Origin of the sequence: Marinomonas rhizomae, from assembly GCF_003315485.1 — a bacterium.
Taxonomy (GTDB): domain Bacteria; phylum Pseudomonadota; class Gammaproteobacteria; order Pseudomonadales; family Marinomonadaceae; genus Marinomonas; species Marinomonas rhizomae.
Window position 1 is genome coordinate 1 of the sequence record NZ_QNSE01000002.1, and the last position, 115,343, is coordinate 115,343.

Sequence of the window (115,343 nt, forward strand, 5' to 3'; positions counted from 1 at the left end):
TCTCCCCTACAGCATCAAAGTGCTTGGGCTAGGAACATACTTACCAGACTAGAGTGAATTACTAGCTAAGCAATTCACTTAGAAAGATACAAGGGCTAGGGTGGGGTCAAATGTAAAAAAGGGAAGCAAGTATGTCTTCTGTCTTAATAAAAAATGAATCTCGATTGGGGCTAAAACTGGTCGCACCCGCCGTCGGCATCATCGGCTTACTGGTGATTTACCCCATTTTGTTCAACCTTTATTTGAGCTTTTTTGATGTTCAGCTCAATGGCAGTAAAACCTTTGTCGGGCTGGATAACTACACGGATTTACTGGGTAATCCACGCTATTACCATTCAGTGGGAGTGTCTGTTATTTACCTAATCGGCACTGTCATCGGCACCACGGTATTGGGCTTGGCCGCCGCGATTCTAATGAATCAAGAATTTCGCTTTCGAAATATTGCTCGTGGTTTGATTCTCTTGCCCTATTTCGCCCCTGTGATCAGTGTGGTGTTTGGCTGGCAGTTTATTTTTGATCCGGTAAACGGCATCTATAACCATGTGGTGGTGGATGTGTTACACCTTACGAATGAACGAGAAAACCTCATAGGCAACCCTGATTCAGCTTTGTTCGTGGTGATTTTATTCGATATCTGGAAGCACTTTCCGATTGCCTATTTATTGTTCCTCGCGAAGTTACAAAGCGTACCAAAAGATCTCTACGAAGCGGCCGCAATAGACGGACAAAACGCTTGGGGGCGTTTCTGGCATGTAACCTTGCCAGAGCTACGATTCGTCATCGCAACCGTGGTGTTACTGCGCATTATCTGGAACTTGAACCGATTTGAAGACGTGTACTTGCTTGCCCCCAATGTCGAGACCTTGCCGATTTTCACCTATTACCAAGCCTTCGCAGGCATCGTTGATCAGGGCGGAGCCGCGGCCATTTCAGTAATTCAATTGCTGGTCTTGGTCGGGTTAATTTGGCTGTACGTTCGCAAAGTACTCAAGTGGTAGGAGATGACTCATGATGAATAAACGCACGCCCCTTCAATCCGTGATCTTGTATGCGTTAGTGCTCGCATTAGTGATTTTTTGCGTCTTTCCCTTTTTGCAGATTCTGTCAACGTCCCTGAAACACCCGATTGATTGGGGGAATCCCTCACTCATTCCACGGATATTGCACTTGGACGCTTATAAAGAATTGCTTGGTTTAATGCCGCCAAAAGAAGTGGATGTGCCCGCCAGCATCCAACGTTTGCTCGACAACCCAGCCTTATCCGCTGAAAAGAAACAAATGCTACTGGCGAAATTCAGTTCAGGCGGTGACGTCTTCCCGTTCGGACGTTACATGCTGAATACCTTTGTGATTTCGTTTATCACGGGGATTTGTTCGACCTTCTTGGCGTCACTCGCGGCGTATGCCATTGCTCGTTTACGCTTTCCCGCGCAATCTCTGATGGCCAACGGCGTGTTGTTTGTCTACATGGTAGGTGGTGTGTTGCTGATGGTGCCGCTCTATCAAATGAGCGTCAACGTGGGTTTAGCCTCCAGCGCAGGGGGCACGATTTTTAGTTTGTTCTTGATCTACCTGATCCAGACCTTGCCCGTCGCCATGTACATGCTGGGCAATTACTTCCGCACCATTCCCTTCTCCTTAGAAGAAGCGGCAATGATGGACGGTTGCTCAAGAGTAGAAGCCTTCTGGCGCATCATTATGCCCTTGTCGAAGCCCATGCTGTTTACCGTGTTTATCTATTGTTTTGTCATCGCTTGGAACGAGTATTTGTTTGCGTCTGTGTTCCTCAAACAATACCAAGATTTCCAAACCTTGCCGTTGGCATTACAAACTTTGTTTACCTCGAAAAACGCCATTTGGGATCGCATCATGGCCGCTTCCATGCTGACCCTGTTGCCCGTCATTATTTGCTTCATGTTAGCGAATAAACATTTGTCGGGCGGGCTTACCGACGGCGGCGTGAAAGGATAAATATGATTATTGTGTTTCATGGATATTTTTTGAAAGGTTAACAACTAACAAAACGTCACGAGCGAAGATCAGACAAGGAAAAAGTGAGCGAAAAAGCGGAGTTTATAGTTATAAATGAGCATTTTGAGCGATCTTTTGACGCAGTATCATCGAGCGCAGTAGTTTTGTAGGAGTAGAATATGAGTTCAGTGATCTTACGAAATGTTAATAAATCCTATGGCAACTTGCCAATAGTGAAGAACCTAAATTTAGAAGTAAAAGACGGGGAGTTTGTCGTGCTGGTTGGCCCAAGTGGCTGCGGGAAAAGCACCACACTTCGCATGGTGGCAGGCTTGGAAGACATCACCCAAGGGGAAATCCAAATAGGCAACCGTGCCATTAACGATTTGCCACCACACAAACGCAACATCGCCATGGTGTTCCAAAACTACGCCTTGTATCCGCATATGTCAGTGCGAGAAAACATCGTCTTTGGTTTGAAAAAGTCGGGGGCGGACGCGGAAACCATCAAGACAAAACTGGCTGACGTGTCAGAAATGCTCAAGCTCGACGATTATTTGGATCGCAAACCCGCAGATTTATCTGGCGGTCAACGTCAACGTGTCGCCATGGGACGGGCCTTGGCTCGTGATGCGGATGTGTATTTGTTTGATGAACCTTTATCAAACCTAGACGCCAAGCTTCGTCATCACATGCGTACTGAAATCGCTCGCATTCAGCACCAATACAACATGACGGCGATCTACGTTACCCACGATCAGATCGAAGCCATGACCTTAGGCGACCGCGTTGTCGTCATGCGCGATGGCATTGTTGAACAAGTCGGCACGCCAATGGAGATTTACCTACAGCCGACCAACACCTTTGTCGCGACCTTTATTGGCTCTCCCGCGATGAACTTGATCGAAGCCAAAATAGAAGGCGAAGATCTGGTATTCGACAAATACCGATTACCTGCAGAAAAAATCGCCAATGTGGACTTACACGACCTGAAATCCCATGACACAGTGTTAGTAGGTATTCGCCCAGACTTTTTTGAAGACAGCGCCTTATCATCACCAAGCGATAACCTATTTGAATTCAACGACATACAAGTAGAACTGGTGGAAAATCTCGGTTTCGATAAAGAAATTATGTTCAAACTCGGCGGCGAAGATGCGAAAGCCAGACTCGACCTACGCTCCCACGTCAAACGCCAACAACACATCTCGTTATCGGTTGATTTGAATCGTGTCTTATTATTCGACACCAGTACGCAAGGCATGTTGCTGAATGCGGGAGAGGTTTGAGATCAAGAATCGAAGCTTTAAGTGACCAAGGTTTTAAAAAAACAATCATCGAATAGTGAACCAGTTATTGATGCTTCTTTACTGGCGTAAGCCTAATTTATGACGACAGTTTCTCTACCAGATAATCAATAAAGACACGCACACGCTCCGGCATATGCTGCCCTCCAATGAAGACCGCATGAATGACCTCTTTATCTTGTGGGTTATAGTCTTCTAATAAGGGCACTAACTCCCCTGATTTGAGTGCATTTTCTATGTGAAAATTTCCAACTCGGGTAATGCCGATGTCTTGCATGGCAAGCTCCACCAAGGTTTCACCATTGTTCGCGATCATGTTGCCCGAAATGGGCAATATATAATGTCGATCCTCGTCGCAAAATGGCCAACCTGGCTCTAGACGATTAAAGCTGAAATCCAAACAATTATGTTGCTCAAGATCGGCTGGGGTTTTCGGTACGCCCGCCTTTGCTAAATAGTTCGGTGTCGCCACAATGGTCCGCCCCGTCTCTCCTAAGCGGCGCGCACTTAGATTACTGTCGGGCAAGTTGCCAAACCGTATCGCAACGTCGATGTGACCGCCCTCGACATCACTGACTAAATCACTGACTTCGATCTCCATTTTGATGTCTGGATAACGCTCTAAAAATTCCTTATAGATAGGCACCATGGTCAGACGACTGTGGGCCACAGCAGTGCTCACTTTTAACAAACCACTGGGGCGGGCTCGATCAGCCAAAGAAGCTTCCGTTTCCTCAACGTCTTTTAAGATACGTCGGGCGGCTAATGCGTAGGCCTCTCCTTCGCTGGTCAGATGAAGATGTCGCGTTGTCCTAACAATCAGCCGCACACCCAATCGAGTTTCCAGCCGTGTCATCATTCGACTGACCGCGGATGGGGTTAAGCCAAGTTGTTTGGCGGCGGCACTTAAACTCCCCGTCATGACCACTTCTAAAAAAGTTTCCATTTCGGTGGTTTTATCTACTTTTAACGGCTTCATTTGTGAATCCAATGCAAAAGAGATTGACTCAATCCCTATCTATTCAAAGAAGTTGTCTCTCGTTATATTCCTCACAATCATAAATCAACAGGAACTAAGATGAAAATTAACTTACCTCTATTGGCCTTAGCCATTGGTGCATTTGGCATAGGTGTGACGGAATTCTCACCCATGGGCATGCTGCCCACCATTGCAGATGACTTAGGCGTGTCCATTCCAACCGCCGGTATTTTGATCAGTGCCTACGCGTTTGGTGTTTTAGTGGGTGCGCCTATCATGACGTTGGCTTTTGCCAACATGCCTCGTAGACGCTTGCTGCTGTTGTCCATGGCAATTTTTACCCTAGGTAACTTAATCAGCGCTCTTGCTGACAGTTATACGACCTTATTAATTGGGCGCATTATTACCTCGTTTAATCACGGTGCCTTCTTCGGTGTTGGTGCAGTTGTGGCCACCAGCATAGTGCCTCCCAACAAACGCGCAGGGGCTGTGGCCGCGATGTTTTCAGGCCTAACCCTTGCCACCATTGGCGGTGTGCCGTTAGCCAGTTACATTGGCAGTACCATAGGCTGGCGTGTGGCCTTCTTTGGCATCGCCATTATCGGTGTGATCACTATGTTGGCGCTCAGGTTTAGCCTACCGCCATTGGCCAACACAGAAAAAGCGAATATCCGTCATGAACTGAGTGTATTAACCCGCGGCCCCGTGTTAGCGGCATTATTGCTCACTGTCGTTGGTGCCAGTTCGATGTTTACCGTGTTCACTTACATCGTACCGATTTTGCAGCAAGAAACATTAGCATCAACCACCTTTGTTACCGCGATGTTAGTGCTCTACGGTGTAGGGTTAGCAGTAGGGAATGTATTAGGTGGGCGCTTTGCGGATCAGTCTCTTTACGGTACGTTAATCGTCTCTCTGGTCAGCGTCACCGTATTGCTGCTGCTTTTTTCCGTCACCATGACCTCGGCTTGGATAACCGCACCTTTGATCTTTTTCTGGGGCGTCGGCAGCTTTGCAGTGGTGCCGCCATTACAATCCCTTGTCGTACAGGAAGCGAGCGAGGCGCCTAACTTAGCCTCGGCGATGAACATTGGCGCATTCAATCTCGGCAACGCTGTTGGTGCAGCACTTGGTGGTGCGGTGATCAGTGCTGGGCTTGGTCTACCTGCGGTTTCCATTGCTGGTGCCGCTACTGCTATTCTGGGATTAATGATGACCGTCTTCTTAAACCGACGACGTCAGGCAACTCAAGCTTTAGCATAAAAATCCATAGCGCTTTGCTTCAACTTAAATAAAAAAGGGAAAAACGTCGATCGCATTACATCGATGATTTTCCCTTTGCTGTATTAAAACTCATCTTGTCCTACTCGCCGGCCTAAGTGCTTGTTAAATCATCCACACCCAACATGGCAATATAGCAACGTAGCGTGCTTCAGAGGTAGCTTCAAATGCTTTTTTTCTGGTTCCATTTGCTAGGCAGTACTAGGTAGCGCTGCTTAAAGCGTTTTGAAAAATGACTAGGGTGCGAGTAACCTGTTGCCAAGCAAACATCTAGAACCTTATGCCCCTGTTCTAGTAAGTGTTTAGCATTAGTCAGTCTTATCTCTTCTAAATAACGATGTACGGTAGATTGTACCGCCAGATGGAATCCTTGTTTTAATTTGCTTTGATTAATACCCACTGTCGATGCTAGTGATGCGATTGTCCAAGGTTGATCAAATTGATGTTCAATCAATGAAATAGCACTTTGGATTTTTGTGTGATCGGATTTACTTAACTGCAATGGGACTTTAGTATCGTCAAAAATGGTTAGAACGTGTGAGAGGGCTTCGAGTGCCTTGCTTTGAAGAAATAGGGATCTAGGAATACCTTCTAACTCACAGTAAAAAACCTGTTGGGAGATTTCTTTGAGTTTAAAAGGAGTCTTCTTGGTCAACATAGTGGCTTTTGCGACACTGTGATTTTGTTCGAACATAGGGATTAATCGGTCAAGGTTCACAATGCCAAAACTTGATATATATTCTAGGCTGAAGCGGATATCTACACAGTGAATGTGACTATCCTTTTTGAACAATGTTCTTCCTGCGACTGGATAAGCAGAATGAAAGACCACCGTCATATCTGGCTGTATTGTTAATACTTCCCCTGCATCAATTGAAAATTCTCCTTTACCGTCCAGAAATATCGCAATGCAAAATGTCGGAGGCCCTTCCTCGCGGATGTCTTTGGAAGATTCTAAATGCAGGTCTAGCGTCGATATTTGTAAGTAATTGCCAATCTGCTCTGTGACGATCCCTGGTGATGTAAGTAAGGTTGCTATGGATGTGTTGGGAGCGTTTTCCGTATAAATTGTTTCCATAAAAAGCACCAGAGTTTTGATGTAATAATTATATATAAATAAGAATCGTTTTCAATAAAGTTCGGAAAACGATGTTTTTTAACCAAAAGTGTTAGTTTTCATTTTCTTCACTTCGCATAATCCTCAACCATATTAACTGTGGCGATTATTATGCAAAAACCTCATTCCATTAACTTATCTTTCTTAGCATTTATTGGTGTTTTGTATAGTTTTCAAAGTATTTTAGGGGCGATAACTTTTCAAGGAATGCCTGCTGTATTCAGGCAGTCAGGAATACCACCAATACAAATAGGCTTTATTTATTTACTCATGCTGCCTTGGATTTTTAAGTTTATTTGGGCCGCACCACTGGAAACATGGAGACAAAAGAAAGGCAGAAGAACGAACTGGCTCTTTCTAGTGGTTAACAGTGTGGCCATTGTGATGTTGTTACTCCTGACCCTTACAACTCCCGATGTTGGCTTATATTTTATTTTTATCCTCCTTGCAATTATTGCGATACTTTCCGCCACCGTTGATACCGCTTTGGATGGTTTTGCTATTAAAGAAAGCAATGCTTTAGATAAGAATTGGGTCAATGTAATGCAGATTGGAGGAGGGTATTTAGGATCGATTGTCGGTGGTAGCCTATTTTTGTTGTTAGTGGGCCGATACAACTGGAAATTTGCTGTTTATGCCATGGTTGTTCTGTTGTTGATGATGCTTTGTTATGTGTTATTTCAACAACAATCGGTTAAAGAACTAGGGCAGAAGTCAGCGAAACAGAGTCTACAAAAAACCTTTGCTTCCAAGCAGGTTCAGTATGGAATCTTCATTGTTGTTATTGCTCAATTAGGTTTGAGATTAGCACAAGGGATGACGATGCCATTTTTTATTGATTATGGCATTACATTAACTCAATTGGGGGTTATTGGTAGTATTGGAGGAGCCACTGCCAGTTTGATCGCCGTATTTCTGACAGGGTTATGGGTAACCAAAAAAGGCCCTGGGTTTGTCTTGATATCTTTATTGGCAGTTCAAATTTCTATGTATTTTGCCTTTTACTATTTCAGTGAGAAAGCCGAACTCACGTTATTACAAGCGTCCTTTTTATTGTTGTCAAATAGCGCTTGTGTCGCAGCCAGCTTTGTTGCTCTTTATAACCTATTAATGAGATTAACATCACCTGAACAGGCTGGTGTCGATTTCAGTTTGTTGCAAGGTGTTGATACTGCGATTGCTTTAATAGCAGGCGTTATCAGCGGCGCTTTAGTTCAATATTTAGGGTATCAAAGTTACTTCTTGCTTTGTGCACTTGCTAGCTTTAGCGCTTTAGTCGCACTTCCATTACTCAACAAATCCTCCTCCCCTCTTAAGGTAGTTATTTAAATGAACAATCAAACAGTTGTAATTATTGGCGCTGGTGTTGCTGGGCTGAGTAGCGCGTGGTGGTTAAGCGAATTAGGGTGGAATGTGATCGTTATTGAAAAAAACACTGATTTAAGAGCAAGCGGCTATATGTTGGGCTTGTCTGGACCGGGTTACAGTGCAATTGAAAAAATGGGCATGTTAGAGGCTTTGCAGAAGCACCAATATCGTTATCAAGTTGATAAAAATGAGTATTTCAATACTAAAGGCAGGAAAATATTCTCACTGAATATTGAGAAAATTTGGGGGAGCATAAAAATATTGATGCTGTCTAGAACAGATTTAGTGAATGAGCTATACATCAAAGCGAGCGAAAAGAAAAATATAGACATTAAATTTAGCTGTTTGGTAACGAGTTTTGAGAATAATGCAGACAATGCAAAAGTATATCTTTCTGATGGCTCGGCCATAACCGCCGATTTGGTTATTGGTGCGGATGGTGTTAACTCTCAGGTTCGAAAAGCGCTATTTCCAACACAAGATAGTAAAAGCCGTGAGTATTTGGGCTATAAGGTAGCCGCTTTTGCGACAGACGAAGTTGCAGAACAGGTTAAAAATTTTAAATCCTTTTCAGAACCGGGACGAATTGTTGAGCTTTATCCAGTTGGCAAAGATAAATCTGCTGGGCTGTACCTTTGGAAAAGCAGTAGCAATGCAGTTATAACTTCTCCATCGATAAAAAGGGCCGAACTCACGGCTCAGTTTTCTAATTCACACCCCTTAATTAAGAGAAAAATATCCTCACTTGATGACGCTTCTCCGTTATTTTTTGACAACTTAGTAATGATTGATTTGCCGAAATGGTCACAAGGTCGTGTCGTTCTGATTGGGGATTCTGCGCACTGTTTGACATTGTTGTCAGGTCAAGGTGCAGGCATCGCAATGATCTCATCTTATTTACTTGCAAAATCCTTACAACGTTACGGCATAAATCAAGGCCTAGAAGATCATGAAAAGAGGCTCCGACCTGTAATAGTGAGGCTACAAGAAAGAAGTCGAAAATTAGCAACTTGGTTTATTCCGGCTTCTAAATTGAGTTTTAACCTTAGAAATTTGGTTGTGAGGCTTATGCCAAATGCGTTGATTGGTTGGTTTTTCTTACGAGCAATTCGATCGGACATCATTGCGGCGTCCTTAGATGAAGCTAGTTAGAAACTACATTTATTAAATAAGAAGAAGGTGTTGTGTCGATGTTTCGTTACGTAAAAGTAAATACGTTGGTAAAAAGCATGGGGCTTGTATTGGTTTTGTATGGTCAACAGTCATTTGCTGCAAGTGTACAGTTAGATAGCATCATAGTGAATGCTACAAAACAAGACACACCAGCATCAAAAGTCGATGCCGCAATATTGGTAAAGACTGCTGAAGAGCTAGCTTTAGCCGGTGTTACGGAAGTAGCTGATTTAGAAAAAGTGTTTCCAGGTTTACTTATTCAGACAAGAGGGAACCGAACTTATGCCAGCGCTTCTGTTCGAGGGATAAATTCTCCAAACTTTTACTCGCCAGCGATTAATGTATTGGTAGATGGCGTCAAGCAAGACAATGCTTTTATTACTCAAAAATTAATTAATGTGGAAAGAGTCGAATTTTTAAAAGGTTCTCAAGGCAGTTTATACGGGACTAACGCTCAGGCTGGTGTGATTAATATTATTACAAAAAAAGGGGCATCTCATTCAAATATAGAACTGGGTTATTCCAATCAGAAGCAGTATTTGCAAGGAGCATTATCCGTTGATTTAAGTGATGAGTTCTACGCTGATCTAATGCTTTACTCGGAAGACGAAAATGGTTTTGTAGATCATCAAACCAGTGGTACAGAAGATGCGAATAGCAGTCGATCTGTCAATGCAGGCTTGAAACTAAACTATGTGCAGGAAGATGGTCCTTGGGATGCCGTTTTATCACTTTCTAATGACGAACTCGATTCTCATGAAGAGTGGTACCTTAGCGCTGATGAATACAATAATAAGACGACAACTCAAGATATACCTGATCTAGAACGTAAAGTAGAAAGTTATGGACTCACGGTAAACTATGAAAAAGAAAAAGTTAAACTAACCAGCATAAGCCACCTACAAAATAGGCGTGTAGATCGTCTGTATGTTGGCGGTTTATGGAATGAAGATCAGACTGTCACCTCGCAAGAAATAAAGTTAGCAACAAAGCATAGTAACAGCCTTAGTTCTTTTCTTGGTATTTACTTAGAAAGTCTAGAGTTTCAGGGGTTAGCCTATAGCGCCACGAATGAAATAGACACAGAAACAGTCGCTGCATTTGGTCAGTTAAGTTATGCAATTAACAGTGAAGTGGATATCACCGCAGGCGGTCGACTAGAACAAGTAACCACGACATCAGATTATTCTGGTAATTCCTCTTTTGGTATCGCTGCGTACGATGAGGAATTAACAGACAGCCAATTCTTACCTAAAGTATCATTGGGTTGGCAAATGAGCGATCTCACTCGGGTGTATGTCTCTTTATCAGAAGGTTATCGTCCTAAAGGGTTTAATCGAGTACCATTTGGAGACAATAGCGCGGGTTATGACAAAGAAACCTCTTGGAGTGGTGAGTTAGGATGGCGTACTAAACTACTGAATAATCGAGTAAATGTCAGTGGCGCATTGTATCAAATTAAATTAAGCGATGTGCAGCTTTATAGTGGCAGTATACCCAACCAGGTATTAACCAATTTTGGTGAGGCTACCAGTAGAGGCTTAGAAATTGAGCTTAATTGGTTGGTTGGAAATGGAGTCGGTATCAACCTTGGTGGTTCCTTTGGCAAGTCTGAATTTGGCCCTGGCAATGGAAGTTATGAGGGGAATAGCCTAACGTATACGCCTGATACAACGGTACTTTTAGGTGTGGACTACAAACATGAAGAAAGTGGTTTACAGTTAATGGCAAACACTCGCTACATGTCCAAAGTGTACTATAATGAGGCGAACACAGTCTCTCAATCTGCGATAACTCTGTTGGATCTCGCGGCGGAATACACGTATAAAAATGTCAGTTACCGTGTCTTTGTAAACAATGCGACAGATAAGGAATATGTTAGTTATTCATACCAAGGTTCTAGTGCCATTCAATCCAACTATGAGCAAGGTAGAGAAGTTGGCGTAAGCGCAAATTATCAATGGTAAATTAGGGTAAGTGAGCATAAAAGCCTGATAAAATATGCGGATTTACTGTGTGCTTTATCAGGTTAAGGAAAATGCGATTAAGCCCCCAACATCAGAGAATGTAGGTTACTTAAGAAACAATATACATTACCTTCACTACTACCAAAGCTAATATTCGGTGAAGAGGCAATTCGTCTGTATTAACTCAAGCTATCGGAGCTTAAAAGCGCAAAGAAAACAAACACTAGAATAAATTGGTAACTAAAATACCCAGCAAGCTACAAGCTTGAAAAGGTCGCCCTTGTACAAATATGAAGGGAGCACCTGAGCAAATGCTGAGCCCATTTAGAATACCAGTTTCATCCCAAAGCAACAGGCGGCAAACTCTGTCCAAGCCACAAAACTGAGACACTACTTACGCTCGTAAACCAGCCACAAGTTGGTCAAGTAAAGCTATCTACACAACATTAGTTTACTTGACAAAAACTAGGATTCTAACGATCCAAAAGGACGCTAGACTTACCTAAATCCCATAAATTAACCTAGGTTAATTACTCCTTTTCTTCGCTTCGATAAAGTCCCGTTATCACTCAAACAACGGAGCACAATCTATGAGCATCATCGAAGCATTAAAATGGCGTCATTCTCTGAAACATTTTTCACCGAAAAAAGTCGACTCTTCCATAATCCATAACCTCATTGAAGCCACCCGACTTTCCGCATCATCCTACGGCCTTCAACCATACAAACTATTAATTGTGGATGACCCTACATTACTAAATCAATTATCAGAGCAAGCGTTTGGACAGGCACAAGTAAAAGAATGTTCTCACCTCTTAATTCTTGCCAACAAAACTCATATAACCAATGATCTTGTGGACGACTATTTCGAACACCATCATCAGCAGACCCAAACAACCGAGGGCAGTTTGGCTGGCTACGCTGAGCACATAAAAACCGCCATTGGTTCAAAAACAGAAGAAGAGAAGCAAACCTGGGCAGAACAACAAGCCTACATCGCACTCGGCTCCTTATTGGCCGAAGCCGCCATGTTATCAGTAGACACTTGCCCAATGACAGGCTTTGACACAGCGGCCTTCAACCACACTTTAGGTCTCACTGACAAAGACTTAAATGCTTGTGTCATTTGCGCGGTTGGCTATCGTGAAGAAAACATGGCGGCACAAAACAAAGTCAGATTACCAGTGAATGAATTTGCGACTTTTCTTTAAGAAAAGACGGTAAATAGGCACAGTTAAATCTACCTCATGCCCTTTGCTTATATTTTAATAAATAGCTTTTTATAAAGGCTATTATGAAGAGACAACAGGTTTGATGGTTCAAGTCACAAATTTTGCTGCGTCCTATTGAAAGGGCGCTTTATTCGATTGTTTTTTCAATGTAGGACGCATTGGTGAGGCTTTTCAAGAATGTCATTAAATGAAGCGCTTTGGCTTGAGGTAGCTAAAAGTCTTTAATTTTTGAGTCACACAGTGGTGAATATATTAAAAATGCTCATTAAACAGTCAATTAAAGCGGATTCTTGATTCTATATTTACCTTAAATTGGGTATATTCTTCTTAAACCCCTTGATATAGAGAGTAGGTATGACGTTAAAACAAGCATCGAATTCAACCTCTCTCTGTGCTCCGCTATTGCAAGAACCTCAACTCATTCAGTCCCTTTATGGCGCTTTGATCGAAAAAGAAGGTTTCCATCTTTTTCTTGAGCTAGTCGTCAGCAGTGTTAATGCCTGTGCCGCCGAGTTAGCGGTTATTAAAAAGCAGCCTCTCCAACTCGATCATATTTGGTATGCCGGACTCTCCCAAGAGTTCATTGATTGGTATATGAGTAACAATATGATCGCAAGTGATCTTGTTTCAAACCACGCGGTATCATGTCGACCCGGTTTATTTCAAACAGCGCTATCCCTAATAGAAAAAGTTAAAGATCTACCGGATTATGGCCGTTGGCAGCAAGATCAAAACATGATTGATAGCGCTTGGTTGGTGGTGGATAGCACGAGTTCTCATACCACACTTCTAGCCATTCAACGAACGGTTGAGCAAGGAGCATATCTACAGACAGAGTTAGATCAGCTGGATCGATTAGTACCTTATATCAGACAAGCTGTGCTGCTATATCAGCAATTAGATAAAACCATCACGCCATCTGAAACGATTTCTGGATTAATCAATGCATTGCCTTACCCCAGCTTTGTTCTCAATGAGAGAGCTGAGTTATTATACTCTAATGACAAGGCCAAACATTTTCTTAAAAAACAAGAACAAGTGAGCATCAGCAATAAACGTTTTCAGTTTCAGGACAGCGAACATCAAGCCGCCTTTTTAAGCTCATCCACACAGATTCTTCGTGCAAGCATGGGGCAAGACGTATTCGACAACGATGTCATCATTTTTAAGCATAAAAACTCAAGAGCTTTTATGATGACACTCGCTCCCATCGAAGGAAGCGGCATATTAGTGACAATCTACGACAGCAGCCAACGCTCATTTCCAAATGCCGAGCTGATTGCAGCGTATTTCGGTCTATCACACGCCGAATCAAAACTGTGTGCGGATTTGGTACTAGGAATGAGTCTAAAAGAAATAGCGGATAAACGCGCCAAAAGTGAAGCGACGATTCGCTCTCAACTCAAGCAAATCTTCACCAAAATAGGCGTTAACCGCCAAGGCCAGCTGATTTGTACTGTCTTAATGGCACTCATGCGCTAGAAGCCCTAGTCACTCAAAAGCGCGGCCGCACTGCCACAAACTGTCATCACAAAAAGAAACCACTTGAGATGTTTCGGGTTGGCTTTGATCGCCATTTTTACGGCAAGAAATGAACCCAGCATCGTACCTGAAGCAAGGATTAATCCGGGAATCCATAGAATTTGATCATTCCAAATAAACACACCTAACGCTAAGGCCGTAAAGCCTAACGTACAGACCATTTTTAGCGCGTTTGTTTTAACCAAATCGTAGCGTAAAGTACCAGCCAAAGCGGCAATAAGAATAAAGCCAACGCCCGCCTGAACAAAGCCACCGTAAACGCCCGCGATAAACAAAGCGATCCATGCGCTAGGTTTTTCCGATACTTTAAAGGGCACAGTACCTTCCGGCGGTGCAATCATCGCAGGACGAACAATCATAATCAGCGTCATACCAATCATGGCACTCAACAATAAGGGTTTGAGCCAGGTTTCTGGAGCATAACTGGCAGCAAACGCACCAACCACACCGCCAAGTAAAGACGGAATCATCACTGGCAAGATATCAGCATTATCCAATTTTTTGGCTTTACGAAAGCCAAAAGTTGCCGCCACATTCTGTAAGAACACGCCGACTCGGTTTGTTGCATTGGCGATATCCGCAGGCATGCCCATAACCATCAAAGCAGGCAAAGTCAGGTTGGAGCCACCACCAGCCAAAGTATTAATAATGCCAGCAAGAAATCCTGTACCGATCAAAAGCGACACAGTAAACAAACTGTAATCCATAACATCGTCCTTACATGACTCTTGAGTGAGCCGAGAGAATCAAAAGAAGGAACGAATAATAAGGAGAATTTAATAGCCTGACAAAAGGTAATCTTATAAAAATAAAATTTTTTCGCGGCTGAGTTTTACCTCCCCGCAACAAATACCCACAGCTTGGTTCATGCTATGCGTGGGATGCTGAACACAATCACCGTCGCCACAATAAAAAATGCTCGTCCATTTTTCGGTTGTTGCTTCCTTAAGTATCAAGCTAAGCTAGTTTACTAATGGCAATATTTATAAACACGAACCATTATTCAAACAACGGACAAACGCATGTTAATTACAGACAAAAAACAAGCCGATGGTTATTATCAAGCGTTACTCAACCGAGAACCAAGCTATGTGGGCGTGTTTTTTGTTGGCGTCAAAACCACCTCTATTTTTTGCATTGCGACGTGCCGAGCACGCAAGCCAAAGCGCGAGAACGTTGAATTTTATACGCATTTCAAAGACGCCATGGACGCAGGTTTTCGCCCTTGTAAAGTCTGTCGACCTACCGAAAATGCCCATGAAGCGCCTCATGAAGTGCAAGCGGCAATGAATCTTGTACGAGATTGCACTAAGGCGAAAATCACCGACCAAGCATTAAGAGAATCTGGAATACGGCCCATCTTTGTGCGCCGTTGGTTTAATCAACATTACGGTATGACCTTTCAAACCTTTCAACGTATGTATCGAATTAATTATGCCTTTCAGGAATTAAAAACCGGCAAAAGCGCCACCAATACTGCGCTAGATTCAGGCTACGACTCTTTAAGCGGTTTCGGTTACACTTTTAAAAAGTTACTCGGTCATGCACCGACCCTACATTTGGAGAATGCTGTGATTTTAATCGATAGGCTAACAACGCCCATTGGCCCTATGTTTGTCTGTGCTACTGACAACGGAATTTGTTTATTGGAATTCGTTGATCGACGCATGTTAGAAACCGAATTTGAAGACTTACAACGTCGTTTAAAAGCGCCTATCGTTGCAGGTGAAAATGCGCATATTAAGCAAGTAAAACAAGAGCTAGAAGAGTATTTCTCAGGCAAACGAAGCGAATTTAATGTGCCCCTTCATACTCCAGGAACCGACTTTCAAAATGCCGTTTGGCAGATGCTTGGCACCATTCCTTATGGTGAAACCGCCAGCTACCAAGAACAAGCCACTCGATTGAATAACCCCAAAGCCGTTCGGGCTGTCGCTCGCGCTAACGGCATGAATCGCATTGCCATTGTGATTCCTTGTCATCGGGTAATTGGCAAAGACGGCAGCTTAACTGGCTATGCGGGAGGCTTAGAGCGAAAACGCTGGCTGCTTGACCATGAAAAAACGCATAGTCAAACTCTTGGGAAAAACCAAGCTTAAGCACTTAAAAGACCTTTAGTTTCATGAATACATCAAGGTTGTGTCATGGCAATGTAATTTCCCTCTCCAAGACTTGAAATGACCGTTAAGCCAGTTCATCTTCTACACTTTGATTGTAATTAGATGGAATTCAACATGCCTACAAACATTGTTGCTGTATATGGAACACTTCGTGAAGGGCTAAATAATCACGAACTTCTTGTCGAATGTAAACGCATCGGACTGGGTTGGTTGACTGGGTTTCGCATGCACAATTTAGGAGACTTTCCAGCCATTACCTCGACTCATGACGAGAGTGGCCGCATTCGAGTCGAATGGTATGACGTATCAGACGAAACACTCGCGTCTTTGGATCAACTTGAAGGTTATGACCCAAAGTCGCCAGAAAGCTCTCTGTATATTAGAAAGCGTGTTTTTTCACCTTATGGTCGAGGCTGGATTTACGTCTACAACAAGTCTCTAGACCACGCGCCATACATGGAAGCAGGCGACTGGGAACGATACTCACGAACGGCTATGCCTCACCAAGGCGCACAATCGGCGTAGACAACACTTTAGCCGTCTGCGTACTTTGTAATTGAGCGATATTCGTCACACTGTTTTTGATTTGATCTTCATCCGTTAACAAACCAAAACGCACCACAAAGTGTTTCGACTCGCCCGCTTCTATCGTCGGTACTAAACCTAAGTTTCGCTGATAAGAACGGTTATAAGCGAAGCTGGTGCCCGGCTCAATTCCCACCACATAACCTTGCTCCAGTGTGTCCGTATTTTTCCACACGGTAAGCACTGGCAAGGTATCTGTTTGATAACTCACTTCTATACCATAACTTGCGTTGGCATTGTGCAACAAGGCATGAGAAAAACCCTTCTCGTCACTCAGCGGACGAATGTTAAACACCATTTCGTCAAAGTCTTTAGTCGGTGCAGGCATCTGATTCCAATCACCCAAACCACCTGCAGCATAGTCATTAAATGGTGATAATTCGGCTATTGGTACGTGCAGTTGCGCTCCCTTTTCAAGAATCGGCTGAGCAAAGTTATTATGATAGATCGCTTGGTATTCACGTGGATAACTGCCTTTGTTGGTCAAGGTATCTTCAACCAATAAATAAGGCTCGTCCGGTGTCAGCGACAAAACGGTTTGCAACTCAAAATTGGTGAACTTGAAACGCTTTTCATCGACTCGACCACGCAAGGTCACACGATAAGGTGGTACTTGCTCAACGTCTAAAATCACCTCATCTGCGGGCGTATTTTGAATGCGACCATGTAAGGTCAAAAACTCATCGCCGTCTTGACCTGGGTGGCCCGCCCACTGATAACCACAACGCACAACCATCTCATTAAAACCATCCAACCAACCAATGCCGCCAGAGGCTTCCTGATTAATAAAGCTTGGATGAACCACATCTTTAACAGGAGAGTCCCAACCAAATCGTACGTCTTTCCCTGTCTTGTCCCTCCTCACTACATCAAGCACCGCCATGCCACGAGTCGGCACAACGCGAACGATAGAATCCCCCACCGTTAAGGTGATCAAGCGTGAGCCAGTTTGCTTGCCGCCAATTAAACACGTCTGTTGCACGCTAATCGGAATGTCTTTCGGCAAGCCCATTAATTCAGCAGACAGCAACAAATTACCTACATCGATATGTTGTTGATTACTAAGAAGGACAAGTTGAAACATGAGTAAGGCTCCAGAAAAATTTCCTCATGCTAGCGCGAGCTAGATAACAAGGCTAGCCATGAAGATAAAATCGACGGTTTATTCAATGTACGGCTTGGCGCTTTGCCGTGTAGTCTTCGAAAGAATCACGATACTGGCTCATACAATCCTCATATTGATTCGATTTTAATCTCTCACAAAAAGAAGTATGGCTATATTGCAGATTGCTATATAACGCTTTTTGACTGCAACCTAGTATTGAAAAAAGAGTGAAAACCAAAAGGACAAATTTCATTTTAAAACGCTAACCTCTTCAGTTTAAAGTCTCAACGATAAGGTTAGCATTTCACGATGATCATACAAGAAAATTAAAAATCCCCCGGCGCACACTGTAAACACGTCAGCCCCAAATTACGCCAACCCTGCACCACAGCGTCACGGTCATCCAAAACCAACCAAGGCGTAAAACCATCCGCATGAATCTTCTCTAACAAAGCTTTTTTAACATCCTCGTCTGGCACGGCATCGGCATTGTCCGGACGAAGATAAATACCATCACAAGGAATATTATGCTTTTGAATCCATTCAACCGAGTGCTGTTTATGGGACTCAGGACGACCACTGCAAATTAAAATATGTTGGCCCTGTTGCTTAAGAATATTCACCAAACGCAGCACATTTTCGATCACTGGTGCATATTTCATGTGTTCAAAAAAAGGGTCCCAATGCTTTTCAGCGCCCAATACCCAATGAGCTACTTGGGTGTGATCAAATTCGGCCAGTGTGCCATCTAAATCAACAATAACGGCGTTTGGAGTCATAAAAATTTTCCTTTAAATGGGGCAATATTCCAGCTATTTTCGTCTTGGCTGGGAATGAAAGAAATCGGCGTCACATTGCCAATCCTGGGGCAATAGGGTGTGCCGTTGATAACATTATTGAGTACTCGGTACACGCCAGAATGAGCGATGATTAAAGGCCATGAATGCTCGCTGAGGATCTCATTCAATGCGCTCAGCACACGAGTCTCAAAGTCTTGCCAAGATTCACCATTAGGCGGCGTAATTTCATAGGCTAATTGCTGCTCAATCGGACAGCCTTCAAGGTCACCCCAGTTGCGCTCTTTAAGCTGTTCGTAAGGGTGGATGACTTGATTGGGTACCGCGTAAGATGCCGTTTGTTGAGTACGCTGTAGCGTGCTGGTAATCACTGCGCTCCACTCAATAGCATTCAGAATCGGTGCTGCTTGTTGGGCTTGTTGAATACCTGCTTCACTCAGTGGGCTATCGGTAAAACCACCAATACGCAACGCGGCATTGAACGCGCTTTGCGCATGACGAGCAAAGACAAAAGGTTTAGGAATTAAGGTCATAATCTAACTCTATACAATCTAACTCAATATAAGAATCTGCAGTAACGCTTGGGCCAAGAGCCTGTCGCCACTCGTTTAGGTCTTTCATAGTATGGAAAAGTGGGGCACAAATACGGCAGTTAAGATGGTCCACCAGCTGCTGGAGATCCTGTTTGCGCGGATGCACATTCCAACGTTCAAAGTGTGCCCTATCTTCACTAACCGCTTGGCGAGCGTGTTCAGGAAGGTGTCCGGTATAAACCGGCAAATAACGCTCAGGCTGATGTAGTAATACCGCCGCCTCCCCGCTCATGCCGTCAGGATCACCGCATAGAACGACTTTAGCGTTTGGGTTAAACGCCTGACTCTTAATTCGTTCTAAGATTGGTCGAGCCTCGGTGCAAATACCTTCTATGGGCGCCGCCAAAGCCGACTCTGGCGACAAACAATCTTCGCCTAATGTCCAATCATCAAAACCAAATGACGTTAGCCAACAAGCAATTTCTAAAGCGCGGCCACTTTGCGGCACCGGCATCAGCAGTGCGCGCTCGTCATTAAGGTAATGTACCAAGGCACTTTTGCATTGCTCTAATGAATTGTCGTACAAACCATAGCTAGCATCGAGCAAGGCGATGCTAGCTTTCGGCGGCATAGTGAAAGGATACAAAGTAGATTCCAGACTGAAATCGCCGCTATAAAACACCCCTTCTCCAACATTGAGATGCAGCCAAACGCCGCCAAACGAATGCCCAGCTGAGCCAGTGTTGACTTCAATGCCTTCAACCAACGTCATGCCGCAAACTGGCAAAGTCTGTAAATTTAGATGACTCGGTAACTGTTGTTGCACTAACAAGGTCGCATAAACTGGGACCTTACTGTCTATGTCGTCTAAACCGCCCATGTGGTCTTGATGGTCGTGAGAAATGAAAATGGCATCCAAATCATTGGGTTGCGTCCAGCCTTTGTCTTCGCCCACTTCTAATGCACCTCCCGCGTCAAGCAAAAAACGTAATGTTCGAGCATGAGGTGACGCTTGATAAGTGACCAAAATCGCAGCGGCCGTTTTTCGACCGGCCCCACTGAGAATATCAACACAAACTTTCATGATTCACTCTCAAGGGACCAAGCTTGTCCAAGGCGAACAAAATGCTGGTTTTCTAGCGTCATAGGTATGTCGCTGTACGCGAGTAAGCGCTGACCATCGTTTAGTGTCAACTCAATGTCATAACGTTCACCTCGAAAAATACAACTGTAAACACGAACCTCAAGTGCCGCATCGTGCGAACTAACAAATTCAATATCTTGAGGTCGAACCAGCACAGAACTGGCTGTTTTCTCGGGTGAATACTGACAAATTAACTCGTACAACTTTGCTCCATTCACGTATTCCTGAGGAGCCACAGCGGCAACCGACAAGACAGAACCTCGGCCAATGAAATTCGCTAGCCAAGTGTTCTTCGGGGTGGCGTACAATTCCTGTGGGGTTCCCCATTGCACCAACTGCCCTTTCTTCAAAACAGCAATTTTATCGGCTAATGACATAGCTTCAGATTGGTCGTGAGTGACGTACACCATGGTCGCGCCAGTGCGTTTATGAAAGGCTCGGAAGGTTTCCTCCATTGTTGCACGTAAGTGCCTATCTAAGTTGGCGAGTGGTTCGTCAAACAACACCACATCGGGCTCGGTAACCAAACTGCGCGCCAACGCCACACGCTGACGCTGACCGCCACTTAATTGCGCTGGCAAACGATCGGCGTACTCTTCTAACTGAACAATTTCTAGTGCCTCTTTCACACGCTTGCGGCGTTCTGCCATCGGCGTTTTCTGTACTTTAAGAGGATAAGCGACGTTTTCTTTTACCGTCATGTGCGGCCAAAGTGCATAGGATTGAAACACCATACCGAAGTTTCTTTCCTCTGTTGGGACATGGCACGTCATACTAGAAAGACATTCGTCCCCATGAATAATTTGCCCTTCTGATACGCTCTCAAACCCAGCCAACATTCTTAAAATAGTCGATTTACCACAACCGCTAGGCCCCAATAAGGCAACAAACTCGCCCGGCTCAATGGTTAAATTCAAGTCTTTAACAACAGGCGCACCATGAAAAGATTTTTCAACACCATCCAATATTAACCGTGCCATGGAATCACTCCTTTGGGCAGACGAGGGGCAAACAGACTCAACAAACTCATTAGCCCTGCAACCAGTAAGACCACTAGTACGGCGATAGCTGAGGCCAATACACTGTCACCACTTTCATCGAGATTAAAAATCAATACGCCGAGGGTTTCATTGCCTGCGCCCCACAGCAAAGCAGACACCGTCAGTTCATTAATCGAGATCAAAAACACCAATAATCCACCCGCAAAAAAAGCGGGAGCGGTGAGCGGCAAAATGATGTCAATCAAACGCTGTATCGGCCGTGCTCCTGCTAGCTGAGCGGCTTCTTCTAATGCTGGATCGAGCTGCGACATGGCGCTTAGTACTGGCTTCAAGCAAACACTCAAAAAACAAGAAAGATACGCCAAGAAAATAATGCCTAACGTGCCATACAAGCTGACCTCTATAAAAGGCAACGGCTTGGCAAACAACAAAATAAAGGCAATTGCTAAAACAATACCTGGAATGGCATAAGGTACTTCGATCAAGCTGGCGATCACAGCTCTGGTGCGCATCGGCAAACGCATCAATAAATAGCCCAGAGGCAAAGACACCAACATCAATACTAAGGCACTAAAGAAAGCCAAAAATGCACTATTTTCGAAAGCTCTGGAAGTAACGCCTTGCCGCCCGAGCATTTCATAAAATGCGCCAAAGGTAATGGTCTCCGCGTTTAATGGCATGCCAAGAGCAGGCACCAATGAGCTCACAATTAAAGCAAATAGCGGTGCGACCAAGATAAAAAGTAAAATCAAGGCGAGTAGCATTTCGAGAGGTAAACGCCATTGTTTAAGACGAAAAGACAATGACTGCGCAGTATGACCTAATAAGGCATAACGACTGCGTTGCTGTAGCCATTGTTGTAACAACATGCCTGCCAGTACCAACAAGGCAATAATCATCGATAAGCCTGCTACTTGGCTCAGCATATCGTTACCGAATCCCGCCATTTGCTGATAAATCAAGGTGGGCAAAACAATGTAACCAGCGGGAATACCCAACATCGCAGGAATACCGAAATTACCCAGCGACGAAACAAACGCCAATGCGGCACCGGCGATTATCGCACTGCGACACAAAGGCAAAATGATATCGACCCAAATGCGAAACTGAGAAGCACGAGACAGTTGAGCTGCTTCTAATAGGTCCTGCGGTAAGGAAATAAGTTGCGTTCGAAGCGCGAGATACACCAAGGGTGCACTTTGAATGCCTAATAACAAGGCAATGCCTTCCGCTGAATACATAGGCTGTGGACTACCCAACGCTGGCTCGATTCCTAAAGTATTTAAAATTGGGCTTGCAGGGCCAAATAACTGCAACCAACTTAATGCCGTCACTTGTGGCGGAATCATCATTGGTAACATAAAACAAAATACCCAAATGCTACGACCACGAATGTTCGTTAACGTCACCACAAAACCAAAGCCGCAACCTAAAATCACCGCAATGAGCGTCCCCAAACCTGAGGTGTAAAAACTATTGCGCAAAGCAGTCCAAGTACGCTCACTTTTAAGTACATCGGCCATGGGTGATGACGTAGAAAAGGTCGTGTGACTTACAGCTTCCACCAACAACCGTAAGCTAGGTAATAGACTTAACATCGCAATCAGAACAAAAAGCCCAATAGACAGCCAGCGTAGCTGGCTATCCATGGACATTCCATCTAGAGCAAAGCGTCTTTTAATCAAAAAAGGGGTCATCTTGATTAACCTTCAAAGATCTTGCTAAAACGCTCTTTATTCGCTTCATTGTCGCGCAATGTTTTTGCAGCATCGAACGGCATCAAACGAATGTCTGCACGCTTAGGAAAACCCGCTGGGACGCCGATATCACCACGAGCAGGCAAATACCCTTGCTCCAATACCAGCTGCTGACCGTCTTTTGACAGGAGGAAATCCACAAAACGCTTCGCGGACGCTTTGTTTTTCGCGCCTTTCATAATCGCAACCGGTTCCGTCACCATGCTTACGCCCGTTTTAGGGAAGATAAATTCAATCGGTGAGCCTTTCGCCGCTTCACGAATGGCTAAAAAATCCACAATCACGCCATACGGTTTTGCACCTGACGCAACGGCTTTCAATACACCACCATTGCCGCCCTGGGCTTTCACTTGGTTCGCGTGCAATTGCTCGTAGTAATTCCAGCCTAGCATTTTGTCATCCGTCAAGGTCGCAAGGTGAATCAGGGCTGCGCCAGAATACAAAGGGCTAGGCATGGCTACTTGGTTGCTATATTCAGGCTTCGCCAGATCCGACCAATCTGTCGGGTGTTGTGGTGCTTTTTGATGACGAACAATGCCTGTCGTGATTAATTTCGTACCGTAGTAATAGCCATCTTTACTGTACAAGGTATCGTCATATTGTGTGCGGTTAGGACTTAGGTAGGATTCTAAATAACCGTCCAACACCATGGATTCCATGGTCACGCTGTCGGCGATTAACAGCACATCAGGTTTCACCACACCAGAAGACAATTCAGCGCGCAACTTAGTCATCAACTTCGTGGTACCGTCACGAACCCATTCTACTTTGATATCTGGATTGGCTGCTTCAAATGCATCCACTGTCATTTGCGCATCTTTATTTGGCTGACTGGTATACAGAGTCAGCGTCTCTTGAGCTTGCGCAGAAAGAGGAAAAGCAAGTGCCGCTGCGCATATCAATAAAGTCTTCTTAACGGTCATTGGGAAACTCTCTTTTTGATAAGTGAGTTGCAACAATACCGACACAATTTGACACTATAGTGACAAATAATTTTCGTTTAATGGCGACCTTCTTTCGTTTCGAAAAAGCACGTAAAAAATACACTAAAAAGGACTCAACCCTATGAATAAGCGACATCATGAAATTGTCCAATGGGTGAATTCGCAAGGAAGACAGACGCTACAAGCCGTCGCTGACCAATTTTCGGTTTCGGTTCAAACTATTCGCTCAGACATTCGATTGTTGGCAGAAAAAGGACTCATACTGCGCAGTCACGGCGAAGTAATTCCATTTCCTCATCGTGAAAACATCAGTTTTGACCAACGGCGGATTCGACATGCTGCTGGCAAAAAACGCATTGCCGACCTTTGTGTCAGCAAGATTGCAGATTATCAATCGATCTTTCTAGGCAGTGGGTCAAGTGTCGCGGAAGTAGCGAGTCAGCTTACGTCGTTTCAAGGTCTACAAGTAATGACGACCAACTTGCATGCCGCGCGCAATTTATGTGAACACCCGGATTGCGAATTGACAATTTCGGGCGGCCGAGTACGGATGCGTGACCAAGATGTAATTGGCGGTGATGCCATGCGCTTTTTCCAACGCTATCGCGCCGATATTGGTATTTTTTCCGTCGCGGCGACCAATAAACAAGGGTATTTATTTGATTTCACCGACGAAGAAGTTATGGCCAGAGAAGCATTGGTAGAACATTGTCATTATCGTATTTTGGTGATTGACAGCACAAAATTTGATACTGAGTCTCGTTGTTTATGGGGGAAAATGAGCGACTATGACTGTGTCATTACAGATCAAAAGCCGTCTTCTTCTTTGCTCAGCATGCTAAATTATCAGGGTGTAGAAATATTGTACTAATAATAAAAGAGCGAGAATAAAAAACCTGTGTGTAAGTTTTATGAATAAACACGCTTGATCTCAGTCTGTATATAAGACTATTGTTTTAGATACCCACCCACATCCACATTGCAAAAATTGAGGTTGTTATGAAGTCCCCTATTAGAATTCGGCAACAAATTAACATTGGTTTAGTGGTCATTCTTTTACTCGCTCTCGCCAGTATTTATCTTGTTATAGAAACGAAAGTAAAACCTGACCTAACGGCAGAACGCCAACAACAAATTTCCGTAAATCAACAGGGCCTCAGTGAATTACTTAGCGCCAAACTCGAAAAAATCCAATTACTAACCAGTACTCTTGCATTAGCGGGCTCTCAGCTTCCTAAGGAGGAAGCACTCTTCAAGAAACTATTCCCTAGTATTATTAATAACCATGATGATAAAAGCATTGCGGGTGGCGGTATTTGGCCAGAGCCTTCTGCTTTTCAGCAGGGCACCGAGCGCCGTAGTTTTTTTTGGGGGCGCGATGGATCTAAGATGAGTTACCTTGATGACTACAATGATCCTGCTGGGTCAGGTTATCACAACGAGCCTTGGTACACAGTCGGCAAAACATCATCGACCAAACTATGTGCTTGGTCGGAAGCTTATATTGATCCAGTTACCAAAATCCCAATGGTGACTTGCACCATTCCGATGAAAGAAAATAATAAATTTACCGGTGTCACCACGGTTGACATGATGCTCGATGGGGTTACCAAATCTCTTGAGCAATATGGTACTGAAAACCAAGGTTATGTGTTCGCCATAGATCAAACAGGCCAAGTATTAAGCTTCCCAAAAGGGAAAGCTAATTTGGTAAAAAGCGATGGCAGCATGCTAACGGCGACAGAACTTGGCAATCAGCTTCCATGGTTAAAACCTGCATTGAAACAAGTAGAGGGAGCAGAGCAAGTTATCTCACTTGATCACGATGCGATTTTAGATGGTGCGGCGTATGTGGATTTAATCAAACATCCGCAAACAGGCTGGACCATTGGTTTAGTCGTACCAAAAGAAAGAATGACGGAAATCGCTCAAAGCATGGGTTTATTCTTGATGATTGTCATTGGGGCTTTGCTCATCATCGTCAGTATAATTGCTGCTTCTTTCTTCCGTAGCTTGCTTAACCAGATCACTCAAACCACGCAACAAATTCAAGAGTTAGCCGATGGTGGCAGCACTCAGGAACTTGAAGTAGGAAAATTGAATGAACTGGGGGATTTGCGTCAGGCGGTGAATACATATGGCGACAAACTGAAAAATCTACTCGAACAGATTCATATTGAATCTGCCAATCTTGTGAAAGATGCTGGCAGTTTGAGCGCATTCAGTAATGATTTCTTAAATAAGGCGAACAGTCTAAGTGATGAAAACACCACCTTAGCAGCGGCAACAGAAGAGCTGGGGGCAACTTCACACGACGTGGCCATGTACGCCAACGAAACCAGAGAAACCGTAGAACGCATTCACCAAGACGTACGCAGTAGCGGTAATGAAATGAATACTGTGATCGAAACAATGCGCTCTCTAACCAATGCAATGACGCAAGCACAAACGAACATTCTGAAGCTAGATGAAGACAGTCGTCGTGCGAATGGGATGTTAGGTGTCATTCGTGACATTGCAGAACAAACTAACTTGTTGGCACTAAACGCGGCGATTGAAGCAGCCAGAGCCGGAGAAACAGGCCGCGGTTTTGCTGTGGTTGCAGATGAAGTACGTAACCTGGCCGCGAAGAGTGAAAGCTCTGCGGTAGAAATAGAGCAAGTTCTAGGCCGTTTACAAGTCGCGTCGAAGGAATCTGTCAGCTCTATGGAACTGGGTCACAGCGAAACAGAACGCGCCGTCGCAACCGCGGAATCAACGGCTAGCCACTTGCAGCAAGTCGTCAGTGCTTTTTCTCAAATCACCGATCAAGCAACACAAATATCCGTAGCCGCTAGCGAGCAACAAAAAGTATCGCAGGATTTGAGCCAATTTGTCTCTCGATTACAAGAACTCACCGGCAGTAACGCCAGTGATTCGAGTCGTCTTAGCCGTATGAGCCAAGAAATTGACGCTATCGCAAATCGACTCAATGCCTTGAAGTAGAGCAATAAAAGTACTCTAAAATATCATTGATCGAAAAATCCCACGCTGAGGAATTAGCGTGGGATTTTTATTTTCAGATAGTTAATTATCAGGCCTTCTATTGTCAGAGGAAGTGCCAAAATTTTGCGACTAACCGATGAATACGACGCTGGTACGGTGGACGCAATAAGGCAAGCACACTCGGTCCATGCTTACGCAATATCGATTTGCTATGCGAAAAAGTGTGAAAACCTTCCTCGGCATGATAAGCCCCCATTCCTGACGCGCCAATACCACCGAACGGCAAATCAGCCTGTGCGACTTGAATCAAAGAGTGGTTGATCACTAAGCTGCCACTGGCGATCGCTTCCTCACAGCGCTTTTGGTCTTCATTCTGTTTCGTAAACAAGTACATTGATAAAGGTCGAGGACGCTGCTGGATATAAGCTAAAGCTTCGGACAGATCCGTATAGGTTAAAACAGGTAACAAAGGCCCAAATATCTCGTCTTGCATCACACTCAAGGTTTCGTCTGGTTGATGCAGTACATGCAATGCTAGCTTGCTATCACTTTCCTCTGGGCCTTGCGCCATAAGATTGTCACATACCACTCCAGCCGCCCGTGCTTGTTCTAAATAGCCTTTGAGGCGGTTTAATTGCCGAGCGTTAATCAGACTTGTGTAATCAGGGCTAAGCACACCATTTGGGTAATAAGCAGCGAGCTCCTGTCTCATATAGTCAATTAAGGTCTGTTTTTGGTCGGAATGACACAGGACGTAATCGGGAGCAACACAGGTTTGCCCAGCGTTAAGCATTTTACCAAACACTAGTTTTTTGGCCGTATCGCGCAAATCTGCTGACGGAGCGACCAACAAAGGAGATTTACCACCCAACTCCAAGGTAATAGGCGTTAAGTGTTCAGCGGCATTGCGCATAATAATATAACCCACGGATGTTGAGCCAGTAAACAGAAGATGGTCAAATGGCAAACGACTGAATTCATTGCCTATTTCAGTCTCACCTTCAACCACTTCTACCCAATCGCTTCCTAACGCATGAGTCACTATATCGCGTAACACTCGATTGGTATCGGGACAGAATTCCGACAACTTCATCATCACCCGATTACCGGCAGCTAACGCGCCAACCAAAGGCCCTATGGACAGTAACACAGGATAATTCCATGGAGACATGACACCGACAACACCTTTTGGCTGATAGTACACCTGAGCGCTTGCAGGCAAGGTGCTGATATGAACCTTGCGTCTTGATGGTTTCATCCATTTCGCAAGGTGACGTTTCGCGTGCTTTATTTCACCAAGTAAAGGAACCAGCTCAATCAAGCGTGACTCTTCGTGGGCACGCTGCCCAAAATCTTTCTGCAAAGCATCTAATAAATTGAGCTCATGATCCATTAACGCGGCTTGTAAACGAGTAAGGCATTGTCGGCGTTCTTCCTCAGCAGGAAAGGGGTTTTGCTGGGCCACATTTCTCAGCCGGGATAATGCCGAATAAATCTCATCTTTTGAAGAAAAAGCAACCGATGTGATGTTCATTATGACCTCTTAACGTCTCGTTATTATTTTATGATCAAACGCCACTTATTAACTACACTATCTAATGATTCATCACGAATGCAAGGAGCAAATCATGGCAACTATTTTATGTTATGGGGATTCACTTACTTGGGGACGAGTACCTAACGGTGGGCGTTACCCGAAACATTTACGCTGGCCAACCATACTCAATGACTTATTGGGCCAACAGCATCAGGTTATTAACTTCGGATTGCCGGGTAGAACGACGATCTGGAATGATCCATTTTTAGAAGGGCGAAATGGCCTCGAATACCTTCAAGCGGCATTAGAAACGTTCGGCCCTGTCGATATTTTAATATTGATGTTGGGGACCAATGATTTGAAGAGACATTTCCATATTGGTGCCTACGAAGCGGCAAAAGGAGTAGAAAAACTGATCGAAAAGTCAAGAATGCCCAATGACAACGATTTTCCAGCACCCACTCTTGTAGTGATCGCTCCACCAAATATTTTATCCCCAATCGGCTCTATGGCCGAAAGTTTTGACGGCGCCATTGAAAAATCACAACATTTTCACCAATACTACCAAGAGGTAGCCATGCGCAACCAATGCATTTTTCTCAATGCTGCTGGGGTATTACAACCAAGTGACATGGATGGCGTTCACTTAGACACGCAAGATAATGAGCAATTAGCGCACTCTATATATTCTTTGATAAAAACTGAAATATGAAATTAAAATTCTGTTTTATAAGGTTTTTTTAATTTTTAATGGTGACTTTAGCTGTTTCGACAGTAACAGCTTACCCTCTACAAGAGAGCACTATTAATATAACCAAAATAGATTTTGTTGCTTATGGCTATTGACATAGAAGAGAAGATCTAGCAGTACAAAAGGAATGATTGAAAATCGTATAAAATATGCACGATTATTTGCTGATACGGCCTTTTTAACGAAATAATCGCTCACCTGAATTTTCTTGCACAAAGTTATCCACAGGACTATTGGGTGAGCATCTTCTATTAAAACATTTTCTTGAATACCACTAAAACACGAAAAATCTGCTTCTGTATGCTCAATTTCCTTGTTTTTTGTACCTCGTAATTATGATGCAAATCCGTATGATTTATTTATTCAATTTGTTTCTAATCCGCCTCTCGAACAAACGCAGTAAGGAGAAAAGCAATGAAAGTAAGTTTCATCGGACTAGGTACTATGGGTTACCCAATGGCAGGCCATGTGAGTAAAGCAGGCCATCAAGTAGTCGTCTTCAATCGATCGACTCAAAAAGCCCAAAACTGGTGTGAAGAATACGCGGGGACATTTGCTACAACTCCAGCCCTTGCAGCGCAAGATGCCGACATTGTACTGACTTGCGTTGGCAACGACGACGATTTACGCGCCGTGTATTTAGGAACAGACGGCGCATTTCAACAAGCAAAAGCAGGCACACTATTTATTGATCACACGACAGCATCAGCAGAGGTGGCAAAAGAGCTTCATCAGGCAGCTCAAGAGCGCGGCTTTTACTTCATGGATGCGCCCGTTTCTGGCGGCCAAGCTGGAGCAGTAAATGGTGTATTAACCGTCATGATAGGTGGTTCGAAAAGCGATTTGGATCAAGCTCAACCAATATTAGACTGCTACGCAAAAGCCACCAGTTTAATGGGTCCGGTAGGAAATGGTCAGATCGCAAAAATGGTTAACCAGATTCTTATTGGTGGTGTGTTGTCCGGTTTATCAGAAGGTATGCGTTTTGCCCAGACTGCAGGTTTAGATATTGCTTCATTGATTGATACCCTCAAACACGGCGCAGCGGGATCTTGGCAATTAGAAAACCGCGGTGAAACCATGACAAAAGACGAATTTGACTTTGGTTTCGCGATCGAATGGATGCATAAGGACTTGGGACTATGTTTGGCACAAGCCGAAAAGATGGGCCTAAATCTACCGCTCACACAATCGGTTGACCAAGACTATCAAGCTCTGATGGCTGAAGGTCGAGGTCGCCAAGACACATCTGTATTGATAAAAGCGTTCGATAAGAAAGCTTAATGTAACATCAATCAATCGTTTAATGTTTCTATGAGGAAGCATTAAACGAGCTTCCAAAGGTAAAAAAACACAACGTTCGGCCTCATTTCATCCCTGCCTTTTGCAGCTTTTTAATAAAAAACGTCTCTTTTTTTTCATATTCCTTACTTAGGCTTTTTCAGCCAAAACCTTTGCTATCAAGGCTTCACCTTGCTTAGAAAGATTCTGTATTCAATACACGTATAGGGCATATCATTATTTCGATTGGTTATTTAAATAGCCTTGAGTACTCTTCAGAGACGCTGTTTTTGATGCTTCTGTTTATTCAGGCTCATCATTTATAGCTAAAGGGGGCTCAGGGATGAGGCAGAACAACCCCATTCGGACTAGGAGTTTGGATGGGGTTTGTTTCTCATACTGATTAAAGATGGCTCTTTTCCTACCCAGAAAATCACAAAAGTAACAAATACCTTAATTCGACTTCCCACGTGTTTAACACGAAATATAATTACGTTAATGGAGAGTTACAATGAAAAAAGGGCTAGCAAAACTAACGCTTGCACTCATGGCTGCTGGAGCAATCGGCACATCTGCTCACGCTGCATCCACATTGGTTTATTGTTCAGAAGGCAGCCCAGAGGGCTTTAACCCAGCATTTTATACCGCTGGTACTACTTTTGATGCGACATCTAAAAACATGTTCAACCGTTTAGTTGAATTCAAATTGGGTACAACAGAAACGGAGCCGGGCTTAGCAACAAGCTATGACGTTTCTAGCGATGGTCTTGAATACACTTTCCATTTGCGTAAAGGCGTGAAATTCCATGCTGCAAAAGACTTTAAACCAACACGTGACTTTAACGCTGACGATGTGATCTTCACTTTCGATCGTCAAGGCAACAAAGAAAACCCTTACCACACAGTATCAGGTGGCTCTTACGAGTACTTTACTGGCATGGGTATGGACACGCTAATCAAGAAAATCGAAAAGATTGACGACTATACAGTGAAGTTCGTTTTAACTAAGCCTGAAGCGCCTTTCGTTGCTAACCTTGCCATGGACTTTGCGTCTATCTTTTCTAAAGAACAAGCCGACGCTTATATGAAAGCAGGCACACCTGAAAAATTGGATATTGATCCAGTTGGCACGGGCCCTTTCCAAAAAGTTCAGTACCAAAAAGACTCTTTGATTCGCTACACAGCGTTTAAAGATTATTGGAAAGGCAAAGCAAAAATTGATCGTCTTGTCTTCTCTATCACGCCAGACGCCTCTGTTCGTTACGCGAAACTAAAAGCGGGCGAGTGTGATGTGATGCCGTATCCAAACCCTGCAGATTTGAAGCAAATGGAAGCGGATCCAAACATCAACCTAATGAGCCAAGAAGGCTTGAACGTTGGTTACTTGGCGTTTAATACGCAGAAGAAACCATTCAACGATATTCGTGTTCGCCAAGCATTAAGCTTAGCAACCGATAAGAGCGCCATCATTGATGCGGTGTTCCAAGGCGCGGGGAAAGCGGCTAAAAACCCAATTCCACCGACTATGTGGTCTTACAACAAAAACGTTGTGGATTACCCATACGACCCAGTAAAAGCGAAAAAACTGCTTGCTGAAGCGGGTTATCCAGATGGCTTCTCTACCAACATCTGGGCAATGCCAGTACAACGTCCATACAACCCAAATGCGCGTCGTATGGCTGAAATCATGCAAGAGGATTGGTCTAAAGTCGGTGTGAAAGCAGAAATCGTTTCTTACGAATGGGGTGAGTACCTAAACCGTTCTAAGAAAGGTGAGCACGATACCGTATTACTAGGTTGGACCGGCGATAATGGTGACCCAGATAACTTCCTATATGTATTGCTAGGCTGTGATGCCGTTGGAGGCTCTAACCGTGCGCAATGGTGTAACGAAGAATTCAACAACTTGCTTCTACAAGCAAAACAAACCTCTGATAAAGCGGAACGTACAAAAGACTACGAAGAAGCTCAGGTTGTTTTCAAACGTGAAGCACCATGGATCACTATCGCTCATTCCGTGGTTTACGAGCCAATTCGTAAAGAAGTGAAAGGCTACAAAATTGACCCACTTGGCGGTCACTACTTCTACAACGTCAGCAAATAATAGACGTTTAGAAATACGTCCTTTGGACAACAAAGCACTTGCTCGCTGGGACGCGAGCAAGTGCTTTGCTGACCGAGCGATTTGCTCGATCACATAATATCTCAAGAGAGCCTGTCCTTTATGTTCCAATTTATTTTCCGTCGCTTAAGCTTAGTTATTCCGACCTTCCTCGGGATCACCTTGCTGACCTTTACCCTTATTCGCTTAATCCCCGGTGATCCCATTGAAGTTATGGCCGGTGAACGTGGTGTCAGCGCAGAACGCCACGCCGAGCTAAGTGCTCAACTAGGCTTTGATCAGCCCTTGTATGTTCAGTATTACCACTATGTTACTGGCGTTTTACAAGGCGATTTAGGCAACTCTCTCATTACCCGAGAACCGGTGATGAAAGAATTCCTCACGCTTTTTCCAGCTACCATTGAATTGGCGGTTTGTGCCGCTATTTTTGCAATTCTGATCGGTTTGCCAGCAGGTATTTTTGCCGCGGTAAAACGCGGTACCGTAATCGATCATTCGGTGATGACGTTTTCTCTCACCGGTTATTCCATGCCCATATTCTGGTGGGCGTTATTATTGATGTTGGTGTTTTCCGTAAATCTCGGTTGGACGCCAGTATCTGGACGAATAGACGTGGTGTATTGGATCGACGACGTGACAGGCTTCATGCTGATCGACTCTTTATTGTCTGATGAAGCAGGCGCATTCACATCGGCCGTATCACATCTTATTTTACCAAGTATCGTTCTCGGCACTATTCCCATGGCGGTTATCGCCCGCATGACCCGCTCTTCTATGTTGGAAGTATTAAGCGAAGACTACATTCGTACCGCTCGCGCGAAAGGCATTGCGCCTTGGCGAGTCATAGTGATTCACGCGCTCCGTAACGCTTTGATTCCGGTTATTACCGTTATCGGTTTGCAGGTGGGTATTTTGTTATCTGGTGCGATTCTGACCGAAACGGTTTTTGCTTGGCCTGGTATCGGTAAATGGCTGATCGAGTCTATCGGACGCCGTGATTACCCCGTTGTACAAGGCGGTATTTTGATTGTCGCTTGTATCATCATTGTCGTAAATCTCTTGGTAGATATTACATACGGCATTGTTAACCCACGTATTCGACACAGCCGATAAGGAGGCGTTTATGACAACATCTACAGAAACGTCCACGACAGACATTCCATTGACAGCTCCAACGCCAATGACGCCACTGCAAGAGTTTTGGCATTATTTCAGCAGCAACAAAGGCGCTGTAGCCGGTTTAGTCGTTATTGCGATCATTTGCTTCATGGCCGTCTTTGCCAATTTTGTTGCCCCGCACTCACCTTCTGACCAATACCGCGATGCGCTGCTATTGCCGCCAGCGTGGTTAGACGGCGGTAACTGGTCTTTTGTTTTAGGTACAGACGATGTAGGCCGAGATATCTTGTCTCGCTTAATTTACGGCTCACGCCTTTCTATTGCAGTGGGTATTGTGGCCGTTACTGCTTCCTTGGTGATGGGTATTCTGCTAGGCCTGATTGCTGGCTACTTTAAAGGCATGATAGACACCGCCATCATGCGTATTGTCGATATCATGTTGGCGATGCCAAGCTTGTTGTTGGCGATTGCGATCGTCGCCATCTTAGGACCAAGCATCGTGAATGCGGCCTTGGCGATTTCCATTGTCTCACTACCGCATTATGTGCGTTTGACCCGCGCGGCGACCATGGCTGAAATGTCCCGAGATTATGTGACGTCTTCTCGCGTAATCGGTGCTAGTCCACTGCGTTTGATGTTTATCTGTATCTTGCCAAACTGCTTAGCGCCATTGATCGTGCAAGCAACGTTAGGCTTTTCCAGCGCCATCCTAGATATGGCGGCCCTAGGCTTTCTTGGCCTTGGCGCTCAACCACCAACCCCAGAATGGGGTTCTATGTTAGCCGATGCATTGCAGTTTGTTCAGCGTGCTTGGTGGGTGGTTACTTTCCCCGGTTTGATGATTTTGATCACAGTACTGGCGTTTAACCTCATGGGTGATGGCTTGCGTGATGCCCTTGATCCCAAGTTGAAACAGTAAGAGAGGTTGTTATGTCACTGTTACAGTTGGAAAATTTAAGCGTTACCTTCGGCAATTTTCGCGCCGTGGATAACATCAGTTACAAGGTCGAAGAAGGGGAAGTTCTCGGCATCGTTGGGGAATCTGGCTCAGGTAAGAGTGTGAGTTCATTGTCCATCATGGGCTTGATCGATTTCCCAGGTAAAGTGAGCGCAGACCAATTAACCTTTGATGGTCAAGATCTGCAAGCCATGCCAGAAAAGCAACGTCGCAAGCTTACTGGCTCCGACATTGCTATGATCTTCCAAGATCCAATGACCAGCCTTAACCCATGTTTCACCGTGGGTTATCAGATAATGGAAGCGCTGAAAACACACCAAGGCGGCAGCAAGAAAGAGCTGAGAACCCGTGCGATTGAGTTATTAACACAAGTAGGTATTCCAGCACCGGAATCGCGTTTGGACAATTATCCTCATCAGCTTTCAGGCGGAATGAGCCAGCGTGTCATGATCGCCATGTCGATTGCCTGTGATCCGCGTTTATTGATCGCAGACGAGCCGACAACCGCGCTAGACGTGACGATACAAGCGCAGATCATTGATCTATTGATTGAGTTGCAACGCAAGAAGCAAATGGGCTTGGTGCTGATCACTCACGATTTGGCTCTCGTGGCCGAAGTGGCTCATCGCGTTATCGTCATGTACGCGGGTCAAATTGTCGAATCTGGCCCAGCGTCGGAAGTCTTTAGCACCCCAAGGCATCCCTACACTCAAGCCTTGCTGGCTTCTTTACCTGAATCGGCTGCCGGTAAAGCGCGTCTTGAAGCCTTGCCCGGCGTGGTCCCAGGTCAATATGATCGCCCGTTGGGTTGTTTACTAAGCCCGCGTTGTCCTTATGCGACCGATCATTGCCGTAAGGTTGAACCTGCGAACCAAGGCGATCTTGATCGCCAAGTGAAATGCCACACGCCATTGGACAGTGAAGGGAGACCAGCCGCATGAATCAGTCTGACAATTCATCCGATAGCACGTTAATTTTAAAAGCCGAAGATTTAAAGCAGCATTACCATGTGAAACAAGGTCTGTTTAAACCGGATGCCGTGGTAAAAGCCGTCGATGGCATTAGCTTCAATCTTGAAAAAGGCAAAACCCTTGCGGTTGTGGGCGAATCAGGCTGTGGTAAATCCACTCTTGGTCGCATGCTGACCATGATTGAAACACCCACGAGTGGTAAGTTAGCGCACCTTGGTGAAGACTTACTAACCTTGAGTGCAGACGCTCAAGCGAAACTGCGCCAGAAGATCCAGATCATCTTCCAGAACCCATATGGTTCATTAAACCCGCGTAAGAAAATCGGCGCTATTTTAGAAGAACCTTTGGTAATTAATACCAAGCTTTCCAAGGCCGAGCGCAAAGAAAAAGCCCTTACAATCATGGCAAAAGTGGGCTTGAAAACCGAACATTACGATCGTTATCCACACATGTTTTCCGGTGGACAACGTCAGCGTATTGCTATTGCTCGTGGCTTGATGCTTGATCCGAACGTTATCGTCGCTGACGAACCTGTGTCCGCACTGGATGTATCGGTTCAAGCGCAAGTATTGAACTTGATGATGGATTTGCAGGAAGAGTTTGGATTGAGCTATGTGTTCATTTCTCACGATTTGTCTGTGGTAGAACACATCGCTGACGACGTGATGGTGATGTACTTAGGCAAAGTGGTAGAACAAGGCTCTCGTGAACAGTTGTTCGAGAACCCAAAACACCCTTATACCTTGGCGCTATTATCCAGTACCCCACAACTTTCACCCGATAAACGTCGTGTGCGTATTAAGCTACAAGGCGAACTGCCTTCGCCGCTCAATCCGCCATCTGGCTGTGCTTTTCACGGACGTTGCAGCTACGCCAACGACCGCTGTAAAAGCGAAACGCCACGACTAAGATTGGACAGTGAAGAAAGCCAAGAGCAAGGCCACATGATTGCTTGTCATGCTGTGGAAGAAAACCGCATTGAAGCCATTGCTGCCGGTGCCGCGTAATACGTCGATAAACCGTCTGCACTTTAAAGTCTGTTTATTAAGCGCCCGTAAGGGCGTTTTTTTAATAGGCAGCAAGGGCTATAACCGCCATCTATTGACCTTGTAACCCACTGTATGAGCTTATAGAATCCACTACCCACAAACGCGAAAGGAATGCTTGTCATGCGGTCAGTTTTATCCGGTCTCCACCTCATTTGGATGAGTTTGTTGCTACTTTCCAGCACACTCCACGCGGCGGATTTTTATATTTCTGATGTCAGCGAAACCACTCAAGATAATGCTCCCGCCTTGGTGATTCGTTTTACCGAAGCCATTGACCCTCAAAGTGATCTAAGCAAATCCATTTCTGTGACACCCCATCCCACTACTGGCAATATATGGATACCGCAAAATAATGGCCGACAGTGGGTTCTACCGTTTGTTGAGCCTAGCACCGAATACACCGTCAAAGTACAAAACAAACCCAAATCAGTGATTGGCAACACTCTCTTAGAAAAAGACAGCGAAGGCAATATTCACCACTTTGAACGCACGGTAAAAACTCGTGAAATTGTTCCCGGTGCCAACTTCTCAGGCAACGGAAGTTTCTTGGTCGGTAATATTCAAAACGGCATTCCTGTTACCGTCATCAACCAAAAATCGGTGGATTTAGATGTTTTTCGGGTTCGTGATGACGCTTTAGACCGCTTCCTTGATGAAACTTCCTTTCAAGGCATGAATGATTACTATAGCCTCAAGCGCTTAAAGCAATACGCAGACTTAGTGCATTCTGCACGCTATGAAAATGACGCTAAAGCCAATCAACGTAAAACCTACAATTTAAATTTAGATCCCGTCTTAGAAAAGAATGCTCCGGGCATTTATGTCGCCATTATTCGCAAGCCGGGAGATTATGATTACGCCTACGACACGGCGGTTTTCACCATCACAGACATAGGGTTACACGCCCGAAAATACAAAGATTCGTTGGTGGTTTACAGTCATTCCATTGCTACAGCAAAACCAATGGCCAACGTAAATTTACGTTTCTTGTGGCCAAAAACAGACAAGCAAGCGGCCCACGAACAAGCGGCAACCAGTGGACAAGACGGTAGCTATCAATTATCGACCAATGACCTGCCACAAGCCGTTATAGCTCGACATGGCGACAGCATTACCTTCTTAAAATTAGACAGAGACGAATTAGACTTATCTGCTTACCCAAATGTGCCAAGCTTACATCGACCTTATCAGATGTTTATGTACGGTCCACGCGATCTTTATCGTCCCGGTGAAGAGGTGTCGATTAATTTATTGCTACGCGATTTTGACGGCCAAAAAGTCGCACCTTTGCCCCTAGAAGCCAGACTTTATGACGCTCGTGGCGAACGTAAAAAGCAATTCACTTGGCAGCCAGATAGCACCAATCTTTATCAAACAGGCTTTCAATTAGGCGACAACGCACCCACTGGAAAATGGCGCCTTGAAGTCAGCATCAACGGCGACTATGTAGATACTTACTGGTTTCAGGTCGAAGACTTTTTACCGGAAACCCTAACGCTTTCGTTTTACGATGATGCTCCTAATCAAACTCACTATGCGCCTAAAGGCAGTTTTGATGTTCCCATTCAAGGCGATTATCTCTATGGCGCGCCTGCCGCAGGCAATGATGCCGATGCGGTTATCACAGTCACACCTTCTACCACTCCGTTTCCGTCGCTAAAAGAGTATTACTTCGGCAATGCCAACGAAAAAATCAATGGACGAACTGTAAAAGCCGACGTAATCAAACTGGATAAAGATGGCAAAGGAATAATTTCCATCCCTGATAACTGGGCCAATATGCCAGTGCCATTACGCTACAATGTCAGTGCCAGCGTTTACGAAAGTGGTGGCCGCCCAGTGACCCGCAATCAGAACATCATACAGTTACCAGACTACGAAAAATTAGTTGGTATCCAGCCCTTATTTAAAGGTCGTCCTGCGTCCAATGAAACACTGCAATTTCAACTGCTCAGTGTCGATCAAGAAGGGGAACCCGTTGCTGACAAGCTGAGTGTTCGCCTGTCTCGAAATTATCGCGAATACTTCTGGGAATACAACGAATCCCGAGGCTGGTACTGGAATTATCAGAGCCATATTTACACGGTTGGTAATGAAAATATTGACGTGAAAGGCGACCCTGTTACCGTCGATTTCCCTGTGCAATGGGGCACGTATATTTTAGAAGTCACCTCTGAAACCGGCGCAAAAAGCACCTTCGAGTTTGACACAGAATGGAGTTGGGATAATCAAAGCAGTAGCAATCTAAAGCCTGACATGCTGCAAATGTCGTTGGATAAAGACCATTACGAGCCAGGTGATAAAGCAAGATTGCGCTTAACCAGCCCAGTGGCTGGCGATGGCATTATCAATGTGGAATCCACTAATGGAGTCCAATACAGCCTGCATAAAAGCATCAAAAAAGGCAGTAACGAAATCAGCATCGATGTCCAAAAAAACTGGAATCGGCACGACCTATACGTCACAGCAATGGTGTTAACGCCAGCGGACCAAGTCACAGAAGTGGCGCCTAAGCGCGCATTAGGAATTACCCATTTATCTATTATTCGCCCAGATGCAATCGCAGATGTAGAGCTGACCACAGACGAAAAAGTCCAGCCAAACAAGGTGGTTAGCGCGCATATTAAGGTGGCGAATGTATCGCAACTTGGTGATCAGCCACTTTATGCAACTGTCGCTCTTGTTGATAAGGGCGTGTTGAATATTACGCGCTATAAAGCACCTCAACCTGAGCAGTATTTTTATGCGCCGCGCCGCTTTGAGTCTGCGTATTTCGATATCTATGGCAAGATTATTAATAACTTAGGTTATGACATGATACGTCAGAAATTTGGTGGCGATGCGTTTAATGAATCCGATGCCGAGCTCAGCCGAGGCGGTCAGAAACCCAAATCCGATGTGCAAATTGTTTCCTTCTTGAGCAAACCTGTTTCCCTCGTCAATGGCGAAGCCGACGTCAGCTTTGAATTGCCGAATTTCAATGGCAAATTGGAATGGATGGTCGTGGTCTATGGCGACCACAGTTACGGCAGCGCCCACAATGAAATGATTGTCGCGGACAAACTTGTGTCACAAATTGCCATGCCGCGCTTCCTTGCCATGGGCGACAAGAGCCAAATCAGCATTGATCTGCACAACCTTTCCGATGCCAAGCAAACGCTTGATGTCAGCGTGAAAGTGGATGGCGCTGTTATTAGCGAAGGTTTGCAACAGAACCTAGCGCTTGCCGATAAAGAAAAAACCGTACTTTCCATCCCAATAACGGGCGCAGACATGGAAGGCCAAGGCGTCATCACGCTTAATGCCACCAATGGTGACGACATCAATATCACGCGAACGTGGCGACTTGGCGTACGCAGTCCTTATCCATGGGCGACCAATCAATTGTGGGCAACGCTTGAGCCAGGCGAACAGTGGAAGCCTCATTTTGATCTAAGCACATTACGAGACAGTAGCATTCAAGCCATGCTGACCATTTCTAATCGTCCTGCGATCAACTTTAGAAGCCAATTCGAGAACCTATTACACTATCCCTATGGTTGCTTAGAGCAAACCACCAGCTCGACTTACCCTTGGCTGTTGTTAAACGAAGACATGGTCAATCAGCTCGACTTGAATGACAGTATTGAACAAGAATTCAAACAACCGTTTAGCGAAGCCTTCCGCCTAACACAAATCCAAGACGGAATTGAAAAGCTTAAAGCCAAGCAATTGAGCAACGGTGGCTTTGGTTACTGGGATTCGAGCAGTTGGGAATCTCGCTGGGGCACAGTGTATGCGACAGAGTTTTTAGTCGATGCGCGTAAACAAGGCGTTGTCATTGATGATGATATGCTAAAACGCGCCATCGAAAGATTAACCTTCTTTGTCAACAATAACCCTGAAAGCGATATGTGGAGCGACAGCGCTGATTATTATGCGTTCTCTTATCGCGCTTACGCCGCGTTTGTCTTAGCCAAAGCGGATGCCATTAGTTTGAGTTTCGTTCGTCGTCTTTATGATCAGGCGATGACCAATAATGACGACACGGTTGCTTCCAGCCATGCCAAATCAACACCATCCTTCGATGAGTCAGGTCTTGCTTGGATGCACTTAGCAGGTGCATTACAGCAATTAAATGACACCTCAAGAGCCCAAACAGCACTTGAACTCGCCCTAAAGATTGACCGCAAACAATATGCTTATTATCGAGATTACGGCTCTATTGTGCGCGATCAAGCCCTTAGCCTTGCGGTGGCCTTAGAGCTTGGACTGGATGACGGCGATTTGGCTGATAAGATGATTGATAGCCTACAAAACAAGCGTTGGTTCAGCACACAAGAGCGCATCGCCCTATTAAAAGTTGCTCGCCAATACGCGAACAAAGACAGTGAATGGCGTGCCAGTATCCAATTGCCGTCTGGGGATCAATCGCTCGTTCAAACACAGGCATTCAATTCTGTGTTCGATGCCGACCAGTTGCGCAAGCTCAAAGGCATTACCGCAGACGACCAAAAATTGTATGTCAGTCTGCAATACCAAGGCGCACCGAAAGTCACGCCAAAGCCCTACAGCGAAGGGCTGCGCATTAGCCGTCAGTATTACGACCTTACAGGCAAGCCGACAACACCGGCGCAGTTAACCAGTGGGGATTTGCTCATTGTGGAATTAAATGTTTCTACTGATGATGACTTACGCATCCCAGACGCCTTAGTGGTTGACCTTTTGCCAGCAGGCTTGGAATTAGAGAACCAAAACCTCAGCAATGCCAGCGTCGACCTGGACAGCATTATGATTGACGAAAAGCCACTTGGTCGTTACTTCCGTGAAAACAACATACTCTATCAAGAGTATCGGGATGATCGCTTTGTGGCTTCCGTGAGCCTTTCCGATAAATCTGTGAAGAAGCTCTATTATCTAGTTCGTGCTGTCACGCCGGGGACTTATCAGGTCGCACCGCCCTTTGTAGAGGACATGTATCGTCCTAATTACCGTGCCATTGGTACGTCGATTACGACCTTGGAAATACAGCCTCGTTAATGGCGCTGTTGAATAGTCGATTCCGGTTATGGGTTTGTTTGCCTATCGCCGGAATACTGTTGTTTTTGTCTTTCTTGTTATTCGACAAGCTTGTGCCAGTCGACTTGGAATCCCGTTCGTTAAGCCAAACCGTTCTTGCTGAGGATGGTTCGATTTTGCGAAATTTTGCCGATGACAACGGCGTATGGCGCTTTCCGGTAACATTAGACGAGGTTTCCCCAAACTACCTAGAAGCGCTCATTACTTACGAAGATCAATATTTTTACTATCACCCCGGCGTCAATGTGTTTGCGCTCACTCGCGCTACTTGGCAATGGATAAGCACAGGCGACATCGTCTCTGGCGGCTCAACCTTGACCATGCAAGTGGCTCGCATACGTTACCCAGAATCCAGAACAGTATGGGGGAAACTCAAAGAAATCGTCCGTGCTTTACAGTTAGAATGGCGCTTTAGCAAAGCAGATATCCTCACCTATTATCTCAACCATGCGCCCTTTGGTGGCACCTACGAAGGTATTCAAGCCGCTTCCTTGGGTTACTTTGGCCATAAGGTAAAACAACTGACAGACGCCCAAGCGGCTCTTTTGGCGGTTTTGCCACAAGCACCCAGCTATTATCGACCAGATCGACATAACGAACGCGCCCAGCAAGCTAGGAACAAGTTGATGCGCCGTTTAGTAACACTGGAAGAGTGGTCAACAGAGCGCTTAAACGACGCATTAATCGAAGACATTCCCACCATAACCAAACAAGATTACCAATCGGCGCCATTGCTCGCTCGCCGATTGGTAACACAAAGCACTACTCCTCAGATCAAAACCTTTATCCACTCTCAATGGCAAGGCCAGATCAATCACCTGCTGAGAAATTATGTCCATGGTATTGGGCAAAAAGTCTCGGCTGCAGCCTTGGTTGTTGAAAATGACACAGGCAAGGTAAAAGTCTACGCAGGATCGGCGGATTTCAATGACAGTAGCCGTTTCGCTTACGTGGATATGGTTCAGGCAACCCGATCACCAGGCTCAACACTAAAGCCCTTTATTTATGGTATGGCATTGGATGAAGGCTTAATTCATAGCGAAAGCTTATTAATGGATGTGCCGCTTAAGTTTGGAGACTATCAACCCGACAACTTTAACGGTGGCGTCAGTGGGCCAGTTTCCGTCACCCATGCCTTGCAAAAAAGCTTAAATATTCCTGCCGTGCAAGTTTTGGAGCAGCTCAAGCCGATTTACTTTTTCTTAAAAATGAAAAAAGCAGGCATCGAGCTGAAGCTCCCGATCGGGGCAAAACCTAATCTGGCGGTGGCTCTCGGTGGTGTTGGCTCTGATTTAGAAGATCTTGTCTATGCTTACACCAGTCTTGGAAACAAAGGCCAAGCACGACAACTGCGTTTTAGTCCTACCGACCCACAATCACAACAACCACTTTTAAGCGAGGGCGCGGCTTGGGTTGTGCGAAAGATATTATTAGATAATCCAGATTCTGTTTCTGGCTTAGCGGTTAAAACCGGCACAAGCTATGGATTCCGTGATGCTTGGGCAATTGGAGTGAGTCAACACTACACCTTAGGCATTTGGGTTGGCAGACCCGATGGTGTTCCCATGCCTGGCCATTACGGCCAAGTCACCGCTGTGCCGTTATTAAACAATATTTATCAACGGCTCAATGATCAACGCCCAGCCCCACAAATGCCCGACAGCGTCTCTAAAATGGACATATGCTGGCCACAAGGTGACATGGTTAAAACGGATTGTGAGGAAAGCCACAGCGCTTATATCGTCGATGGCACCATTCCTAAAACTTGGTACAACACAGCAGCGTTAGAGCAGCCATTCAACCAAGCAGAATTTCAATTCTGGCAAGCGAATGATTCCAAGTTACGGGTCAATATCAGCTGTCAGGTCGAAGCCAAACGCCAAAAGGTAACCGTTTGGCCTGCACCGCTAGATAACTGGCTAACACCAGAACAACGCCGATCTTCTCGGATACCGAGCTGGGACCCTAGATGTGAAACAACAGGCAATATCATTCGCCAATCAGCAGTCCGTATCCATGGACTCACTGATAAAGATGCGTTTCAGCTACCTAAGCAACAAAATCGCAATATCCGCATTTCAGCCGAAGGAGGCGAAGCGCCTTTCTACTGGTTTTTAAACGGTGTTTTATTACCAGATCAGCAAAGAAAAACCACCTTAAAAAACCTAACGTCCGGTAACTATCAACTCACGTTATTAGACCAAGCAGGCTCAAGAGACCAAATCGAATTCTCGGTTCTTCTCTATTAACGAGCATTTCCTTAACTATAAAAGTTCATTTTTTAATCAGATTACTATATAGTCGTACGGAATTACCGTACTTAATGGTGGAAGCATGGATACAATTAGCGTTAACAAATTCAGAGACAACTTAAAGAGCGTTGTCGAAAACGTTATCAACCAACATGAGCCTGTGAAAATTACTCGTCGCTCAGGTGAGGATTTTGTAGTGATTAGCGCAGATGACTGGGAACGTGAACAAGAGAGCTTATATGTGCTGCAAAACAAAAATTTGATGCAACAGATAAGTGAATCAATCACAACTCACCCCTCAGATAATGCCCAAGGAAGAGGCTATCAACCAACGAATGGAGAGCTAAATGAGATCCTTGATCTTTGAAGGCTACACATGGGAAGCCTATGAAAAAATGCGTGAACAAGATAAAAAGCTTCACAAATCACTGTGTAAACTCTTAAAAGAAATGCTCAGATCCGATGATCCAGGCTCTGGGCTCGGCAAACCAGAAGCGCTGAAGCATAACCTATCTGGATTATGGTCAAAGCGTATCTCTCAGAAAGACCGACTCATCTATCGCTTCGATGATAAATCGATCTATATCTTCGCCATTGGCGGGCATTATGATCAGGGTTAAACCCAATGATTCTCGATCACTTCGTAATGACGAACAAAGGTATCTGGATCTAGTTCATACTTATCATCTTCTGGATAAAGTTTAGCAATCTCAATATCTTGACCTGCGAACGCCACAATTGACTCACGAGTCGGCCAATAAGTAATCAAGGTCACCTCGAACGTTAACTCGTCCACTTCTCGAGTAAAAATTTGCGCGCCTTTAAAGCCTTCAGTAGCGGACGTATCTTTAATGCCTGTTTCATATAAGTAGGCAATGAAACCGTCTTTTTTCGCCACTGGGCAACGGGCCTTCCATTCTCTTGCTATCACGTTAGTAACTCCCCTTTCTATGAACTGTGTGTTTCATGACTCATCAGAATATACGGTATTTCTCAAAAATGGTGAAAGAGAATCGAACATTGAAAAACTTTATTGCTTTATTGCTTTATTTTTATATTGTTTACTATATAAATAATTTATATGTAAACCTAAAAAATGGATGACTAAACGAGAGCAGCAAGCATTACACTAAAGTGAGGTAGCTCAAACACAGTGATGTAAGTAAAAGGATTTACATCTAAGAAAGAGTCAATTCCTTCTTTGACCAACAAGAAATTTGTTTGCGCTTCCTCTAAATCGCTGGCCTATAAAAATAATTAATGCATTGGTGTGTCGTTATGAAATTTAATTTTTCTACCTACGACCTTCAGGTTGTAGACGCTTCAACACAAACTCTTACTGGTATCCTATTGGACAAGGGTTTTGGAGTGCGTCACTTTATTCCAAGAACCTCTCAAGAGAAGCTTGTCTCTTTGAAGTTTAAAGAATTTGGACCGCTTGCTATTTTAGAATATGCCGTGGGCGTTCCCGTACAGATAAATGCCTCCCATGCTGCTAACGCATATTTCCTAAACGTTATTTTGGCCGGTCACAGTATCGAGCAATCTCAATATGGAAAGCGCGTACTCAAGGCAGGAGATTCCACTTTTGTTATGCCTAAAACCCATTTTACATCTAATGATTCAGCGGGCTGTAAAAAGTTAATCGTAAGGGTTTCTGCAGACTTTCTACATCAAACAGTACGAGAGTTTGGTTATTTATCTTCCATCAATCCCGTTCAGTTTGCTTCTGAGGTAAGCAAGTTCCCTATTGCTGGCCCCTTATTCAATTTGCTAAATGACATTCTGCAGCAAGACAAAAGGGAACTAAATGAACGCGCACGGTTTTATTATTGTCGATTATTAAACAGCGCTATCTTTACTATGTTTGATATCACTATTAGCCAAGGCTCTCTTTCCAATAACTCATTGCATCGCCATGTAGAACGCGTGCGTAATTATGTGCTGGACAATATTACAGCAGACATAAAAATCGATGAATTGGCCAAGGTATGCCACATTAGCCGAAAATCCTTGTATAACATCTTTGAAAGAGAAACAGGACTAACGCCTTCCGCTTACATACGCCGCCTAAAATTAGAAAGTATTCATTCCGAATTAAAGAACAATGAACACGTTAGAAATGTGACACAAGTCGCGTTGGAGTATGGTTTTACGAATTTGGGAAGGTTCTCAGCTCAATACCGAGAACAAATTGGGGAATTGCCTTCTCAAACGCTAAGGCATTTTACTCATTAACCTAAGACTAAAAAAAACAGACTAGGCAAAAGGGTAAGGCCCAGTCTGTTCTTGCTAGTGCTCTTTACTAGAACTTATACATCGCCATGACTTCAACTTGCTGTCCAGCAGGACGCGTTACAATGCTACCGCTCGCGGCACCATTAGTCGCGGCACTTTGATCTCGTAGCTCGACACCAATATCAAGCCCTGGAAGGTAAGTGTAAATCATGTTCGCTGTGGTAATGGTCAGCGTATCATCCGCCAAACTTGAAGCATCTGTCGACACTTGGCCATAGCGTAAATTCGCTCGTAACTTATCATTCAATTTATGACCAATACCCGCTGAAAAGCCAGTAACCGTCAATAGGTCTCCATTACCATCTAATTCGGCTGAGGCCGCTGTTCCAGCAGCTCCGTTGTACCCCCAACCAGCATATATTGCAGCACCCGTACCAGAAAAACCGCTTACAGATACACTAGTGTCACCAAATTTAAGCTTTGCTGCCAAAGACAATGCGGCACCAAATTTCGACTCGCTATCGTTTGTATCAGAGGGCGTTGTATCGACGTCTCTACCTGTAACCGACACGTTATAGGCATGGCCTTCGGCGGTTCTATGTGTGTATCCGACAACCAAATCAGGAAGGCTTGCATGACTATAAAGAGGATCCTGTGCAGTTAAGCGTAAACCCCCCTTTGCATAATGCGCAACAAGGTCAGGTCGGACTACTGCTCCGTTCCCTGAAACCGTACCAATACCCGTTCCATAGAAGTTAATCATTTCAGTATCAAAAGGCGCATTAGCGAAAAACTGCCCAGTCCAAGTCTGACCCACCGTTAAATTATCAACCGTCAATGTTGCATGGCGTAGACGAAATACTGAAGAAGCGCCTCGGAAATCGCCTTCAATAAAGCCTTTCAGTTTATGATCGCCTTCTTGGCGGCTAGTCGTCACGTTTAAACGTGACTGGCTAGCACTACTTTCAAACGTACTACGACTCTCATCAGGATTGTTAAAAACACCCTCAGCTTTAATATAACCACCCACACTAAATTGAGTACCGTTAAAATCCCCCAATTCAAGCGCAAAACCTTGAGAAGATAAGCCTGCAATAATGACCGCTTGTGCGATTTTATTTTTCATCAACATATGGATACCATCCTGTTCATTCACAGTTATATTTATAATTAGAGGGTCAATATCGCAAAGCAATGCGTATCCAGATATCCATATAGTGCAATCTTTGTACACTAGGTGAAAAGACAATAAAAAAGCCGCGGCCTAGTCGGCAGCGGCTTTTTTATTGAAAGCACGAAGTTCTAAAAGATTAGAAATTACACGCGAAACTGCTTCTGCAATCCCATCAGGAAGTTACGCAAGATTTGGTCTTTGCATTCACAATAGTGGCGGTTGCCTGGTTTGCGAAAGAAAGAGCTTAGCTCATGCTTGCTTAGGTTGAATTCCGCAAGTGACATGATGTCGAGGATTTCTTCAGCTTGTAGGTTCAAGGCTATGCGTAATTTCATAAATACAGCGTTGTTGGTCAGGCGCTTTTCCGGCACAGGCTGTGGGCCTTCACGCTTGCCGCGTTTAGTGTTAATCAATCCATTGAGGAATGTCGCCATTTCCACGTCAATCATTTCAACATAGCCTGCATCATCTTCTTTTTTTAGCCAGCTGGTGACTTGCTCTTGTGAAGCGATACCATCGGCAGAGGCAAAAATGTCCACTATATCCAGTTCTTTCAAATCAAAGGTATAGCGAAGGCGGCGTAAAATATCGTTGTTGTTCAAAATGATTTCCTAGTGTTAGGGGGCATAAATAATAGTAGGATGCGACTCTAGCAGATTGGCAAAATTTTACCTACATCTGTCGCTAAATTCGTAAGAATATCGTCGAAAATGCATGATTAACGTAAAATTTTAGATTCTGTCTGCAAGCTATATTGATTAGCAACAGAACTGGCGACTTAATAGCTTATATTTCTCACTTTCATGGATGTAAGCCAGTGAACATTACGCAAAAACCCACTCTGATAGACATCAAGACGCCCCAACAACCGTCTGTTGTCGAATCCAACCAGTCGAAAGCCAAGAAATCCTCTCGAGTTATTGAATTTGATTACCTACGTGGGTTGGCCATTGTACTAATTGTATTAGGGCATTCCATTACCAACACCAATGACGGCTTCCCTGTTTGGCTAGAGAATATTATTCGCGGTGGCACTGGCGTTTTTGTGTTTATTTCGGGCTTTTTCTTTCATCACATTTTCGCTCAACGCTTTGATTATCAAAACTTTATGTCAAAGAAGGTGCAGAACGTATTGGTGCCATTCTTGTCGGTGTCAGCGTTTGCCATTGTAGCCAATTTCTTCGTTTTTCTGTTCGTTGATCGCGTTACTCTAATGAAAGCTTTATCAATGTGCTGGGCACTCATACAGCAAGGTTTTGTGTTGTTTCCCCATTGGTATATTCCTTTTATTATGGCGACTTTTCTTTGCTCTGGACTGCATTTTCGTTATTTAAAACTGCCATTATTGACTCAGTTAACCATCTTGGCATTATTTTCAATCACCGCCGTCGTGATTCACCGTCCAGATGGCAATATCAATGTGCTGCAATCTGTTGTGTATTTTACCCCTTTCTATTTAGTGGGCATGCTGTACTCACAGTATTTAGATTGGATGAAGCAACACTACCGTTACTTTTTGACCGCTGCGATTATCGCAGTAATCACAACAGTCTGGTTGCAATCTAGTGTGCTATTCCATGCAGGTGGCTATCATAAAGCGGCATTTGAATGGGCGGGTATTGATTTACAGTTCATTCAAAAAATGGGCCTGTGCGTTTTATTTGTCGGGGTTTGCTATCATCTCGTTTGGCCTGCACTTGGCAAACACTTGATAATGCTAGCCTCTATTAGCTTCGCGATTTTCTTTTTGCATCCCTTACTCAGCATGATTTGGGGCAATACCAAATACTTATTGCTCAATGCTGGCTATATCGAACCCAATACCACCATGGCTTATAGCCTTATCTCATCGGTATGTTTGTTTATTTTTCAGTTCTATGGATCGGTGTGGTTGATAGGAAAGCTAAAACGTTTATTGAAATCAAAAAGCCGACTGTTGATTGGCGCTTGATAGCACAAGAGACTAAGTGAAAATATCTTTTGGTTTATTTTTGTTCAGTTTATTGTCATCTTTAAAACTCTAAAAAAAATTGAAAGGTATGAATAATGATTAGTATAGAATTTTTAATCACTTCATTAATTCTGGTGCTTATTCCGGGAACGGGTGTCATCTACACGATTTCAACAGGGCTTTTTCAAGGGACTCGTGCTTCATTTTCTGCGGCATTAGGCTGCACTTTGGGCATAGTCCCTTCGATGCTAGCCAGTATTTTTGGCTTAGCCGTTATTCTGAATACCAGCGCATTGGCATTTCAAGTGGTGAAATTCATCGGTGTGGCTTATTTACTTTATTTAGCTTGGGGAATGTGGCGTGAATCTGATGGGTTCGCATTAGAAAAGACTGAAGATAAGCAGATTAATTTATTCCAAGTCGCTCTAAAAGGTTGTCTTATCAATGTGTTAAATCCAAAACTGACTATCTTCTTCTTGGCGTTTTTACCGCAATTTATTCATTCAAATATCAGTTCGACGACCAGCCAAATGCTATTGCTTGGCGGTACTTTTATGGCAATGACACTCATTGTTTTCATTCTATATGGAGCTCTCGCCAGTAGAGCGCGTAAATACTTGATAGGCTCCTCTAACATAGCAAAGTACTTGCAAAAAACCTTTGCGGCTAGCTTCGCTTTATTGGGTGTAAAGCTTGCACTTACTGATCGCTGATATACCTTAGAGTGAAGAGATAACAAAAAAATCTCGTTGTGGCTCCGCATCAATTGTATTAAAAGCCCATACTATAAAAATTATAAAAACGCCCATTTTTTCAAATGGGCGTTTTCGTTTCGCAAAAGCTGGGGCGTTATTTTTTCTTCGGTTGGCGACCGTGATAGATGGCGAAGCCTTTGTCTCGATACAGTCGAGTATGCGAGCCCAGCGCCGCATCTAAGATTGGCGGATAACGTAAGAAGTCGTTGGCAACCACAAACAACTCTCCGTTTAAGGTAAGGTGTTGCTTCACCGCCATAAAGAAGCTTTCTGCAATGCTGTAGTCGGTATTCACGCCACTGTGGAATGGTGGATTAGTGACAACATAATTAAAGCGGCCTTTCACTTCACCTAAACCATTGGAAGCAATAACAGTAACCGCGTCGCTGACTTGGTTCGCAGCGAAGGTCAGTTCCGTCGCTTTCAACGCTAACACGCTGTCGTCCAACGCGGTGATGCGCGCTCCCGTTTTGTTGTGTAGCCAAAGGGCGATAATACCGTCACCACAACCGAAATCGAGTATTCGTGCACTGGCAACATCGCTCATAAAGCGGTGCTGGCTTAGCTGGTTCAATAAAATGTCGGTGCCTTTGTCTAATTTGCCATGACCAAAAACGCCCGGCAAGCTGCACAGAGTTAATGTTTGTCCTGCGACGTCTTGTTGCCAAGTCACAATCCAATCTTCGAATACAAATGGTTTCGCTGGACGGCGCTTGTAGCCGGTATAAAGCAAACAGTGTTTGGCGCCATCTCGTTTACCAACTTCGTCTAATCCATCTTCTAGACGCTTCATAGAGGATTTAACACCGCTTTTATTATCACCCACCAGCCAGATTTGACCGCCATCTTTTAGCAGAGGCAAAACCGCCGCAAGCAGATAGTCTAATAACTCTTTCGCTTTAGGCTGATAGATCACAATATGATCAAAATCACTACCATTCTCTGCCGTCCATTGCTCGGACAAAAACAGCTTTTCGTCCGCAAAGCCAACTCGCAACAAAGCATCATAAAAGGTTTTAGACTGGCACCAAGCAGACACATCCGCGTTTTTGCTTAGATCAAGTGGATAGGTGTCTTCAGGGTTAGCAAATAACACTTTGCCGACCAAGTCTTCTTCGTTGCGCACCAATAATTGGCTCGTCGAGTTAAGATTCATAAGTTACAGATAGCTCTTTAATAGATAAGGTGGTTACCGGCGCTAATAAAATATTCAAACGCTCAGTAGGAATTTCTGGTTGCACTCGCGGATAACGCGGTGCCTTTCGATCATTCAATAAAGGCGATGCCCAGCCTTTAGTCAATGTTAGAAAGTCTTGGGCAAAATCATCTCCATGCTCTAAGCAACCCGACAAAATCACATCTAGATAGCTTAATGCAATAGGACACTCATGGTGAGGATCAACCACATCATCCGTGTGATAAACCCAATAAGTGCCTTCCGGCAAAGGGTGATCTTGATAGGTTGTTAATTGCTTGGCATCGATTACGGCTCTTTGATAGCCTTGCTCTCGCTCGTCGAATAAGGGAAATTGATCGTAAGGCACTTCAACCAATACGCCATTGCAGGCTTTTTCTGCTGCGTGAATAACCGCCACAGAGCTCATGCCGTATTCAACCGACATGACTGACCAATGACGCTCAAATCCATGTAATTTAACGGGCCAAACCTTGCCAGTTTCACCTGTTTTAGCACGGCTTTCACCATTAATTAAGCTGCCATAACCCAAGATGAAGTGTCGATCTAATGCACTCATAGCCGCCCCCAAGCAAAACTAAGTAAATCAAATTCCAGATAACTAGCATGATAACGTGTGGCTTTAAACAGTACTAGCTTATGTCTTCATTGATCGAAAGAAGGAAGGAAGATAAAGACGCTAAAATGCTCTGAAAAATCAGAGCATTTTTAGTGTTTAACTGAATATTCGTAAATTTTGTCGCTTTTTCTACGCTGGGACGTGTTTCGATTTCCCCTTCAGTAAAAGCACCAAGGGTAAAGCCGCAACGGTAATCCACATCATCAAACGAAAGTCTTGTAAATACGCCAAAGTAGCCGCTTGGCCTGTGACAACCTGGTTTAGTGCAGCAAGTCCAGCGGCGGTTGTCGTGTTATAAGCTCCCTGTTCTTGAGAAATCTGCAAAGCAAGATTAAATGGATTGATATAGTCTGCAAACGCGGCATGATTTATCTGCGTTCGCTGCGCTAAATAGGTTGTCACCACCGAAATGCCGATACTACTGCCGATGTTTCTCAGCAAACTAAACATAGACGTGCCTTCGTTACGGTATTTAGGGTCTAAGGTCGCAAAACTGATAGTGGATAAAGGAACAAAGATAAACCCTAGCCCAGTACCCTGGACCATTCCTGTTCGAATAATGTCCCACGCCGTCACTTCAGTCGTAAACAAAGTCATTTCCCACATTGAGTAAGTGATCAGCACCAAGCCCAATGTAATAAATAAGCGAGCATCAATTTTGTTCGCAAAGCGTCCAACAATGATCATTGCCGCCATGGTACCAAAGCCCCTAGGAGCTAATATCGCGCCAATATCCACAACAGGGTAGCCCATTAACGAATTCATGAAAGGCGGTAGTAGTGCCATTGATGACAACAAAATAATGCCGACAATGAAAATAAACACCATGCCGATACTAAAGTTCCTATCGCGAAACATTTTCGGATCGATAAACGGATGGCTGTGGGTAAAAATATGCACTAAAAACATAGCGCCACAAACCACGGTTAGCAAACCTTCTATTGTCACTTCTAAACTGGAAAACCAGTTTTGCGACTCGCCTCGGTCGAGCATCATTTGTAAGCTACCAATGGCAACTCCGAGCAGTACAAAACCATACATATCAAAACTACGCTTCTTATCGAGTTTTGATTCTTCTAGGAAGCCTGCAAGACCGAGCCAAGCAATGATGCCAAATGGTACATTGATATAAAACACCCAGCGCCAGCTATAATACTCCGTCAACAAGCCCCCTAGATAAGGCCCTAAGATTGGCCCAACCATGACACCAACACCCCACATGGCCATCGCTGAACCATGCTTCTCTTTAGGGTAAGTATCGAGCAATACAGACTGAGACAAGGGCACCAAGCTCGCGCCAAACACACCTTGCAGCAAACGGAATAACACAATCTGGTCTAAAGACTGTGCGGCACCACATAAAATAGACGATACGGTGAAGCCTACAATTGACCACATAAACAGACGTTTACGGCCAATTCTTGCGGACAAAATCCCCGTCAATGGCATACAAATCGCAGCAGCCACTATGTAAGATGTCAGCACCCAAGATATCTGATCTTGAGTGGTGCCCATGGCACCCTTCATATGTGGCAAGGCCACATTAGCAATGGTGGTATCTAACGCCTGCATGATGGTCGCTAACATCACAGATATCGTGATCATTACGCGATTCGTGCTTGCGCCCTCCGTTTTTAGGCTCTGCGTAAGCGCCATATCTATTGCCTCACAAAGCTAGACCGAATAAACGGCGCTGGTGTTCTGTATCTATCGTGACATTTGAACTAAAACCGGTACGTAATACTGGCGTATCTTGATCAGCATCAACAAGAACCCTTACGGAAAGGCGCTGAGCGATTTTCACCCAATTGCCTGTCGCATTTTCAGCTGGAATCACAGAGAATTCAGATCCCGTCGCAGGACTAATACTCTCAACTTTGCCATGCAATGACACACCAGGATAAGCATCAACCTCGATTTCAACATCTTGTCCTGGCTTCACATAAGTCAGGTCCTTTTCAGTGAAATTGGCTGCAATCCATTGTTGTTCATCGGACACCAACACCATAGCAGTAGAGCCCGCGGTTACATATTCACCGTTATTCGGCACCTTGGCGACCACGCCTGATGCTGGCGCTCTCACGTCAACATGTCCGAGGTTAATTCTTGCTTGATCTAGCGCGGCTTGAGCAGTTTGATAACTTGGATGATCTTCCAGTGGCGCACTAGGGTCTCCGCCTAGAGTCTCTTTTAAACGGAATAAATCTTTCTTCAATGTTGCGACCTTCAGCTCACTAACTTCGGCCGCCTGTTTGGCTTGGTCGAACTGAGTGTCAGAAATAAACTTTTGTTTTAACAGATTCGCCTGACGTTTCTCTTCTCGTTGGTTAAAAGCAAATTGATTCTCAGCCTGTTTTATTTCAGCTTTCTTCTCTTCATAAGCGGCTTTTTGTTCCAGTATGTTTAATCTAGCTTGCTGCAACTGTGCTTGTGCTTTGGCCTCGGCTACTTTAAATGGCGTGGCATCAATACCAAACAATAACTGACCTTTTAAAACTTTTTCGTTTTCTTTGACGGCTATGGTTTGAATCGCACCAGACACTTCCGTATTAATCGCCGTGATGTCCGATTGGACATAAGCATTGTCCGTTTCAACATAGCGACCACCCTTCATATAAACAAACACAGAAGCTAAAACGACCACTAAAGGTAATGCCACTAATAACATACGACGAGTCGTGCGCTTTTCAATTTGCTTTGGCACCGATGGATTATTTTCTTGTTCACTCATTTCCAGTATTTCCCCAAGTAAATTCTATAATGACAGGTCCGTTGATAAATTTTTATGCATAACAGAAAGTGCGCCCTGAAGAGCATTTGCCTGCTCCTCCGTTAATCCCTGCAAAGCTTTCTCACGAACTCGCTTAACTTCGATATCAATTTTTTCTAACAAGGGCGCCGATTTATCCATTAAATACAATCCGTAAGCACGACGATCTTTTGGATCAGGGCGACGCTCAACTAGCTCATCTTCCGCTAATTGATCAATTAGACGAGCAAGCGTGATGGGTTGAATATCCAGCATTTCAGCTAATTGCACCTGTCTAATACCTTCACAATGAGAAACATAAACCAGTGCCCGCGCTTGCATGGGGGTCATGCATAAGTCGCTTTTGGAATACTCCCTACGCATGAGGCGAATGATGTCAGTTAGAAGAAAACCAATGTTGTTTGTTTGCATTCAAATCACCATATTTAATATCCTACGATTATTATATACATTACTTACTATATTCAATGCGAGCTTATAAACATGCCTAATACTTCCTTAATCTACGAAAAGGAGAGAATCAGAATCCCTCTATCTCATAGAACTTGAGAATTGGTTTTACTTAAATGGGTACGTTATTGTTAGGATAAATAAAATAGCAAGGAGCATGATGTGACATCGTCAATACTATTAATTACTGGTGGTGGAAGAGGCATTGGGGCAGCAACGGCGAAACTCGCCGCCCAACAAGGCTATAAAGTTATTATCAACTACCGAAAAGATGTAACTTCCGCTGAAAATGTTGTCGCTGACATCATCGCATCTGGCGGACTAGCACATTGCGTACAAGCGGACATAAGCGACACAGAACAAGTCAGTAAGATGTTTGCCACGATTCGACGTAACTGGGGGCCTATTAAGGCGTTGGTCAATAGCGCTGGAGTATTAGATCAACAAGCTAGGTTTGTCGATACCAAACCAGAACGTTGGCAACGCATCTTTCAAACCAATGTTTTTGGCACCATGCAATGCTGCCAAGAAGCCTTCCAAGATATGGCTAAGAGCAAAGGAGGCGAAGGCGGAGCAATCGTCAACGTCTCTTCTTTGGCCTCTGTTTATGGCTCACCAAATGAATATGTGGATTATGCTGCCAGCAAAGGCGCCGTCGACTCTTTCTCCAAAGGCTTTGCCTTGGAAGTAGCTAGCGATGGCATTCGAGTTAACGTAGTCAGACCTGGATTGATATATACCGACATGCACGCCGATGGCGGAGAAGCGGGCAGAGTAGATCGCGTAGGCCCTAATTTACCGCTGCAGCGCGGAGGACAACCCGAAGAGGTCGCCGAAGCGATTCTCTGGTTGCTCAGCGACAAATCCAGTTATTCCACTGGTGGCTTTATTGATGTTGGCGGTGGGCGATAACCTGACGCAGGTTATTTGGCGACCACACATTGAAAAGACGTCGCCTGAAGAAAGTCGCCCTTATTGTATCTAGCGTAAGATGGATAAGGGCACAAAGGGCGCTTTATCCCAGTCATACGCGCGGTGATTTCTGGATTTTCCGCGCGCGTGGCTGCAACAATATGTTGAGGTGGCTGCTTCTTTTCAACCCATGAAACCAAGGGTTGAAGCATATCAAATTGATCCGCTGATGGGCCGCCTTGCCCATGAGGCATACCGGGAACACGATACAAGCGAACAAACTCTGAGGCTCGTCCTTCTAAGGTAAAATTCAAAAAATCATACCAACGCATGGTGTCTTTCACAGAGAAGACTGGGTCACTGTTACCATGGAAGATAACCATTTTTCCGCCATGCTGTTTAAACTCTGTCAGCTTGGGTTTAGCCGCATCAGGTGGTGTCATGATAGCCATTGCTGATTCTTTGAATTGGTTATTCGTCGCATAAATTTTCGGCGCATCTTTATCAAAATCAAACTGAAGCAAGTAGTTTTCTAATGAATAAATATCACCCGCAACATTCGTATAAGGTGTTGTAAAAATATGTGCCAATGAGGCTGCCCCCATCACTATATTAATTGGTTTATTACTCCAGCCTGACATCGTGCTTTCTACTTTCCACATGCGCCAGTTATCAGAACGAATACCTGTGTCATATACCCAATCAGTGTACAACGCCTGATTTTTTGAGTTATGTGGTCCCATATGCATGCGCATTAAGGCTCCTATCTTATTTAACGACAAACAGTCTCGATCAAAATTACTTTTACATACCAAGGCTTTTGGTTCGAATACTTTTTGACAAGCATCCGCTGCAAACACCATATCATCGCTAATTCCATCTAAGGTGTCGCATTGATCAATAATGCGTTTTGCAAACACATCTAAATCGCGTTTCGTTAATGATTGACTGATATCGTCGCTCACTCTATGTAATGCCTGAATATCCCAAGCATGCTGCAATGCAGCCCTTGGCAAATTAAAGCCAGGATAGCCGACCAATAAACCATCAAACATATTTGGGAAACGCGTTGCAGCGACCATTGCCATACGCCCACCATTCGATTGACCAAGGCCATATGAATATTTAATAGGAGACTCGTAATAGCTTTCAATTAAAGAACGGACAACTGGGTTTAACTTTTGGACTGCGCTATAACCATAATCGCGACGCGCTTCTGGGTCATGACCAAATACCGCAGGACCCGCTAAACCATCTTCTGGATTAGCTTGGGCATCATGACCTCCGTTGCTGGAAACAACAGCGAAACCTTGGTTGATGGCATATTGATAACCAATAAGCCCAGTCATAGCACCTAATGCAGGCTTCACTTGACCATCGTTTCCACCATTAAACTGATAAGCAAAACGGCCTTGCCAAAAGTTAGGTAGGCGTAGCTCAAATTTTATCGAATAGAATTGACTATCGACTCCCATACGCTGGGACATAACGCCCGATACTAAACAATATGGGCTTCTAACCTCATTGTCTCTACCCATCATTGTAGTTTTAATTTCTACGTTTTGAGGCGTTTTTGAGATTAACGTTTGGCAATTAACAGCATAAACAGAGTTACTGCCTAATAAAAAAAGTGTCAAAGCGGGTGCTAAGTAGCTGAGAAGCGCTTTCATTCACATCGTCCTTTTTGATTTTTAGAATTAGACCAAAAAATTTATTCCTCAAGCTCTCGAAAGTACTTTTTAAATACGAGACTTAATGGGCAAGCTTCAAAGTAACCAATAATGAGACAAATAGAAAGTTATCAAGATAAACACAGGAGGGAAATAAAAAACGGGCTAAAAAGCCCGTTTTGATAAGCATGGATTAATGGGCAGCAAACACCAATAAGTTAGGAGAAACTTCATTAAAATCCAATGCCATGGTCACACTAAGAGCCGTTACCGTAATGATGGAAAAGAAGAACACTTGTCGTGCCCATCCATTTACATCAATACCCGGACGGTAGCCTCGTAACGCCATAGCTAACCACCAAAGACTGGTAGCCAGAGCAACAACCATAAAGCCAATTCCAACATAGCCAGTCAGCGGTAAAAGTGCTGCGACGACTGCAAAAGCAGCAATATGTAGAATTATATGGCGTTTTGCTTTTGCGATACCTTGTGACACAGGCAAGACAGGAATCCCTGCCGCTTCGTAATCTTTATAGCGAAAAATAGCGATTGCATAGGAATGCGGCATTTGCCAGATACAAAACATTGTAAGCAAAATAGCGGCACCAGCATCAAACTGACCCGCTGCGGCACAGTAGCCCACAACCGGTGGAACCGCACCAGATAAGCTGCCAACAAAAGTCCCGTAGACAGACTTGCGCTTGAAATACAATGTGTATAAACCGACGTAGACCACATAACCGAACACGGCAAAAGCAACCGCAACCCAATTCGTGAAAAACGCCAACAAAGCAAAACCAATGACACCTAATACAATACCGTGGAAAAATGCTGCTTTACCAGACATCTCACCATTCACCGTCACGCGGTTACGCGTACGCTGCATTTTTGCATCAATATCTCTATCAACATAGTTGTTAATGGCACAGCCAGAAGCAACCACCAACGACAAACCAACGACTGTCGCTAGCATAAGAATCCAATCAATCTCGCCACGAGAGGCCAAAAAGAAGCCCCCCGCAACAGAGATTAGGTTGCCCATAATGATGCCAGGCTTTGTTACCTGAAGATAACGCTTAAACATCTTTATAGGCTCCCATCGGACACACATTACTTATAATAGAAAAACTTGTAATGAAAGAAGTCCGCATAATCATCAAATGACTCTGCTTACATCATCATTGCGTTGGAAGCGAAGATAATCCATACGGATAACGCGACAACCATCACAATAATCATCAAAGCAAACAAGAAAGAATAAGCGTCTAACTTGCCTTGATCAGTAGAGAAGTTCAAATGAAGGAAATACTTCAAATGAACAAAAATCTGAACAATCGCTAACAAGATGATTGTTATATAAGTTGGACCCTTATCAAACGCCTCTGTCATTACCATCCAAAATGGAATACCCGTCAAAATTACGGACCAGATAAACCCTGTTAGGTATGACTTCACGCTACCGTGTGAATGCGCTTCAGAAGAATGATCGCTCATTAGATCGCCCCCATCAGATAAACAACGGTGAAAACACAAATCCAGATAACATCCAAGAAATGCCAGAACAAGCTTAAGCAGCTTAAGCGAGTGACAGTTCGGCTACCAAAACCAGATACAATCAATTCAATCATAAGGATCGCCATCCAGATCAAACCAGCGGTTACGTGTAAGCCGTGAGTACCCACAAGGGTAAAGAAGGCAGACAAGAACGCACTTGCTTGAGGACCGTTTCCATGAACAATCAAATGATGGAATTCGTAGATTTCCATTGCGATAAAGCCAGCACCCAAAAGAAACGTAACAGACAACCAAGATAGGGTGCCTTTTTTGTCTTTTTTGTGCGCACAGATCATCGAGAAACCGTACGTAATACTTGAAATAAGTAGTAGTGCGGTTTCAACTAGAACGAAATCCAACTCGAAAATATCTTTACCAGAAACACCACCTGCTGTGTTCATAAAGAGCACAGCGTAAGTAGCAAAAATGGTGGCGAACAACAAACAGTCCGTCATTAGATATAGCCAGAACCCAAACACATTATGTGGTGCTGGATCGTGGTCGTGATGCTCGTCGTGAGCGTCGTGTGTATTCATATGTGTCGTGCTCATGATTACCCCTTAGCCACGCTATCTAGATACGCATTTTCGGTACGAGCAACTTCATCTGGTTGAACGTAGTAATCAACATCTTTGGTGTAAGCTCGGATAACAAGGAATACAAAGCTACCGAACAAACCAAGCGCCGCTAACCACCAAATGTGCCAGATCAATGCAAAGCCCATTACCGTTACGCAACCAGAAACCAACATACCTGAAGCTGTGTTTTTAGGCATGTGAATAGGTGCATAGCTGTCCTTACGAACATAGGCTTCACCCTTCTCTTTCATATCGGTAAACGCATCGATATCAGAAACCGTTGGAATAACCGCAAAGTTATAAGATTGTGGTGGAGAAGACGTCGCCCACTCAAGCGTGTGCGCATTCCATGGATCACCAGTCGTATCCATATTATCCTTACGATCACGGAAGCTGACGTACAATTGTAGCAACTGGCTGATAATACCGGCCATGATGACAAATGCACCAACCAAAGCGATGTACAACCAAATGTTCCAATCAGGATTGTCTGTATGGTTTAGACGGCGCGTCATACCCAAGAAGCCTAGAACATACAAAGGCATAAAGGCTAAGAAGAAACCAATCAACCAACACCAGAAAGCAGTCTTACCTAATTTTTCATTAAGTGTGAAGCCCATTACTTTCGGGAACCAGAAAACAAAACCAGCTAGATAACCAAATACCGCACCACCAATAATGGTGTTATGGAAATGGGCAATCAGGAACAAACTGTTATGCAATACATAGTCAGCACCTGGTACAGCAAGTAGGACACCAGTCATACCACCGATAGTGAAAGTCACCATGAAACCAAGAGTCCATAGAACCGGCACAGTCACACGAAGACGACCGCGGTACATAGTGAACAACCAGTTAAATAGTTTCACACCCGTCGGAACCGCAATAACCATAGTAGCCATACCGAAGAAGGCGTTTACGTTAGCGCTGGAACCCATGGTAAAGAAATGGTGAAGCCATACGATGAAACCAAGAATGGAAATCGCACCACTTGCCCAGATCATAGATTTATGACCAAACAAGCGCTTACCAGTGAAGGTAGATACAACTTCAGAGAAGATACCAAATGCTGGAAGTACAAGAATGTACACTTCAGGGTGACCCCATGCCCAGAACAAGTTGATATACATCATTGAGTTACCACCGCCATCATTCGTAAAGAAGTGGAAGTCTAGGTAACGGTCAAGAGTTAGTAGAGCAAGTGTAACAGTCAAAATTGGGAATGATGCAGCGATCAAAATATTGGCCCAAGTACAGGTCCAAGTAAAGATCGGCATATCCATCAATTTCATGCCAGGAGCACGCATTTTAAACACTGTTGCCAAGAAGTTAACAGCAGTTAAGGTCGTACCTATCCCTGATATCTGCAGCGCCCATATGTAGTAATCAACCCCCACATCCGGACTGAATTGCAAGCCAGCTAATGGCGGATAAGCCACCCAACCAGTCTTAGCAAATTCACCTACGAATAGGGAAATGTTAACTAGAATCGCACCACCAGCCGTTAGCCAGAAGCTAAGGTTGTTTAGGAAAGGGAACGCAACGTCACGAGCACCAATCTGCAAAGGCAACACAATGTTCATCAGACCGATCATGAATGGCATCGCCATAAAGATGATCATGATAACACCGTGAGCCGTAAAGACTTGGTCATAGTGATGAGGAGGTAAGTAACCTTCTCCACCATTCGTAGACAAAGCTAACTGCAAACGCATCATGACAGCATCCGCGAAACCACGGAGTAGCATGATAAGTGCAAGTACTATGTACATAACGCCAAGGCGCTTATGGTCAACTGACGTTAGCCAGTTGTTCCACAAAGTACCAAGCAAATTGTACTTAATCAGTAAGAATGCAAGTACCAATCCACCAAGAGCAACGGCACTAAATGTCGCAATCAAGATTGGCTCATGGAATGGAATCGCATCTAAAGATAATTTACCTAGAATAGACATTATTTATCTGCCTCCATGTGCATCTCGTGAGATGAGTGTTCAGATGCTTCGTGGTTCATTTCACCATGATTCATCTCACCATGATTCATCTCACCATGATCAGAACCGTCGTGAATCATTTTAGGTTCAAATGAAGTTCCTTTCAGCAATTCAACTTGACCATGGTCCTTCATGAACTTCATAACGTTGTCCGTGAAAATACCTGGTTCAATTGAGTTGTAATACTGAACTGGAGTTGCTTCATGCTTGTGATGAGGATCGGCATCATATTCAGCAAGCTTGTCATAGGAGACTTGATTCAATACGCCATTATTAATAACGTCATGAGAACCGGCTTTAACACCTTCTACCCAAGCATCAAAATCAGCTTCTGTTGGCGTAGCGATCGCATTGAACTTCATGTTGCTAAAACCAGGTCCACTGTAGTTCGAAGAGATACCTTTAAAAGTACCAGGCTCATTTGCGATTAAGTGAAGCTTAGTCACCATGCCTGCCATTGAGTATATTTGGCTACCCAATTGAGGGATGAAGAATGAGTTCATTGTGCCTTCAGAAGAAATCTGGAAAGCAACAGGAACGTTTGCTGGGAATCTCAGCTCGTTCACAGAAGCAATACCAAGATCCGGATAGATAAATAACCACTTCCAGTTCATCGAAACGACCTGAACGTTGATATGATCTTTATCCGATTTCAACGGCTTATAAGGATCTAGTGCATGAGTCGATTTCCATGTAATCACACCAAGAATGATGACGATGACAATTGGAATAACCCAAACAATGGTTTCAATTTTTGTGGAGTGCGACCATTTTGGTTCATAGATTTCGTCACGACCTTCACGATATTTCCAAGCGAAATACAGTGTCATGAAGATGACAGGAATCACAACAAGTAGCATCAACAGAGTGGCAACAATAATTAGTTGCTTCTCTTCAATACCGACCTGCCCTTTAGGATCGAGCACACCACCCTGACAACCGGCGAGCAAGCCCACCATTAGCGCCAAAGCGACTTTACTTAGGATACGAGTTAACAAGAGAATCATCCTCTAACCCTTATGTTCACAAAACTGCTACCTGACAATCAGGTAACAGAACGAAAATCCGGCAAATACCGGGTATTTCAGTAAAGATCACCACACTGAAAACAGCACAAAGACCATTACCTAGTTAATATAATTAACGTAGCAATGGCTTTTTTGGATCACCTAAATCTGAAAAGGGGAGCTCCACATCTCATCATGCACCGTGCCTCAGCACGACTAGGTTGCTCATTCGGAGCAAACACATGGAATAAAGAGAAGGCCAATTTCTGGCGAGCGGGGTTGATATTGGTCATAACGGACCAATAACTAACCAATAATAGAGTTATAAATACGATGCTAGTAACTAGCCCCGCATTAGGAATAAGGTCGATATTAATAACATTTGGGTTATTAACAGAGAAAGGAGCGCTAATCAGGACAAAAAAACTTAAAAACAAGCAAGACACGGCGACAGCAGGGCGTAAAGAATCCGCCAAGACGCTGGATACCGAATGCACATAATGCTGCAGAATGTCTTGAAATTTGTTCAATTTACCCATCCGATTCATAAAAACAAAAGTGTAAAAGCCGCTTTTACTCGCTTCATACGAATTTAAGTGTGCGAAATATAGCAAAATTTATACAGCCACACAAAGTCTAGTTTAGCCTTTGTTCCTGTTTGCTTCACGGTCTTTTTAGAAAAATTAACATTCTCGTCTTGAGAAAATTCTACTGGTATCGCCCGCAAGCGCTAAGATTAACACTGTTCTAAGACATTTTCCTTACAATTGGTAAGGCTTCTTTTCTACCAAATTCTCGCTCAACCATTTCTGAAGAATGTTCACTATATACGTCATTTCTTCCTCTTTTGGACCACTAAACCCCAACAAAAAACCAAACCGACTATTATTAGGCTCTTTTCGGCCGTATACATAATGACCAGACAAAGGGAACAGCCGCACGCCTTCAAGGTTAACTTCTTGAGTTATCAACTGATCCAAAGCCATTTCTGTTTGCTTTTTAGGAACAAAATTAGGCTTGAGCTCAATCAACACATGCATGCCACCATGAGGCTTTTTCCATTCAAACCAAGTCGTTAAATGACGCTCTAATAGCACTAATAGAACATCTCGTTTAAGTCGATAATGGCGACGCATGCGATTTACATGGCGATCAAAATGACCTTGCAGCATAAAATCCGCAACAGCAGGCTGTATTGGTAAAGAAGCAGACGTCCCCAACACTCGCTGACTTTTATGCAATGTTTCGATATGTTTCGTCGGTGCAACAATAAAGCCAAGCCGCAAACCACGAAACAGCACTTTAGAAAAACTCCCAACAAAGAACACTCGATCTCGGGTTTGGCTATGCACACTCGCGGTTTGCATAAAAGGCACGCTGCTTCTTCCCTGATAGACAAACTCATTGTCGTAATCATCTTCTATCAGCCACCAGCTTGGGGAACCATTCTGTAAAGCTTGCAACCATTGTTGTCGTCGAGCCGCACTGATGCTCATACCTAGAGGATATTGTCTATTTGGCGTAACAACCGCCACATTCGAAGCATGCTCAGTATCAGGCAAACATGGCCCACTTTCATCAATTAACAGAAGACCCGCTTCGGCTGATGAAGGTATAACCTGACGAATTGGCGGATAAGTCGGTTCTTCTAACCACCACTTCATTGGCAAGCTATCAACATCACCCAGCAACGCAATAGCATGTTGCAATAAAAGTAGCGAATCTCGACTGCCTGCCGTGACAATAATTTGCTCTGTCGAGCACTCAAGACCGCGAACACGATATAAATAGTCCACTATCGCGGCTTTTAAATCTGGATAACCCGCAGTATATCCGCCTTCTAAAACAGCCAAATCTGGATTGAGCCAGCTACGTCGCATACTTGCCGCCCATTCTTTGTTAGGAAACACCGACACATCTGCACCCGCATCAAATGCTCGCTTAGACGGCGCTTTATTAACAGAAAATGGTGCAGAACTAGATAGTGTTGTCGAGCGATGACTCACCATAGGTAAAGCGGCTACAAACACACCCCGCTTTGCTTCGCTGGTTAAAATACCTTCCGCGATCAACTGATCATAAGCCCGTGACGTAGTACTACGAGAAACCCCCAACGAGCTAGCCAAAAAACGCGAAGAAGGTAATTTGTCACCAACCGATAGCTCACCAGACACAATACCTTGTTGGAGTTGCGCCATCAGTTGTTGATAGTAAGGAGCGCCAGTGTCATCAAGCGAAAGGCGTAAACTGGCAATAGCGTGCTTCATATCTGGCCTGCTTTTTTATATTGATTCTGGCTATTTTTATAAAAGCCAGTTTTTTCTAAAGTCTTGTTATAGCCAAACACACTTTAAGACACAAGGAGAGAATTAATGAGTCAGTCATTAGAAGAAACATCATTAAGTAAAGTAAAAAGAGGGCCAAACCGCGCTTCTTATGACAAAGATTTAGCATTCAGCATTATCGATGCTGCTCTAATGTGTCACGTCGGACAAACGAAACAGGGTCAAGTCTTTGTTACGCCCACCAGCCATTGGCGCGAAGGCGACTATTTCTACTGGCACGCACATTCTAAAGCGCGCAATGTGAAAGGCCCAATTGATGAACCAGAAAAGGTCTGCATTAACGTAAGTTTATTAGATGGTTTAGTGTTAGCACGTTCCGCCATGCACCATTCGGTGAATTATCGCTCTGTGACCTTATTTGGTGTGCCGGAATTGATCGACGATAAAGATGAAAAAGTACGCCAATTCAAACTTTTCCTCGATAAAGTCAGTCCAGGCCGCTGGGACACACTACGTCCAGTCAACGATCAAGAGATCAAAGCGACTGGGGTCGTGCGCATCAAGATCGACGAAGCCTCGGTCAAATTCCGAGCAGAACCACCAATCGATGATCCAGCCGATAACAACTGGCCTGTTTGGGCAGGCGTTGTGCCCTTAAAAAGAGAGTGGGGCACGATTGAGCAAGACCCAATTCAAACGGCGCACTATTCAGAGCCCAAGGCTCCCGATGCTTTTTAGCCTCAGGGACAATATCTGCATCAAAGGATCTTGTCCCTCTTAATCGAGCCTGCTAGTATCAAAAGCATGACGTATCTTATTGCACGATCACATCGATTTATCAGCCTCCGAGTCCCTAAACTGGACGCGGCGGCTTTGCTCTTTCTGAAATAACCTTTCAAAGACAAGCTCTCTCCGAGTCCTGACTCGGAGGAATCCAAAAGCATTGCACTAATTTTTATCTTGGATTTATGGAGCTTTACTATGTCTACGCACAACTATCTAACCCACGAACAATTACTTCACGCACTGTCTCTTCGCGACCTGAGCAACCCTTACCATGGCATACACGCCATGCAGCAACTCATTAGCGAAGCTGAAACCGCAGTTTCATCACTTTGGCCTTGTTACTTACAACGTGTAAATGCTAACCCTATCGTGCCAGTCTACGAAAACTACGACGCCCTCGGTTATCCGTCCGATGGTGCATCAAGAGACGCTCGCTACAGTCGCTATATTTCAAATAGCTTAATGCTACGCACGCAAACATCCAGTACTGTGCCAACCTGGTTAAAGAGTTGGCAAAGTCTACGACCAGAGTCTGTAGGGATAATCAGTCACGGATTGGTTTATCGTCGCGACTGCATTGATCGCTGGCATTGCGCAGAACCTCATCAATTGGACATCTGGATTGTATTGCCAAAACATCAAGCAGAAGACAATCAGATACTGAAAGAATCCATTTCAGCGCTGATGAAAACCTTGTTACCGAATCATGTGGTGCAGCAATCCAAATCACCGCACCCCTATACCATAAATGGCATTCAGCTAGACGCTGTAGACGATCAAAGTCTTATTGAAGTAGGCGAGTGTGGCAATATAGACCCAGACTTATTAACCAGAAATGGTTGGCCAAGCAATAACTATACAGGCGTCGCCATTGGGTTAGGATTGGATAGAATACTGATGCTGCGCAAAGGCATTCCCGACATTCGATTGCTTCGAGATCCAGATCCACGGATTGAGCAACAAATGCTCGATTTATCCCCTTGGCGGCCCGTCTCGCGACAACCTAAAGCCGAGCGAGATATTTCGATTGTGGTGGAGCAAAATTGCGATATGGACATTATCGGCGATCAAGTTCGTATCGCCTTAGGAGAACAAGCCCATTGGCTAGAAGAGCTTAAACTTTTATCTCGAACGAATTATCAACAACTACCTAGGTCCGCCGTGGAAAGACTAGGAATGTCCTCAGATCAGGTAAATCTACTGTTACGAATAAGTTTACGTCATCCAACCAAGAGCGTACCAACAAGCCTAGCCAATGAGTTGAGAAACAAGATTTATTTATCGCTGAATCAAGGACATAACTACTTAGCAAGTTAGACTGATCAACAAAACACTCTTAAAGCCAAACCACATTCATGCACTTTTTATGTGCATAAATGTGGTTTTTCCTTGCGGTTTTCCATAAAATCGCTACCCTTGCACACTTTTCGAGCTTCTGCGCGTTTCTTAGAGTGCTTTTTTTACCTGAAAAAGTGCTTCTAATATTCAACCCACGAACAATAAAGCGATAATCCTATCGAATAAAGGGAGTGCCCTACATGGCAGCCATCATAGACTTTTTAAATACTATTTTCTGGGGGTATATCCTCATCTATGGACTACTAGCTGTAGGCGTATATTTTACTTTACGCCTAGGTTTTATTCAGGTCCGTCGTTTCCCAGAGTTCATCCGTACTGTTCTTAAAGCCCCGCAATCCGATCGTGGTGGCATATCACCTTTCCAAGCACTTTGTACTAGTCTCGCTTCTCGTGTCGGCACTGGTAACATGACAGGTGTTGCTGTCGCATTATATCTAGGTGGTCCAGGGGCCATTTTTTGGATGTGGGTTGTTGCTCTTATTGGTATGGCAACCGCTTATGCAGAAAGCACCTTGGCTCAGCTCTACAAAATGCGCGACCAAAATGGTCAACTACGTGGTGGACCAGCGTTCTATATCAGTAAAGGCTTAAAAGCCCCTTGGGCTGGCGCGGTATTTTCACTTGCGCTTATCTTGGCCTTTGGTTTGGTATTCAATGCGGTTCAAGCCAACTCGATTGCTGGCGCAATGGAAGGCGCATTTGGTATCGACACCAGTGTGACTGGCATCGTTATCATGTTGCTAGCAGCGATTGTTATCTTCGGTGGCATCAAGAAAATCGCTCGCTTTGCTGAAATAATCGTACCATTTATGGCCGTTCTTTATCTTCTGGTCGCTTTGTACGTGATTGTTATGAATATCGACGAAGTACCAGCCGCTTTTGCATTAATTTTCAAAAGTGCATTTGGTATCGAACAAGCCGCTGGCGGTGTATTAGGCGCGATGCTGAATGGTATTAAACGTGGTTTGTTCTCGAACGAAGCCGGTATGGGCTCAGCACCAAACATCGCAGCCGTAGCAACACCGAACCCTCACCATCCGGCATCTCAGGGCATGGTACAGTCACTTGGTGTATTCATCGATACGCTACTAATTTGTACAGCAACCGCCTTGATGATTCTTCTATCTGGCGCTTTGGGTAATGGTCAAACCGGCATTGCCTTAACACAAACGGCGTTGACAACTCACATCGGCAGCGCAGGGCAATACTTCGTTGCTATTGCGATATTTTTCTTCGCGTTTACCTCCATTATTGGTAACTACAGCTATGCAGAAAATGCGCTAACTTACCTAAAATGGGCAAACAAACCAGGAATTTTTATTCTTCGTATCTTAGCTCTTGGTATGATCCCGTGGGGCGCTTATGAAAGTGTCGCGATGGTCTTCAATGCAGCCGATGCAGCAATGGGGCTAATGGCAACCATTAACCTGATTGCCATTATGATGTTATCTGGCCTGGTAGTGAAATTAACCAAAGACTACTTCAATCAGTTGAAAACACATACGCCAGTCTTCAACTCAGAAGACTACCCAGAAATTCGTGATGATATCGACCTAACCGTTTGGGATGAAAAGCCAAGCAAATAAGTTCTACTGATGTAGAACAGGCTTAGCCTTGTTTCAAACACAAAAAACCCGCTGCCAAGCGGGTTTTTTGTTTGCGGCCTCATACGCATACGCTGCGCAGTATTATTTCAAACGTTATACTTTCGCAGCGAGTTTATGAGCGAAGGCGTGCAAAAATGGTCCTGCGATAAAAGAAATAACCCCAGCTACAGGCCATGCCAATACCCAAGCATGCATCCAGAAAGAAGCAAAATCTGGATGTACACCAATATTCACAAAGGTGATCCATGCAGACATAAACAGTGACAAAGTGAACGACATTAAAAGTGCAAAAATAACTCTGTGTTTCATATTTCTCTCCTCATTGACTCATCGTCATCTCTAAAAAAGAGTGCCCCAGACGAAAAGTAGATAAACGACTCAATTTATTTATAGTCATACTAGCAAACAAAAATATTTGTAAATATACTGAATTTTTAAAAACAAATTTACGATATTGTAAAATGCTTGATGATCTAAAGATTTTTATAACCGCCGCCAACAAACATAGTCTGACAGCGGCCGCACAACATCTTGAAATGACCATCGCCACAGTATCTCGTCGTATCAGCGCCCTTGAGCAAAGGCTAGGTTGCGAGTTATTACATCGTTCAACCAAAGGCCTCACACTCACCACCATGGGCGAAAGCTATTACCAAGAATGCGCGGAATTTATCGATGCCTTAGACCAACGTATTTCTAACCTAGATCACACTCTAAACAGTCTAAAAGGTGATTTAAAAGTACTCGCGCCAGTAAACTTGGGCAGTGGATCCTTAAACGTCTTTTGGCAGGAATTTGTTCAGCGGTACCCAGATATCGCATTAAATATCGAGCTTAGCAACTCCCTTCAAGATATCAGAGACACCCGCGCAGACATCGCCTTGCGCTCGGGGAATCAACCAAGCTCTTCATTAATTCAAAAGAAACTAGGGCATATTGAACCTATCTTAGTTGCCTCACCAAAGGCCACCTTCCTGTTACCTAAAACAATAGAAGACTTACAAACAGCGCCGAGCATTGCATCGCATATTTTTTCTGACTGGTTGCTAATAAATAAACAAGGTGACCTTCATCCACTCAACAAAGAGCACCGACATATTAGTAACGATATGACCATCACGCTCAATCTAGCAAAAGCCGGCGCTGGAATTGCGTTAATGCCTATGAGTATGGTGATAAGTGCCCTTGAAACGGGCGAACTGGTTCGGATATTGCCTGAATGGCGCGGTCAAAATAGAGAAATTTTCTTAGTCTGGCCATATCGACGTAGCTTGTCTGCCAGAGCCAAACTATTGAAAGATGAATTAACCAAATTTCTTCACCAACAAACCTGGTTTCACCCAAGCCCTTAGCCTAAAAAGAAAACTTTGGTTACACTAACGCGCAACAATTTTTCTCGAATAGTTCAATCTCATTTCTAAGCACTAAGGACGATCATGGAAAACTTATTTTGGTGGCAATACGCCTTAATTGGCGCCATTTTTATATGGAGCGGCTTTGTTCGTAGTGGCTTAGGGTTTGGCGGTGCCGTGCTCGCTTTGCCTTTCCTATTATTGGTAAAAAACGACCCTCTGTTATTTTTGCCGATTATTTCCATTCACCTTTTAGTCTTTTCCAGCTGGATTGCTTGGCAAGGGTCGAGAACCACGAAGCAACAAGCCAAACTCGCAGCAGAGCGGGGCGAAACGTCACAAGAAGCACAAGGCAACATCGCTTGGGGTTATTTAAAAAAAGCTCTCAGTATCATGATTATTCCCAAACTGATTGGCGTATTTGGCTTATTAACCTTACCTGGCAACATAGTCACAGGTGTGATTTTTGTCATCGTCGCCGTCTTCGCTGTATCTTACATATTGAATAAACCCTTTTATACCAATAACAAATTCCTCGACACCATCTTCCTCATGCTTGGTGGTTACGTCAGCGGCACCTCTTTAATCGGCGCGCCACTCATCGTCTCCGTCTTCGCCACCAAAGTACCGCGCCACCAACTACGCGATACCTTATTCGTACTTTGGTTTATCCTCGTGATGATCAAAATGGTGTCATTCCTCATCGCAGACATCGACCTACAACTCATCCACCAACTTTGGTTACTGCCTTGCGCCTTACTCGGTCACGTCTTCGGACAAAAACTCCACAACCGCATTCAAAAAGCCGAAACACCCGTCTTCTTCCAATTCGTTGGCTGGGCGCTGCTCATCGTCTGCGGATTTGGCTTGTACTCGACGTTTATGCTTTAAGGTTTTCACTCACCTTTAATGGAGCCACTCATAGTTAGCTCAGTCACCAGATCAACTCTCGCTCCGGCGCTAAAGCGCAAACATCCGCGAGATGTTGATCTTGTAACCGCTATATCAGAGTCAATTGCTCAAAAACATTTATGTGCAAATATCCGTGAGATATTGATCTGGTAGCATTTGCTAAATGAACAATAGTGTCGACATGACATGTTCAAGCGATTAGGAAGCTGAGGATTGAGCCAATCTCGCAGGTGCGGCTGTTTGAATAAACCGCTTCGCAGCCTTCTACGGCTTTGGCTAGGGTTTTCAAGGCGCTGGCGTTGAGCTCTGGAGTCGAGAAGCCTTTGTCGCCAGCAAAGCCACAGCAGGTAATGTCTGGCGGAATCACCACTTCGTCAGCCAGTTGATGAGCAAGCTGCACGAAGCTGTCAGCCAGTCCCATGCGGGTACTTCAGTTCAGCCATACTAAATTTCTACAAAGAACCAATAAAAAAATTGGAAGTAGACAAACTAATTGGTTAGCTTGTCTAGTTATAAAGTTATTCTGCTGCAAGTGTAGTTTGCTGCTGAACGCCTAATCCCTCAATACCCAGCTTCATGGTTTGACCAGGTTTGAGGAATACTGGAGCTGGCTTAATGCCCATACCTACACCAGGAGGTGTGCCTGTCGAAATGATATCGCCAGCTTGTAAGCTCATACATTTACTCAAGTAGGAAATAATCTGAGGAATATTGAAAATAAGGGTATTAGTGTTACCGTCCTGGTATTTCGTACCATCCACTTCAAGCCATAAATTTAAGTTGTGCGGATCTGTAATTTCATCACGAGTTACTAGCCAAGGGCCAATCGGTCCAAAGGTATCAAAGCCTTTGCCTTTATCCCAGCTGCCCCCACGCTCAAGTTGCCATTCACGCTCAGAAACATCATTGATTATACAGTAACCAGCAACGTGGTTCATGGCATCTTCTTCTGATATATAGCGGCCACTTTTACCGATGACAACGCCTAACTCAACTTCCCAGTCAGTTTTTGTTGAGCCTTTAGGAATCTCAACATTATCGTTTGGACCTACAATAGCGCTAGTCCATTTGTTAAATACGACTGGCTCTGAAGGAACGGGCATTCCTGCTTCAGCTGCGTGATCTGCGTAGTTAAGGCCAATACAAATAAATTTACCGACTTTGCCAACACATGGACCAATACGTTCACTTGCGTTTACAAGAGGCAATGAGGCTAATTCCACTTCTTTAATTTTTTGAATAGATTCGTCTGAAATATTGGCTCCATCAACATCGGTAATGATTGAAGAAAGATCGCGAATATTTCCTTCATTATCTAGGACGCCTGGTTTTTCAAAACCAGATTTACCATAACGTAGTAGTTTCAAAATGTACTCCTAATAATCTTGGAAGGAATGAGCGTTAAACGCTCATTCCTCCATCAATGATTTGAACCGTGCCTGTAGTGTAAGATGAATCATCAGAGCCAAGGTAAACAGCTAATTTTGCTATCTCTTCAGCTGTACCTATACGTCCCATAGGTTGACGGTCAATAAATTGTTGGAAAACGATGTCCTCAGAAGCGTTTTGCTGAATCGCTTGATCAGCTATTCGGTCACGTAATGAGGGTGAGTCAACTGTTCCAGGACAGATTGCATTACAGCGAATGCCATTTTTTATGTAGTCCGCTGCAACAGCTTTGGTAAGACCGATGACAGCAGCTTTACTGGCAGTGTATGCAAGGCGGTTGGGAACTCCTTTAATACTTGAAGCCACCGAAGCCATATTGATAATTGAACCTTGACCACGCTCCAGCATCCCAGGGATAAATGCTTTTATGACTTGATACATAGATGTTACATTTAAATCAAAGGACTTGTTCCATGCGTCTAAATCACACTCCATAATGTTGCCTGCATGCACGTACCCAGCACAGTTGAAAATAACATCCACATTGCCAACATTTTTTTTCAAAGACTCTATATCTGATTCGGATGTGACATCTAAATAGTAAGCACGTACTCCTGGGAGGTCTTCTAATTGTTGAGTATTTATATCTGTTGCAATAACTTCAGCTCCGGCTTCCAAAAATGCTTTAACACTTGCTAAGCCTATGCCTTGGCCTGCCCCAGTAATTAAGACCTTTTTTCCATTCATTATTATTTTCCTATGGTTAAAGATTTATTGAGTCTTTGGTGAAAGATCCATTAATCAATCGATTGATTCTTAGTGGATTAGAATTTTTTATAGCATCTGGCAATAAGTGGTCAGGATAGTTTTGGAAGCAAACAGGGCGGAGGAAACGTTCTATGGCCAACGTTCCTACAGAGGTTCCGCGAGAATCTGATGTAGCTGGGTAGGGGCCGCCGTGAACCATCGAGTCACATACCTCTACTCCTGTTGGGTAGCCATTGATTAGAACTCGGCCGGCCTTATGTTGAAGAAGTGATAAAATATCACTAGATGCTGCCATTTCGTCTTCTTCGCTGATTAGAGTTGCGGTCAGTTGACCTCTCATAGCTGATAAACACTTAATCAATTCATTGCGATCTTGAGCTTCAATTAAAACCGTAGCTGGTCCAAACACCTCTTCTTGTAAAAGCTCGTCACTATCGAGTAGAAGCTTTGAAGAGGCTTTAAAAAGGTAGGGAGTTGCTTGACCTTCATGACTTTGGCCTCGTGAAAGTACCTCTATGCCATGATATTTTTCTAAGGTTTCAATTCCACTTACATAACTTGAAAGTGTGCCTTTATTAAGCATTACTGAGCTTGCTTTGTTAGAAATCTCAGTCGATAAATCATCAATAAAACTTGAAAAACTTTCTGATTTGATAGCAATCACTAAGCCTGGATTAGTACAAAACTGTCCTGTACCAAGTACAACAGAGTCCGCTAATTCCTTGGCAATGAGCTTACCTCTATTTTTAATGGCACCTTCATTAAGAATGACAGGGTTGATGCTACTCATTTCAGCAAAAACAGGGATTGGTTCTGCACGCTCTGAGGCCATTTTACAAATTGCGTTACCGCCTGAAAGGGACCCTGTAAAGCCGACAGCTTTTATGTGAGGGTTTTGAACCAAGGCTTTGCCAACCCCTGAGCCAAAAATCATATTAAATACACCTGATGGCATATCCGTTTTTTGTGCGGCATTAATGATCGCTTCCGCAACTATTTCAGCAGTCTTCATATGTCCACTATGCGCTTTGAATACCACTGGGCATCCAGCCGCTAGGGCTGCTGCTGTATCGCCACCAGCGGTGGAAAATGCAAGTGGGAAGTTGCTTGCACCAAACACCGCTACTGGACCAATACCAATTTGATATTGTCTGATATCAACTTTTGGGGCAGGCTGTCGTGACGGATCACCGGTATCTATTCTTGCGCCATAGAAATCACCACGTGAAAGTAGTTCAGCAAAAAGTCTTAATTGATTCGAAGTACGGGATTTCTCACCGTTAATTCGAGGATATGGGAGGGCAGTTTCTTGATGCACTATTTCAACAAAATCGTCACCCAGTGCATCAAGTTCATCAGCAATACAATTTAAAAATTTTGCTCTTTTAGAAGAACTGAAGTTACAAAATTCAAAAAAGGCTTCATTTGCGGAGGCACAGGCAGCCTCAACCTCAGCCTGAGTTGCTTGAAAAAATGTTGTGTTTAGCGGCTCGCCACTAAACGCGCTATAGCTATTAATAACCGTATTCCCATCGGAGCTACGGCTACCATTGATAAAGTTTTTTCCATGTTCTTTAGACATAAATTTCCCGTACTATTTTATTGTTTTGGGTAATTTATGTTGCCTTTTGATTACTTACCAATGGTTAAATTTGATTGACTGATAACCACTGGTTATTGAATAAGGTCTTTTGTGTCAGAAGCATTTCGTTGCAGAATGTCCATGAACTCCCGTGTTGCTCCGACTAAGTCTTCTCCTTTCCTTGTTAAAATACCGTAGTATTGCGGGATTAGTTCAAGCGGCGTTTGTAAAACACTCAAAGCCCCACTTTTCAAATGAGAGTCAACCATTACAGTAGGCAGCATGCCAATCATGGGGCCACGCTGAAGTAACTCTAAGAAAGTCTGTACCGAAATAGTTACAACAGTGTTTTTTGGCAAAGACACGCCAGCGTTATGAAAGGATTCTTCCATCCTAGTCCTAATGGGCGTCCCCTCTGGATATAACAACCAAGGCCAATCAAATAAATCCTCTAAAGATATCGACGCCTTTTTGCTAAGAGGATGAGTTGAATTCACAACAAGGCAAAAATTTTCGGGGGCTAAAGGAGTGTAATCAAAGTTAGGTTGTTGGTTTTGTTCAGAGAATCGACCTATTGCCAAATCAAGCGTCCTATCCTCCAACATCTTTATAAGGTTACCGCTTGTCTGTTCGACTACCTCTACATTTAAAAGAGGGTATCGCTGCTTAATCTCTAGAATTGCCTCAGGTAATGCTGCAGATGTGGCGGCAAAAATCCCTCCTACTTTTAAGTAGCCATATCCTCCATCTCGTAAACTAATTATCTGATCAACAAAACCTTCAGAATCGTTAAGCATTTTGTTTGCAAAGTGTATTAGATGTTTACCAAGGTCTGTTGGCGGCATACTACGAGCATGTCTTTCAAAGATTTCAAACCCAACCAACGCCTCAATTTCTTTAAGCATTTTACTGACAGCAGGTTGACTGAGGTTCATCTGCTGAGCTGTTAAGTGCATATTTTTGGTGTTTCCTAATGAGCTCAAAAGTACTAAGTGCTTAAATTTTACCCAGTTGCAAAAGCTGGCGAATGAGAATACAGACATGATTACTCCTTGATGCGATAACCATTAGTTATCACATATCTACTATTTGTCATTGGATTTTATCACTAAGTCGCTCTAATTTAATTCCAAAATAATAAAGGAAGTAAATGAAATGTCTTTGATTCTAACGATTGAAAATACAATGCCTGCTGATTACGAACAGGCCTGCTTAGTTGGGCGTGCGTGGGTTCCTGGTAACCCATCTGGTCCATCCCCAATCGCAGTAGTAGACAATGAAATATTCGACATTTCAGAGAGCTACCCCACATTAAGTGAGCTCCTTGAGTTAGATAGTCCTGCACAAGCTGTGAAGGGTATACAAGGAAAGTACCTCTGTAGCCTATCTCAGCTGTTGGAAAATACAGATGTATCACCAAACACGTCATCTCCACACCTTTTAGCGCCTCTAGATTTGCAGGTGATCAAAGCTGCAGGCGTTACATTTGCTTCAAGTATGATTGAGCGAGTTATTGAAGAGCAGGCTGGGGGTGACCCAGCTAGAGCAGAAGCTATTAGAAAACAAGTGGTTGAGGTGGTTGGAAACAATCTTAAATCGATCGAGCCAGGTTCATCGAAAGCGAGTGATCTTAAAAAATTATTGATTGAAAAAGGAATGTGGTCGCAATACCTAGAGGTTGGTATCGGTCCTGATGCTGAGATTTTCACTAAAGCCCCTGTGCTTTCTGCGGTGGGAAGTGGTAGTTTTATCGGCGTCCATCCTCAGTCCGAATGGAACAACCCAGAACCTGAGGTGGTTCTAGCTGTTAACAGCAAAGGACAGATACAGGGGGCAACACTAGGGAATGATGTCAACTTGAGAGACTTTGAGGGAAGAAGTGCACTGCTTCTTAGTAAAGCAAAGGACAATAATGCATCTTGTGCGATTGGTCCTTTCCTTAGATTGTTTGATGAAAGCTTTTCCTTAACTGATGTCGCTGATGCCGAAATCGCACTAGAGGTAAAGGGTGCAGATGGTTTCCTGATGTCTGGTTTATCATCAATGAATCAAATTAGTCGTACACCTCAAGATCTAGCTAGTCAGACTCTAAATAAAAACCATCAATATCCAGACGGCTTTTATTTGTTTCTGGGGACGCTTTTCTCTCCTACACAGGACCGACACGAACCCGGTAGCGGTTTTACCCATCAATTAAATGATCTTGTTTCAATCCGTAATCCTAAATTAGGAGCTTTAAACAATATTACTTCTCACAGCAACAATGTTCAGCCATGGACATTTGGTATCAACGCTCTGCTTACTAATCTGTCAGATAGAGGTTTGTTAAAGAAATAGTATCTAAAGCATTTAATTTATAAGAATAACAGGAAGTAAAAAATGCAGAATAATAAAAACCTCAAACTAAGAAGTCAGCAATGGTTTGATGATCCAGAACACGCAGATATGACTGCTTTGTATGTTGAGCGCTACATGAATCAAGGCTTGACTAGAGAGGAGCTACAATCAGGCAAGCCAATCATAGGCATCGCCCAAACCGGAAGCGACTTGACGCCATGTAATCGACATCACATTCAACTCGCTCAGAGGATTAAAGACGGCATTAGGGATGCTGGTGGGATTCCCATGGAATTTCCGGTACACCCAATTGCAGAGCAAAGTCGTAGGCCTACTGCCGCACTTGACCGAAACCTAGCGTACCTTGGGTTGGTAGAGGTGTTGCACGGTTATCCTTTAGATGGAGTTGTCTTGACTACTGGCTGTGACAAGACAACGCCAGCCTGCCTGATGGCTGCAGCAACAACTGATTTGCCATCAATTGTGCTATCAGGTGGCCCAATGCTAGACGGTTATCATGATGGTGAGCTGATTGGTTCCGGCACGGTCATTTGGAGCTCTCGTAAGCTACTTGCCAAAGGTAAGATAGATTATGAAGGCTTCATGGAATTGACAACTGCGGCGTCACCTTCTGTGGGTCACTGTAATACGATGGGAACTGCCCTCTCGATGAACGCCATTGCAGAAGCTTTAGGTATGTCGTTACCGGGCTGTGCAAGTATCCCTGCACCTTATCGAGAACGTGGTCAAATGGCATACGCTACAGGTCGTCGTATCTGCGAGATGGTTTTGCAAGATATAAAACCTTCTAGCATCATGACAAAAGAATCATTTCATAATGCTATTGCTGTTGCATCAGCCCTCGGCGCTTCGTCAAATTGTCCACCACATTTAATCGCTATTGCCCGACATATGGGTATCGATTTATCTCTAGATGACTGGCAAGAATTTGGTGAGCATATACCTCTTATTGTTAACTGTATGCCGGCTGGTAAACATCTCGGAGAAGGATTCCATAGGGCAGGTGGCGTCCCGTCTGTTTTGCATGAGCTTCAAAAAGCAAACTATCTAAATAATGATTGCTTAACAGTAAGTGGTAAGACTCTTGGAGAAATAGCTACCACAAGTGAAACGAATAATCGTGATGTAATTTATAGTTATGAAAAGCCATTAAAGCATAAATCTGGCTTCATTGTTTTGAGTGGTAACTTCTTCGAAAGTGCGATTATAAAAATGTCAGTTGTTGGTGATGCTTTTAAGAAAACTTACCTTTCTGATCCTGGGTCTGAAAATAGTTTTGAAGCGCGTGCAATCGTGTTTGAAGGACCAGAAGACTATCATGCTCGAATTAATGATCCTTCTTTAGATATAGATGAGCGTTGTATTCTTGTTGTTCGAGGTGCGGGTACTGTTGGTTATCCAGGAAGTGCTGAAGTTGTAAACATGGACCCACCTACAGAGCTGATGAAGAAAGGTGTTTCTTCATTGCCTTGTCTTGGTGATGGTCGTCAAAGTGGTACATCTGCAAGCCCTTCAATTCTCAATATGTCGCCTGAAGCTGCTGTTGGGGGAGGTATCGCTTTATTGAAAACGAATGACATACTGAAAGTTAATCTTAATGATCGGTCAATTGATCTTTTAATTTCCGATGAAGAAATGCAAACGCGCAGAGAAGAGTGGAAGCCTTCCATTCCAGCCTCTCAAACTCCTTGGCAGGAGATATACAGAAGCCTTGTTGGACAACTTTCGACTGGTGGTTGCCTTGAGCCCGCCACATTACACCTAAAAGTTATCTCTAAAGACAAACCTCCTCGTCACTCGCATTAGCGAATGGCTAGTCTCAGCCGATAAAAATTAAAATGGTGGACGGAATGGAAAAAATAACAAAGATATTTGAAAAAACTATTGAATATCTAATGGCATTATCCCTAGCTGTAATGTTTTTAGCAGTATTTGTTAATGTTCTCCTAAGGTATCTTTTTAGCTCTGGTTTTGCTGAATCAGAAGAGTTATCAAGACTTTTGTTTGTCTGGCTTATTTTTCTTGGGGCTACTTTAGCTGTAGGAAAAAATGCACACATAGGGTTTGATTTAGTTCAATCTAAGCTACCTGAAACCTTAAGAAGTATATGTTTTTTCTTTTCAAGAATGCTAATGCTATATGGCCTGTATCTTTTTCTTTTAGGTAGCTGGAGTCAGTACCAAATAGGCTGGAATATTACATCCACAGTTATTAAATATCCTTTAGCGTATATGTATGCGACGGGGTTGTTTGCCTCTGTAGGTATGGGCTTTTATTTGTTAAGAGATCTGGTGCAAGAGCTAAATGCTATTCGAACCAGGTTAGCGCCGAATAAATATAATCAAGCATCAAAAGAATGTAAGGGGAGCAATCTATGACTCTTGGTTTATTTTTAGTTAGTCTTTCTGGTTTGATGGTTTTAGGTCTTCCTATTGCATTCGCATTGATACTAACAGGTGTGATTTTAATGTGGCATCTTGACTTTTTCGATGCTCAATTAATAGCCCAAAATTTAATCAATGGTGCGGATAGCTTTCCTTTAATGGCGGTACCATTCTTCATTTTAGCTGGCGAAGTAATGAATGCTGGAGGCATTTCAAAACGCATTATCAATTTGGCGATAAGCTGTGTTGGGCACAGACGAGGGGGATTAGGGTATGTTGCAATTATAGCTGCCGTTATCCTAGCGAGCTTATCAGGGTCTGCAATTGCAGATACCGCAGCACTAGCAACTTTGCTACTGCCAATGATGCGAAATAACGGATATCCAGTTGGTCGATCTGCGGGACTAATTGCAGCAGGTGGCATCATTGCTCCCATCATACCGCCAAGTATGCCTTTTATTATCTTTGGTGTTACAGCCAACCAATCAATTAGCAAGTTATTTATGGCTGGCGTTGTTCCTGGAATTATTATGGGGCTAGGGTTGGTTCTTGCTTGGAAATGGAGCATGCGTACTGTAGATGTTGAGCCGCAACCAAGACAAGATATGAAGACAAGGTTGAAAGTAGCTAAGGACGGTTTCTACGCGCTTTTGATGCCTGTGATTATCATCGGTGGTCTTCGAGGTGGCATGTTTACACCGACTGAAGCGGCAGTAGTCGCTGCAGGTTACGCAATGTTTGTAAGCCTTGTTGTCTACAGAGAAATTAAAATTAAGGATTTAGTCCCTCTATTTGTTCAGGCAGCGTATACAACTAGCATTGTTATGTTCCTTTGTGCAGCGGCTATTGTTTCTTCTTATATGGTTACGCTAGCTGATTTGCCCTCAGAACTTATTAAATTCTTAGCTCCAATTATGGATGAACCGAAACTTTTGATGGCGACTATTGTTGTCGTGATGTTAATGATCGGAATGGTAATGGATTTAACACCAACCATTTTAATATTAGCGCCTGTTACGATGCCTTTAGTTGTTCAAGCTGGAATTGATCCAATTTACTTTGGTGTAATGTTTATTATGGTTGGCTGTGTTGGTCTGATAACACCTCCTGTCGGCACTGTATTAAGCGTTGTGTCTAGTGTTGCAAGTGAACCACTTGAAAAAATCACAAAAGGGATACTTCCATTTTTGTTTGTTTACATGCTGGTGATTGTTCTATTTGTTTTGTTCCCCGAGATAATTACTGTTCCTGCTAATTTTCTCTATTAATAAACTGAAGAAAGGAAACTTAAGATGTATAAGAATAAAAACGTCAAATCAGTTCTATCTAAATCAAAAATTGCAAAGTCTTTAATCGCATTGTCGGTTGGTGGAGCATTAACCGTATGCTCGGTTGCTGCCAGTGCACAAGATGTAAGCAATCGCTTTATTCGATTTGGCTATGGTTTAAACCAAGACAGTAAGCAAGGTCGTGCTGTTGAGGTTTTCAAGGAAGAAGTTAGTAGGCTTTCTGAGGGTAAGCTTAAAGTTAAACCTTTCGCAAATGCCTTACTGGGTAATGAAAACCAAATGCAAAATGCCTTAATAGGTGGAGCCCAAGAGATGATGATGACTGCTAGTTCTTCATTAATTGGTATTGATAAGAAGTTTGCTGTTTGGGATCTACCTTTTATGTTTGATGACGGACCTCATGCAGACAGAGTATTAGATGGGGAGTTTGGGCAAGGACTGCTGGATGGATTAGAGCCACATGGTTTAGTGGGCCTAGTGTATTGGGAAAATGGTTTTCGAGATCTAACAAACTCAAAACGTCCGGTTCATAAAATGGAAGATCTGGACGGTGTTAAGCTTCGTGTAATGCAAAACCCAATGTTCCTAGATCTATTTAATGACATGGGAGCAAATGCAGTTCCAATGGCCTTCTCAGAATTGTTTACTGCTCTTGAAACTGGCGCGGTAGACGGTCAGGAGAACCCTTACAGTACGATTCAGTCCAGTAAGTTTTATGAAGTTCAAAGCTATTTGAGTCAGACGCATCACGTTTATAGCCCATGGGTAATGCTGGTTAGCAAACGTTTCTGGGATAAATTGAGTGATGATGAAAAGGAAATTATCACGAAAGCAGCTATCAAGTCTCGTGACTTTGAACGTCAAGATAGTCGTGCACAGGCTCAAAAATCACTTGAATTCCTCAAAACTAAAATGGCTGTGAACAGTATCGCTCCTGAAGAAATGGAGCGAATGAAAGAGGCTGCTAAGAAGGTGATAGACGCTCAAGCCGATGAAATTGGTGAAGATGTACTAAACAACTTCCTTCAGGCTGTAAAAAACGCTAAGAGTAATTAAAGTTAAGCCGGCAAGGCGCGTGTCTTGCCGGCTTTCTTATATTAAAAGTAGGTCTAGTAATGAAAGTCAGCCCTTCAAATCCAGAGCAGTTTCTGAAAGAAATAGGCTCGATAGTCAGTAAACAAAACTTCATAACAGATAAAGCTAAAACAGCCAGTTACTTCAAAGGTTTTCGATTTGGTGGCGGAGATGCTAAAGCTGTTGTTATACCAAAAACTCTCCTAGAACTGTGGCGCGTAGTTCAAGTATGTGTTGATCATGATGTGATCATGGTTATGCAAGCGGCCAACACCGGATTAACAGGCGGATCAACGCCTTATGGTCAGTATGATCGTGATGTTGTTCTTATTAGTACAGTCAAGCTAAAAGGCATCCAACTACTAGACGAAGGTAAGCAAGTTTTGGCTTTTCCTGGTAGCTGCCTTTTTGAATTAGAAGAAGAATTAAAGCCATATAACAGAGAACCTCATTCAGTAATTGGCTCTTCATGCATTGGTGCTTCTATTATTGGTGGGGTATGTAATAACTCTGGTGGTGCTTTAGTACAGCGGGGTCCAGCCTATACGGAAATGGCCTTGTATGCTCGTGTCGATGAAAATCAAAAATTAACCTTGGTAAACCACCTAGGTATTAACTTAGGCTCTGAGCCAGAAAGGGTTCTATCGGCATTAGAGAACAAAGAGTACACAAAAGCAGATATTAAATATCCAGATCGATCTGCCAGCGACAATGGTTATCAGCAGAAAGTAAGAGAGATTGATGCTGACACTCCGTCGCGCTTTAACAATGATGGGCGTCTTTTATACGAAGCGTCAGGTTGTGCGGGAAAACTGATTGTTTTCGCCGTTAGACTAGACACTTTCCCAAAGTCAAAGAAAGATAAGGTGTTCTATATCGGTACAAATGATACGGAAACGCTTACTGGGATTCGTAGAGAGGTTCTTGGCAATTTTGAGCATCTACCGATATCAGGCGAATACATACACAGAGATTATTTTGATGTGTCCGATAAGTACGGAAAAGACTCATTCTTAGTAATCGAAAAGCTAGGTAGTGAAATGATGCCTAAGCTCTTTAAACTAAAGAACACAATTGACTCTTTCTTATCGAAGTTCTCTTTCTTACCGAAAAACATACCTGATAAGTTATTGCAGCAATCCGGGAAACTCTTTCCAGATCATCTGCCCAAGAAAATGAGGGAGTTTCGTGATAAATACGAACATCATCTAATGTTGCACATGTCGGACGATGGCGTTGACGAAGCGCACAAGTTTCTTGAACGTTTTTTTGAAGGTTCGGAGGGTGGCTACTTTATTTGTTCAGAAAGTGAGGGCAAAAAAGCATTCTTGAATCGATTCGTAGCAGGAGGGGCTGCTAAAAGGTTCCACACCTTACACCCTGATTGTGGTGCAATTATGGCTCTAGACATCGCTCTGAAGAGAAATGAAACTGACTGGTTTGAAAAGCTGCCTCCAGAATTGGATGAACTCGTTGAAGCTAAGCTATACAACGGACATTTTATGTGTCATGTAATGCATCAAGACTATATCCTCAAGACCGGAGTTGATGAAAACGAGTTCAAAAATAAAATCCTATCATTTTTTGATGCCAAAGGCGCTGAGTACCCTGCCGAACATAACGTTGGTCAGCTGTACACAGCGAAATCGGAATTAAGAGAGTTTTACAGACAAAATGACCCGACCAATAGCCTTAACCCTGGCATCGGAAAAACGTCAAAGAATAAGCATTGGTGCCATTAAAGTCTTGGAAGCTTCAGAACGTACAATTGAAATTAAGCACAACACATTATTTGTAGACACCCAACAAAACTTATCACTTGAGCCCTTTTTACTAAAAATAATTTTTTACAGCACAGTTATAAAATAATATGGCGATTAAATGACTAGGACTCAGACAATTGATCCACCAAATAGACAATGGATTGATACTCGATGCCGCTGTGTTCCGATAAGCCAATCTCACAGGTGCGGCTGTTGGAGTAACCCACTTCGCAGCCTTCTACGGCTTTGGCTAAGGTTTTCAAGGCGCTGGCGTTGAGCTCTGGAGTCGAAAAGCCTTTGTCGCCAGCAAAGCCACAGCAGGTAATGTCTGGCGGAATCACCACTTCATCAGCCAGTTGATGAGCAAGCTGCACGAAGCCGTCAGCCAGCCCCATTCGCGTGGTGCTGCAAGTCACATGCAGGGCGATTTTGCTGATTTTTTCCTTAACCGTGAGATTTTGCATGACATGGGTCGATACAAAGCCAACTTGCTCGTGCAGTTCTAAACAAGGATCAAGGCTTTCTTGCATTCGTAGCAAGCAAGGGCTCACATCGCAGACGATAGGGATTCGGCCATTATCGCTAGCAGCTAACAGTAAACTATTGAGATCGCTGGATTTTTGGTTCGCCGCATCAAATTGCCCCTTGGATTGAAACGCCATACCACAGCATTGGCTGTCGACATTATCAGGTACAGTGACTTTATAGCCTGCTTTTTGCAATACAGAGAACATCACAGCCATCACCGAACGTTTATCCTCTGCATTCGGCCCTGCGCCCATGACGCGAGTCGCGCAGCTAGGGAAGTAAATGACTTCTTTCTGCCTGTCATCCGCTTGCATCCCATTACTTTGAATATCATTACATTGAATAACAGGAATAGACTTCAAAGACGCGGCGGAGCTGGGCATTTGTTTATGCCATTTAGGTACAGCTCCTTGGGAAACTTTGTTCATTACCGAGGTGACAGCGGTCATGCCTGAATCACCAACAATACGACGAGCACCGCTGGCAAGGCTAAGTCCCACTTTTGCCGTTTTGGTCACGCCTTCAAAATGATCTGCAATCCAATAACCAACTTTACTGTCAGTGTGGCGATCGTGGCGTAATTCGCGAGTTAAATCGCCCGTATTAATGCCAACGGGACATTGCATCGAACACAAACCACAGCCAGCGCAGGTATCAACACCTTGATAATTATAGTCTTTTTTCAGTTCTGCAAGACGTTCAGGCTCCTCGCCTGAGGCAAGCAGTCGTTGTATCTCTCGCCAAATCACAATACGTTGGCGAGGTGTTAAAGTAATGGATTTTGACGGACAAGACGATTCACAAAAACCACATTCGATACAGGTGTCGACTTTGTCATTGGCTTTGGGTAAAGGTTTGAGGTTCTGTACATGCAAATTGGCGTTGTGAGATAAAATCACATCTGGATTCAGCAAGCCTTGCGGGTCAAAGGCGCGCTTAATTTCCCACATGATGTTATAGGCTTCTTTACCCCATTCTAATTCCACATACGGTGCCATATTACGGCCTGTACCATGTTCCGCTTTTAACGAACCTTGGTATTTCACCGCGACTAATTGCGCGACTTCGTCCATCAATTGCTCGTATCGTTTCACTTCGTACGGGTCATCAAAACCTTGGGTAAAGACAAAGTGCAAATTGCCTTCTAAGGCATGACCAAACAAAATCGCTTCGCGATATCCATGCTTTTGAAACACACCTTGTAGCTCCAAAACACCTTCGGCAAGCTGTTCGACAGGGAAAGCCACGTCTTCAATGATTACCGTGGTGCCAACTGGGCGTACCGCACCAACGGCAGGAAACAAGCCTTTGCGAATCTTCCAATAGGAGTCGTAAATAACTTTGTTTTGTGTAAATTCGATTGGATTGAGTGTTGCTTGACCGCTTAACGCTTGCTGCACCAAGTCCAAATTCACAGCTAACTCTTCAGCATCGGCAGCGCGTACGTCAACTAATAAACCCGCAGCTTGCGGGCCAAGAGACGACAAGATTTCTGGCATGCCCGGTTTGCCTTCCACTGCTCGTAGGCCCGCGCGATCAATCAATTCGACAGCAGACACAGGTGAGCTTTTTAGCGCGGTTACCGCTCGACAAGTGACCTCCATATCGTCAAAGAAGATCATCGCTGCCGCTTTTATTGGATGATCAATCACGGTGTCGTAAGTTACTTCGCTGATAAAGCCCAAAGTGCCTTCTGAGCCAATCATCAAATGTAGCAAAATATCAAACGGATCTTGGTAATCAGTTAAGCTGTTTAAACTGTATCCTGTGGTGTTTTTTAAACGATATTTGTGTCTGATTCTTTCGGCTAACTCGCTATTGCCTTGCACGCTTTTAGATAATCGAACAAGCGTATCAAGCAAGTCAGCATGACGCTTGCCAAAGGCGAGTCGGCTGGCTTCGTCTGCGGTATCTAACAAAGAGCCATCGGCAAAAATCAGACGCGCACTTTGAATCGTGTGGTAACTGTTTTGCGCTGTACCACAACACATGCCGCTGGCGTTATTGGCCGCAATACCGCCAATCATACAGGCATTAATAGACGCAGGATCTGGACCGATTTTACGTTGAAACGGCGCCAGTAGTTGATTCGCTCGCGCTCCGATAATACCTGGTTGCAATGAGATACTATGACCATGGTCATGCATTCGGTGGCCTTTCCAGTTATCGGACAATTGTATCAGGATTGAATCGGTTACCGCTTGCCCAGATAAACTCGTACCCGCCGCACGAAATGTCACTGGCAAGTTGCGTTTTCGGGCTTCCTCCAACACCAACTGCACTTCCTCTTCACTATCAACTCTCACGACTAGTTGCGGAACCAGCCGATAAAAGCTTGCATCTGTACCGTACGCCAAGGTACGAAGAGGGTCTCGGATCAACCGACTCTCATCAATCGCACTATTCTTTGCATCTTTCAAGGCAAAGTATAAATCGCGGTATTGAGCCATTTTATAAGCAAGTGAGTCGGTAGCAGTTGAGGCAGTATTCATCAGAAGTCCCACGGCGAGTCGCCTGTTTTTTTATTATTCATATTAAAAATTAACGCTAGACAAATTGGTAAGACCAATTTACCTTTTAAACATAAGGCACATTAAGAAGACTGGGAGACTTTGTCAACTGATAGTTTAGCCAATATTTCTTGAATTTTAGCGACAAGATTAATTGGTTTTACCACTTTTAGACTTATGCACAGAAGACAAGAAAACCTCTTTTAAGAATACATTTTTAGGAAAATTCATGGATTCCAATCAGTTTGGTCGCATTAAACAACCAAAAATATCCGACATCATCATGAAAGAGCTCGAAAGCATGATTTTAGAAGGCAGTTTCTCTGCAGGGCAAAAATTGCCGCCAGAAAGAGAATTAGCGGCGCGTTTTGAGGTATCTCGACCTTCCTTGCGGGAAGCTATTCAAAAGCTGATCGCGCGCGGTGTGTTATTCAGCCGTCATGGCGGCGGCACGTATGTGTCGGAGCAACTCGGTACCTCGTTTACTGATCCGCTGCAGGATTTACTCTGTTCTCATGATGAATTTTTATATGATCAGCTAGAGTTTCGCGATGCATTAGAAGGCCTTGCGGCTTATTACGCGGCATTACGCAGCACAGACGCAGACAAAACCAAACTCACGCACTGTTTTAATCAGCTAATAGAAGCCAATCAAAACAAAGCCTTCACCTTAGAAACCAAGTTAGATGTGGAGTTTCACATGATAATCGCTGAAGCGGCACACAACGTCGTGTTGTTGCACACACTTCGAAGCTTGCACGCTATGTTAGCAAAAAGCATTTCAAGTAACTTGAGAAACCTGTTTGAAAAACAGGCTGCTCGTCAGCGTGTGATGGAACAACACACCAATCTTTATCAAGCTATCATGGCTGGCCATGCAGAAGATGCACGAACCGCAGCACACACGCACTTGGTATTTGTAGAAGATAACTTATTGAAAATGCGTCAAGAGGAAACACGAATACAACGCTCGCTACGCAGAAGCGAGCACCAGAATCCGTCTTGAAATCTTAAGTACTTTTAAACCAAATGTTTTTCTTCATATTCTGTAAATAGCACCAATACAGTGTGACAGCGCGCGCGATAAATAGGGCAGCTTGACTTAGCCAAAGGCCATGGTTCCCCATGCCTTGGCTGAGAAACCAAACCGGAAAAAAGACCCCAATGACACAGATAATCATGGTGTTTTGCATTTGCTTTACACTGGTAGTACCAATAAAAATACCGTCCAGCATAAAGGACCAAATACCCAACAGAGGAAAGAAAATGAGCCACGGTAGGTACAGATTGGCATCGTCACGAACGCTTTGTACATTCGTCAATAACGATATGATTTGATTACCAAAAAGCCAAAATATCAGCATCAAAATAACTGCAGCAAAAAGCGCCCAATAGGTAGAAAGCTTAATCACCTTTTTAAAATTCGTTTTGTCTTTACGGCCATAATATTCGCCACACAAGGCTTCGACTGAAAAGGCAAAACCATCCAAGGCGTTCGAAATAATCATCAAGAAAGTCAGCAGAACGGCATTCGCAGCAAGAATCGAATCCCCTTGGCGCGCGCCTTGAGCCGTGAAAAACAACATGACCAACAGCAAAAGAATGGTTCGCACAAATAAGTAACGGTTCACTTTCACTAACGCCATGTATTCACGCCATTTTGCTAAAACGCTTAACGGCACATGACCGGAAAAGCCTTTTAACTTATGCCAAGCCAATACGCCGGCGACCGTTACGCCAATATAATGCGCAAACACAGTCGCCCACGCCACACCATCACTCGCCATGCCTAAACCATAAACGGCCACATAATCGAGAATCATATTGGCGATGTTAATCACCAGTAACATCCACAATGGCCCTTTGGAATATTGCACGCCAAAGAACCAACCCATTAAGGCATAACCCGCTAATACAGCTGGCGCACTGAAAATTCGCGCTTCACAATATAAACGTGCCCACGGCTCCACTTCAGCACTTGGCTCCATCAAGGTAATTGCCAAATCAATCAGTGGCCCTCGAAACAGAATCAGCATGAGCCCGATAAAAACGCCCATCAAAATCGATTGCAAAAGCAATTCACGAACGCGTCGTTCGTCACCTTGCCCAAGCGCTTGTGCAGTCAATCCGGTTGAGCCCATACGCAAGAAGCCAAATGCCCAAAATAGAAAGCTAAAAATGCTCGCACCAATCGCCACTGCAGCAAGGTGTGTTGCCGTTCCTAAATGCCCAACCACCGCCGTATCAACCAAGCCAAGTAATGGAGTGGTGATGTTCGACACCATAGGTGGCCATGCCATGCGCCAAATTTTTTGATTCAATACAGCATTTGCACGATACGAGCAAAAAATAGAACTGGGGGATAACTTTGACACAGAGAGCTCACTTGTGGATAAAAATCAATCAAAATAGGAAAACAGCAACGCGCCGATCTGTGGAAAATAATAGCAGTTATTAACAATTCGGGGCAGTTCTTAATGGTTTTGTGCAATAATTGGTCAAAAAGGAGCCGTTATCAGGTATGGTTCTCGTTTATGTCTTACTTACCCACAAAAAGCGGCTCCATAGATTCGACAAAATTCAATATTTCTAATATTGGATAAGTGATGCTTTTTTCCACAATCATGCTCACATCGTCGCGGAAATTTGCTAGAATCGCGTTTATTTTTTATCGTTCGGAGAACTTTTATGCCCAAGAAACTCAAGCCCTTTATCGAAGGTTTAGCTGTCGGGTGCGTATTCATCAGTATCACTATGCTGTTTCAAATTCCGCTTTACATGAGTTTCATCATAGGTGCATTGGCAGCATTAGGCGGATATCGTAATTCGATCAAAATGGACAAAGAAAAAACCGCCAAAAAAGAACAAAACCAGCCAAGCGATAATAAGAAAGACACCGAATAGATGGCAAACTCTATCCCTCCGATCTATGGTGAAGGCGACGCTACATTACAAGCCGTAGGCGGGCTAACTGGCTTACAAAGCTTGGTCGAAACCTTCTATCGCATTATGGAAAACACACCAGAGTTTCGGCCGCTTTTTGATATGCATCCTAGCAATATTGAGCTAACCATCGATAAATTGGTGTCTTTTTTATCCGGTTGGATGGGCGGCGAGAAGTTATTCTCGAAAAAATATGGCCCAATCAGCTTACCTCAAGCCCATGCACACTTAATCGTCACCGAAAAAGAAAAAGCCATGTGGCTAAACTGCATGGCGGCTGCTCTCGATGAATTGAGTTATTCAGAAGATTTAAAAGCGTATTTACTACCTAAACTCGAGTTTCCCGCGGAACGCATTCGTCAGGTGAGTGCGGCTAGGCACAGCGAATCAGTTTAAACGAAACACAATGACATTCCTCTTCGAAACTGTCGCCTCCCTCAGTGGAATGTCATTGCGCTTCTGAAACGCTTTACGATTAAGAGCGAATTTCTTTGGCGACAAAAATGCCTAAGCGTTTCGCTAAGCGCGCTAGGTTGGCGCGGTCCATAGATAGCTGCTGAGCAGCTTTAGTCCAATTCCCTTGATTCTTTTCTAATGCTTTTCGGATTAAATTTCGTTGGTAAGCCTCTGTTTCTAAACGCAAATCGATTGAGTTGTGTTTTTCTAAGCACGGTAGCTCCAGTTCGTTTTTCTGTATCTTTTCTTTAGCACTATTATCGATTTGTAACCCTGTTAAATGAGCAGAAGTGATAACGGTAATACCCGTTGGCTTATCTGCTTTAGAACTCTCTGCCTTTGAGAAAAGCGCAGCACGAGAAATAACATGCTCTAGCTCGCGCACATTTCCTGGCCAGTGATAAGCATCTAATAAATCAATTGCCGACGCAGACAAGGTAAGTTGTTGCAGACCCAATTTACGGCGGAATCGCTCGGCAAAAAAGCCGGCCAATAAAGCAATGTCGCCTTGTCTGTCACGCAAGGCAGGAACTTGGATAGGAAACACACTAAGGCGATGAAATAAATCGGCTCGAAAACGATGCTCAGCGACTTCGGTTTCTAAATGTCGGTTGGTCGCAGCAATGATGCGTACGTTTACTTTGCGAATTTGATCTTTGCCAACCGCTTGGATTTCTTGGTTTTGAATAGCACGAAGTAAAGTACCTTGTACTTCTAGCGGCAGTTCACCAATTTCATCAAGCAACAAGGTACCACCGTCGGCCAATAAAAACTTACCATCGCGATCTCGATCCGCGCCAGTAAAGGCGCCTTTCACATGCCCAAACAACTCACTTTCGATGAGGTGATGCGGAATCGCGGCGCAATTCACATACACCATAGGTGCGTCAGAACGGGAAGAATGCTCATGCAGGGCTCGTGCAACAAGCTCTTTGCCTACGCCAGTTTCGCCTTCGATCAAGATGGAAAAGTCCGATGATGCAACCAAATTAATAGACTGTTTGAGATCTTGCATGACCTTACTTTGTCCAATCATTTCATGGTTTTGTTCGCCCATTACTTTTAATACGTTCTGAGCATGTTGCGATTGGTTTTCTAATTGCTCCATCAAGATGGCGGTATTTAGCGTCATCGCCGCCATAGTCCCGATGATTTCTAGCGCACGCGCATCAATATCATCAAAAACACCTGGCATGATGCTATCTAACGTCACAACTCCGATTAATTTTCCCTCCAAATGTAGCGGAACGCCCATGCAAGAATGCACAGGTAAATTCTCATCATGACCTAACACCATACCATCGTAAGGATCGGGGAGAGGCGAGTCAGCAGGAAAACGAACTGGATAATGACCGCTACTAATGGTCTTCAAACGTGGATGTTCATCAATAATAAATCGACGCCCCATAAGGTCATCTGATAAACCGCGCTGAGCCAGCGGCGTCAACACCCCATGGCTATGAGACAACAAAACAACGGCATCGCAGTTGATCGTGGCCCGTACCGCGTAAACCAATTGTTCAAAACGATTGGGCTGCGTCACTGCGCTAGCAAGGTCGAGGGCAAAGCTTAGTAAAGCGTTATTAGAAACCTGATTCATGGTCATCCATTCATAGAGGGCATTACAGTTAGTGTCAATTTGACTCAAAGATATCATATGGACTTTTTATTTTGCGAGTCTTATTGACTCTTCTATCAATATAAAATATCTAACATACTGATTTAAATATCTATTTTTTTGTTGGCACGCGCTTCGCTATAGAAGAGATAGAAAGACTTTAATCATCCAATCAAAAGGATACAAAAATGCTATCTCAACAACACATAGATACAGTAAAAGCCACTATCCCACTTCTTGCTTCTGCAGGTACAGCGATTACAGAGCATTTTTATCAACGCATGTTTTCTCATAACCCAGAACTAAAAGATGTGTTCAACATGACGCATCAAAGAACGGGAGGCCAACCTGCGGCTTTGTTTAATGCTATCGCAGCCTACGCAACACACATAGATAACCTAGAGGTACTAACCAGCGCTGTGATGCGTATCGCTCATAAGCACACCAGCTTTAATATTCAGCCAAACCAATACGACATCGTTGGCCATCACCTGCTTGAAACTTTACGCGAACTTGCGCCAGATGCTTTTACTAAAGACGTTGAAGAAGCCTGGGCTGCGGCTTACGCCCAATTAGCAGAAATTTTCATCAAAGTAGAAGGCGACCTTTATGCAGAACGCGCCGCCCAACAAGGCGGCTGGAAAGATTTCCGCCGTTTCCGAGTGGCTTCTAAAACACCAGAATCTGAGCTGGTTACCAGCTTTGTGTTTGAACCTGTCGATGGCGGTGCGGTAATTGATTATCAACCGGGGCAATACCTTGGCATCAAATTACACCCAGAAGGCAACGAGTTCGACGAAATTCGTCAGTATTCACTGTCTACTGCGCCAAACGGCAACAGCTACCGCATCAGTGTGAAACGCGAAGGCACAGGTGATATCAAGGGCGTGATGTCGAATTACCTACACGATCACATCAGCGTAGGCGATGAAATTGAAGCCATGCCTCCCGCTGGTGATTTTGTTTTCCAAGATAAGCAAACACCTGTGGTATTGATTTCTGGTGGTGTCGGCTTAACACCAATGCAAGCCATGCTAAATACGCTCGCTAAGCAGCAATACAGCTACCCAGTAAGCTATTTGCACGCTTGTGCTCATCAAGGTCAGCATTCCTTCAAAGAACACGTAAACAGCCTGAAAGACCAACTAAACTTGTCTGTTCACACTTGGTACGAGCAAACCGACAGCGAAGCCGAAGGTGTGTTAAACGGCATGATGCAACTCGATGCCATCAAAGACAGCTTACCGCTGACAAATGGCGAGTTTTACTTGTGCGGGCCAGTGGGCTTCATGATGTTCGTCAAGCAGCAATTATTAACCCTTGGGGTAGAAGCAGACCGCATTCATTACGAATTGTTCGGCCCGCATCAAGAGGTGTAACCTTTAACTCCTCCCTAACCCTCCCTTTCAAAAACAAAAAGGGAGGGAGTTAATACAGCAAGACTAGCTCCTCCCCCTGCTAAGGGGGAGGTTGGGAGGGGGTTACTCACTTTCCTGGGCAAGCAGCAGCGCTTGGTCTTGTTGCTCAGCTTTAATAAACGCTGGACGTGAAATGACGCGATCAATATAAGCATCCACCACAGGGTTCGTCGTAATGAGTCCAAACATACGACACCATTTCAAGCTGATACCCCACAGAATATCAACAGCATAAAGTTGTTCTCCTAATAAATAAGGGCCTTTGGCGATTTGATCGAATAAGGTTTTAAGCATTTTATCAAAACTACCATAGGATAATTGAGTAGCTTCAACAGGAGAGCGATTAAAGGCTTTGTCGATCAAAGCAGGTTCAAAGCTGCTGCCTTGGTAGGCCATCCAGCGCAAATAAGCTCCACGTTTTGGGTCATTTAAAGCTGGGGCCAAGCCTTTTTCAGGGAAAAGATCAGCCAAATATAGATAACAAGCGACTTGTTCAGTGACTACCGTGCCGTTATGTACAAGGGTTGGAAATTTACCCAAGGGATTGATAGCCAGAAATTCCGGCTGCTGGTTTTCTCCTGCTTTAAAATTCAGCACTTTCATCTCATAGGGTACACCCAATTCTTCTAGCAAAACCAACACGCCAGTGCCTCGAGTTTGTGGGGCGTGATATAGCGTGATGGTGCCATTGTTTCGAGCTATGTTGTCGTGGATATTACTCATGTCAGTTGCCTCAAAAGGATGTTGGGGAAATAATGCTTACTACATGAACAATACTAGCGATGAAACCTGCCATCTGATGTCAGGTATTTCTTTTATACTGGAAAAATACAATTCACTTATCGCTACTACTGATGACACAGCTTAAGGGAAATCTCATGCGGGCCAGTCGAATACTGAAACTTCTGATGATGTTACAGACCCATGAAAGGGTGACTGCTCGCACATTGGCTGGCGCCTGTGAAACGTCGATCCGCACGGTTTATCGAGACATTGATGCGCTTAGCGCTATTGGCGTGCCCGTTTATAGCGAGCAAGGCGTACAAGGCGGCTATCGGCTATTGCGAGGCTACGACACCAGACTGAATGGGCTTTCTGCTAAGGAAGCTGAAACACTGTTTCTGACGGGTTTGACCGGTCCAGCTCAAAAAATGGGGCTGCAAGCGACTCTTGCTGACGCGCAATTGAAATTAAAAGCCGCTTTGCCAGAAAACATGAGACTCGAGACGGATCGCTTACAGAGCCGATTCTTGCTGGATGCGCCAAATTGGTTTTTCGACGATGAACAAGTCACTTACTTACCAGACTTAATGACAGCAGTATTAGAACAGCAATGTATTGTCATGCAATATCAAAGCTGGAAAGCCGAAGTAAATCGTCAGACCCAACCCCTAGGCATCGTTTTAAAAGGTGGGCAATGGTATTTGCTAGCAAAAGTCGATACAGACGTTCGAACGTATCGCGTATCTCGTATTGAATCACTGACCTTACTGGATGAGACATTCGAGCGGCCTAAAGACTTCAATTTAGCCGCGTTTTGGCAAGATAGTTTACGACGCATGGAAGCGATTCAATTTCCAATTATTGCCGATGTACGCTTAACCGCGTTGGGCGTTAAGATCATGCAACATGTGTGTTCTTCTTATGTGGTGAAACAAGCGACGATTGAACCAATGGATGATTCAGGCTGGCACCGAGCTAAATTGCCAGTAGGTGAATCAGTACACGGCTGTGCTGAACTCTTGCGTTTCGGTGCTGAATTGGAAGTCATTGGCCCACCAGAACTGCGTAAGGAAATGGAGGAATTGGTATCGTCCTTGGCAGTGCTGTATCAGAGAAATGCCTCCCAAGATTAAGCAAATCTCCTTCCATGAAAATATCCTTGATCACCCGCCGACTACAAATAGTCAAGCTACTGCTTCCACACTCAAAAATCACTAATTTACTCAAGTTCACCAACTACAATATGTGCAAACTAGCCCGCGACTGCTGGCAAGACATTAGTCTCGATTGATGCTTTCCTGTATTGAAAAGTAGGGGGGATGTAGGATGATGATTGTTAATTAGTCTAAATTGTCACTCTTGTCTCGATTAGGTTTAGCTACTGGGGTTTTTACGCCATTCTGGTCTCTAACATAGTACTCACCATAGTTGCCTTTGTTTATTTCTTTAACAAATTCAGCACGTGTCATTTTCTCATTCGTTTTGGTGTTCTTAAACTTAGTATTTCTACCTGTTTTGCTTTCTTCAGTGACGATGACTTGTGGTTTCTTGGCCATTAGAAGCCCCTGTTTGATGATGTGTAGGCTTTTAAGGGTAGTTGATAAATTAAAAAATTAGGGGGGGGGAAAAAAGCGAGTGGGCTAACTAGAAGATGCAAATTAACTAAAGGGTTAGCAGTTTTATTTTGCAATAAAAAATTTCTATCGCAATTCCATGTTGCAATAGTTATAATCAATTGGCACAATACACATAAATAACAATACCACATTCCTGTCTTATTATGGAGATTAAGTTAAAGAGCCAAGAAAATGCAGCGGGATTTAGTTGTATTACTGACGCGCCAGTCAACATTTTAGTTGTTACAATGCATGAAAAAGGAGGAGAGCTATATGAAAAAGACATAAAAATGCCGCTTACTTAGCGGAACTAAAAAAGCGGCTTCGATGTGCAATCTTGCTCGCCAAAGCAATCAGCACTTGCTGAGATAGACTCAACGAATTACAAATCAGATCCTAGCGCACATAGGTTAGGATCTCAAGAGTCTATTAATGCCATCGGAGCTTTTTCATTAATCTGTACTTAATAGAGGAAAATCTATGAGTAAGTTACAGCTTGTTATTGAAAAGGCAGTTGAGGTGCTAGTGCTTCTCAATGAGCTAATAGACAGCTTAACCGTCTTGATCCATTCGCTGGCTTAGGTGGTTTCTGTTTTGATATTAGAAGCCACACTTGAATGGCTCTTCTATCGTTGGTTAATCAACGTTAGGGACACGGTGTGGCTTTTAGCTATCAAGATTGGCTAAATATACTTTCAGTTATATATTGACTAGTAGATTGATTATTAAGGAAAGACTTGAAGTCATCAGTTAACTTCATTGCGTCCCCTCCAATATATTCATCTATCACCTCCTAAACGGCGACAAAGCTTGGGTGTCATGAGGACACTCACGCTAGGCCCGCCTAGCAATAATCATCCAGTAAATAGTATTGGTTTGTTAGGGTTTCACTTGCAAAAGCGCCTGCACTTGATAATACGGGGTTGCCCAGTCTGATGTGTTTGAGCATCGAAAATAAATCAAACTCTCAATTTTATTCATGATCAAATTCAGGTCTTGTTTGAAGATAGGTTCATGGTGAGCGATACGGTTACGTAGTTTTCGGATTTTATCTAAGTCGTTGAATATACTGGCTCGTAATTGGTCAACGGGCATATTGGCGGGGGCATTTGGTAGTAGAGTATGTAGGTATGGTTGCCAAAATTGTTGATCGTATTTGGTTACAAACATTTGCTGCCAAAAATTGAAGGTCAGTTCTGGTATAACCTTGCTGGCTCTATTTCTTACATCTTGCTGATTACGTGCTTTAGTTAGCTCTGCTCTAAAGTACTTAGGTAGTGTGAGTTCTAGGCTCCGAGCCCATGGCCATTGAGCATTAAATTGTGTTTCAAGTACCTGTGCGACAGTATTTCTTATGGTGATCTCACATAGATGCATTGGTACTAGTAAAGCGGCGGATATTTGACTGTTCCAAATGTACAGCTCTAAGGCTTTGGCTTGGTCTTGGTTCGTTGCATTTAGGTAAGTGCTCATACGGGAGGGGGAAAGTGTGTTAATAATGGGGGTGTGTGGCACTTTTTGTCCTTACTAAATGCTTGTATTCGCTTACTTTAACCGTATACATACTAAAAATACACAATTCCCATGGTTCACATAGTGGACGAATTGATGTTAATACTATTATACTAAGGATGTGAGCTATGGGGATCGTGGGTGAGAGCCTCCCTCGTAGACAAATGAAAAGAAGCCCGTGTCCTTGGATACGGGCTTTTTTTATGCTTGATAGATTCCAGAGTCGTCGACTAACATTTGGCTAAGGTAAAAGCCAGCCAACTTGATCAAGAAAGGTCTCACGCAGTCGTCGTAGATAAGGGCTTGTACGGCAAAGGATCATGCCATTTGCTTGTGCGTTTTGTACACCTCTTCAATTTTTCGTGCTTCGTTAGTTATTAACCCCATTACGATCAAATAAAAATAATCCTTAATCCTTGTATCTCCCCTTACAGCACAAAAGAGGCGGTTACTAAGTTTCCCGCTTAAACGGCAACAGCGTATGGGTATCTTGATGGTACTCACGCACGGCTTGGGCTTCTTCTTCGCAGAAGTTGCCAATGGCATCGCGGAAACCTTCGTGGGCGATGTAGTGAATACTGTGACTGAATACAGGTTCGAATCCACGGGCGATTTTGTGTTCCCCTTGAGTGCCTGGATCAAAGTGCTGTAACCCTTTTTCGAGACAGAACTCGATGCCTTGGTAGTAGCAAGCTTCAAAATGTAGGCAATCCACTTCCTCCATACAACCCCAATAACGACCATATAAAGAATGATCGTCGAAGAAACACCAAGACGCAGCAACAGGCTCTTCGTCTCGAAAGGCTTGTACCAGGAGGATTTTATCGCCCATATTCTTAGCTAATTGACCGAAAAACTCTCGGGTTAAATAGCCTTGTTGCCCACGCTTTCCGTAAGTGGATTGGTAACACAGATAAAAGAAATCGATGTCCGCAGTGGTTAAATCTTTGCCAATGGTGCGAGTCAGTGTAATGCCTTCTTTAGCGACTTTTTCTCGTTCCTTACGGACGGTTTTGCGTTTGCGGCTGGAGAAGTGCGACAGGTAGTCTTCCATATTTTTATAGCCACGATTAAACCAATGAAACTGACAGGAAATACGGTGCAGCAGGTCTTTGTTTGGTGCGAATAAGGCCGCGTGTTCGGGTTTGGCAAATAATAGGTGCCAACTTGAAAACTCTCGCTCTTGGTTGGCTTGAGTCATTAACTCAGCCAGCGCAGGGTACAGATGAGCAAACTGCACATCATCACCTTTCGGATCAAGATGAGAGAAAATTCGTAAGCCTGTCACCGGCGAAAAAGGAATCGCCCAAATACGCTTAGGAAAGTAACGCATGCCGTAACGTTGGTAGGCATCGGCCCAAGACCAATCGAAGACAAATTCACCTTGCGAGTGAGTTTTCAAATAGGTTGGTGCGATAGCAAGAGGGTGGTCGTCATCGTCCATCACTAACAAATATTCTGGGTACCAGCCCGTTCCATCGCCGATGCTTTTGCTTTGTTCTAACGCTTGATGAAAAGCAAATTGCGCAAAGGGATAACGTGTCGTTCCAATAGCCTCTTGCCATGTGGCTTCGCCTATTTGATCAACCGCATTGAACCATTGCGCTTTCATATTGCTTTCCTTTCTCTCGCTGATTGCAAAGATCGTTGGCTTACATCTGTTCGCGCATTGTCTCAACTAGACTAGCAGTTTCAGGTCGGACCTGTCGCCACAGATAAAAAGCTTCTGCGGCTTGACCTACCAACATACCAAGACCATCCGCACCACGGGCTCCATGCTCATGAGCCCACTGTAAAAACACGGTGCGCTCTTTGCCGTACATCATGTCGTAACACCATGTTTCAGCGTTTACCAGCTCCTCTTTTAATGGCGGTAAACTGCCAGACAAGCTGGCCGAAGTGCCATTAATGATAATGTCGAAAGGACCTTCTAATGCTTCGAAAGAGGACGCTAGACAATCAAAATGATCCGCCAAAGATTGCGCTTTTTCAAGGGTACGATTAGCGATGGTAACCGATTCAGGAGCGGCATTTAAAACAGGTTCAAGCACACCGCGAACGGCACCGCCGGCACCTAAAATTAAGATACGTTTGTCTTTTAAACTCTGTCCATGATTATGAGTTATGTCACGAACCATGCCGATTCCGTCGGTATTATCGCCAAACAACTCACCATTTCTGCCCATTAACAAGGTATTTACCGCACCAGCTTGCTTTGCTCGTTGGCTTAAAATATCACACATGGCGTAAGCACGTTCTTTAAACGGCACGGTAACATTTAAGCCTTTACCATCTTTCGCAAAAAAGTCTCTAACTTGATGTTCAAATTCAGCCTCATCGCCCAGCAGGGTCGAATAGACCAATTCTTGATTCGTCAGCGTCGCAAAGTGCGCATGAATGCTAGGTGATTTGCTGTGAGCAATCGGATTTCCAACAACAGCGTATTGATCCAAAATGTATCCCCTTCATGGTTCTGCTACTTCATGGTTCTTCTAATAGTAAGCCGCAACTAGCGTGCAGCCAGCCAATCTTTTGAAGTTAGGTAATAGTCGGTTAATTTAGCTTCTTCGCTGTTTGACTCAATTTGGTATTCATACGTCCAACGAACTTCTGGTGGCAATGACATCAAAATAGACTCAGTGCGCCCCAAACCACTTTGCAACCCAAAATGGGTACCGCGGTCAAATACCAAGTTAAATTCTACGTATCGTCCACGGCGATGCAATTGGAAGTCGCGTTGCTGCTCAGTGAATGGCAAGTCTTTGCGGCGTTCTAGAATCGGCATATAGGCTTCCGTATAGGCGTTACCTACCGATTGCATCATGCCGAAACAATGCTCAAAGCTGCCTTCATTAAAGTCATCATAAAACAAGCCACCAATACCTCGCGGTTCGCCTCGATGTTTTAAATAGAAATATTCATCGCACCATTTTTTGAAGCGTGCGTAATAAGCTTCACCAAATGGCTCGACAGCATCACGAGAAGTTTCGTGCCAATGGATACAATCTTCATCAAATCCATAATAAGGTGTCAAATCAAAACCACCACCAAACCACCAAACTGGCGTCATGCCATCTTTATAGACGATAAACAAACGTACATTGGCGTGAGACGTCGGAGCCAAAGGATTATTCGGGTGAATAACTAAAGACACTCCCATGGCCTCGAATCGGCCACCCGCCAATTCAGGACGATCAGCTGTTGCTGATGGTGGAAGGTTGTCTCCCATTACGTGGGAAAAGTTAACGCCGCCTTTTTCAATCACATCACCACCCGCTATAACACGAGTACGTCCGCCACCGCCATTTGGTCGATCCCAAGCGTCTTCTTTGAAACGAACTCTTGGTTCGACACTTTCTAATGTAGAACAAATATGATCTTGAAGAGACAGGAGATAGTCTTTAACAGCTTGTACATCAAGGTTCGTTACCGTAGCGGGTGAGCTTGCTGACATGAAATGCTCCATCTTGTGGTGTCGGTTGTAGAGTAAATAAAAACGGCCTAATCATTTAGGCCGTAGTTTATCACTTATAGACAATTTTCGTGCAGCCTCTCATTAATAAAGACGGGAACCATCAGGGCGAGTGCGCAGTAAATTAAGAACCCACATATATTGTTCAGGGTGCTTGGCAATCATTGATTCAAGAGCTTGATTCATAATAAGCGCATCCGTCGCTTCATCTCCGCTGGGAAAGTTTTCCAAAGGAGGAGAAATGAAAAGTTCGTATTTACCCGACTGAGCATTGTAGGCTGGCAACATAGGAATTACTGTCGCATCCGTCAGAGCCGCCAAGCGGCCCAAGCCTTTCATAGTGGCTTTGTTAGAGGCAAAAAAAGGTGTAAAAACAGAGTGTTGCGGACCTAAATCTTCGTCCGGCAGATAATACCCTAAATGACCTTCCTTAATCGCCTTCATAAAAGGCTTAATACCACTCGTTCGACAATACACACGGGCGCCATAACGGGTACGTTGACGATGAATGAGCCAATTGAAAATAGGATTTTTCTGAGTGCGAATCATGGCTACCGTTTTGTAACCTTTCGCTGTTAGCATGATCCCAGCGTAGTCAATCGCCCAACAGTGAGGAACTAAGGCGATAACCTTCTTACCGCGATCTAAAAGCGGAAATAAATGCTCTTCTCCAGAAATAGAGCAACGACCTTCACAGCGCTGCTTACTACGAATAACAAGCTCTCCATAAGCAACGAAAAACTGTGCCGCCGTCTGAAAACTTTTTTTCAATAGACTTTCACGCTCTTCCAAAGACTTTTCGGGAAAACATTGTTCAATGTTTATTCGCGCTCTTTTTAACGCTCTACTTTTTGTATTAAGCAAACGACAAGCAATCCCGCTAGCCAACTTATCACGCCAGCGCAACGGCATAAAAGCCACCAACAGCGAGAACAACACACCGACCCACGTGGCCCAAAAACGAGGATGCAGAAATCGCCATTGGAAAGTTGGATTATATATATGTTTATCGCCTTTGCTCATTCAGTCAGTATTCGCATTAATTGTGGAAATAATATGATACCTCAAACGCTCTATATTGTTTATATTCCTATTGCCTTAATTGTCATAACAATGAACTTGGTAGACAATGCGCTTTCCAGCGAGACAACGCTTTATCAAAAAAATCAGGCTTATCTGTACCTTGCACTAAAATCGAAGCACCATGCAAACAAGCCAATAATTGACTAGCCTGTATCAGCCCCGAGTCCTCATCAATCTTCTCTAAACGCACAAAAATTCGTGACAACCAATCTAAAAGAAACTGATAAAAAGCCGCTAATTCATGACCAACTGATTCAGGCAAAATACCTTTATTCGACGTCAACATAGTACACAAGCTCATGTCTCGCTGATCAACTATCTTGGCTTTAAAGCCATCGATAAATCCATTGATCATTATTTTCGGATCTAAACTTTCGTCTGTTGGGTCGGGTAATTGTCTAAAGAAAGATTCGGTGTAACGAGCCATCACGGCAGAGACCAGATCCGCTTTGGTCGAATAGTGATAGTGAACACTTGCACTCTTGATACCCACTGCTTCGGCTATGTCTCGGAAGCTAAACGCGTTATAGCCACCTTGTACAATAAAGCCCTCGGCAATGTCTAGAATCTTGCTTTTCGTATCAATTTTTTCAACGCCCATGAAATTGTCTTATCCTGATTTGCCTACCTAGTGATAGGTATTTTATTGACCCAGTCCAAATACTCAAGTTATATTCTATCTACCTAGTGATAGATAGAATTATTTTTCGCTTCATCAAACAACCTGAGGAGAACAATGTGATGTACGATTTAGTGGTTTTGGGTAGTGGTCCTGGCGGGTATGCTTCGGCGTTCCGAGCCGCAGATTTAGGCTTAAACGTCGCCATGATAGAACGTCATGATGCCTTAGGTGGTGTTTGTTTAAACGTTGGCTGTATTCCTTCTAAAGCCTTATTGCATGTGGCTGGAAAAATACTCATGGCAGACGAACCGACTCATGGCGTGCAATTCTCTAAACCGACTATCGACCTTGAGGCTATCCGACATCACAGACAATCCACCGTAGACACATTAACAGGCGGCCTCACCATGATGGCAAAGGGGCGAAAGGTCACTGTTTTTCATGGGGAAGGGAGGTTTGACACTGCAAACTCGATGACTGTCTCAAAAGACGGCTCAGAAGAAAAAGTAGAATTTAAAAACGCCATTATCGCTGTCGGTTCTCGTGCGATAAAATTGCCATTTGTGCCTTACGACGACCCACGTATTTTAGACTCCACCAGCGCCTTGCAACTCGAACGCATTCCAGAACATTTATTGGTTCTCGGTGGCGGTATCATTGGCTTAGAGATGGCCACTGTTTATCAATCCCTCGGCGCGAAAATCACCGTTGCGGAGCTGGGCGAGCAAATCATGACGGGCGCAGACAAAGATTTGGTCAAGGTTTTTGAACAAGTAAATAAAGACCGCATGAGCTTCTTAACCAACACCCAAGTCACCAACATTGAAGCCACGCCAGAAGCGTTAAACGTTACCTTGAAGGACAAAGATGGCGAACGCCAGCTTGCTGTCGATGCGGTACTGGTGGCCGTCGGTCGCTCGCCTAATGGTAAAACGGCTGGTATAGCCGACATAGGAGTGAGATTAGATGAACGAGGCTTTGTATTGACTGATGATAAATGCCAAACATCTGTACCCAATATTTACGCCATTGGCGACGTGACTCACGGCCCCATGCTGGCGCACAAAGCCTCGCATCAAGGCCATACCGCCGCCGAAGTGATTGCGGGTCACAAGGTTGATTTCCAACCGCTCGCTATTCCTTCTATTGCTTATACTTTCCCAGAAGTGGCTTGGGTTGGCTTGACTGAAACCGAAGCGAAAAAGCAGGATATCTCAGTCAAAACAGCCGTTTTCCCATGGAGTGCTAGTGGACGTGCCATTGCCTCAGGCGTTACTCAGGGCAAAACCAAGCTCATCTATGATGAAGTAACAGAACGCGTCCTAGGCGCTGGCATTGTTGGCTCTCACGCAGGGGAACTACTCGGAGAATTGACTCTCGCCATCGAACTAGGCGCCACATTGGAAGACATTGCTTTAACCATCCATGCTCATCCAAGCCTACACGAAACCGTTGGCTTAGCGGCCGAGCTCGGTGCAGGAACCATTACAGACTTGCCAAACAAAAAAGCAAAGAAGGCTTAATATCTAGTTACTAGACTGTGCGTGAGCAACCAATGTTGTTCATGCAAGGTCATTTTTTTATGTATAAAAAGCAATAGGTAATGATAATAAAGCAATCTGTAATCAACTCACATAGACGATATGCTGTTCGTCATCATAGCTGAAATTGAGACGGATCTGGATTTGGTTTTCCTCTAGATGCAGCTTCAAAACTAGATCAAAGGTGCCTTTTTCGGCTTTTTCCGCAAAGGCTTTTAACTGCTTCTCCAGCATCACCCAAGCGACTTCATCCCTTGATTCATCGAAGCCACTATCCGCTCTAGAAGTCGTCCGCAAGCAACGGAAATAGGCCAATGAATTCATTTTGATATCAAGGCTATCGCCAGCGTCCGTGTCAACATAGCTCATGCCACATTGAGCAAGCTGTTGTTGTAAATACGCTTTCCACTGCTGCATAAACTGATCTAAATAGGACAAATAAACCTCTTATTGGATCAACCGATTTTTGCTCCCATATTTTCACGCAACGTTATAATCGGAGCACTCGTCGTCTGCACTGGCTCTTTTTGAAGACGCTCAAAATGATGCATTAATACATTAATCGCGGTAAGCACTTCCGATTTCAAATCTTGGTCAATGATAATATCCACCTCATTTTGAGATAGTAAATCATAGGAACCATCATTCAACTCATGCCCAATAAAAACAACATCATTTGACCACCCCTTTTCTTTTAACGCTTGAGCAACCCCTTGAGTCCCACCTGTCACATTATAAATACCTAAAGGCTTAACTCCGGAATTAAATAGTTTAATCAAGCTATCATAACTTTCTTCGTCTAAATCATGATTATTAAAAGATTCTAGGATTGTAAGATTGGGAAATTGTTCCCTAATGACACGTCTAAAACCTAGCTCGCGCTCATATTGAGATCGATAAGGAGCACTCACAACAAGAACAACCTCACCACTACATGGCCCGATATAACGCCCCATTAAAGATCCTGCTGTTCGACCTGCACTCACGTGGTTCGGCCCAACATAAGACAAACGCGAAGTGTCACATAAATCAGTAGTAAAGCAGACAATTGGGCAGCCAGCTTTAACGATTTTATTCACACAAGCGGAAATTGCAGGGTCTTCTCTACACAGTAATACGATAGCGTCATATTGTTTTGAAGACACCTCTAATAACTCAATGAAGTGCTCTACATTGAACGGATAAAGTGACTTTGTATGGATCGTAATATTTTGCGAAGAAAACTGCTCTCTGATTTCCATTACGGTGTTTTCAATAGAGCGTAAAAAATTCACGCCAGATTCTGATAGAAATAAAAATCGTAGAGGTTCGTTCACTTCTACATTACTTGAATCAATCGATAGTTGCTGCTGGAGGTTTAATTGTTGAATAGCCGCAAACACTCTTTCTTTCGTATGAGGGCTGACTTTGGCTCGACCACTTAATACGCGATCTACCGTCGCTACACTTACACCAGCCAGCTCAGCAACTTCTTTCATCGTTGTTTTTTTTAGTAAATCCACTGACACGTCTATTGTTCTCTATTTAGTAAAGTGAAGTCTGACTTAGATTACCGTCTTTGATCTTGAAAGAGAACCTAACTATCAGCAATACATAAAAGTCACCGCATACAAAACAGATAATTAAGTTAAAAAAAACAATAACTTAATTATCAACAGACATCAAAATGAATAAAAATAACCTCAAAATGATTTAATTCAAATCAAAATGATATTGATAACATCAAAACTCAGTGATAGATTCGCAAGCTAGTGAGGCTTCATTTCACTAATAAATAAAATAATAAGGAGAAAACCATGAAAAAAATAATTACAGCAGCCATGACGCTAGCCATCCTAGCAACCCCAGTACTAGCGAACTCTCACCAACCTCGAATCGGTGTCACACTATTTAGTTTTGATGACAATTTTTTATCTGTCCTAAGAAATAATATCGAGTCGTCTGCAAAGAAAGCTGGCGCTAACTTGCAAGTTGAAGATGCACAGAATGAAATCGGTGTTCAGTTAAACCAAATACAAAATTTTATCGCATCAGGTGTTGATGCAATTATTGTTGATACAGTGGACTCCGATGCCACTATGGGCATGAGCGATGCCGCCGAAGAAGCAGGTATTCCTTTGGTTTTCGTTGGTCGTCATCCAATAAATATTGACATGATGCCCGACAACCAAGCTTTTGTAGGCTCAAACGAATTGGAATCAGGCACCCTGCAAGCACAAGAAGTTTGCCGCTTATTAGGCGGCAAAGGCAGAGCCGTTATTATGATGGGCACAATTGGTGACAACAACACAACCATTCGAACTAAAGACGTTCATGATGTATTTGCTACTCCTGGGTGCAACGGCATTGAAATCATTGAACAACAATCCGCTAATTTTATGCGTACCGAAGGTAATAACCTAATGTCCAACTGGCTAACTGCTGGATTGAGATTTGATGCTGTTATTGCTAATAACGATGAAATGGCACTGGGCGCCATTCAAGCACTTAAAGCCACAGGACGCTCCATGGACAGTGTCATTGTCGCAGGTATTGATGCAACAACAGACGCTCTCTCAGCGATGGAAGCAGGCGACCTTGACGTAACCGTTTTTCAAAATGGTGCGGCTCAAGGCAGTGGAGCCGTCAAAGCAGCATTGCAACTTATAAATAACGAAAATATAGAACCAAAAGTATGGATTCCTTTTGAGTTAGTCACACCATCAAACATGTCTAGTTATAACAAGCGTAACTAAGAACTCCCTCCTAGCTGGGAGAAAATTCTCTCAGCTTTTGAGCAAGATTCACTCGAAATTTCTGATTTTCCCCAATAAAAATTTTCACTAATAAATAAGGTTAACAATATGAGCATACGAGTTGCATTAATAGGCACAGGTATCATGGGAATGGATCACGCACGTATATTTGCTGAAGAACTACCACATGTTGAATTACGTACCATTTGTGATGTGTCTGCAGAACGCGCGCGCTACGTCGCCGATCAATTTGGCATTCAACATGCTGAAACAGACGCCCTAAAAGTCATTGCAAGTAAAGAAATAGATGCCGTAGTAATTGCCAGCCCAGATCACACGCACACACCATTAACATTGGCCGCGATAAAAGCAGGTAAGCCAGTACTATGCGAGAAGCCGTTGGCAACAAGTTCGCAAGAATGCCTGACCGTCATAGAAGAAGAGATGAAGCTTGGTAAGAAGATGGTACAACTTGGTTTTATGCGCCGATTTGATCCGGCCTATACGGCAATGAAAAAAGATCTATTACAGGGAAAAATAGGTCAAGCCGTGATGTTTCATTGCTTCCACCGTAATGTCGAGGCGCCAGCAAACTTCACAGGGCAAATGGCCATCTCTAATTCCGCTCCTCATGAATTCGACGCAGCACGTTTTATTCTGGATGAAGAGGTTAATTCTATTTCAGTATTTCAGCCACAATGCTTAGACACTTCTAAAGTAGGGGCCCCAGTATTCATGGTCTTGGAGACTGAATCTGGCCGCTTAATAAACATTGAGATCAACAATAATGCTGCGTATGGCTATGACGTACGAGGGGAGTTAGTCGGAGAGAAAGGCTCTATAGCATTACGCAGTCCAGTTCTTACTGAGCTGCACAGCGAATTACAAGCAAGCGAAGCCTATGCCGCAGATTGGCGACCACGCTTTGCAGAAGCCTACCGTTTGCAAAATAAGGCGTGGATTCAATCAATCATGACGAACACACCTAGTCCAATCGCTTCAGACTCATGGGATGGTTATTGCGCCACACTGATTGCAGAAGCGGGTGTGCAGGCACTCTCTTCAGGCACTAAAACGCTTATCCATCGCATAGAAAAACCGACATTTTACCTATAAGGAACCCTCTTCATGAAACTTGGTTTTGTATCAGATAGTCTTAGTGGTCAATCATTGACGAAAATGCTCGATAACGCCCAGCGAATGGGTGTACATGGCGTAGAAATTAATACTGGCGGATGGTCCACCGCACCTCACTGTCGCTTGGAGGAATTATTAAACAACGCAGAAGCTCGCCAAGCATTTCAACACGAATTCAACAGTCGAGGACTCGAAATTGCCTCGCTAAATGCCAACGGTAACCCCCTACACCCAACAGACAAAGCACAGTCTCAATGCTTAAAAGACACCATTCGCTTAGCGGGCAAGATGGGAGTTAAAACAGTCTGCACTATGTCTGGTTTGCCAGCAGGTGCGCCAGGTGACTCTATGCCAAATTGGATCGTGTCTTCGTGGCCACCGGAAACACAAACCATGCTGAAATATCAGTGGGAAGAAGTACTGATTCCTTACTGGAAAGACATTGCCGCACTGGCAAAAGAATGTGGAATAGAACGTATTGCATTGGAATTACACGGCAACCAATGCGTATATAATGTACCTAGCCTATTAAAACTGCGCTCTGAAGTGAGCCCTATCATTGGCGCTAATTTAGACCCATCACATTTATTTTGGATGGGAGCCGACCCAATTGCGGTAGCAGACGCCCTAGGTGATGCAATTTATCACGTACATGCCAAAGACACACAGCTAAATCCAAGTGTACAGGCAACCACCAGCTTATTGGAAAACGGCAGCTTAATTGATATTTCTGCACGTTCATGGTCATACATCACCCTAGGTTATGGTCATGGTGAAGAGTGGTGGCGTCAGTTCTGCTATCGATTACTTATGAATGGTTATGACCGCTGGTTATCTATTGAGCATGAAGACGTTTTGCTTAACTCATTAGAAGGTTTAGAAAAGTCCGTCGAGTTGCTGCAAGGTGTGATGCCAAAAGCACCTTCTGACTTTCAATTACAAGACATTTAAACCACTGTTGTTTAAATAGTAAAAGGGAAATATGAGGCATATCAAGTGGCTCTTTTCCCTTATGTTCTCTCATATTGAAAAATCTCGTACTAGCATCACAAACTTCTATGCAGAGACATCAAACTAAAAGCCTTTCCGCATTATTGTCATAGATATACTTAGATGAACGCTTTTTTCCTATCCTGAATTCCCTCCTGACACAAAGAAATAAAAATTAAAGAACCATAGCATTGATTGCTTTTTGTACTATATGCATTTGGGATACGACATACATTTGCATGAAGTTTCTTTTGATTTAATTTTCCGCCCGCTTTTTTATTCAACATTCCCATTAAAATCATGCACCTATTAAATCAAAACTCACTTCACACCTGCTAGTTCCTCCTCTTTTTAAGCAATTTTCTCTGTTTAATTTTTAAGCCGTTCTTGACGGCCTGAAAATCTAAATGTATTTTGTATCCAATATCCCAAAGAAAACAAAAAATAATCTATCAATAACAAGGAACATAAAAATGAAGAAAGTAATAACGACTCTTTTGTCGATTGCCGCCCTAAATTCCAACATGGTCACAGCAGATACACTCGATGATGTCGTGGATAGAGGAACCCTACGCTGTGGTGTAGTACTTGATTTCCCACCTATGGGTTATCGCGATGCCAACAATGAACCAGCAGGGTTTGATGTGGATTATTGCCATGATTTAGCGAAGTCATTGGAAGTGGATGTGAAAATAATGCCGCTTACATGGTCTGAACGTTTACCTGTCATTGTGACTGGGCGAGCAGATGTTGTATTTGGTTCCACATCAGACAGTTTGGCGCGAGCACGTACCGTCGGGTTTAGTATTCCTTATGCTATTTTCTATTCTCAGGGTGTTGTTAATGCCAGTAGTAATATCAAGACATTAGAGGATATTCGAGGCAAACGAGTGGCATCAGCCCTTGGTACATTGCCAGAGCAAGAATGGCTGAAAATCGCGAAGCAGTGGGGTGAAGAAAACCTCTACCAAAGTTATCAGTCTGAAAACGAAGTTTTTTTAGCCGTCGCTCAAGGTAAAGCAGACATCGGTATTACATCAAACACCACAATCAAGCCTATCACTCAGCAATACACTAATTTAGACGCGGGTCCTCGTATGCCTTGGGTCGCGGATTACACTTCGGTTATTGGCAAACGTCAGGATGTCACTTGGTTAAATTACTTGAATCTGTTTGTTACCCACCAAGTTCGCTCAGGTCGCTACCAAGAGCTTTGGGGGAAATATATTGGCGGTGATTCTCCTTCTCTGCGTGTCCCAGGCGTCATGTATTAATACATAAATGATGACTCATCGCTTCCCTTCCTATTATAAGAAGGGAAGCCTAAGGAGATACCAGAATGTTTGATTATAGTTTCCATTGGCGTCCTGTTGTAAAAAGCCTTCCTGAGTTGATCCAAGCAGGTCTTGTCACCCTTGAAATAGCGTCTTTAGCGATGCTTTTGGGTGTTGTTATCGGCCTTTGCTTGGCGTTAATGCGTATGAACATGAAAGGCCCACTGAAGTGGTTTGCCGTCACCTGGATTGAAATCGCACGCAATACACCGGCGCTGTTCCAGCTGTTCTTTTTTGGCTTTGGTTTAGGTGCTTTTGGCATCAACTTATCGCCCTTTACTATTATCTTAACGGGGCTCAGTTTTAATTGTGCAGGCTATCTTGCTGAAAATTTTCGTGGCGGCTTCCAAGCCATTCCCGTGATGCAAATCAATTCCGCGCGCTGCTTAGGCATGAATAGCTGGCAGGCTTACACTCGTATTGTCATTCCTCAAGTTTTACGCATTGTGTATTACCCCATCACTAATCAAATGGTCTGGGCGGTACTCATGTCTTCTTTGGGCATGCTGATCGGCTTTAGAGAGCTCAGTGGTGAAACTCAATTTTTTGCTAGTAAAACCTTTCGAGTATTTGAGTACTTTGCCGCCGCTGCGGTTATTTACTATGTCATTGTCAAAATAGTTTTAGGTGCTTCTCGCTTGCTAGCGATGCGTCTATTTCGATATTAACGGGGCTTTATATTATGCAAGAACCTATAAGCTTCTTTACCGGCTTTAACCCAAATGACCTTTGGTTTCTAGGTGAGGCAGCACTTAAAACACTTTGGATTTCTATACTGTCAATTACCGTCGGCAGTGTGCTCGGCTGTATTTTTGGCTGGATCCTCCATGAAAGCAGATTTGCTGGTGGCATTATCCTTGCTCCTATTTTGGATGTTTTCCGCTCTGTTCCTCTGATTATTCAGTTGGTGCTTTTCTATAATTTTGCTCCTATTGTGGGTTTGGATCTGAATCCATTCCTTTCCGGCGTTGTTATTCTGACTTTCTATACGGCGTCATTAGTATCAAACGTGGCAAGAGGCGGAATAGAGTCCGTTGATATGTCTATGCGCCGAGCTTCTCGCTCACTTGGGCTCACTTACTGGCAAGATTTGTTTCATGTTGTGTTACCCATTGGTGGCCGTACTGTATTCCCTGCTTGGATCGGTGTTGTGCTTGGGGTGATGAAAGACAGCGCGCTGGTCTCTGTATTGGGCTATGTGGAGTTACTCAAGGCCAGCCAAATTCTTATTACTAGAACGCAGGAGCCCTTGCTCATTCTATCTATCGCTGGCGTTTTTTACTTTGCGCTTTCTTATCCAATTTCACTGTATGCCTCTAGATTCGAAAAAAGGTGGGCGAAATGATTCAAATACGAGATCTACATAAACACTTCGGCGACCTTCATGTTCTTAAAGGCATTAACCTTGATGTCAATAAAGGGGAAGTATTGTCCATCATTGGTTCTTCAGGCTCTGGTAAATCAACCTTGCTGTACTGCATTAATGGGCTTGAGACTATTCAGCAAGGCACAGTTCATATCAATGGCACTGATGTTCACGCGAAGAATACGGACATTAATAAATTGCGCCAAAAATTAGGCATGGTATTCCAACAATGGAACAGCTTCCCTCATTTAACGACCTTAGAAAATGTGGCGTTGGCGCCACGTATTGTGAAAGGGAAATCTAAGGAGGAAGCTCTAGAGCTTGCCGCTAAGCAGTTAAAACACGTGGGACTGGGCGATAAATTAAAAAATTACCCCGTGTCTTTGTCTGGTGGCCAACAACAACGCTTGGCGATAGCACGTGCGCTCGCTATGGAACCAGAATACATGCTATTTGACGAAGCTACGTCGGCACTGGATCCCGAAAAAGTAGGCGAAGTTCTCGACACCATGCGGCTTCTTGCTGAAGAGGGTATGACGATGATTTGCGTTACCCATGAAATGAGTTTTGCACGAGAAGTCTCCGATAGAGTGGCTTACTTCCATGAAGGCATCATGGAAGAAATTGGTCCACCGCAGCAGGTTTTCGAAGACGCTCAATCAGAACACACGCGCAAATTTCTTATGAATGTCCGCTAATCTGAAGCGGTTTAAGACAACGTCTATTATTCATTTAAACACACAAGATTAAATACAAAACCATCGATTAAAAATAAAGGATTACAGAATGAACAAAGATATTTTTTACGGCGTAATACCAGCCCTAATGACGCCATGCAAAGCAGACCGCACACCGGATTACGATGCCTTAGTGAAAAAAGGCCAACAGATGATAGCGGCAGGCATGTCTGGCGTTGTGTACTGTGGCTCCATGGGCGATTGGCCGTTGTTGACGGATGAAGAGCGCATGGAAGGCGTAGAACGTCTTGTTAAAGCTGGCGTGCCCGTAATGGTCGGCACTGGTGCGATTAATACAAAATCAGCTGTCGCTCTCGCCGCTCATGCCGAGAAAGTGGGTGCCGCAGGCCTCATGGTTATCCCACGTGTTTTGTCTCGTGGCTCGGTGAGCTCTGCGCAAATTAATCATTTCAAAGCCATTCTTGCGGCGGCACCATCTATTCCTGCCATCATCTATAACAGCCCAGTATACGGTTTTGAAACACGAGCCGATGTCTTCTTTGCTTTGCGTCAAGAACACAAAAACCTTATTGGCTTCAAAGAGTTTGGTAGTAAAGAAGCCATGCGCTATGCCGCTGAAAACATTACCTCTGGCGATGAAGACGTGTTGTTAATGGTTGGCGTAGATACTCGTGTATTCCATGGATTCGTCAACTGTGGCGCTACCGGCTCGATTACAGGGATAGGGACGGCATTACCAAAAGAAGTTCTATTGCTTACTAACCTTTCAAAAATGGCTGCTACTGGCAATGCAGAAGCACGAGTACGAGCTCAAGAGTTAGAAGAAGCCATGTCCGTTCTTGCTAGTTTTGATGAAGGCCCAGATCTTGTACTCTTCTTTAAACATCTATTGGTATTGAATGGTGAAGAAGAGTATCGCCTACATTTTAATGAAACAGATGAACTAAACGAAGAGCAACGCCGATACTGCGAAAAACAATATCAGCTTTTCAAAACCTGGTTTGCTCAGTGGATAAAACAAGGTGGAGTGATTACTGAATGCATATCGTAGATAGCCATACTGAAGGCGAACCTACTCGAGTGATTCTTAAAGGAGGCCCTGATCTTGGATCAGGGTCTTTGGCAGAACGGGCGGCATGTTTAGCCACCGAGCATAGAGACTTCTATCGCTCTGTGGTGCTTGAACCCTATGGACAAGAAGCCATGGTCGGTGCGTTATTGACCGAACCAACGAACCCTGAATGCGTCGCTGGTGTTATCTATTTTGATGCTGCCGCGGTCATTGGCATGTGTGGTCACGGCACCATTGGTGTCGCCGCAACACTGGCTCACATAGGTACAATTGGCATTGGTACTCACAAAATAGAAACACCGGTTGGTATTGTTGAAGTCACTTTGAGCGACAAAAATACGATAACGGTAAAAAATATCGACAGCTACCGATTCAAAAAAGCCATCACGATTGAAATAGAAGGCATTGGCAAGGTAACAGGAGATATTGCTTACGGCGGCAACTGGTTCTTTATGGTCGATGATAGCCCAACGCCAGTGCAACCCAGCAATATTCGTGGCCTAACGGAAGTAGGAATCGCCATTCGAGAAGCCATTTACGCTCAAGGTATTGAAGGTGACAAGGGCGGTATTATCGATCACATTGTGCTGTATGGCCCTGCGCTTACTGAGAAAGGGCACACGCGTAATTTTGTTTTATGCCCTGACGATGCCTACGATAGATCACCCTGTGGAACGGGCTGTTCAGCTCGCTTGTCATGCCTTGCTGCTGATAATCGACTTGCCCCTGGAGAGGAAATCTATCAAGAAAGCACGATTGGCAGTGGTTATACCTTAAGCTATGAAGTGTCCAGCAACCCAACCGCTCCAAAAGGAAGTATTGTGCCGTCTATTACTGGTCAGGCCTTTATTACTCGTGAAGCAACATTTATCAATAACCCAAACGATCCTCTCAGAAAAGGTATCGAACTGGGCCGCTAAAACGAGCAAGGAGTCACTATGAGCGACCAAATAAAAGCGGATGTTATTGTGATTGGTGCTGGCATTATAGGTATCAGTACCGCGCTTAAATTGCAGTCAGAAGGCAGGCAGGTGCTGGTCCTAGACAGGAAAGGCATCGCCGCTGAAACATCCGCAGGTAACGCGGGGGCATTCGCTTTTGCGGACGTTATTCCGCTTGCCACTCCAGGTATTATGCGCAAAGCGCCAAAGTGGCTCCTTGACCCCCTAGGCCCTTTATCCCTGCGTCCTGGTTACGCGTTAAAAATTCTACCTTGGATGTTCCAATTCTGGCGAGCCAGTTGGAAAGACAAGTACCAAGCCGCTCTCGCCGCTCAAGCCAATTTAATGGCGCTATCAAAAGTCGCTTTAGAGCGTCAAATAACCGCCGTCAATGGTGAACCTTTGATTCGAAGAGAAGGGCAATTACAACTGTATGAAGGCGCGGCCGAATTTAAAGCAAGCCTTGCCGGTTGGCAAACTCGCAAGGAAAACGGCGTTGTATTCGAACTGCTAGAAAGCCCTGAAGCCATCGCTAACATCCAGCCCGGAATTCACCCTCGTTTTACCCATGCGGCTTTTACTCCTGAATGGAAAAACGTCGTTCATCCTGCCCAATGGACACAACACCTAGCTGACGCTTTCGAAAAGCTAGGTGGTCAGATACGCATTGCCTCTATCAATAGCATTGATTTGAAAGACAGCAGTGTCCTCTTAAAAAGCGATGATTTGGAATATGAAGCACGTTATGTGGTGATCGCAGCAGGTGCATGGTCCAAGACATTAGCTCAATCAATTGGTGACAATTTACCACTCGACACCGAACGAGGGTACAACACGACATTACCAGCCGGGGCATTTGACCTTAAAACCCACATAACATTCAGTAACCACGGCTTTGTGGTGACGAAAGCTGGTCAAGGTGTACGAGTCGGTGGGGCCGTAGAACTCGGCGGTCTGTCTCTTAAACCGAATTATAAACGCGCCGATGCTCTGCTTAATAAAGCCGCTCATTTCTTACCCGATCTAAACATTACAGGTGGAGAACAGTGGATGGGATTTCGTCCATCTATGCCAGATAGTTTACCAGTCATAGATTACGCCACTCAGTCTAAGCGTGTGATTTACGCTTTTGGGCACGGCCATTTGGGGCTCACTCAATCCGCTGGTACCGCCGAGTTAATCTGCGACCTTCTGGCTGAAAGAACGATCGACATTCCCATGCAGCCATATTCTGCAACACGCTTCCA

At 44.0% G+C, this 115,343-nt stretch carries 101 protein-coding genes (1 of these 101 running past the window's edge); 55 read left to right on the forward strand and 46 right to left on the reverse strand.

The window, feature by feature from the left end:
• Positions 1–131: 131 nt before the first annotated feature.
• The 3 genes from DFP80_RS01930 (at position 132) to DFP80_RS01940 (ending at position 3,260) form a co-directional block, all read left to right on the forward strand.
• A complete protein-coding gene (locus tag DFP80_RS01930; RefSeq protein ID WP_113915134.1) occupies positions 132–998 on the forward strand; it encodes a carbohydrate ABC transporter permease in 867 nt (288 codons plus the stop codon).
• Positions 999–1,008: 10 nt separating this feature from the next.
• Positions 1,009–1,971, forward strand: a complete 963-nt coding sequence (locus tag DFP80_RS01935) for a carbohydrate ABC transporter permease (protein ID WP_113915135.1) — start codon at positions 1,009–1,011, stop codon at positions 1,969–1,971.
• A gap of 179 nt (positions 1,972–2,150) precedes the next feature.
• Complete coding sequence (locus DFP80_RS01940; RefSeq protein WP_113915136.1) at positions 2,151–3,260, forward strand: ABC transporter ATP-binding protein; 1,110 nt, start codon at positions 2,151–2,153, stop codon at positions 3,258–3,260.
• A 97-nt stretch (positions 3,261–3,357) separates the two neighbouring features.
• Here DFP80_RS01940 and DFP80_RS01945 read toward each other — a convergent pair whose 3' ends face one another.
• On the reverse strand, positions 3,358–4,269 hold the full coding sequence (locus tag DFP80_RS01945) for a LysR family transcriptional regulator (RefSeq protein ID WP_241560163.1): 912 nt from the start codon (positions 4,267–4,269) through the stop codon (positions 3,358–3,360).
• An 87-nt stretch (positions 4,270–4,356) separates the two neighbouring features.
• On the opposite strand from DFP80_RS01945, the gene DFP80_RS01950 reads away from it, so the two are divergent.
• The gene (locus tag DFP80_RS01950) at positions 4,357–5,520 is read left to right on the forward strand and encodes an MFS transporter (RefSeq protein ID WP_113915138.1); all 1,164 of its coding nucleotides are present in this window, start codon (positions 4,357–4,359) and stop codon (positions 5,518–5,520) included.
• A gap of 181 nt (positions 5,521–5,701) precedes the next feature.
• Here the strand turns inward: DFP80_RS01950 and DFP80_RS01955 are convergent, their stop codons facing one another.
• Positions 5,702–6,616 carry a helix-turn-helix transcriptional regulator gene (locus DFP80_RS01955; RefSeq protein WP_113915139.1) on the reverse strand — a complete coding sequence of 305 codons (915 nt, stop codon included), beginning with the start codon at positions 6,614–6,616 and terminating at the stop codon, positions 5,702–5,704.
• Positions 6,617–6,766: 150 nt separating this feature from the next.
• On the opposite strand from DFP80_RS01955, the gene DFP80_RS01960 reads away from it, so the two are divergent.
• From DFP80_RS01960 to DFP80_RS01980, 5 genes are all read left to right on the forward strand, one after another.
• Positions 6,767–7,984 (forward strand): MFS transporter, encoded by a 1,218-nt coding sequence (locus tag DFP80_RS01960; protein ID WP_113915140.1) that lies wholly within the window; start codon positions 6,767–6,769, stop codon positions 7,982–7,984.
• Positions 7,985–9,175, forward strand: a complete 1,191-nt coding sequence (locus tag DFP80_RS01965) for an FAD-dependent oxidoreductase (RefSeq protein WP_113915141.1) — start codon at positions 7,985–7,987, stop codon at positions 9,173–9,175.
• A gap of 38 nt (positions 9,176–9,213) precedes the next feature.
• The gene (locus DFP80_RS01970) at positions 9,214–11,163 is read left to right on the forward strand and encodes a TonB-dependent receptor (protein WP_113915142.1); all 1,950 of its coding nucleotides are present in this window, start codon (positions 9,214–9,216) and stop codon (positions 11,161–11,163) included.
• 590 nt (positions 11,164–11,753) lie between these two features.
• Positions 11,754–12,374: an NAD(P)H-dependent oxidoreductase gene (locus tag DFP80_RS01975; protein ID WP_113915143.1), complete on the forward strand. Its 621-nt coding sequence runs from the start codon at positions 11,754–11,756 to the stop codon at positions 12,372–12,374.
• 375 nt (positions 12,375–12,749) lie between these two features.
• Positions 12,750–13,877 carry a helix-turn-helix transcriptional regulator gene (locus DFP80_RS01980; RefSeq protein ID WP_113915144.1) on the forward strand — a complete coding sequence of 376 codons (1,128 nt, stop codon included), beginning with the start codon at positions 12,750–12,752 and terminating at the stop codon, positions 13,875–13,877.
• Between the two features lie 5 nt (positions 13,878–13,882).
• Here DFP80_RS01980 and DFP80_RS01985 read toward each other — a convergent pair whose 3' ends face one another.
• Complete coding sequence (locus tag DFP80_RS01985) at positions 13,883–14,644, reverse strand: sulfite exporter TauE/SafE family protein (protein ID WP_113915145.1); 762 nt, start codon at positions 14,642–14,644, stop codon at positions 13,883–13,885.
• 315 nt (positions 14,645–14,959) lie between these two features.
• Between DFP80_RS01985 and DFP80_RS01990 the strand changes: the two genes are divergently transcribed.
• Together DFP80_RS01990 and DFP80_RS01995 are read left to right on the forward strand one after the other, a co-directional pair.
• Positions 14,960–16,036 carry a bifunctional transcriptional activator/DNA repair enzyme AdaA gene (locus DFP80_RS01990; protein WP_113915146.1) on the forward strand — a complete coding sequence of 359 codons (1,077 nt, stop codon included), beginning with the start codon at positions 14,960–14,962 and terminating at the stop codon, positions 16,034–16,036.
• Positions 16,037–16,171: 135 nt separating this feature from the next.
• The gene (locus tag DFP80_RS01995) at positions 16,172–16,582 is read left to right on the forward strand and encodes a gamma-glutamylcyclotransferase family protein (RefSeq protein ID WP_241560164.1); all 411 of its coding nucleotides are present in this window, start codon (positions 16,172–16,174) and stop codon (positions 16,580–16,582) included.
• Here DFP80_RS01995 and DFP80_RS02000 read toward each other — a convergent pair.
• From DFP80_RS02000 to DFP80_RS02030, 7 genes are all read right to left on the reverse strand, one after another.
• Positions 16,551–17,726, reverse strand: coding sequence for an aldose 1-epimerase family protein (locus DFP80_RS02000; RefSeq protein WP_113915148.1), 1,176 nt, complete (start codon positions 17,724–17,726; stop codon positions 16,551–16,553). The two genes, DFP80_RS01995 and DFP80_RS02000, sit on opposite strands and share 32 nt — an antisense overlap.
• A 347-nt stretch (positions 17,727–18,073) precedes the next feature.
• Complete coding sequence (locus DFP80_RS02005) at positions 18,074–18,526, reverse strand: phosphatase domain-containing protein (RefSeq protein ID WP_113915149.1); 453 nt, start codon at positions 18,524–18,526, stop codon at positions 18,074–18,076.
• Positions 18,523–19,077, reverse strand: a complete 555-nt coding sequence (locus tag DFP80_RS02010; RefSeq protein WP_113915150.1) for a histidine phosphatase family protein — start codon at positions 19,075–19,077, stop codon at positions 18,523–18,525. The genes DFP80_RS02005 and DFP80_RS02010 overlap by 4 nt, the downstream gene beginning before the upstream one ends.
• Complete coding sequence (locus DFP80_RS02015; protein ID WP_113915151.1) at positions 19,061–20,161, reverse strand: MBL fold metallo-hydrolase; 1,101 nt, start codon at positions 20,159–20,161, stop codon at positions 19,061–19,063. The genes DFP80_RS02010 and DFP80_RS02015 overlap by 17 nt, the downstream gene beginning before the upstream one ends.
• Positions 20,158–21,201, reverse strand: coding sequence for an ABC transporter ATP-binding protein (locus DFP80_RS02020; protein WP_113915152.1), 1,044 nt, complete (start codon positions 21,199–21,201; stop codon positions 20,158–20,160). The genes DFP80_RS02015 and DFP80_RS02020 overlap by 4 nt, the downstream gene beginning before the upstream one ends.
• Positions 21,189–22,871: an ABC transporter permease gene (locus DFP80_RS02025; protein ID WP_113915437.1), complete on the reverse strand. Its 1,683-nt coding sequence runs from the start codon at positions 22,869–22,871 to the stop codon at positions 21,189–21,191. Before DFP80_RS02025 ends, DFP80_RS02020 begins: the two co-directional genes overlap by 13 nt.
• Before the next feature lie 53 nt (positions 22,872–22,924).
• On the reverse strand, positions 22,925–23,902 hold the full coding sequence (locus tag DFP80_RS02030) for an ABC transporter substrate-binding protein (RefSeq protein WP_113915153.1): 978 nt from the start codon (positions 23,900–23,902) through the stop codon (positions 22,925–22,927).
• 142 nt (positions 23,903–24,044) lie between these two features.
• On the opposite strand from DFP80_RS02030, the gene DFP80_RS02035 reads away from it, so the two are divergent.
• Together DFP80_RS02035 and DFP80_RS02040 are read left to right on the forward strand one after the other, a co-directional pair.
• Positions 24,045–24,794: a DeoR/GlpR family DNA-binding transcription regulator gene (locus tag DFP80_RS02035; RefSeq protein ID WP_113915154.1), complete on the forward strand. Its 750-nt coding sequence runs from the start codon at positions 24,045–24,047 to the stop codon at positions 24,792–24,794.
• A gap of 128 nt (positions 24,795–24,922) precedes the next feature.
• The gene (locus tag DFP80_RS02040; protein ID WP_113915155.1) at positions 24,923–26,908 is read left to right on the forward strand and encodes a methyl-accepting chemotaxis protein; all 1,986 of its coding nucleotides are present in this window, start codon (positions 24,923–24,925) and stop codon (positions 26,906–26,908) included.
• Between the two features lie 103 nt (positions 26,909–27,011).
• On the opposite strand, the gene DFP80_RS02045 is transcribed toward DFP80_RS02040, so the two are convergent.
• A complete protein-coding gene (locus DFP80_RS02045; RefSeq protein WP_113915156.1) occupies positions 27,012–28,442 on the reverse strand; it encodes a coniferyl aldehyde dehydrogenase in 1,431 nt (476 codons plus the stop codon).
• 94 nt (positions 28,443–28,536) lie between these two features.
• On the opposite strand from DFP80_RS02045, the gene DFP80_RS02050 reads away from it, so the two are divergent.
• The 11 genes from DFP80_RS02050 (at position 28,537) to DFP80_RS02100 (ending at position 44,626) form a co-directional block, all read left to right on the forward strand.
• Positions 28,537–29,157, forward strand: a complete 621-nt coding sequence (locus DFP80_RS02050; RefSeq protein WP_113915157.1) for an SGNH/GDSL hydrolase family protein — start codon at positions 28,537–28,539, stop codon at positions 29,155–29,157.
• A gap of 453 nt (positions 29,158–29,610) precedes the next feature.
• Positions 29,611–30,480, forward strand: a complete 870-nt coding sequence (locus DFP80_RS02055) for an NAD(P)-dependent oxidoreductase (RefSeq protein ID WP_113915158.1) — start codon at positions 29,611–29,613, stop codon at positions 30,478–30,480.
• A gap of 508 nt (positions 30,481–30,988) precedes the next feature.
• The gene (locus DFP80_RS02060) at positions 30,989–32,581 is read left to right on the forward strand and encodes an ABC transporter substrate-binding protein (RefSeq protein ID WP_113915159.1); all 1,593 of its coding nucleotides are present in this window, start codon (positions 30,989–30,991) and stop codon (positions 32,579–32,581) included.
• A 120-nt stretch (positions 32,582–32,701) separates the two neighbouring features.
• Entirely contained in the window at positions 32,702–33,712 is a 1,011-nt protein-coding gene (locus DFP80_RS02065) for an ABC transporter permease subunit (RefSeq protein ID WP_113915160.1), read from the forward strand.
• A gap of 10 nt (positions 33,713–33,722) precedes the next feature.
• Complete coding sequence (gene dppC / locus DFP80_RS02070) at positions 33,723–34,637, forward strand: dipeptide ABC transporter permease DppC (RefSeq protein WP_113915161.1); 915 nt, start codon at positions 33,723–33,725, stop codon at positions 34,635–34,637.
• An 11-nt stretch (positions 34,638–34,648) separates the two neighbouring features.
• Positions 34,649–35,617: a dipeptide ABC transporter ATP-binding protein gene (gene dppD / locus DFP80_RS02075; protein WP_113915162.1), complete on the forward strand. Its 969-nt coding sequence runs from the start codon at positions 34,649–34,651 to the stop codon at positions 35,615–35,617.
• Positions 35,614–36,654 carry a peptide ABC transporter ATP-binding protein gene (locus DFP80_RS02080; RefSeq protein ID WP_113915163.1) on the forward strand — a complete coding sequence of 347 codons (1,041 nt, stop codon included), beginning with the start codon at positions 35,614–35,616 and terminating at the stop codon, positions 36,652–36,654. Before dppD ends, DFP80_RS02080 begins: the two co-directional genes overlap by 4 nt.
• A 162-nt stretch (positions 36,655–36,816) precedes the next feature.
• Positions 36,817–41,715: an alpha-2-macroglobulin family protein gene (locus tag DFP80_RS02085; protein ID WP_158601327.1), complete on the forward strand. Its 4,899-nt coding sequence runs from the start codon at positions 36,817–36,819 to the stop codon at positions 41,713–41,715.
• On the forward strand, positions 41,715–44,003 hold the full coding sequence (gene pbpC / locus DFP80_RS02090; RefSeq protein WP_113915165.1) for a penicillin-binding protein 1C: 2,289 nt from the start codon (positions 41,715–41,717) through the stop codon (positions 44,001–44,003). Before DFP80_RS02085 ends, pbpC begins: the two co-directional genes overlap by 1 nt.
• Before the next feature lie 85 nt (positions 44,004–44,088).
• The gene (locus tag DFP80_RS02095; RefSeq protein WP_113915166.1) at positions 44,089–44,373 is read left to right on the forward strand and encodes a type II toxin-antitoxin system Phd/YefM family antitoxin; all 285 of its coding nucleotides are present in this window, start codon (positions 44,089–44,091) and stop codon (positions 44,371–44,373) included.
• Positions 44,354–44,626, forward strand: coding sequence for a Txe/YoeB family addiction module toxin (locus DFP80_RS02100; RefSeq protein WP_113915167.1), 273 nt, complete (start codon positions 44,354–44,356; stop codon positions 44,624–44,626). Before DFP80_RS02095 ends, DFP80_RS02100 begins: the two co-directional genes overlap by 20 nt.
• Here DFP80_RS02100 and DFP80_RS02105 read toward each other — a convergent pair.
• Positions 44,623–44,937 carry an antibiotic biosynthesis monooxygenase gene (locus DFP80_RS02105; RefSeq protein ID WP_113915168.1) on the reverse strand — a complete coding sequence of 105 codons (315 nt, stop codon included), beginning with the start codon at positions 44,935–44,937 and terminating at the stop codon, positions 44,623–44,625. The genes DFP80_RS02100 and DFP80_RS02105 overlap by 4 nt on opposite strands.
• A gap of 347 nt (positions 44,938–45,284) precedes the next feature.
• On the opposite strand from DFP80_RS02105, the gene DFP80_RS02110 reads away from it, so the two are divergent.
• On the forward strand, positions 45,285–46,244 hold the full coding sequence (locus DFP80_RS02110; RefSeq protein ID WP_158601328.1) for an AraC family transcriptional regulator: 960 nt from the start codon (positions 45,285–45,287) through the stop codon (positions 46,242–46,244).
• Between the two features lie 67 nt (positions 46,245–46,311).
• Here DFP80_RS02110 and DFP80_RS02115 read toward each other — a convergent pair whose 3' ends face one another.
• The gene (locus DFP80_RS02115; RefSeq protein WP_113915170.1) at positions 46,312–47,376 is read right to left on the reverse strand and encodes a DcaP family trimeric outer membrane transporter; all 1,065 of its coding nucleotides are present in this window, start codon (positions 47,374–47,376) and stop codon (positions 46,312–46,314) included.
• A 185-nt stretch (positions 47,377–47,561) separates the two neighbouring features.
• Positions 47,562–48,020, reverse strand: a complete 459-nt coding sequence (locus DFP80_RS02120) for a YehS family protein (RefSeq protein WP_113915171.1) — start codon at positions 48,018–48,020, stop codon at positions 47,562–47,564.
• 215 nt (positions 48,021–48,235) lie between these two features.
• Between DFP80_RS02120 and DFP80_RS02125 the strand changes: the two genes are divergently transcribed.
• Positions 48,236–49,369, forward strand: coding sequence for an acyltransferase family protein (locus DFP80_RS02125; RefSeq protein WP_158601329.1), 1,134 nt, complete (start codon positions 48,236–48,238; stop codon positions 49,367–49,369).
• Positions 49,370–49,464: 95 nt separating this feature from the next.
• Entirely contained in the window at positions 49,465–50,082 is a 618-nt protein-coding gene (locus DFP80_RS02130; protein WP_113915173.1) for a LysE family translocator, read from the forward strand.
• Between the two features lie 136 nt (positions 50,083–50,218).
• Here DFP80_RS02130 and DFP80_RS02135 read toward each other — a convergent pair whose 3' ends face one another.
• From DFP80_RS02135 to DFP80_RS02155, 5 genes are all read right to left on the reverse strand, one after another.
• The gene (locus DFP80_RS02135) at positions 50,219–51,280 is read right to left on the reverse strand and encodes a class I SAM-dependent methyltransferase (protein ID WP_113915174.1); all 1,062 of its coding nucleotides are present in this window, start codon (positions 51,278–51,280) and stop codon (positions 50,219–50,221) included.
• Positions 51,270–51,878, reverse strand: a complete 609-nt coding sequence (locus DFP80_RS02140; RefSeq protein WP_113915175.1) for a gamma-glutamylcyclotransferase family protein — start codon at positions 51,876–51,878, stop codon at positions 51,270–51,272. The genes DFP80_RS02135 and DFP80_RS02140 overlap by 11 nt, the downstream gene beginning before the upstream one ends.
• Positions 51,879–52,067: 189 nt before the next feature.
• Complete coding sequence (locus DFP80_RS02145) at positions 52,068–53,594, reverse strand: DHA2 family efflux MFS transporter permease subunit (RefSeq protein ID WP_113915176.1); 1,527 nt, start codon at positions 53,592–53,594, stop codon at positions 52,068–52,070.
• A gap of 10 nt (positions 53,595–53,604) precedes the next feature.
• Positions 53,605–54,669 carry an HlyD family secretion protein gene (locus DFP80_RS02150; RefSeq protein ID WP_113915177.1) on the reverse strand — a complete coding sequence of 355 codons (1,065 nt, stop codon included), beginning with the start codon at positions 54,667–54,669 and terminating at the stop codon, positions 53,605–53,607.
• Between the two features lie 24 nt (positions 54,670–54,693).
• On the reverse strand, positions 54,694–55,119 hold the full coding sequence (locus DFP80_RS02155; RefSeq protein WP_113915178.1) for a MarR family winged helix-turn-helix transcriptional regulator: 426 nt from the start codon (positions 55,117–55,119) through the stop codon (positions 54,694–54,696).
• A 201-nt stretch (positions 55,120–55,320) separates the two neighbouring features.
• Here DFP80_RS02155 and DFP80_RS02160 point away from each other — a divergent pair, with 201 nt between their 5' ends.
• A complete protein-coding gene (locus tag DFP80_RS02160; RefSeq protein WP_113915179.1) occupies positions 55,321–56,070 on the forward strand; it encodes an SDR family oxidoreductase in 750 nt (249 codons plus the stop codon).
• A gap of 11 nt (positions 56,071–56,081) precedes the next feature.
• Here DFP80_RS02160 and DFP80_RS02165 read toward each other — a convergent pair whose 3' ends face one another.
• The 8 genes from DFP80_RS02165 to pdxR form a co-directional block, all read right to left on the reverse strand.
• On the reverse strand, positions 56,082–57,740 hold the full coding sequence (locus DFP80_RS02165) for a tannase/feruloyl esterase family alpha/beta hydrolase (RefSeq protein WP_113915180.1): 1,659 nt from the start codon (positions 57,738–57,740) through the stop codon (positions 56,082–56,084).
• A 193-nt stretch (positions 57,741–57,933) separates the two neighbouring features.
• Entirely contained in the window at positions 57,934–58,824 is an 891-nt protein-coding gene (gene cyoE / locus DFP80_RS02170; RefSeq protein WP_113915181.1) for a heme o synthase, read from the reverse strand.
• Positions 58,825–58,910: 86 nt separating this feature from the next.
• On the reverse strand, positions 58,911–59,234 hold the full coding sequence (gene cyoD / locus DFP80_RS02175; protein WP_113915182.1) for a cytochrome o ubiquinol oxidase subunit IV: 324 nt from the start codon (positions 59,232–59,234) through the stop codon (positions 58,911–58,913).
• Positions 59,234–59,845 carry a cytochrome o ubiquinol oxidase subunit III gene (cyoC, locus tag DFP80_RS02180; protein WP_113915183.1) on the reverse strand — a complete coding sequence of 204 codons (612 nt, stop codon included), beginning with the start codon at positions 59,843–59,845 and terminating at the stop codon, positions 59,234–59,236. The genes cyoD and cyoC overlap by 1 nt, the downstream gene beginning before the upstream one ends.
• Positions 59,846–59,847: 2 nt before the next feature.
• Positions 59,848–61,827, reverse strand: coding sequence for a cytochrome o ubiquinol oxidase subunit I (gene cyoB, locus DFP80_RS02185; RefSeq protein ID WP_113915184.1), 1,980 nt, complete (start codon positions 61,825–61,827; stop codon positions 59,848–59,850).
• Complete coding sequence (gene cyoA / locus DFP80_RS02190; protein WP_113915185.1) at positions 61,827–62,873, reverse strand: ubiquinol oxidase subunit II; 1,047 nt, start codon at positions 62,871–62,873, stop codon at positions 61,827–61,829. The genes cyoB and cyoA overlap by 1 nt, the downstream gene beginning before the upstream one ends.
• 158 nt (positions 62,874–63,031) lie before the next feature.
• Positions 63,032–63,403, reverse strand: coding sequence for a hypothetical protein (locus DFP80_RS20565; protein ID WP_147243832.1), 372 nt, complete (start codon positions 63,401–63,403; stop codon positions 63,032–63,034).
• Positions 63,404–63,634: 231 nt separating this feature from the next.
• The gene (pdxR, locus tag DFP80_RS02195; protein ID WP_113915186.1) at positions 63,635–65,140 is read right to left on the reverse strand and encodes a MocR-like pyridoxine biosynthesis transcription factor PdxR; all 1,506 of its coding nucleotides are present in this window, start codon (positions 65,138–65,140) and stop codon (positions 63,635–63,637) included.
• A gap of 105 nt (positions 65,141–65,245) precedes the next feature.
• Between pdxR and DFP80_RS02200 the strand changes: the two genes are divergently transcribed.
• The 3 genes from DFP80_RS02200 (at position 65,246) to DFP80_RS02210 (ending at position 68,889) form a co-directional block, all read left to right on the forward strand.
• Positions 65,246–65,896 (forward strand): pyridoxamine 5'-phosphate oxidase family protein, encoded by a 651-nt coding sequence (locus tag DFP80_RS02200; RefSeq protein ID WP_113915187.1) that lies wholly within the window; start codon positions 65,246–65,248, stop codon positions 65,894–65,896.
• A 243-nt stretch (positions 65,897–66,139) separates the two neighbouring features.
• A complete protein-coding gene (srmL, locus tag DFP80_RS02205; protein ID WP_113915188.1) occupies positions 66,140–67,261 on the forward strand; it encodes a PheS-related mystery ligase SrmL in 1,122 nt (373 codons plus the stop codon).
• A gap of 221 nt (positions 67,262–67,482) precedes the next feature.
• On the forward strand, positions 67,483–68,889 hold the full coding sequence (locus tag DFP80_RS02210; protein ID WP_113915189.1) for an alanine/glycine:cation symporter family protein: 1,407 nt from the start codon (positions 67,483–67,485) through the stop codon (positions 68,887–68,889).
• A gap of 114 nt (positions 68,890–69,003) precedes the next feature.
• Here the strand turns inward: DFP80_RS02210 and DFP80_RS02215 are convergent, their stop codons facing one another.
• Complete coding sequence (locus DFP80_RS02215; RefSeq protein WP_113915190.1) at positions 69,004–69,219, reverse strand: DUF2798 domain-containing protein; 216 nt, start codon at positions 69,217–69,219, stop codon at positions 69,004–69,006.
• A 152-nt stretch (positions 69,220–69,371) separates the two neighbouring features.
• Between DFP80_RS02215 and DFP80_RS02220 the strand changes: the two genes are divergently transcribed.
• On the forward strand, positions 69,372–70,262 hold the full coding sequence (locus DFP80_RS02220; RefSeq protein ID WP_113915191.1) for a LysR family transcriptional regulator: 891 nt from the start codon (positions 69,372–69,374) through the stop codon (positions 70,260–70,262).
• Between the two features lie 84 nt (positions 70,263–70,346).
• Positions 70,347–71,153, forward strand: coding sequence for a sulfite exporter TauE/SafE family protein (locus tag DFP80_RS02225; RefSeq protein WP_113915192.1), 807 nt, complete (start codon positions 70,347–70,349; stop codon positions 71,151–71,153).
• A 211-nt stretch (positions 71,154–71,364) separates the two neighbouring features.
• On the opposite strand, the gene DFP80_RS02230 is transcribed toward DFP80_RS02225, so the two are convergent.
• The 5 genes from DFP80_RS02230 to DFP80_RS02250 all read right to left on the reverse strand — a co-directional run bounded on the left by DFP80_RS02230 (position 71,365) and on the right by DFP80_RS02250 (position 75,956).
• A complete protein-coding gene (locus DFP80_RS02230) occupies positions 71,365–71,595 on the reverse strand; it encodes a hypothetical protein (RefSeq protein WP_241560165.1) in 231 nt (76 codons plus the stop codon).
• A 97-nt stretch (positions 71,596–71,692) separates the two neighbouring features.
• Positions 71,693–72,541 (reverse strand): fumarylacetoacetate hydrolase family protein, encoded by an 849-nt coding sequence (locus tag DFP80_RS02235; RefSeq protein WP_113915193.1) that lies wholly within the window; start codon positions 72,539–72,541, stop codon positions 71,693–71,695.
• Between the two features lie 34 nt (positions 72,542–72,575).
• A complete protein-coding gene (locus DFP80_RS02240) occupies positions 72,576–73,310 on the reverse strand; it encodes an SDR family oxidoreductase (RefSeq protein ID WP_113915194.1) in 735 nt (244 codons plus the stop codon).
• 16 nt (positions 73,311–73,326) lie between these two features.
• On the reverse strand, positions 73,327–74,913 hold the full coding sequence (locus DFP80_RS02245; RefSeq protein ID WP_113915195.1) for an aldehyde dehydrogenase (NADP(+)): 1,587 nt from the start codon (positions 74,911–74,913) through the stop codon (positions 73,327–73,329).
• 92 nt (positions 74,914–75,005) lie between these two features.
• A complete protein-coding gene (locus tag DFP80_RS02250; RefSeq protein ID WP_113915196.1) occupies positions 75,006–75,956 on the reverse strand; it encodes a LysR family transcriptional regulator in 951 nt (316 codons plus the stop codon).
• A 112-nt stretch (positions 75,957–76,068) separates the two neighbouring features.
• Here DFP80_RS02250 and DFP80_RS02255 point away from each other — a divergent pair, with 112 nt between their 5' ends.
• Genes DFP80_RS02255 through dld form a run of 6 tightly spaced genes read left to right on the forward strand, consistent with a single transcriptional unit; the run spans position 76,069 to position 83,760 of the window.
• Positions 76,069–77,250 carry a fumarylacetoacetate hydrolase family protein gene (locus DFP80_RS02255; protein ID WP_113915197.1) on the forward strand — a complete coding sequence of 394 codons (1,182 nt, stop codon included), beginning with the start codon at positions 76,069–76,071 and terminating at the stop codon, positions 77,248–77,250.
• A 42-nt stretch (positions 77,251–77,292) separates the two neighbouring features.
• Entirely contained in the window at positions 77,293–79,077 is a 1,785-nt protein-coding gene (locus tag DFP80_RS02260) for an IlvD/Edd family dehydratase (protein ID WP_113915198.1), read from the forward strand.
• 44 nt (positions 79,078–79,121) lie between these two features.
• Positions 79,122–79,649, forward strand: coding sequence for a TRAP transporter small permease (locus tag DFP80_RS02265; RefSeq protein WP_113915199.1), 528 nt, complete (start codon positions 79,122–79,124; stop codon positions 79,647–79,649).
• Complete coding sequence (locus tag DFP80_RS02270; RefSeq protein ID WP_113915200.1) at positions 79,646–80,923, forward strand: TRAP transporter large permease; 1,278 nt, start codon at positions 79,646–79,648, stop codon at positions 80,921–80,923. Before DFP80_RS02265 ends, DFP80_RS02270 begins: the two co-directional genes overlap by 4 nt.
• Before the next feature lie 24 nt (positions 80,924–80,947).
• Positions 80,948–82,000 carry a TRAP transporter substrate-binding protein gene (locus tag DFP80_RS02275; RefSeq protein WP_113915201.1) on the forward strand — a complete coding sequence of 351 codons (1,053 nt, stop codon included), beginning with the start codon at positions 80,948–80,950 and terminating at the stop codon, positions 81,998–82,000.
• Between the two features lie 59 nt (positions 82,001–82,059).
• On the forward strand, positions 82,060–83,760 hold the full coding sequence (gene dld / locus DFP80_RS02280; protein WP_113915202.1) for a D-lactate dehydrogenase: 1,701 nt from the start codon (positions 82,060–82,062) through the stop codon (positions 83,758–83,760).
• A gap of 143 nt (positions 83,761–83,903) precedes the next feature.
• Here the strand turns inward: dld and DFP80_RS02285 are convergent, their stop codons facing one another.
• Complete coding sequence (locus DFP80_RS02285) at positions 83,904–86,801, reverse strand: FAD-binding and (Fe-S)-binding domain-containing protein (RefSeq protein WP_113915203.1); 2,898 nt, start codon at positions 86,799–86,801, stop codon at positions 83,904–83,906.
• Positions 86,802–87,048: 247 nt separating this feature from the next.
• On the opposite strand from DFP80_RS02285, the gene DFP80_RS02290 reads away from it, so the two are divergent.
• A complete protein-coding gene (locus DFP80_RS02290; RefSeq protein WP_113915204.1) occupies positions 87,049–87,825 on the forward strand; it encodes an FCD domain-containing protein in 777 nt (258 codons plus the stop codon).
• Between the two features lie 4 nt (positions 87,826–87,829).
• On the opposite strand, the gene DFP80_RS02295 is transcribed toward DFP80_RS02290, so the two are convergent.
• Positions 87,830–89,194 (reverse strand): MATE family efflux transporter, encoded by a 1,365-nt coding sequence (locus tag DFP80_RS02295; RefSeq protein ID WP_309472354.1) that lies wholly within the window; start codon positions 89,192–89,194, stop codon positions 87,830–87,832.
• Between the two features lie 313 nt (positions 89,195–89,507).
• Between DFP80_RS02295 and DFP80_RS02300 the strand changes: the two genes are divergently transcribed.
• Both DFP80_RS02300 and DFP80_RS02305 read left to right on the forward strand, forming a co-directional pair.
• Entirely contained in the window at positions 89,508–89,723 is a 216-nt protein-coding gene (locus tag DFP80_RS02300; RefSeq protein ID WP_113915205.1) for a hypothetical protein, read from the forward strand.
• On the forward strand, positions 89,724–90,158 hold the full coding sequence (locus DFP80_RS02305; RefSeq protein WP_113915206.1) for a group II truncated hemoglobin: 435 nt from the start codon (positions 89,724–89,726) through the stop codon (positions 90,156–90,158).
• Positions 90,159–90,237: 79 nt separating this feature from the next.
• Here DFP80_RS02305 and norR read toward each other — a convergent pair whose 3' ends face one another.
• On the reverse strand, positions 90,238–91,818 hold the full coding sequence (norR, locus tag DFP80_RS02310) for a nitric oxide reductase transcriptional regulator NorR (RefSeq protein WP_175020581.1): 1,581 nt from the start codon (positions 91,816–91,818) through the stop codon (positions 90,238–90,240).
• Positions 91,819–92,024: 206 nt separating this feature from the next.
• On the opposite strand from norR, the gene hmpA reads away from it, so the two are divergent.
• Complete coding sequence (hmpA, locus tag DFP80_RS02315) at positions 92,025–93,215, forward strand: NO-inducible flavohemoprotein (RefSeq protein WP_113915208.1); 1,191 nt, start codon at positions 92,025–92,027, stop codon at positions 93,213–93,215.
• A 102-nt stretch (positions 93,216–93,317) separates the two neighbouring features.
• On the opposite strand, the gene DFP80_RS02320 is transcribed toward hmpA, so the two are convergent.
• Positions 93,318–93,977, reverse strand: coding sequence for a glutathione S-transferase family protein (locus DFP80_RS02320; RefSeq protein WP_113915209.1), 660 nt, complete (start codon positions 93,975–93,977; stop codon positions 93,318–93,320).
• Between the two features lie 155 nt (positions 93,978–94,132).
• Between DFP80_RS02320 and DFP80_RS02325 the strand changes: the two genes are divergently transcribed.
• Positions 94,133–95,110 carry a helix-turn-helix transcriptional regulator gene (locus DFP80_RS02325; protein ID WP_113915210.1) on the forward strand — a complete coding sequence of 326 codons (978 nt, stop codon included), beginning with the start codon at positions 94,133–94,135 and terminating at the stop codon, positions 95,108–95,110.
• Positions 95,111–95,317: 207 nt separating this feature from the next.
• Here DFP80_RS02325 and DFP80_RS02330 read toward each other — a convergent pair whose 3' ends face one another.
• The 7 genes from DFP80_RS02330 to DFP80_RS02360 form a co-directional block, all read right to left on the reverse strand.
• Positions 95,318–95,533, reverse strand: coding sequence for a DUF3892 domain-containing protein (locus DFP80_RS02330; RefSeq protein WP_113915211.1), 216 nt, complete (start codon positions 95,531–95,533; stop codon positions 95,318–95,320).
• 939 nt (positions 95,534–96,472) lie between these two features.
• Positions 96,473–97,108 (reverse strand): hypothetical protein, encoded by a 636-nt coding sequence (locus DFP80_RS02335; RefSeq protein ID WP_113915212.1) that lies wholly within the window; start codon positions 97,106–97,108, stop codon positions 96,473–96,475.
• Positions 97,109–97,556: 448 nt separating this feature from the next.
• On the reverse strand, positions 97,557–98,717 hold the full coding sequence (locus DFP80_RS02340; protein WP_113915213.1) for a GNAT family N-acetyltransferase: 1,161 nt from the start codon (positions 98,715–98,717) through the stop codon (positions 97,557–97,559).
• Positions 98,718–98,757: 40 nt separating this feature from the next.
• Positions 98,758–99,558 (reverse strand): shikimate dehydrogenase, encoded by an 801-nt coding sequence (aroE, locus tag DFP80_RS02345; RefSeq protein WP_113915214.1) that lies wholly within the window; start codon positions 99,556–99,558, stop codon positions 98,758–98,760.
• Between the two features lie 56 nt (positions 99,559–99,614).
• Positions 99,615–100,559: an oxygen-dependent coproporphyrinogen oxidase gene (gene hemF / locus DFP80_RS02350; RefSeq protein WP_113915215.1), complete on the reverse strand. Its 945-nt coding sequence runs from the start codon at positions 100,557–100,559 to the stop codon at positions 99,615–99,617.
• Between the two features lie 102 nt (positions 100,560–100,661).
• On the reverse strand, positions 100,662–101,600 hold the full coding sequence (lpxM, locus tag DFP80_RS02355) for a lauroyl-Kdo(2)-lipid IV(A) myristoyltransferase (RefSeq protein ID WP_113915216.1): 939 nt from the start codon (positions 101,598–101,600) through the stop codon (positions 100,662–100,664).
• A gap of 82 nt (positions 101,601–101,682) precedes the next feature.
• Positions 101,683–102,261: a TetR/AcrR family transcriptional regulator gene (locus tag DFP80_RS02360; protein ID WP_113915217.1), complete on the reverse strand. Its 579-nt coding sequence runs from the start codon at positions 102,259–102,261 to the stop codon at positions 101,683–101,685.
• A 140-nt stretch (positions 102,262–102,401) separates the two neighbouring features.
• Here DFP80_RS02360 and lpdA point away from each other — a divergent pair, with 140 nt between their 5' ends.
• On the forward strand, positions 102,402–103,805 hold the full coding sequence (gene lpdA / locus DFP80_RS02365) for a dihydrolipoyl dehydrogenase (RefSeq protein WP_113915218.1): 1,404 nt from the start codon (positions 102,402–102,404) through the stop codon (positions 103,803–103,805).
• Positions 103,806–103,907: 102 nt separating this feature from the next.
• On the opposite strand, the gene DFP80_RS02370 is transcribed toward lpdA, so the two are convergent.
• Positions 103,908–104,261: a hypothetical protein gene (locus DFP80_RS02370; RefSeq protein WP_113915219.1), complete on the reverse strand. Its 354-nt coding sequence runs from the start codon at positions 104,259–104,261 to the stop codon at positions 103,908–103,910.
• Positions 104,262–104,278: 17 nt separating this feature from the next.
• Positions 104,279–105,325, reverse strand: coding sequence for a LacI family DNA-binding transcriptional regulator (locus DFP80_RS02375; RefSeq protein ID WP_147243833.1), 1,047 nt, complete (start codon positions 105,323–105,325; stop codon positions 104,279–104,281).
• A gap of 294 nt (positions 105,326–105,619) precedes the next feature.
• Here DFP80_RS02375 and DFP80_RS02380 point away from each other — a divergent pair, with 294 nt between their 5' ends.
• From DFP80_RS02380 to DFP80_RS02425, 10 genes are all read left to right on the forward strand, one after another.
• Positions 105,620–106,558: a sugar ABC transporter substrate-binding protein gene (locus tag DFP80_RS02380; RefSeq protein ID WP_113915221.1), complete on the forward strand. Its 939-nt coding sequence runs from the start codon at positions 105,620–105,622 to the stop codon at positions 106,556–106,558.
• Positions 106,559–106,666: 108 nt separating this feature from the next.
• A complete protein-coding gene (locus tag DFP80_RS02385; RefSeq protein ID WP_113915222.1) occupies positions 106,667–107,674 on the forward strand; it encodes a Gfo/Idh/MocA family protein in 1,008 nt (335 codons plus the stop codon).
• 12 nt (positions 107,675–107,686) lie between these two features.
• Entirely contained in the window at positions 107,687–108,646 is a 960-nt protein-coding gene (locus tag DFP80_RS02390) for a sugar phosphate isomerase/epimerase family protein (RefSeq protein WP_113915223.1), read from the forward strand.
• Positions 108,647–109,158: 512 nt separating this feature from the next.
• Entirely contained in the window at positions 109,159–109,959 is an 801-nt protein-coding gene (locus DFP80_RS02395; protein WP_113915224.1) for a transporter substrate-binding domain-containing protein, read from the forward strand.
• A 65-nt stretch (positions 109,960–110,024) separates the two neighbouring features.
• Complete coding sequence (locus DFP80_RS02400) at positions 110,025–110,687, forward strand: amino acid ABC transporter permease (RefSeq protein WP_113915225.1); 663 nt, start codon at positions 110,025–110,027, stop codon at positions 110,685–110,687.
• Positions 110,688–110,701: 14 nt separating this feature from the next.
• The gene (locus tag DFP80_RS02405; RefSeq protein ID WP_113915226.1) at positions 110,702–111,364 is read left to right on the forward strand and encodes an amino acid ABC transporter permease; all 663 of its coding nucleotides are present in this window, start codon (positions 110,702–110,704) and stop codon (positions 111,362–111,364) included.
• Positions 111,361–112,083: an amino acid ABC transporter ATP-binding protein gene (locus tag DFP80_RS02410; protein WP_113915227.1), complete on the forward strand. Its 723-nt coding sequence runs from the start codon at positions 111,361–111,363 to the stop codon at positions 112,081–112,083. The genes DFP80_RS02405 and DFP80_RS02410 overlap by 4 nt, the downstream gene beginning before the upstream one ends.
• An 88-nt stretch (positions 112,084–112,171) precedes the next feature.
• On the forward strand, positions 112,172–113,134 hold the full coding sequence (locus DFP80_RS02415) for a dihydrodipicolinate synthase family protein (RefSeq protein ID WP_113915228.1): 963 nt from the start codon (positions 112,172–112,174) through the stop codon (positions 113,132–113,134).
• On the forward strand, positions 113,122–114,075 hold the full coding sequence (locus DFP80_RS02420) for a 4-hydroxyproline epimerase (protein ID WP_113915229.1): 954 nt from the start codon (positions 113,122–113,124) through the stop codon (positions 114,073–114,075). The genes DFP80_RS02415 and DFP80_RS02420 overlap by 13 nt, the downstream gene beginning before the upstream one ends.
• A gap of 18 nt (positions 114,076–114,093) precedes the next feature.
• On the forward strand, positions 114,094–115,343 hold the 5' portion of the coding sequence (locus tag DFP80_RS02425; RefSeq protein WP_175020576.1) for an NAD(P)/FAD-dependent oxidoreductase. 4 nt of this gene lie beyond the right edge of the window; the window shows 1,250 of its 1,254 coding nt (coding positions 1–1,250); the start codon lies at positions 114,094–114,096; the stop codon falls past the right edge of the window.

Coding starts and splice junctions, on each gene's coding strand:
- DFP80_RS01930 (WP_113915134.1), top strand. CDS start 132: ATGTCTTCTGTCTTAATAAAAAATGAATCTCGATTGGGGCTAAAACTG.
- DFP80_RS01935 (WP_113915135.1), top strand. CDS start 1,009: ATGATGAATAAACGCACGCCCCTTCAATCCGTGATCTTGTATGCGTTA.
- DFP80_RS01940 (WP_113915136.1), top strand. CDS start 2,151: ATGAGTTCAGTGATCTTACGAAATGTTAATAAATCCTATGGCAACTTG.
- DFP80_RS01950 (WP_113915138.1), top strand. CDS start 4,357: ATGAAAATTAACTTACCTCTATTGGCCTTAGCCATTGGTGCATTTGGC.
- DFP80_RS01955 (WP_113915139.1), bottom strand. CDS start 6,616: ATGGAAACAATTTATACGGAAAACGCTCCCAACACATCCATAGCAACC.
- DFP80_RS01960 (WP_113915140.1), top strand. CDS start 6,767: ATGCAAAAACCTCATTCCATTAACTTATCTTTCTTAGCATTTATTGGT.
- DFP80_RS01965 (WP_113915141.1), top strand. CDS start 7,985: ATGAACAATCAAACAGTTGTAATTATTGGCGCTGGTGTTGCTGGGCTG.
- DFP80_RS01970 (WP_113915142.1), top strand. CDS start 9,214: ATGTTTCGTTACGTAAAAGTAAATACGTTGGTAAAAAGCATGGGGCTT.
- DFP80_RS01975 (WP_113915143.1), top strand. CDS start 11,754: ATGAGCATCATCGAAGCATTAAAATGGCGTCATTCTCTGAAACATTTT.
- DFP80_RS01980 (WP_113915144.1), top strand. CDS start 12,750: ATGACGTTAAAACAAGCATCGAATTCAACCTCTCTCTGTGCTCCGCTA.
- DFP80_RS01985 (WP_113915145.1), bottom strand. CDS start 14,644: ATGGATTACAGTTTGTTTACTGTGTCGCTTTTGATCGGTACAGGATTT.
- DFP80_RS01990 (WP_113915146.1), top strand. CDS start 14,960: ATGTTAATTACAGACAAAAAACAAGCCGATGGTTATTATCAAGCGTTA.
- DFP80_RS01995 (WP_241560164.1), top strand. CDS start 16,172: ATGCCTACAAACATTGTTGCTGTATATGGAACACTTCGTGAAGGGCTA.
- DFP80_RS02000 (WP_113915148.1), bottom strand. CDS start 17,726: ATGTTTCAACTTGTCCTTCTTAGTAATCAACAACATATCGATGTAGGT.
- DFP80_RS02005 (WP_113915149.1), bottom strand. CDS start 18,526: ATGACTCCAAACGCCGTTATTGTTGATTTAGATGGCACACTGGCCGAA.
- DFP80_RS02010 (WP_113915150.1), bottom strand. CDS start 19,077: ATGACCTTAATTCCTAAACCTTTTGTCTTTGCTCGTCATGCGCAAAGC.
- DFP80_RS02015 (WP_113915151.1), bottom strand. CDS start 20,161: ATGAAAGTTTGTGTTGATATTCTCAGTGGGGCCGGTCGAAAAACGGCC.
- DFP80_RS02020 (WP_113915152.1), bottom strand. CDS start 21,201: ATGGCACGGTTAATATTGGATGGTGTTGAAAAATCTTTTCATGGTGCG.
- DFP80_RS02025 (WP_113915437.1), bottom strand. CDS start 22,871: ATGGATAGCCAGCTACGCTGGCTGTCTATTGGGCTTTTTGTTCTGATT.
- DFP80_RS02030 (WP_113915153.1), bottom strand. CDS start 23,902: ATGACCGTTAAGAAGACTTTATTGATATGCGCAGCGGCACTTGCTTTT.
- DFP80_RS02035 (WP_113915154.1), top strand. CDS start 24,045: ATGAATAAGCGACATCATGAAATTGTCCAATGGGTGAATTCGCAAGGA.
- DFP80_RS02040 (WP_113915155.1), top strand. CDS start 24,923: ATGAAGTCCCCTATTAGAATTCGGCAACAAATTAACATTGGTTTAGTG.
- DFP80_RS02045 (WP_113915156.1), bottom strand. CDS start 28,442: ATGAACATCACATCGGTTGCTTTTTCTTCAAAAGATGAGATTTATTCG.
- DFP80_RS02050 (WP_113915157.1), top strand. CDS start 28,537: ATGGCAACTATTTTATGTTATGGGGATTCACTTACTTGGGGACGAGTA.
- DFP80_RS02055 (WP_113915158.1), top strand. CDS start 29,611: ATGAAAGTAAGTTTCATCGGACTAGGTACTATGGGTTACCCAATGGCA.
- DFP80_RS02060 (WP_113915159.1), top strand. CDS start 30,989: ATGAAAAAAGGGCTAGCAAAACTAACGCTTGCACTCATGGCTGCTGGA.
- DFP80_RS02065 (WP_113915160.1), top strand. CDS start 32,702: ATGTTCCAATTTATTTTCCGTCGCTTAAGCTTAGTTATTCCGACCTTC.
- dppC (WP_113915161.1), top strand. CDS start 33,723: ATGACAACATCTACAGAAACGTCCACGACAGACATTCCATTGACAGCT.
- dppD (WP_113915162.1), top strand. CDS start 34,649: ATGTCACTGTTACAGTTGGAAAATTTAAGCGTTACCTTCGGCAATTTT.
- DFP80_RS02080 (WP_113915163.1), top strand. CDS start 35,614: ATGAATCAGTCTGACAATTCATCCGATAGCACGTTAATTTTAAAAGCC.
- DFP80_RS02085 (WP_158601327.1), top strand. CDS start 36,817: ATGCGGTCAGTTTTATCCGGTCTCCACCTCATTTGGATGAGTTTGTTG.
- pbpC (WP_113915165.1), top strand. CDS start 41,715: ATGGCGCTGTTGAATAGTCGATTCCGGTTATGGGTTTGTTTGCCTATC.
- DFP80_RS02095 (WP_113915166.1), top strand. CDS start 44,089: ATGGATACAATTAGCGTTAACAAATTCAGAGACAACTTAAAGAGCGTT.
- DFP80_RS02100 (WP_113915167.1), top strand. CDS start 44,354: ATGAGATCCTTGATCTTTGAAGGCTACACATGGGAAGCCTATGAAAAA.
- DFP80_RS02110 (WP_158601328.1), top strand. CDS start 45,285: ATGAAATTTAATTTTTCTACCTACGACCTTCAGGTTGTAGACGCTTCA.
- DFP80_RS02115 (WP_113915170.1), bottom strand. CDS start 47,376: ATGTTGATGAAAAATAAAATCGCACAAGCGGTCATTATTGCAGGCTTA.
- DFP80_RS02130 (WP_113915173.1), top strand. CDS start 49,465: ATGATTAGTATAGAATTTTTAATCACTTCATTAATTCTGGTGCTTATT.
- DFP80_RS02135 (WP_113915174.1), bottom strand. CDS start 51,280: ATGAATCTTAACTCGACGAGCCAATTATTGGTGCGCAACGAAGAAGAC.
- DFP80_RS02140 (WP_113915175.1), bottom strand. CDS start 51,878: ATGAGTGCATTAGATCGACACTTCATCTTGGGTTATGGCAGCTTAATT.
- DFP80_RS02145 (WP_113915176.1), bottom strand. CDS start 53,594: ATGGCGCTTACGCAGAGCCTAAAAACGGAGGGCGCAAGCACGAATCGC.
- DFP80_RS02150 (WP_113915177.1), bottom strand. CDS start 54,669: ATGAGTGAACAAGAAAATAATCCATCGGTGCCAAAGCAAATTGAAAAG.
- DFP80_RS02155 (WP_113915178.1), bottom strand. CDS start 55,119: ATGCAAACAAACAACATTGGTTTTCTTCTAACTGACATCATTCGCCTC.
- DFP80_RS02165 (WP_113915180.1), bottom strand. CDS start 57,740: ATGAAAGCGCTTCTCAGCTACTTAGCACCCGCTTTGACACTTTTTTTA.
- cyoE (WP_113915181.1), bottom strand. CDS start 58,824: ATGTTTAAGCGTTATCTTCAGGTAACAAAGCCTGGCATCATTATGGGC.
- cyoD (WP_113915182.1), bottom strand. CDS start 59,234: ATGAGCGATCATTCTTCTGAAGCGCATTCACACGGTAGCGTGAAGTCA.
- cyoC (WP_113915183.1), bottom strand. CDS start 59,845: ATGAGCACGACACATATGAATACACACGACGCTCACGACGAGCATCAC.
- cyoB (WP_113915184.1), bottom strand. CDS start 61,827: ATGTCTATTCTAGGTAAATTATCTTTAGATGCGATTCCATTCCATGAG.
- cyoA (WP_113915185.1), bottom strand. CDS start 62,873: ATGATTCTCTTGTTAACTCGTATCCTAAGTAAAGTCGCTTTGGCGCTA.
- pdxR (WP_113915186.1), bottom strand. CDS start 65,140: ATGAAGCACGCTATTGCCAGTTTACGCCTTTCGCTTGATGACACTGGC.
- DFP80_RS02200 (WP_113915187.1), top strand. CDS start 65,246: ATGAGTCAGTCATTAGAAGAAACATCATTAAGTAAAGTAAAAAGAGGG.
- srmL (WP_113915188.1), top strand. CDS start 66,140: ATGTCTACGCACAACTATCTAACCCACGAACAATTACTTCACGCACTG.
- DFP80_RS02210 (WP_113915189.1), top strand. CDS start 67,483: ATGGCAGCCATCATAGACTTTTTAAATACTATTTTCTGGGGGTATATC.
- DFP80_RS02215 (WP_113915190.1), bottom strand. CDS start 69,219: ATGAAACACAGAGTTATTTTTGCACTTTTAATGTCGTTCACTTTGTCA.
- DFP80_RS02220 (WP_113915191.1), top strand. CDS start 69,372: ATGCTTGATGATCTAAAGATTTTTATAACCGCCGCCAACAAACATAGT.
- DFP80_RS02225 (WP_113915192.1), top strand. CDS start 70,347: ATGGAAAACTTATTTTGGTGGCAATACGCCTTAATTGGCGCCATTTTT.
- DFP80_RS02230 (WP_241560165.1), bottom strand. CDS start 71,595: ATGGGACTGGCTGACAGCTTCGTGCAGCTTGCTCATCAACTGGCTGAC.
- DFP80_RS02240 (WP_113915194.1), bottom strand. CDS start 73,310: ATGAATGGAAAAAAGGTCTTAATTACTGGGGCAGGCCAAGGCATAGGC.
- DFP80_RS02245 (WP_113915195.1), bottom strand. CDS start 74,913: ATGTCTAAAGAACATGGAAAAAACTTTATCAATGGTAGCCGTAGCTCC.
- DFP80_RS02250 (WP_113915196.1), bottom strand. CDS start 75,956: ATGTCTGTATTCTCATTCGCCAGCTTTTGCAACTGGGTAAAATTTAAG.
- DFP80_RS02255 (WP_113915197.1), top strand. CDS start 76,069: ATGTCTTTGATTCTAACGATTGAAAATACAATGCCTGCTGATTACGAA.
- DFP80_RS02260 (WP_113915198.1), top strand. CDS start 77,293: ATGCAGAATAATAAAAACCTCAAACTAAGAAGTCAGCAATGGTTTGAT.
- DFP80_RS02265 (WP_113915199.1), top strand. CDS start 79,122: ATGGAAAAAATAACAAAGATATTTGAAAAAACTATTGAATATCTAATG.
- DFP80_RS02270 (WP_113915200.1), top strand. CDS start 79,646: ATGACTCTTGGTTTATTTTTAGTTAGTCTTTCTGGTTTGATGGTTTTA.
- DFP80_RS02275 (WP_113915201.1), top strand. CDS start 80,948: ATGTATAAGAATAAAAACGTCAAATCAGTTCTATCTAAATCAAAAATT.
- dld (WP_113915202.1), top strand. CDS start 82,060: ATGAAAGTCAGCCCTTCAAATCCAGAGCAGTTTCTGAAAGAAATAGGC.
- DFP80_RS02285 (WP_113915203.1), bottom strand. CDS start 86,801: ATGAATACTGCCTCAACTGCTACCGACTCACTTGCTTATAAAATGGCT.
- DFP80_RS02290 (WP_113915204.1), top strand. CDS start 87,049: ATGGATTCCAATCAGTTTGGTCGCATTAAACAACCAAAAATATCCGAC.
- DFP80_RS02300 (WP_113915205.1), top strand. CDS start 89,508: ATGCCCAAGAAACTCAAGCCCTTTATCGAAGGTTTAGCTGTCGGGTGC.
- DFP80_RS02305 (WP_113915206.1), top strand. CDS start 89,724: ATGGCAAACTCTATCCCTCCGATCTATGGTGAAGGCGACGCTACATTA.
- norR (WP_175020581.1), bottom strand. CDS start 91,818: ATGAATCAGGTTTCTAATAACGCTTTACTAAGCTTTGCCCTCGACCTT.
- hmpA (WP_113915208.1), top strand. CDS start 92,025: ATGCTATCTCAACAACACATAGATACAGTAAAAGCCACTATCCCACTT.
- DFP80_RS02320 (WP_113915209.1), bottom strand. CDS start 93,977: ATGAGTAATATCCACGACAACATAGCTCGAAACAATGGCACCATCACG.
- DFP80_RS02325 (WP_113915210.1), top strand. CDS start 94,133: ATGCGGGCCAGTCGAATACTGAAACTTCTGATGATGTTACAGACCCAT.
- DFP80_RS02330 (WP_113915211.1), bottom strand. CDS start 95,533: ATGGCCAAGAAACCACAAGTCATCGTCACTGAAGAAAGCAAAACAGGT.
- DFP80_RS02340 (WP_113915213.1), bottom strand. CDS start 98,717: ATGAAAGCGCAATGGTTCAATGCGGTTGATCAAATAGGCGAAGCCACA.
- hemF (WP_113915215.1), bottom strand. CDS start 100,559: ATGTCAGCAAGCTCACCCGCTACGGTAACGAACCTTGATGTACAAGCT.
- lpxM (WP_113915216.1), bottom strand. CDS start 101,600: ATGAGCAAAGGCGATAAACATATATATAATCCAACTTTCCAATGGCGA.
- DFP80_RS02360 (WP_113915217.1), bottom strand. CDS start 102,261: ATGGGCGTTGAAAAAATTGATACGAAAAGCAAGATTCTAGACATTGCC.
- lpdA (WP_113915218.1), top strand. CDS start 102,402: ATGTACGATTTAGTGGTTTTGGGTAGTGGTCCTGGCGGGTATGCTTCG.
- DFP80_RS02380 (WP_113915221.1), top strand. CDS start 105,620: ATGAAAAAAATAATTACAGCAGCCATGACGCTAGCCATCCTAGCAACC.
- DFP80_RS02385 (WP_113915222.1), top strand. CDS start 106,667: ATGAGCATACGAGTTGCATTAATAGGCACAGGTATCATGGGAATGGAT.
- DFP80_RS02390 (WP_113915223.1), top strand. CDS start 107,687: ATGAAACTTGGTTTTGTATCAGATAGTCTTAGTGGTCAATCATTGACG.
- DFP80_RS02395 (WP_113915224.1), top strand. CDS start 109,159: ATGAAGAAAGTAATAACGACTCTTTTGTCGATTGCCGCCCTAAATTCC.
- DFP80_RS02400 (WP_113915225.1), top strand. CDS start 110,025: ATGTTTGATTATAGTTTCCATTGGCGTCCTGTTGTAAAAAGCCTTCCT.
- DFP80_RS02405 (WP_113915226.1), top strand. CDS start 110,702: ATGCAAGAACCTATAAGCTTCTTTACCGGCTTTAACCCAAATGACCTT.
- DFP80_RS02410 (WP_113915227.1), top strand. CDS start 111,361: ATGATTCAAATACGAGATCTACATAAACACTTCGGCGACCTTCATGTT.
- DFP80_RS02415 (WP_113915228.1), top strand. CDS start 112,172: ATGAACAAAGATATTTTTTACGGCGTAATACCAGCCCTAATGACGCCA.
- DFP80_RS02420 (WP_113915229.1), top strand. CDS start 113,122: ATGCATATCGTAGATAGCCATACTGAAGGCGAACCTACTCGAGTGATT.